This window comes from Streptomyces sp. Edi4 (assembly GCF_040253615.1).
Classification (GTDB): Bacteria; Actinomycetota; Actinomycetes; order Streptomycetales; family Streptomycetaceae; genus Streptomyces.
The window spans coordinates 57,672-173,014 of the sequence record NZ_JBEJGY010000004.1 but is presented as its reverse complement, the minus strand read 5'-3'; the positions used below and the strand labels follow the sequence as shown (position 1 = coordinate 173,014).

At 71.6% G+C, this 115,343-nt stretch carries 72 protein-coding genes and 4 pseudogenes (2 of these 76 cut by a window edge); 37 read left to right on the top strand and 39 right to left on the bottom strand.

Annotated features, from left to right (window positions below; genetic code table 11):
* From ABR738_RS02830 to ABR738_RS02820, 3 genes are all read left to right on the top strand, one after another.
* On the top strand, positions 1-328 hold the end of the coding sequence (locus ABR738_RS02830; protein ID WP_350228352.1) for an alpha/beta fold hydrolase. Its footprint begins 494 nt before the window's first position; only the last 328 of its 822 coding nucleotides appear in the window; its start codon lies beyond the left edge, outside the window; the stop codon is at positions 326-328.
* Between the two features lie 70 nt (positions 329-398).
* Complete coding sequence (locus ABR738_RS02825) at positions 399-833, top strand: VOC family protein (RefSeq protein ID WP_350228351.1); 435 nt, start codon at positions 399-401, stop codon at positions 831-833.
* Between the two features lie 298 nt (positions 834-1,131).
* Positions 1,132-1,413, top strand: a complete 282-nt coding sequence (locus tag ABR738_RS02820) for a hypothetical protein (protein WP_350228350.1) — start codon at positions 1,132-1,134, stop codon at positions 1,411-1,413.
* Between the two features lie 203 nt (positions 1,414-1,616).
* Here the strand turns inward: ABR738_RS02820 and ABR738_RS02815 are convergent, their stop codons facing one another.
* A complete protein-coding gene (locus tag ABR738_RS02815) occupies positions 1,617-2,498 on the bottom strand; it encodes an SDR family oxidoreductase (RefSeq protein WP_350228349.1) in 882 nt (293 codons plus the stop codon).
* 88 nt (positions 2,499-2,586) lie between these two features.
* Between ABR738_RS02815 and ABR738_RS02810 the strand changes: the two genes are divergently transcribed.
* Positions 2,587-3,165, top strand: coding sequence for a TetR/AcrR family transcriptional regulator (locus tag ABR738_RS02810; protein WP_350228348.1), 579 nt, complete (start codon positions 2,587-2,589; stop codon positions 3,163-3,165).
* 433 nt (positions 3,166-3,598) lie between these two features.
* Here ABR738_RS02810 and ABR738_RS02805 read toward each other — a convergent pair whose 3' ends face one another.
* The 3 genes from ABR738_RS02805 to ABR738_RS02795 all read right to left on the bottom strand — a co-directional run bounded on the left by ABR738_RS02805 (position 3,599) and on the right by ABR738_RS02795 (position 6,094).
* Complete coding sequence (locus ABR738_RS02805) at positions 3,599-4,018, bottom strand: hypothetical protein (protein WP_350228347.1); 420 nt, start codon at positions 4,016-4,018, stop codon at positions 3,599-3,601.
* A complete protein-coding gene (locus tag ABR738_RS02800; RefSeq protein WP_350228346.1) occupies positions 4,018-4,404 on the bottom strand; it encodes a hypothetical protein in 387 nt (128 codons plus the stop codon). Before ABR738_RS02800 ends, ABR738_RS02805 begins: the two co-directional genes overlap by 1 nt.
* A gap of 1,216 nt (positions 4,405-5,620) precedes the next feature.
* Positions 5,621-6,094 carry a DUF6194 family protein gene (locus tag ABR738_RS02795; protein ID WP_350228345.1) on the bottom strand — a complete coding sequence of 158 codons (474 nt, stop codon included), beginning with the start codon at positions 6,092-6,094 and terminating at the stop codon, positions 5,621-5,623.
* 98 nt (positions 6,095-6,192) lie between these two features.
* Between ABR738_RS02795 and ABR738_RS02790 the strand changes: the two genes are divergently transcribed.
* On the top strand, positions 6,193-6,897 hold the full coding sequence (locus ABR738_RS02790; RefSeq protein ID WP_350228344.1) for a MerR family transcriptional regulator: 705 nt from the start codon (positions 6,193-6,195) through the stop codon (positions 6,895-6,897).
* Positions 6,898-6,964: 67 nt separating this feature from the next.
* Here the strand turns inward: ABR738_RS02790 and ABR738_RS02785 are convergent, their stop codons facing one another.
* The 3 genes from ABR738_RS02785 to ABR738_RS02775 all read right to left on the bottom strand — a co-directional run bounded on the left by ABR738_RS02785 (position 6,965) and on the right by ABR738_RS02775 (position 10,331).
* Positions 6,965-8,131 (bottom strand): Cmx/CmrA family chloramphenicol efflux MFS transporter, encoded by a 1,167-nt coding sequence (locus ABR738_RS02785; RefSeq protein WP_350228343.1) that lies wholly within the window; start codon positions 8,129-8,131, stop codon positions 6,965-6,967.
* A gap of 370 nt (positions 8,132-8,501) precedes the next feature.
* On the bottom strand, positions 8,502-9,452 hold the full coding sequence (locus ABR738_RS02780) for a VOC family protein (RefSeq protein ID WP_350228342.1): 951 nt from the start codon (positions 9,450-9,452) through the stop codon (positions 8,502-8,504).
* Positions 9,453-10,331, bottom strand: a complete 879-nt coding sequence (locus tag ABR738_RS02775) for a ketopantoate reductase family protein (RefSeq protein ID WP_502964203.1) — start codon at positions 10,329-10,331, stop codon at positions 9,453-9,455.
* A gap of 263 nt (positions 10,332-10,594) precedes the next feature.
* On the opposite strand from ABR738_RS02775, the gene ABR738_RS02770 reads away from it, so the two are divergent.
* The 4 genes from ABR738_RS02770 (at position 10,595) to ABR738_RS02755 (ending at position 14,796) form a co-directional block, all read left to right on the top strand.
* Positions 10,595-11,560 carry a YihY/virulence factor BrkB family protein gene (locus ABR738_RS02770; protein WP_502964026.1) on the top strand — a complete coding sequence of 322 codons (966 nt, stop codon included), beginning with the start codon at positions 10,595-10,597 and terminating at the stop codon, positions 11,558-11,560.
* A 53-nt stretch (positions 11,561-11,613) separates the two neighbouring features.
* Positions 11,614-11,826 (top strand): hypothetical protein, encoded by a 213-nt coding sequence (locus ABR738_RS02765; RefSeq protein ID WP_350228340.1) that lies wholly within the window; start codon positions 11,614-11,616, stop codon positions 11,824-11,826.
* A 294-nt stretch (positions 11,827-12,120) separates the two neighbouring features.
* The gene (locus ABR738_RS02760; RefSeq protein WP_350228339.1) at positions 12,121-12,840 is read left to right on the top strand and encodes a PDZ domain-containing protein; all 720 of its coding nucleotides are present in this window, start codon (positions 12,121-12,123) and stop codon (positions 12,838-12,840) included.
* Between the two features lie 429 nt (positions 12,841-13,269).
* Positions 13,270-14,796: an NHL domain-containing protein gene (locus ABR738_RS02755; protein WP_350234402.1), complete on the top strand. Its 1,527-nt coding sequence runs from the start codon at positions 13,270-13,272 to the stop codon at positions 14,794-14,796.
* 50 nt (positions 14,797-14,846) lie between these two features.
* Here the strand turns inward: ABR738_RS02755 and ABR738_RS02750 are convergent, their stop codons facing one another.
* A complete protein-coding gene (locus tag ABR738_RS02750; RefSeq protein ID WP_350228338.1) occupies positions 14,847-15,353 on the bottom strand; it encodes a hypothetical protein in 507 nt (168 codons plus the stop codon).
* A 40-nt stretch (positions 15,354-15,393) separates the two neighbouring features.
* On the bottom strand, positions 15,394-16,488 hold the full coding sequence (locus ABR738_RS02745) for a hypothetical protein (protein WP_350228337.1): 1,095 nt from the start codon (positions 16,486-16,488) through the stop codon (positions 15,394-15,396).
* Between the two features lie 404 nt (positions 16,489-16,892).
* Here ABR738_RS02745 and ABR738_RS02740 point away from each other — a divergent pair, with 404 nt between their 5' ends.
* From ABR738_RS02740 to ABR738_RS02705, 8 genes are all read left to right on the top strand, one after another.
* A complete protein-coding gene (locus ABR738_RS02740) occupies positions 16,893-17,624 on the top strand; it encodes a hypothetical protein (protein WP_350228336.1) in 732 nt (243 codons plus the stop codon).
* A gap of 67 nt (positions 17,625-17,691) precedes the next feature.
* A complete protein-coding gene (locus ABR738_RS02735; protein WP_350228335.1) occupies positions 17,692-19,524 on the top strand; it encodes an FG-GAP-like repeat-containing protein in 1,833 nt (610 codons plus the stop codon).
* A gap of 1,632 nt (positions 19,525-21,156) precedes the next feature.
* The gene (locus ABR738_RS02730; protein ID WP_350228334.1) at positions 21,157-22,368 is read left to right on the top strand and encodes a cytochrome P450; all 1,212 of its coding nucleotides are present in this window, start codon (positions 21,157-21,159) and stop codon (positions 22,366-22,368) included.
* A 101-nt stretch (positions 22,369-22,469) separates the two neighbouring features.
* Positions 22,470-23,825, top strand: a complete 1,356-nt coding sequence (locus ABR738_RS02725; RefSeq protein ID WP_350228333.1) for a serine hydrolase domain-containing protein — start codon at positions 22,470-22,472, stop codon at positions 23,823-23,825.
* Between the two features lie 251 nt (positions 23,826-24,076).
* Complete coding sequence (locus tag ABR738_RS02720; protein ID WP_350228332.1) at positions 24,077-42,631, top strand: non-ribosomal peptide synthetase; 18,555 nt, start codon at positions 24,077-24,079, stop codon at positions 42,629-42,631.
* 13 nt (positions 42,632-42,644) lie between these two features.
* Positions 42,645-62,615 carry a non-ribosomal peptide synthase/polyketide synthase gene (locus ABR738_RS02715; RefSeq protein ID WP_350228331.1) on the top strand — a complete coding sequence of 6,657 codons (19,971 nt, stop codon included), beginning with the start codon at positions 42,645-42,647 and terminating at the stop codon, positions 62,613-62,615.
* Between the two features lie 134 nt (positions 62,616-62,749).
* Positions 62,750-62,953, top strand: coding sequence for an MbtH family protein (locus tag ABR738_RS02710; protein WP_350228330.1), 204 nt, complete (start codon positions 62,750-62,752; stop codon positions 62,951-62,953).
* A gap of 141 nt (positions 62,954-63,094) precedes the next feature.
* Positions 63,095-63,703, top strand: coding sequence for a GNAT family N-acetyltransferase (locus ABR738_RS02705; RefSeq protein ID WP_350228329.1), 609 nt, complete (start codon positions 63,095-63,097; stop codon positions 63,701-63,703).
* Between the two features lie 66 nt (positions 63,704-63,769).
* Here ABR738_RS02705 and ABR738_RS02700 read toward each other — a convergent pair whose 3' ends face one another.
* The 4 genes from ABR738_RS02700 to ABR738_RS02685 all read right to left on the bottom strand — a co-directional run bounded on the left by ABR738_RS02700 (position 63,770) and on the right by ABR738_RS02685 (position 67,402).
* Positions 63,770-64,177, bottom strand: a complete 408-nt coding sequence (locus ABR738_RS02700) for a hypothetical protein (protein ID WP_350228328.1) — start codon at positions 64,175-64,177, stop codon at positions 63,770-63,772.
* Positions 64,146-64,358, bottom strand: a complete 213-nt coding sequence (locus ABR738_RS02695; RefSeq protein ID WP_350228327.1) for a helix-turn-helix transcriptional regulator — start codon at positions 64,356-64,358, stop codon at positions 64,146-64,148. Before ABR738_RS02695 ends, ABR738_RS02700 begins: the two co-directional genes overlap by 32 nt.
* A 213-nt stretch (positions 64,359-64,571) precedes the next feature.
* Positions 64,572-65,828, bottom strand: a complete 1,257-nt coding sequence (locus ABR738_RS02690) for a hypothetical protein (RefSeq protein WP_350228326.1) — start codon at positions 65,826-65,828, stop codon at positions 64,572-64,574.
* A gap of 446 nt (positions 65,829-66,274) precedes the next feature.
* Positions 66,275-67,402, bottom strand: a complete 1,128-nt coding sequence (locus ABR738_RS02685) for a carboxylate-amine ligase (RefSeq protein WP_350228325.1) — start codon at positions 67,400-67,402, stop codon at positions 66,275-66,277.
* Between the two features lie 326 nt (positions 67,403-67,728).
* On the opposite strand from ABR738_RS02685, the gene ABR738_RS02680 reads away from it, so the two are divergent.
* From ABR738_RS02680 to ABR738_RS02670, 3 genes are all read left to right on the top strand, one after another.
* A complete protein-coding gene (locus tag ABR738_RS02680; protein ID WP_350228324.1) occupies positions 67,729-68,595 on the top strand; it encodes an SAM-dependent methyltransferase in 867 nt (288 codons plus the stop codon).
* Between the two features lie 278 nt (positions 68,596-68,873).
* A complete protein-coding gene (locus ABR738_RS02675; RefSeq protein WP_350228323.1) occupies positions 68,874-69,176 on the top strand; it encodes a hypothetical protein in 303 nt (100 codons plus the stop codon).
* Positions 69,177-69,481: 305 nt separating this feature from the next.
* Positions 69,482-70,006, top strand: coding sequence for a hypothetical protein (locus ABR738_RS02670; protein WP_350228322.1), 525 nt, complete (start codon positions 69,482-69,484; stop codon positions 70,004-70,006).
* A gap of 848 nt (positions 70,007-70,854) precedes the next feature.
* Here ABR738_RS02670 and ABR738_RS02665 read toward each other — a convergent pair.
* Positions 70,855-71,484 carry a TetR/AcrR family transcriptional regulator gene (locus ABR738_RS02665; RefSeq protein ID WP_350228321.1) on the bottom strand — a complete coding sequence of 210 codons (630 nt, stop codon included), beginning with the start codon at positions 71,482-71,484 and terminating at the stop codon, positions 70,855-70,857.
* A 105-nt stretch (positions 71,485-71,589) separates the two neighbouring features.
* On the opposite strand from ABR738_RS02665, the gene ABR738_RS02660 reads away from it, so the two are divergent.
* Complete coding sequence (locus ABR738_RS02660; protein WP_350228320.1) at positions 71,590-72,642, top strand: aldo/keto reductase; 1,053 nt, start codon at positions 71,590-71,592, stop codon at positions 72,640-72,642.
* A gap of 77 nt (positions 72,643-72,719) precedes the next feature.
* Here the strand turns inward: ABR738_RS02660 and ABR738_RS02655 are convergent, their stop codons facing one another.
* The 5 genes from ABR738_RS02655 to ABR738_RS02635 form a co-directional block, all read right to left on the bottom strand.
* Positions 72,720-73,679 carry a class I SAM-dependent methyltransferase gene (locus ABR738_RS02655; RefSeq protein ID WP_350228319.1) on the bottom strand — a complete coding sequence of 320 codons (960 nt, stop codon included), beginning with the start codon at positions 73,677-73,679 and terminating at the stop codon, positions 72,720-72,722.
* An 82-nt stretch (positions 73,680-73,761) separates the two neighbouring features.
* Entirely contained in the window at positions 73,762-74,868 is a 1,107-nt protein-coding gene (locus ABR738_RS02650; protein WP_350228318.1) for an NAD(P)-dependent alcohol dehydrogenase, read from the bottom strand.
* Complete coding sequence (locus tag ABR738_RS02645; protein ID WP_350228317.1) at positions 74,865-76,436, bottom strand: aldehyde dehydrogenase family protein; 1,572 nt, start codon at positions 76,434-76,436, stop codon at positions 74,865-74,867. The genes ABR738_RS02650 and ABR738_RS02645 overlap by 4 nt, the downstream gene beginning before the upstream one ends.
* Positions 76,437-76,443: 7 nt before the next feature.
* Complete coding sequence (locus ABR738_RS02640; protein ID WP_350228316.1) at positions 76,444-77,199, bottom strand: (5-formylfuran-3-yl)methyl phosphate synthase; 756 nt, start codon at positions 77,197-77,199, stop codon at positions 76,444-76,446.
* A 368-nt stretch (positions 77,200-77,567) separates the two neighbouring features.
* Positions 77,568-77,825 carry an SCO0607 family lipoprotein gene (locus tag ABR738_RS02635; protein WP_502964202.1) on the bottom strand — a complete coding sequence of 86 codons (258 nt, stop codon included), beginning with the start codon at positions 77,823-77,825 and terminating at the stop codon, positions 77,568-77,570.
* Between the two features lie 466 nt (positions 77,826-78,291).
* Between ABR738_RS02635 and ABR738_RS02630 the strand changes: the two genes are divergently transcribed.
* Together ABR738_RS02630 and ABR738_RS02625 are read left to right on the top strand one after the other, a co-directional pair.
* Positions 78,292-78,741, top strand: a complete 450-nt coding sequence (locus ABR738_RS02630; RefSeq protein WP_350228315.1) for a DUF7144 family membrane protein — start codon at positions 78,292-78,294, stop codon at positions 78,739-78,741.
* 268 nt (positions 78,742-79,009) lie between these two features.
* A pseudogene (locus ABR738_RS02625) lies at positions 79,010-79,391 on the top strand (FKBP-type peptidyl-prolyl cis-trans isomerase).
* Between the two features lie 173 nt (positions 79,392-79,564).
* Here ABR738_RS02625 and ABR738_RS02620 read toward each other — a convergent pair.
* The 14 genes from ABR738_RS02620 to leuA all read right to left on the bottom strand — a co-directional run bounded on the left by ABR738_RS02620 (position 79,565) and on the right by leuA (position 93,369).
* Positions 79,565-79,882: a Rossmann-fold NAD(P)-binding domain-containing protein gene (locus ABR738_RS02620; RefSeq protein WP_350228314.1), complete on the bottom strand. Its 318-nt coding sequence runs from the start codon at positions 79,880-79,882 to the stop codon at positions 79,565-79,567.
* A gap of 505 nt (positions 79,883-80,387) precedes the next feature.
* On the bottom strand, positions 80,388-81,764 hold the full coding sequence (locus ABR738_RS02615; protein WP_350228313.1) for a hypothetical protein: 1,377 nt from the start codon (positions 81,762-81,764) through the stop codon (positions 80,388-80,390).
* A gap of 215 nt (positions 81,765-81,979) precedes the next feature.
* Positions 81,980-82,675, bottom strand: a complete 696-nt coding sequence (locus ABR738_RS02610; RefSeq protein WP_350228312.1) for a VC0807 family protein — start codon at positions 82,673-82,675, stop codon at positions 81,980-81,982.
* Positions 82,672-83,301: a TetR/AcrR family transcriptional regulator gene (locus ABR738_RS02605; RefSeq protein ID WP_350228311.1), complete on the bottom strand. Its 630-nt coding sequence runs from the start codon at positions 83,299-83,301 to the stop codon at positions 82,672-82,674. The genes ABR738_RS02610 and ABR738_RS02605 overlap by 4 nt, the downstream gene beginning before the upstream one ends.
* 273 nt (positions 83,302-83,574) lie before the next feature.
* Positions 83,575-84,396, bottom strand: coding sequence for a PAS domain-containing protein (locus tag ABR738_RS02600; protein ID WP_350228310.1), 822 nt, complete (start codon positions 84,394-84,396; stop codon positions 83,575-83,577).
* Between the two features lie 66 nt (positions 84,397-84,462).
* The gene (locus ABR738_RS02595) at positions 84,463-85,203 is read right to left on the bottom strand and encodes an SDR family NAD(P)-dependent oxidoreductase (RefSeq protein ID WP_350228309.1); all 741 of its coding nucleotides are present in this window, start codon (positions 85,201-85,203) and stop codon (positions 84,463-84,465) included.
* Complete coding sequence (locus tag ABR738_RS02590; RefSeq protein WP_350228308.1) at positions 85,203-85,439, bottom strand: phosphopantetheine-binding protein; 237 nt, start codon at positions 85,437-85,439, stop codon at positions 85,203-85,205. The genes ABR738_RS02595 and ABR738_RS02590 overlap by 1 nt, the downstream gene beginning before the upstream one ends.
* Before the next feature lie 95 nt (positions 85,440-85,534).
* On the bottom strand, positions 85,535-86,713 hold the full coding sequence (locus tag ABR738_RS02585; protein ID WP_350228307.1) for a cytochrome P450: 1,179 nt from the start codon (positions 86,711-86,713) through the stop codon (positions 85,535-85,537).
* Complete coding sequence (locus tag ABR738_RS02580) at positions 86,701-87,132, bottom strand: hypothetical protein (protein WP_350228306.1); 432 nt, start codon at positions 87,130-87,132, stop codon at positions 86,701-86,703. The genes ABR738_RS02585 and ABR738_RS02580 overlap by 13 nt, the downstream gene beginning before the upstream one ends.
* A gap of 74 nt (positions 87,133-87,206) precedes the next feature.
* Positions 87,207-88,742 (bottom strand): amino acid adenylation domain-containing protein, encoded by a 1,536-nt coding sequence (locus ABR738_RS02575; protein ID WP_350228305.1) that lies wholly within the window; start codon positions 88,740-88,742, stop codon positions 87,207-87,209.
* Between the two features lie 43 nt (positions 88,743-88,785).
* Positions 88,786-89,154, bottom strand: a complete 369-nt coding sequence (locus ABR738_RS02570) for a cupin domain-containing protein (RefSeq protein ID WP_350228304.1) — start codon at positions 89,152-89,154, stop codon at positions 88,786-88,788.
* 202 nt (positions 89,155-89,356) lie between these two features.
* On the bottom strand, positions 89,357-90,586 hold the full coding sequence (locus ABR738_RS02565; protein WP_350228303.1) for an MFS transporter: 1,230 nt from the start codon (positions 90,584-90,586) through the stop codon (positions 89,357-89,359).
* Positions 90,587-90,757: 171 nt separating this feature from the next.
* Complete coding sequence (locus ABR738_RS02560; RefSeq protein ID WP_350228302.1) at positions 90,758-91,576, bottom strand: ABC transporter ATP-binding protein; 819 nt, start codon at positions 91,574-91,576, stop codon at positions 90,758-90,760.
* Entirely contained in the window at positions 91,573-93,369 is a 1,797-nt protein-coding gene (leuA, locus tag ABR738_RS02555) for a 2-isopropylmalate synthase (RefSeq protein WP_350228301.1), read from the bottom strand. The genes ABR738_RS02560 and leuA overlap by 4 nt, the downstream gene beginning before the upstream one ends.
* A gap of 189 nt (positions 93,370-93,558) precedes the next feature.
* Here leuA and ABR738_RS02550 point away from each other — a divergent pair, with 189 nt between their 5' ends.
* The 3 genes from ABR738_RS02550 (at position 93,559) to ABR738_RS02540 (ending at position 95,903) form a co-directional block, all read left to right on the top strand.
* Positions 93,559-94,248: a FadR/GntR family transcriptional regulator gene (locus ABR738_RS02550; protein ID WP_350228300.1), complete on the top strand. Its 690-nt coding sequence runs from the start codon at positions 93,559-93,561 to the stop codon at positions 94,246-94,248.
* A 234-nt stretch (positions 94,249-94,482) separates the two neighbouring features.
* Entirely contained in the window at positions 94,483-95,076 is a 594-nt protein-coding gene (locus tag ABR738_RS02545) for a DUF4291 domain-containing protein (protein WP_350228299.1), read from the top strand.
* Between the two features lie 263 nt (positions 95,077-95,339).
* On the top strand, positions 95,340-95,903 hold the full coding sequence (locus tag ABR738_RS02540) for a dihydrofolate reductase family protein (RefSeq protein ID WP_350228298.1): 564 nt from the start codon (positions 95,340-95,342) through the stop codon (positions 95,901-95,903).
* A 394-nt stretch (positions 95,904-96,297) separates the two neighbouring features.
* Here ABR738_RS02540 and ABR738_RS02535 read toward each other — a convergent pair whose 3' ends face one another.
* A complete protein-coding gene (locus ABR738_RS02535; protein WP_350228297.1) occupies positions 96,298-96,645 on the bottom strand; it encodes a hypothetical protein in 348 nt (115 codons plus the stop codon).
* A gap of 669 nt (positions 96,646-97,314) precedes the next feature.
* Here ABR738_RS02535 and ABR738_RS02530 point away from each other — a divergent pair.
* Positions 97,315-98,937 carry a hypothetical protein gene (locus ABR738_RS02530; protein ID WP_350228296.1) on the top strand — a complete coding sequence of 541 codons (1,623 nt, stop codon included), beginning with the start codon at positions 97,315-97,317 and terminating at the stop codon, positions 98,935-98,937.
* Between the two features lie 271 nt (positions 98,938-99,208).
* Here the strand turns inward: ABR738_RS02530 and ABR738_RS02525 are convergent.
* Positions 99,209-99,883: pseudogene (locus ABR738_RS02525) on the bottom strand (DJ-1/PfpI family protein); the annotation flags it as partial.
* A gap of 333 nt (positions 99,884-100,216) precedes the next feature.
* Positions 100,217-100,888, bottom strand: coding sequence for a TetR/AcrR family transcriptional regulator (locus tag ABR738_RS02515; protein ID WP_350228295.1), 672 nt, complete (start codon positions 100,886-100,888; stop codon positions 100,217-100,219).
* A gap of 101 nt (positions 100,889-100,989) precedes the next feature.
* On the opposite strand from ABR738_RS02515, the gene ABR738_RS02510 reads away from it, so the two are divergent.
* Both ABR738_RS02510 and ABR738_RS02505 read left to right on the top strand, forming a co-directional pair.
* Positions 100,990-101,805 (top strand): alpha/beta fold hydrolase, encoded by an 816-nt coding sequence (locus ABR738_RS02510; protein WP_350228294.1) that lies wholly within the window; start codon positions 100,990-100,992, stop codon positions 101,803-101,805.
* Positions 101,806-101,913: 108 nt separating this feature from the next.
* Complete coding sequence (locus ABR738_RS02505) at positions 101,914-102,846, top strand: NADP-dependent oxidoreductase (protein WP_350228293.1); 933 nt, start codon at positions 101,914-101,916, stop codon at positions 102,844-102,846.
* Between the two features lie 420 nt (positions 102,847-103,266).
* Here ABR738_RS02505 and ABR738_RS02500 read toward each other — a convergent pair.
* The 3 genes and pseudogenes from ABR738_RS02500 to ABR738_RS02490 all read right to left on the bottom strand — a co-directional run.
* Positions 103,267-103,431, bottom strand: a pseudogene (locus tag ABR738_RS02500) (IS3-like element ISAar45 family transposase); the annotation flags it as partial.
* 37 nt (positions 103,432-103,468) lie between these two features.
* Positions 103,469-104,782: pseudogene (locus ABR738_RS02495) on the bottom strand (MFS transporter); the annotation flags it as partial.
* Positions 104,783-104,975: 193 nt separating this feature from the next.
* Positions 104,976-106,895 carry an anthranilate synthase family protein gene (locus tag ABR738_RS02490; protein ID WP_350228292.1) on the bottom strand — a complete coding sequence of 640 codons (1,920 nt, stop codon included), beginning with the start codon at positions 106,893-106,895 and terminating at the stop codon, positions 104,976-104,978.
* Between the two features lie 404 nt (positions 106,896-107,299).
* Here ABR738_RS02490 and ABR738_RS02485 point away from each other — a divergent pair, with 404 nt between their 5' ends.
* The 8 genes in view from ABR738_RS02485 to ABR738_RS02450 are tightly spaced (at most 10 nt apart) and all read left to right on the top strand, a layout consistent with a single transcriptional unit that may run on beyond the window.
* Entirely contained in the window at positions 107,300-108,508 is a 1,209-nt protein-coding gene (locus tag ABR738_RS02485; protein WP_350228291.1) for a 3-deoxy-7-phosphoheptulonate synthase, read from the top strand.
* Between the two features lie 10 nt (positions 108,509-108,518).
* Positions 108,519-108,770 carry an acyl carrier protein gene (locus tag ABR738_RS02480; protein ID WP_350228290.1) on the top strand — a complete coding sequence of 84 codons (252 nt, stop codon included), beginning with the start codon at positions 108,519-108,521 and terminating at the stop codon, positions 108,768-108,770.
* Positions 108,770-110,005: a beta-ketoacyl synthase N-terminal-like domain-containing protein gene (locus tag ABR738_RS02475; protein ID WP_350228289.1), complete on the top strand. Its 1,236-nt coding sequence runs from the start codon at positions 108,770-108,772 to the stop codon at positions 110,003-110,005. The genes ABR738_RS02480 and ABR738_RS02475 overlap by 1 nt, the downstream gene beginning before the upstream one ends.
* Positions 109,995-110,957, top strand: a complete 963-nt coding sequence (locus tag ABR738_RS02470) for a beta-ketoacyl synthase N-terminal-like domain-containing protein (RefSeq protein ID WP_350228288.1) — start codon at positions 109,995-109,997, stop codon at positions 110,955-110,957. Before ABR738_RS02475 ends, ABR738_RS02470 begins: the two co-directional genes overlap by 11 nt.
* Positions 110,954-112,498: a class I adenylate-forming enzyme family protein gene (locus tag ABR738_RS02465; protein ID WP_350228287.1), complete on the top strand. Its 1,545-nt coding sequence runs from the start codon at positions 110,954-110,956 to the stop codon at positions 112,496-112,498. Before ABR738_RS02470 ends, ABR738_RS02465 begins: the two co-directional genes overlap by 4 nt.
* Positions 112,495-113,637, top strand: coding sequence for a beta-ketoacyl-[acyl-carrier-protein] synthase family protein (locus tag ABR738_RS02460; protein ID WP_350228286.1), 1,143 nt, complete (start codon positions 112,495-112,497; stop codon positions 113,635-113,637). The genes ABR738_RS02465 and ABR738_RS02460 overlap by 4 nt, the downstream gene beginning before the upstream one ends.
* On the top strand, positions 113,634-114,608 hold the full coding sequence (locus ABR738_RS02455) for a beta-ketoacyl synthase N-terminal-like domain-containing protein (protein ID WP_350228285.1): 975 nt from the start codon (positions 113,634-113,636) through the stop codon (positions 114,606-114,608). The genes ABR738_RS02460 and ABR738_RS02455 overlap by 4 nt, the downstream gene beginning before the upstream one ends.
* Positions 114,605-115,343, top strand: partial view of a beta-ketoacyl-[acyl-carrier-protein] synthase family protein gene (locus tag ABR738_RS02450; RefSeq protein WP_350228284.1) — the 5' portion only. 554 nt of this gene lie beyond the right edge of the window; only the first 739 of its 1,293 coding nucleotides appear in the window; it begins with the start codon at positions 114,605-114,607; its stop codon lies off the right edge, out of view. Before ABR738_RS02455 ends, ABR738_RS02450 begins: the two co-directional genes overlap by 4 nt.

The window sequence follows — 115,343 nt, the reverse complement described above, 5'->3', positions numbered from 1 at the left end:
GCGCGTGGGGCTCCGTCCGGAAGTCCTCGACGCGTATCTCGCACCGTGGCGGGGCGCCGACGGGCAAGCGGCGTTCTACCGCCAGTACAGCCAGATCAGGCAGGCCGACACCGCCGCGTACGAGAAGCTGCTGGGAACGATGACGCTGCCGGTACGCATCATCTGGGGCCGCGAGGACCGCATCCTGCCCCCCGAGTACGCCGAGTGGCTGCACGCGCGCGTCCCCCACGCCGAACTGCACTGGATCGACGGGGCGGGCCACCTCCTCCAGGAAGACGCACCGAGCCGGCTCACGGCCCATCTCGTCCAAGGGGGCGCCCTTGGATGAGACGCATGCCGGTTGGATCCGAGGGGAAATTGAGCGGCGGGAACCTCCGGGTACGCGGTACGGTGCGCCGATGTCGACGATCAAGAAGTTCCAAGTCACCTTCGACTGCGCCGACCCGGAGCGCGTCGCGCGTTTCTGGTGTGAGGTATTGGGCTACGTCGCCCCTGCTCCACCGGAGGGGTTCAGCACCTGGGACGACTACAACCAGACCCTGCCTCCCGCGGAGCGCGGATCCTGGTTCGCGTGCAGCGACCCCACGGGTGAGGGGCCGCGCCTGTACTTCCAGCGCGTCCCCGAAGGCAAGACCGCCAAGAACCGGGTGCATCTCGATGTCCGGGTCGGCACGGGGCTCGTGGGAGACGCGCGCCTCGCCGCGCTGGAAGCGGAGTGCGAGCGACTGGTCGCGCTGGGCGCGACCCATGTGCAAACGCTGTATGCCGACGGCGTGAATGAGTCGTGCATCCCGATGCTGGACATCGAGGGCAACGAGTTCTGTGTCGACTGAGCGCGCTGGGGCACGGGGAGGCGGCGAGGCCGCCTGCCCGTGGGCCGCGTCGGCCGAAGACGGCGGACGAGCGCCGCGCCGATCGCTTCGGGCCGCGACGCTGGGCCTGCCGGCAGCGCGATGCGCCGGTCCGCCGCGGCCAGGTGCTTCCTGAGCGCGCAGGACGCGAGCCAGGTCGATCAGGTGTGGGACAGCCGGGTGCTTCTCGTCGGCCCGATCGCGCTGGGCGCGTAACGACGAGGGTCGCCCGGCAGGGCCGGGAGGTGGTCCTGATCGACGGCACCCTCATCGCCACCCAGTGCCGCACCGGGACAGGCCGACCGGCGCAACTACTCCGGCTGACACCATCGGCACTGCCCGCACTTCCTCGCCCTGGCCGAATAGCGGGGCCCCTGATCTGGATATCCGCCGCCCAGCCCGGCCGCACCACGACAACACCGCCGCCCGCCATGACCACCTCCTGGCCCATCTGCGCGCCGTCGGCCTCGGGGCACTGGCGGACCTGGACTTCCGCGGGCTGGGCAACGACGTACTCGAGCCCGTGATCGTCACCGGTTTCCACGCCACCCGCACCCACTAGCCCACCCCTGGCCAGAGGACCGCCAACCGCGTCCTCGCCAACGGACGCGCCTCGTCCTGAGGAACCGCGAAGTCAACTGTTGAGGGATCCGCTCAGCAGGTAGTCGCTCGCGGCGAAGGGGAGTGTCCCGATACCGGGTGTACTGGCCCATTGCCAGTGAGCCATTGGGCCGGTCCCGTCCGGTGCCTCGGAACCCGTGTGCGTCAGGGCTGAATGGTTTCCAGGTCCTCGAGGAGGCTGGAGTGGGCCGGCTGCCAGCCGAGGGCGTCGCGGGTGTGGGCGCTGGATGCCGGCTGGTCCATGGCGAAGATCGGGCCGAACGGGCCGAAGTTCTCCTGCGCAACCTCCTGGACCGGCAGGCCCAGTCGCCGGCCGATGACTGTGGCGATGTCCCGCACCGCGTCGCCCTCGTCGCCGACGGCGTGCCAGGCTGTCCCGGCCGGTGCGGACTCAAGGGCCAGCCGGAACAGGACGGCTGCGTCGAGCGCGTGCACGGCCGGCCAGCGCTGGGTGCCGTCGCCCGGGTAGCCGGCCACCCCGGTACGGCGCGCTTGATCGGTCAACAGGCCGGCGAATCCGCCCTGGCCCTGGTTGTGGACCGTGCGCGGCATGCGAACGGCCGTGCTGCGCACACCGCGCGAGGCGAGGTCCAGCAGTGCGTTGACCGAACGGCCCCGACCACCCACCGGTCCATCGGTCGGCAGCGGGTCGGCCTCGGTGGAGGCGCGCCCCCGCACCCAGGGCGTCCCGGAGACCGTGACGATCGGACGGTCGCTTCCGATGAGTTCCTGCCCCAGCGTGGCGAGAGCGGCGCTCTCCTCGGTGATGGACCGCGCGAGAGCGTCCGGACTGCTGTAGTCGCGTCCGAACGCCAGACTGATCACGCCGTCGCACTGCGCTGCGCCGGACCGCAGGACGTCGAGGTCCGCCAGGTCTCCTCGCAGCACCTTGGCCCCAGCGCTTTCAAGGACCTGCGCGGAGCCGTCCGAGCGAGCCAGTGAGAGAACGGTGTGGCCGTTGCCGAGGAGTTCGGCGACGACGGCGGAGCCGATGGTGCCGGTACCGCCGGTGACGAAGACATGCATGAGCTCTCCCTCAAAGTGATGGGACCATTGTCCCATCACTGACCCTACACGGTGACGGGACAGGGGTCCCATCGCCTATCCTGGTCTCATGGCTAGATGGCAACCCGGGGCGACCCAACGACTCGTCGTTGCGGCCGTCGACCTGTTCACCGAGCAGGGGTACGACGCCACCACGGTGGCGCAGATCGCCGAGCGCGCCGGCGTCACCAAGAGCACCTTCTTCCGGCACTTCTCCGACAAACGCGAGCTACTGGTCGCCGGCCAGGAGACGCTCAGCAGGCTGCTCGCCGATGGCATTACCGAGGCCCCCGCCGGCGCCAGCCCGCTCCAGGCGGTAGCAGCCGGCCTCGAACGCGCATCGAGCGCCATGGGACCGACAAACCGCGAACTCGGCCCCCGCCTCAGAGCAGCCGTGGCAGCCAACACCGAACTGCAAGAGCGCGACGCCCTCAAGAGCATCGGTCTCGCGGCCGCCATGACAGCCGCGCTCATCGCCCGCGGCGTCCCCGACCCGACCGCGCACCTCGCGGGCGAGCTGGGAGTCCTCGCGTTCAAGCGGGGATACGCCCAGTGGTCTGAAAGCGATCGTGATGACACAGAAGGGCTCGCGCCACACGCACTGGCAGCCCTGGAAGACCTGCGTGCGGCAACGGCATCGCTGGGCTGACCCATGCCGACCGGCTGTCGGCGCCACATGCACTGCGACGCCCGTCGACTGCCTCCCAAGCGCCCAGCCCTTCGTCAGAGGGCTGGAGTGACCGGCGCTCTCGGGGTGCTCGCGCTGGTCCCGGGTGACTGTACCGGTTCGGAGGGGGGTATCTCGCCGCCGCCGATCGAGTCGAGATGCACCGGTTTCGAAAGCGCCGGGGCGGTCGGAAGGGACGCGGAATCGCCGCTGGCCTCACGGCTGACGTGACCGGGGACGAACCCGCGGCGCGCGTGGTCCCGGCCGGCGGCCTACTCGCGGATGCCCGCGGCTTCGATCGCTCGTCGGCGCGTTGCCCGCCCGGTCGCTGCCGCCGCAGTGATCGCGGTGACGAGGGCGCAGAGCGCGATGCTTCCGACGATGTGGGTCCAGGGGATCACCGTCGGTGCGCCGGTCACGAGTTTGCGCAGCGAGACGTGCTGGGCCAATGCGGCGAGGCCGGTCGCCAAGGCGGCGAGCACGGTGCCGTGGCGACTACCGACACAGCAGCCTCGGCGGCGGCGACCTTCACGATCTGGCCGCGCATCGCGCCAGCCAGCCCCAGCACGGCGAACTCCCGCCGTCGCCCGGCCACCGCCATGATCAGGGTATTTGCCCCGGCGATCAGTGCGTAGGCCACAGCGATCCCCAGAATGATCACCGCGGCGTTGTTCGCCTGCTTGGCGGCGTGTGCGCGTTGGGCCTCCAGGTAGGCGCCGTGCGTCAGGAGACGCGCGCCGGAGCCGTCCAGAGCCTGGTTCACCGCGGCCGTCTGCTGCTCATCGAGTGGTCGGGCCATACTGGCTGCCGAGTCGAGGTAGACCTGGCCCGGCATCACGCGCCGGTCAGCGACCCGGACACAAAGGTGTCGTCGCGGTTCAGGCCGCGTGCGACGACCGCCGCGACAACGGAGCGAATTCGCTCGCCTGTTGGCAGCGGCGTGACCACCTGGTCCCCGGGCGACAGGCTGTCGGACTGGGCCGCGTGCTCGTCGATGACCAGGAAGTTCTCCGGCGGGCAGGCGAGCGAGCTGGAGATCATGGGCGGTGTGATGGTGGTGTTCAGCGCCGCCGCGGGCACCGCCTGGGCGGTCAACGAGTCGATTCCGGCATCGCGGTCACGGTCGACATCGGCGGGCGAGAGTGCGCGGGCTGGGGAGGTCGCCTTACCGGACGGGGCGAGCCACGGCGGCAGCCGTTCGCCTTGGCGCTCGGTGAGCATCTGGCGCGAGGGCCGGACGTAACCCCGCCGGAAAGTGGTCCGACTACTCGCAGCTGAAAGTCCCTCACCTGGGGGCACTTCCTGCGCGGGCCAGTATGCCTCGATCGATCAGTTCGACTGCCCGCAGTTTCGGGGGCCAAATCGCCTTCACCGAGCGCCCGTTGGGCACTTCGGCGGAGGTGCCCGGTGACGTTGATAGCGGATTCAACCGGGAGTTGGGGGGGGCACCCTGAATTCCATGGCGACCGGGGGGCAAGGCCTACTACCCCCCGCCCGACCCGCGCGGTCCCGTGAACGGCCTCGCCGACGAGTCCGGCACCAAGGTCAACCCCTACAGTCCACGTCGCGGGGTGTCCCGCACCACCGCCGAAGGTGTCCGGCAGTTCTATCGCGTGCTGGCGGCCCATGAGAGCACGAGGGTCTGCGCGTCCGGCCGCCGGAATCGTGGTCGTTGGGATCGGTGGGATCGGTGGAGCGGCGAAGGGCCCGGAGTTCGGCTTCCTGTTGACGGCTGGGTGCTGTGCGGCGGGCCAACCGGCCGCACGGGGTGTGGCGGCCTGGCTCTCCTGATCCCTGGGCGGTCGTGGGGGCCTCCGCCCGCGGGTCGCCACCCGGTGTACAACGAGAGGAACGCGATGGGACGCTTGGAGGACTTCGAAGATCGCACCCGGGGCCACCCTGTGGCCAACCTGGTGGGCGCCTTTCTGGTGATCTACGTGCTGGACGGCGTCATGATGACTTTGGCAGGGACCTCTGCCACCAAAGCGTGGGTGGCCTCCCTGCCCGTACTCTTCGCCGTCGGCTCAGGAATAGCGGCCGTGCGCCTCCGTCGTAGGGACAGGACCGACCAATAGCGGCTAAACGGTGCGACATTTCGCGTACGAGGTAGACCGCAATGACAGGGTGTACCCGCCGGAACCGGGCAGCCGCATGACCTGGATCCTCGCCAGCCAAGCTTCTACGCTTCCACGCTTCCACCCGGGCCGGGACGGCTTTCGCGGCGGTCGCCACGGTGTCCATGGTGCTGACGTGGGGTCAGGTTCCGGCGGACGGCTACCGCCGCGCGCTCGCCGCGACGCACTGACAGGCCGAAACCGCCCTGCCGCATGCCCCGGCCCGCACGGTGGTGTGCCAGGGGCACGTGGTCCACCAGTCATCCCCGGACTCGCCTGCCGCGCCGGCCACTCCCCCGTCCCCGTGTCCCACGCCACCCTCATCAGCGCGCGGACCGAGCGCGTCGTTCGTGGCGTGTGCGTGCCAGGTGGTGGGCGGTGCGCAGTAGGTCGCGCGTTGACGCTTCCGTGTGCTTGCCGGGGTTGATGACGGCCAGCCAGCCGGCTGCGCCGTAGACGGGGTGTGCGAGGACGGTGTCGGTGGCGCTGGGGTCGGCCTCTGCGGGGGTCGGGCGGCGCGGTGTGTGGCCGGTCCACCGGGTGAACTCTTCCTTCCCGGCGGCGATGTTCACACGGAAGGTGTCCGGCCGGTCCAGACGCGATGTCTCGTCGCCGGGGTAGTTCTTGGTCGTGATCGTCGCGAACGGCTGGGCTGTCGCCTCGGCGGCGCCGTCGGGCGCGTAGAAGAAGAACGTGTCACCCCAACTGAGCTCCGGTGTGCCGTCGCCGGGGGCGGGCGTCCGAGTCAGGACGCCGTCGAAGCCGCTCACGAAACTGATGATCTCGTCGATGGTCATGTGCTCCAGCGTTGCATTCATGTGCTTGTGGAGACTTAGAGGTGGAAACGGACCGGAAACAAAGGGGTGTGGGGATGTCAGGTCTCAAATCAGGGGATATGCGTACCACGGATGTCGCCCGGCGGGTCGGGTACTCCGTTCAACAGGTGCGCAACCTTGAGCGCGACGGGGTGCTGCCGCCCGCGACGCGTACGGCATCGGGTCACCGGATCTACGGTGGGGCGCATCTGCGGTCCGCTGTGGCTTACCGGGCTCTCGCCGTGGGCGTGGGGCCGGTCGAGGCCAAGGAGATCGTCCGGGCCTTTCACCAGGGCCCCGCAGGACGGGCCCTGGCCCTCCTGGACGCGGCGCACGCCCGGCTCCACGAGGAGCGCACACGACTGAGGCAGGCCCAGGACGCCGCCCGCGCGATTTCCAGTGAGCCGATGGGCGACGTGCGCGCGTCGGACGCGATGAGCGTGTCCGAACTCGCGGCCGCGCTCGGTGTGCGCCCTTCGACGTTGCGGCACTGGCACGCGGAGGCCCTGGTCCTGCCGGACCGCGACCCCGTGCGCGGGACGCGGCGCTACACACCGGCGCAGGTGCGCGACGCCAGAATCGTTCACCAACTGCGCAAGGCCGGATACCGCATGACGCCCCTGCGAGCCCTCATGCCGCAACTGAGGCACCCCGGCCGAGCGGCTGAGGACGTCGTATCGGCGTTGGCGGGCAGGGAGGCCCAAGTCACCGCGCGATCCCAGGCCCTCCTCGAGGGCGCCGCCGCACTCAGCGCCCTGCTCCGCCCGCGCGACCAACGCCCTTGAGCGCACCGCCCGTTGGGCTGGCCACCAAGCGGTCACCGGCCGGGCGCCCACGCGGCGTATCAGTGCGTCAGCGCACGACCCCACGTTCCCGGCGGGCCGCGCTCAGGGGCGAGGCAACGGCGACCGCGACCGCGATGGCCGCGAGGGCAGCACTGGTCCACACCGCGTCCCGGAAGTCACCCGTCGTACCCGTGACGGCGCCGGCGAGCAGCGGTCCCAGGAACGCGCCGGCGTTCAGCGCGACAGTCGCGAACGACCCGTTCAGGGACGGGGCAGCGGACGCGAGGTGCAGGACGCGGTTGACGAGCGCCGATCCGATGCCGAAGGACAGCCCTCCCTGGATGACCGTCGCCAGGAACAGGGGAACAGGACGGGTGCTGGTCAGGGCCAGCAGCGTCCACCCGACAGGCAGCGACCACAGCGCGATGGCCACACCTTGCCCGAGTCGGCCGGCGGTCGCACGTCCCACCGCGTTCACCCCGGCGAAGGCGCCCGCTCCGAACGCGGCGAGCAGCCCGGGGACCGTACCCGTGGACAGGTGGGTGACATCCGTGGCGACAACGGCCAGGTAGGCGAACGTGGCGAAGGTCGCCGCGTTGACCACGGCCGCGAGCACCAACGCCGACTGCACCGAGCGCGACGTGAGCGTACGGGCTTCCTGCCTGACCGAGACGTCGGGCCGGTCGCCCGCGTCGACGGGCGCCGAGCGGAACACGAGCAGCAGCGCGGGCAGACACAGGGCGGCGACCGACCAGAATGCCGAGCGCCAGCCGGCCCACTCTCCGAGCAGTGCGCCCGCAGGCACGCCGACGACACACGACAGCGTGACACCGGACATCAGGATGGAGGTGGCCCTGGCTCGCCCCGCCGGGGCCGCGAGGGCGGTCGCGACACTCATCGCCACCGCCAGGAAACCGGCGTTGACAATCGCGGCGACGATACGGGTCGCGAACAACACGGCGAAGTCCGTCGTGACCGCGCCGATGACGTGCACGCCGACGAACGCGGCCAGGAAGCCTGCCAGCGCTCGACGGCGTGGCCAACGCGCGCTCAACGCGGCCATCACCGGCGCACCGACGATCATGCCGATGGCATACGCGGACGTCAGGCTCGCGGCGGCTCCCACCGACACGGACATATCACGGGCAATTCCCGGTACGAGACCGGACAGCATGAACTCGGAGGTTCCTTGTGCGAAGACAGCGAGGCCAAGGACATGGATGAACACAGGCATGGAGTCGACTCCAGCGGTGACGGGTGCGGGCAGGAACATCCGCGTGCTGGAGGTCGAACCGCGTCACCTGTTGCGGGGACGGGGCCACAAGGGGACCAGACACACGGAGCACGTGTCCGATCGCTCGCGGCGGAGCCGACCAAGGGACCCATCGGTCGTTGGTCAGATCGCATGCCGCCGAGCGACCGGCGGCTCCGCTCTGTCTGATTCAGGGCTCGTCACGTCAGGCAGAGTACGCATGGCTTGGGCAGCCATCAATCCGATTACGGCGTCGCCGGTTCGGGCACCGCGCCGCCGAGTTGTCGGGCGGCAAGCGGCGGCCGGCCGTGACCGCACCGATGGGGGGTGCGTCATGCCGTCCCTGGCGCGCTCAGGCGTAGGTGGAGATCTCGATCAAATTGCCGTCCGGATCGCGCAGATAGGTGCTCAGGAACGGCCCCAGGGCACCTGTGCGTGGCACCGGCCCCTGCTCCACGGGGACTCCGTGTGCGGCCAAATGAGCCAGCACCTGTTCCTGCGAGGTCTCGGTGACCAGGCAGAGATCGGCGCTGCCGGGGGTCGGCCGGGCGGCGTGGGGGAGGAGTTCGTGGCCGGCCTCATGCAGGTTGATCTTGCTGTTGCCGAAGACCAGCGCACGGCGTCCCTCCCCGAAGGTGACGGGCCGCATGCCGAGGACGTCCTGGTAGAAGGCGATCGTCCGCTCGATGTCGGCGACCGTCAGGACCAGGTGGTCAAGGCCGCTGATCACGATGCCGGGCCTGGGGGCGTACCGGCCCAGCCGCGTGGCGCAGGCCTGCCATGCGACGCCGGGCAGCAGGTCGCGTGAGCGGGCGAACAGGCCGTACAGGCCCGGACCGTGGCGCTCCGCGAGCTCGGCGTTGTGGGCCAGGACGTCGAGCTCGTTGGCGGCGGTGATGGTCACGGCCGCGCGTACATCCGCGTCGGGCGGCGTGTGTTCACGACCCGTGAAGCGGTCACGGAAGAGGAGCGGAAGCCCGGAGCCCAGGCGGGGGTAGACGGCGCCCCGATCGCAGCTCGCGTACAGGTACACCAGGGCCTCAGCGCGCTCGCCGATCAGTTCGGCAAGCACCTCGCGCTCGGTGAGGGCCAGGAGCGAGGCGTCGAATCCGTCCGTCCCGTACGCGGCGTGGCACAGTCCGGCGAGCTGGACTTCCGGCTCGACGTCCCAGTCGGCGAGCAGGCGGGCGACGCGGCGCAGGTGGTCCAGGAGGGTGCCGCCCGGGTGGGGCATCCGCGCGGCGCCGCGGCCGGCCAGGAACTCCTCGACCCGTGGCCGGTGCGCTGAGACGACCGGCTCCATTCAGGCCACCCGCCCCGTGGACTGTGCCACCTCGGCGACCAGACGGGCGGTGGCCGGGGTGGCGAAGCCGTGCGCCGCCCCGGCACGCAGGACGGCTCCGCCGATGGCGTCGAGTTCCAGCGGCAGGCCGGCTTCGGCGTCGCGCTGCATCGAGGACTTCATCGTTTCGGGAATGCGGTCGAAGAGCGAGAGCAGCCCTTCGGCGGTCACGGGCGCGCCCCCGGCGCGGGCCACCGCGGCCACCTCGTCGAGGACGGCGAGCAGTTCGGCGCGGTGCCCGGAGCGGACGGTTCCGACGTCCGCCCGGTGCCGGGTGGTCAGCAGGGCGAACGGGGCGAGGAAGGCGAGCTTGTCCCAGAGCACCGCGCTCTCGTTGTCCCGTACGCTCACGTCCAGGCCGGCCTGGCGCAGGACTTCCGCGAACTCGACGACGGGGGCGCCGAGTTCGAGCTGGGTGAACGGACTGGTATGGGCGATGCGGCCGGGCGCGGTCCGGGTGGCCTCGACCCGGATGGTGCCCGCGACGATCTGGGCCGAGGGCAGGCGCCGGCGCAGCACTGCGAGATGGTCGACGCCATTGAGCAGCGGGACCACCACCGCCGCGCCCAGTACGTCCGCGGGGACGCGGTCGAGTGCTTCGTCGAGCGCGGTCTGCTTGACCGTCACGAAGACCGCGTCCACGGGCTCGCGCAGCCGCGTGTCGGCCTCGACCGCCGCCGTGAACGCGCCGTACTGCTCACTGTCGACGCGCAGGCCGTCCCGGCGCAGCACGTCGGCCGTCCGGTCTCCGGCCAGGCAGATGACACGGTGTTCCGCGCGGGCCAGCAGCGCGGCGATCAGCCCGCCGACGCCGCCCGGGCCAAGAACCGCCAAGGTCAGCTTGCTCGTGTTCACGTATGCTCCTGTCCGGAGAACCGAGGAGTCGAGAGGCCGGGAGAGCCAGTCGGGCCTGGGCGGATCGGTACCCGGCCGTACCGGCATCGTGCCGGAGCGCGAGGCGGACGACGGGCGCGTCGCCGCCCTGAGCCACAAAAGATGATCAAACCAAAGGCGACACAAGTCAACGGGCCGCCGCTGTGGCGTGAGGTGCGCCCTGGCGGGGCACCCGCCCATCACCTGCCGCCGCACGAAGAGAGAGCTCCTTGTCCCCAGCATCCCCGCACGAGGGCAAAAGACGCCCACACGCCGCCGCGCTGCTCAAGGCATGGGGCCGTGATCTGCGTGCGACCGGGGTGGCGATGTGGAACGACAACGTCTCCGACTGCGCGGCCGCGCTCACCTATTACGCGGTCCTTGCTCTCGTCCCCGCGCTTCTGGTCGCCGTCTCCGTCATAGGGCTGGCCGCCCCGCAGGCGACGGGCCGTTTGATCGATGAGCTCACCTCCTACGCGCCGGCCCAGTCGGCCGGCGCCCTGCGCGAGGCCTTGCGGGAGATGACGGCGGCGCAGTCCACGGTGTGGCTGCTGGTGGTCACGGGGTCGGTGAGTGCCCTGTGGTCGGCGACGAGTTATCTGGCGGTCTTCCGCCGGGCGCTGCATTCCATGAACCGTCTCCCGGATTGCCGTCCCGCGCTGCGTACCGCGCACACCATCGTGGCCACCGCGCTCCTTCTGCTCGCGCTGCTTCTGACGGGGTCGGCCGCGATCGTGATCTCGGGGCCGATCGACCGTCGGGTCGCGGCGCTGCTCGGGGTGGGGGGCCTGGGAACGTGGCCGGTGCTGCGCTGGCCGGTCATGCTGTGCGTGGTCACGGTCCTGGTGCTCGTGCTGTTCCGTACGGGGCCCTCCGAGGTGCGCGGCGTGCGCCGGGGCCTGCCGGGTGGTGTGGTCGCGGTGGTGCTCTGGTTCGTGGCGTCCGCGGGCTTCGCGCTCTACGCCGGGCACTTCGCCTCGTACACGCGGCTCTACGGCTCGCTCGCAGGCGTGGTGGTCTTCCTCGTCTGGCTCTGGTTCAGCAACTTGGCCCTGCTCGCCGGGGCCCAGTTCAACGCCGTACGGCGCGGCGTCCCGGATGGTGTGCCGCGGACGGACCCGGAGATCCCGCGGGCGCGGCCGAACGCGCCAGGGGGCCGGGCCGCCCAGGGGAAGGCCATTGGGGCCGACGGATGACGCCGGTGGCCGGCTCCATGGCTACCACCGGGCATACGGGGTAGAACAGGCCCATGGCCGACACGGTGGACGCGGACGAACTCCTGCGGCGTATTCGAAGGGCCCGCGACTGGGCGCTCCAACAAGAAGACCGGCTCGCCCTCAAGACTGACGCGGACACGGAGGGATCAGCGTCCGCGAACGCGGAAAGGGCAAGGGCCTTCAACGCCGTGCGTACGGTGCTCGACGAAATCATCGAACCAGGCAAGCACGCCGGCCCCGAGTAGGCGGTCGGGCCTCGGCGCGGACGGTGGCGGCAGTGGTGATCCACGCCGGCCACCCGGTACCCGCCCGCACTGCTCCTGCCATCGCTGGGCAGCCGCCGTCCACGCACCCGTTGGTGACCGGCGCCGACTTCGACGCCCACGGGCGCTTTGGTGTGTTCTTCCACGGCTCCCCAAAAGTGGGTTATATGACTAACTCATACCCAATTGATCCTGCCGCTGGACACGATTATCGTCTGCTATCAGACGGATACTCTGTGTAGTCACGAGAGTTGGGGAGGGTCCATGCGTAGGTCCATGGCGGCATGTACGGTGCTCGCGCTCGGGGCGAGTTTGCTGGTCGGAGGGATGACGCACGCGGCAACCGCTGCGGTCACGCCTGGCGCGACCATGGCGCTCCGAGCGCCGACTCCTCCGTCGACTGTCCCCGACCTTGACGCCCCCGGGCCGGCCAAGCCCGTGGATTTCCCACCGGACCAGCAGGTGCATGACCCGGGGCAGGTCACAATCCAGGCCCCGCAGTACACCCGCATCACCCACGTGGACCCCCGCTGCAGCGGCTTCGTCTGTCCTGTGACCATCGCCGCCGACGGCTCGTCCGCCACCATCGACTTCTCGATCCGGGTCAACTGGATCTGGCCGTTCACGGTCTACCTTGCCGCCAGCACTGACGCACCTCTGGCCGGTGGCCGGTTCAGTGGATCTTTCACCTTCGAAGGCGTGACGGTACCCCTGGACGTCAACATCACCCCGGGCACCCCGGGTGCCTTTGGCGGGTACGTCAGCAACGTCCCTGGGGGAGGGGGAGCCCGAGTCCGGTTCGTGGACCCCGACTTGAATGCCGCCGCTGCGGGGTTCCTGGTCCAGGACGTCATCACCTCCGTCGATGGACAGCCCGTCACGTCGCCCGCCTCCCTCAACGCCGCCCTCGCGAGCAAGCGAGCCGGGGCCACCGTGTCCGTGGACATCAGGCGTAACAACACCTCCATGAGCCTGCAATACACGATCGATCAGTGATTACCTCCGAGCAGCCCGTCGGCGTCCGCGCGATCCATCGCCCGACGCCCCGTTGAGAGGGCTCTCGGTCTGTCGTGTCCCAGCGGCCCGCCAGAAAAGGGGCTGGCACGCGGCGCCGAGCTTCCGGCCACGTCGCCGTCTCAGTCGCACGTGAGGATTGGGCGGGGCATGGCCGGATGGGCCCTTGCCGCCGCCAACTTCCGCGGAGCCTCGGCCTGATCCGGGACGCCGCCGAACCCAGCAGTTTCACACCCGGGGTCGAAGGGGACGACCGTCATTCCGGTTTTATCCCTCGGCGCCTTGCCGCGGAGGGACCATCCGGAAGTGGACCCGTCATCCCTCACGATCCCTCACGCTCTTGTGACTGTCTGTCATTCAATGATGACCGTCCATACCGGGCGGGCCAACGACGAGACGAAGGGGATGACGATGAGCACTGCCGCCGCGGCAGCCGCAAATGGTGAGCACTCCGCTCCTCCGATCAGGACGGTCGCCGGGACTGGGAACCCTGGGTTCAAAGGGGAAAAGGAGCCTGCCGTTTCGGCTGAGCTGAACCGCCCGTACGGGGTCGTGGTGGACAGCATCGGCACTGTCTACTTCTCCGACTCCGACAACCACCGGGTCCGAAGGATCACCTCTGACGGGAAGATCAGTACGTTCGCGGGGTCTGGGGCTGCGGGATTTGACGGGGATGGTGGGTCGGCGGTTTCGGCCCGTTTGAATTCGCCGCACGGGGTGGCGGTGGATGGTGCGGGCAACGTCTATGTCGCTGATGCCGACAACAACCGGGTCCGGAGGGTGACGGTTGACGGGAAGATCAGTACGTTCGCGGGGTCTGGGGCTGCGGGATTTGATGGGGATGGTGGGCCGGCGGTTTCGGCCCGTTTGAATTCGCCGCACGGGGTGGCGGTGGATGGTGCGGGCAACGTCTATGTCGCTGATGCCGACAACAACCGGGTCCGGAGGGTGACGGTTGACGGGAAGATCAGTACGTTCGCGGGGTCTGGGGCTGCGGGATTCGATGGGGATGGTGGGCCGGCGGTTTCGGCTCGTCTGAATTCGCCGCACGGGGTGGCGGTGGATGGTGCGGGCAACGTCTATGTCGCTGATGCCGACAACAACCGGGTCCGGAAGGTGACGGTTGACGGGAAGATCAGTACGTTCGCGGGGTCCGGGGCTGCGGGATTCGACGGGGACGGTGGGCCGGCGGTCTCGGCTCAACTGGACTGCCCCCTGGGGGTGGTGGTGGACAGCGCCGGCATTCTCTACGTGTCCGACCACAACAACCACCGGGTCCGGAAGGTGACGGCCGACGGGACTATCAGTACGGTCGCCGGAACAGGCGCCGACGGCTGCGGTGGTGACGGCGGTCCGGCCGCTTCGGCCGAGCTGAACTACCCGCTTGGGCTCGCTGTCGACTGCGTCGACGCCCTCTACATCGCCGACTACGTCAACAATCGGGTCCGGAAGGTCGCGTCGGCGAAAATGGCCGGGCTGCCCGAGTCGGGCACGGTGGTGTCCTGGGCCAACGTCCGCAGCAGACTGCGCATGGGGATCGTGCGTGAGTCCACCAAGGATGGGGCCGAGGTGCAGCAGTTGCTCGCCGCGTCCAGGGACCACCAGCGGTGGCGGCTGGTCGCTGCGGGCCAGGACGACGGAGATGTCCTGTACAGGATCGAGAACGTACGCAGCGGCAAGGTCCTGGAGATCGTCGGGGCGCAGGAGAGGTCCGGGGCGGTGGTCGCGCAGCGCGCCAGTGAAGGTGCTGACGCGCGCCACCAGCAGTGGCGGCTGATCCCGGTGGGCTCGGCGAGGGACGTTCCGCGGGTGTATGAGATCGCGAACCACAACAGCGGTCTGCTCCTGCGAGTCGATACCAACGCACGTGCGGTGATCAAGCAGGACGAGGCGCAGGGTGATCACCGGGCACGGCAGTGGCAGCTGCTGCCTCTGTGATGCGAAGAAGGGGCAGGGGCGGTCTCGCCCCTGCCCCTGGTGACCCGGAATTACTGGGATTTGGGCGGGTTTTCGGCGGTCGCCTTCGGCGCCTTGGGGGGTTCTGATGCCTTGGGGCTTGCCGGGGTCTTGGGGGGTTTGGTGAAGTCGCTTTTCTTCGGCCTGTCCTCCAGGTCTTCGTCCTTTTTGAGGCCGTTGAGGTCCTGCACCGCCGCGCTGGCCTGGTTCATGCCGGCCGAGGCCGCGTCGGACACGGAGCCGGCATGGGTGTGCTGGGCCTGCGTGGTGGCTGATGTCTGGGTGGTCTCGATGAAGGAGCCGAGGAAGCCCAGGATGAGCCGTGCTTCGGGTGACTGTTCCTGTACGACTTTCGCCCGGGAGGAAGCCCCGTGGATCGCTTTGGGGAGCAGGTCCGTCCTCTTGTCGTCGTATGTGTCGTCCTTGGCGCCTTCGAAAACGTCGAGGTCCGCACTCAGCTGCGGCTCGACGTCCTCGGCCTTTACGGAGAAGAGCCCCGCGCTGTTCTTCGCGAAGCCGAAGATGTTGTCGAAAACCATGGTCATCACCCCTGGTCGTGGGGGCGGCGCGGCCGCCCGGTCAGATGTCCTTGTACAGCGCTCGTTGGCTGTAGGTCAGGCTCTCGTGGTCGAACATCGTGTGGTGGACGTCCAGGACGGAGACGACTTCGGCCAGTCCCTTCATGCGGAAGCCGTTGCCGCCGGCCAGGTCGATGTCGCCGATGTCGTGGGCGACCACGTAGTCAAGGCCGGGAGGGTTACTGGACTGCGGGGGAGACAGGACCGGCACCGGCACCGCGTACCTCACTGCGAGGAACCCGGAGAAAGTCACCGGGATTTCGTAGATGTAGTGCTTGTGGGTGCGCCGCTGGGTGGCGATGGTTTCCACGCGGGAGTCCGCCGGGACGTCGCCGGAGATCTGCGATTTCGAGGTCCAGCTCGTGGTCAGGGAGCCGCCGACGGAGGCCGCGATCCCCAGCGCGAGCTGTGCGTTGAGAGACGCGTTGCCGGTGGCGCTGCCCTGGGTGGTGAACGCCACCGAGCTCGTCACCGAGTTCCACGACGAGTTCCCTGCCGAGTTCGTCACGGCCGTCTCGGTGGCGTTGGCGTTGTCCACGCCGACGCTGTCCTTGCTGTTCTTGTTGGTCACCGTGTTGGCGTTCTTGTTCGCGGTGTCGTTGCGCAGTTGCGTCCCGAGCTGCGCCTGGAGGTCCAGCTTGAGCTGGTTCTGCAGCTGCAACTGCAACTGCGCGCCGACGCTGCCGCCGAACGTGAGTTTGGCGTCCCCGTGGAGTGACCACGTGATGCCGTTCGACACGGTGAAGTCGACCGAGTCGGTGAAGGTCATTTTCGTTGTCTGGCTGCGGTTGACGTAGACCCGCGAGGAGAACGTGTCGGGCGGGGGCTGGGCGATGTCACACCGCTCCTCGATCAGCGGCTCCCCGAGGTTCATGTAGGCCAGCCACCCCAGATCGAACGCGGACCCAGGGAAACGCTGGGAACTCGACTTGTTGACGGAGACGGCGACGGGGTGGTGCGGCACCCCGTAGTTGTCGGTGTAGACCAGGTTGGGGTGGTGCACGATCGACTGAAGGTCGACGTTGAGTTCCCGCAGGTTCTTCTTGGTCAGCGGATGACGCTTGAAACGTTCCAGGTTGTACGCGGTGGAAGGCATTCCCCGTCCTCGGCCGATTCTGGCAGAGCCGTGCCCGGTGCAATACAAACGGGCCCTGCGTGCGTTGTCGGAAAATCGACGCTATCACGATCCTAATTACCCGAAAAGCGATCCCGGTGCATCACGCTCAATCGAGTGAACAGATTCGTTTTGCCATTCTTGGCTGGGCGTAATTGCGGGTATGTTCAGATCTGCCGATCACTCCGCCGATAGCTCTCGGAGAGTCCTGTCCGCAGCATTGTGGCCATGAATTATTCGAGTGACGGTATTCGGTCAGTGTGCCTACTCTTTTTAGCCGTTTCGGTAGAGGGCGGTTTGGTCTGCGGTAATGCCCGTGTAACGGGCCAATGCGGCGAGCGCCCTGCGCATTCATCTCCCGATCAAAAACAGGTGAGGTTTCCGCGATGTACACCCAAGAACGCACGGCGATGTCGAATCTGGTGGTCGGCGGCCCGGTGGCGGTGAACAGCTACGACAACGCGATCGTGGCCGCGCTGGTCGAGAACCGGCCGGTCATGCTCGTTCACGCCTTCAACGGCGGCTACCTGCGGCCTGCCGAGCTGAAGGAGGACAGTCACGACAAGGGGGTCAAGCTGGCCACCGTGCTCGACCCGGACACCAAGGAGGCGCAGGGCCACCTCTGGCACATCACCCCCGCCGGATTCTTCGGGCAGCGACCGCTGTACTTCATCGAGAGCGCCGCGGGCCAGGTGTCCCCCAAACCCGCCGGCGCGGGCACCGGCCCGGGAGCGGCCGACGCCGGGCGCGGCGACGACGGCGCGCCCAAGCCGCAGCGCCGGCGCATCACCGTCCACCAGGAGGCCCCCGAGAGCACGGGCGACACCGTCCAGGTCGGCCTGCCCGACAAGGTGGGCGACAAGTGGCGCGGTCAGAACGGCGCGCCCGAGGACACCCAGCTCTGGGTGGTCACGGTGACGCCGTGGGGCGGGATCACGTTCGTGCCGATCACCCACCCCGACGCCATCCTCGGGTTCAAGGACCACGCGGTGGCGGCCGACAGCGAGGTGCGCCTCACCTACAACTGGGGCGGGGACTTCACCGGGACGGTCATCAACACCTTCTACCCGCGGCTGCCCAACGAGTGGAGCGTCCCCTACCACCACGTCTTCACGTGATCGGCCGCCACCGCCGCATCGCGTCCGAGCCGAGCCCCCGCCCGAACCGTCTGGAAGAGGCACAACGATGCCCGTGCCCACGGAAGAACTGAAGCAACAGATCGTCAACGCCGCCACGGGGCAGCCTCTCGGTGCCAAGGCCGTGCCGGGTGCGGACGGGACGCTTGTCGTCCGTGACTTTCCCGAAGGCGGGCCGAGCCCGGAGCAGTGGCAGCTCACCCCCGTACCGGCCGCGCGAGGACAGGACGACCAGCGGTATGTGATCCGCAACGCGGTCAGCGGCCAGGTGCTCGACAACTCCGCCGCGGACCACGGTGTCCGGCAGCGGGATGCCGCAGCCGGCAACAGGGGCCAGCAGTGGCACGTCGTCCCCGTGGAGGGCGAAGCGGGCCTCTACTTCATCGAAGTGGCGACCGACGGTGCCGTTCTAGACCTCGACGATCCCGGCACCGAGGACACCCGGGTCGTTCTGCGCGAGCACGACGAGAGCGCGGAAAGCCAGCGCTGGCGGTTTGTGACGGCCGAACCCGAGCGCACCAGCGACGCCGTGCTGCGCTGGGCGCCGCTGAGCCACTGGAACGGCCGCCGCTCATGGCGGCTGGCCCGCTCGGTCGCGTTGCGCCCGGCGCCCGGCGCGACGCCCTGCTTCAGCGACATGCTGCTGGTTCTCGAGCAGTTCGGAAGCGGCCAGGACGCCGGCGGGTGGAGGAGCACCGGAGCCGTACGTTCCCCCAGCGGGCAACCGGCCTGGTGGGGTGGGCTCGGTGACCGGTTCCTCGCCGACACCACGGGAACAGGCCGAGCGGACCTCGTCGCGCTCAAACCCGCGAAAGGGGTGGTGACAGCCTCCAGCCGGGGCGACGGCACGTTCGACGAGGAGCGCGTGCTGCTCTCGCCCGTGTCCTCCGCGAGCCCCAAGGATCGGTGGACCCTCGCGGACATGACCGGCAACGGCAGGCCCGACGCCGTCATGCTCTGCGCCGACGGTGTCCGGGTGTCCCCGCAGGACGAGGACGGGACGTTCGCACCCGCAGGCGGCGAGCCGGTCATCAGCGCGTTCGGACACGGCCAGCAGGCCGGTGGCTGGCTCGCCGACAAGCATCCTTGCTTCCTTGTCGACGTCACCGGCAGCGGCAGGCTCGACATCGTCGGCTTCCGGGACGACGGCGTGTGGGTATCCCTCCAGGACGAGGGCGGCACGTTCACGCCCCTCGCCGACGAACCAGGCCTCCGGGCGTTCGGCTGCGACGAGAAGGCGGGTGGCTGGCTTGCCGACAAGCACCCCCGCTTTCTCGCCGACCTCACCGGTGACGGCCGCGTCGACATCCTCGGCTGCCACGACGACGGCGTGTGGGTGTCACTCCAGGACGAGGAGGGTACGTTCGCCGAACCTCTGTACCTCCTCGACGACTTCGGCGTCGACCAGGGGTGGAGTACGGCTGCGGAACACCCGCGATTCCTGGCCGGCATCACCGATGGCGGAGCCGTGGACATCGTCGGATTCGGCCCGCAGGGCGTCGTCGTCGGACGGGGGCGCGGCGACGGTACGTTCGAGCCCCCCAAGCTCGTCCTGAACGACTTCGGGCTCGCCCAGGGGTGGACGAGCGAGAAGCACCTCCGATTCCTCACCGACGTCACCGGCGACGGCAACCCCGACATCATCGGCTTCGGCGACGAAGGGGTCTGGGTGTCGCACAACCTCGGCGCCGGCCGGTTCGAACAGGCCCAGCTGGTGTGCCGGGGCTTCGGTTACAACGACGACGCCGGCGCCTGGCGCATCGACCACCACCCCCGCTTCCTCGCCGACATCACCGGCGACGGACGCGTCGACATCATCGGTTTCGGCGGTCCCGGCGTGTATGTGGCCCGAAACCTCTTCCGCCGCTTCAGGACCCGGTAGCCCTCGAAGGGCGTCCGCAGCCGCATGGCGGGTCAAGGCCGGCCAGCTCCCGGGCCCTGGTCTTGCGGCACCGCATCAGCGTCGTGCGGGCCGGGTCGTACGCGGCTCGCGGCCCGCCCAGGCGGGCCGGGGCCGGGTGACCGCACGGAGCTCGCTCTGTGCCTCCTTCGCAGACGTGCTCGGCCGGCAGGCCGCCGGCTGGAGCGGGACCGGGAACTGGAGCTGGAGCGGTGCCGGGTCCGCCAGCGTCTGCGGCTGGGCCCGCCGTTCTTTCCCGCCGGACGCCCCCGCGTTCGCCAGAGGTTCAGAGGGGCGCTGCATGAGCCAGCTCCGTCCGGCCCCGCGTCCCGTCCTCCGTCCGACCCTCCGTGCTTATCAGGACGACGCGATAGTGCTGGGACTCCACCTCATCGACCCCCCAGGCGCCGCCGTCGACTCGGCATCCGGCCCCCGGCGCCAGTCCGGCCCAGAAGTCTCGGGCGTCCCACTCATCCGCCTGCTCGGCGCGGCGACATGCGATGTCCGGAGCACCCGTAACCCCCACACTTCCGCCGTTATGTCCAGGATGGGCGCGTTTTCAAGCGGTCGTTATGGGGCCGTTCCCTGCCCACCGGTCGCCTCCCGCCGACGTCTACTTCAGGCTCATGTGTCTGATGCAGGCGAATTGCGGCGGGCCATTCCTGGAGTGACGCAGGGTTAATGGCAAAAAACACGTCACGCAATGGCGTGTAATCGTCGCGACGGGGATTTGGTGCTTGAGGCGGCCGGGCTGAAAGCGCCTGCACGGTTCCAGCCACCACAGCCGGTACCGTTTGTTTTCGGCCGTTCGGTCAGATGGGACACTCCCTACCCCGCATCGAGTAATGGGGCAGCTCACACCCAGGATGCGCCCTCATATGACCCTGCTGCGCTACCGCAGGGAATCAGCCGAGTCGATGCCGCAGGGAAACGTGGCACGCGGTGAGCTTGTTTGTCGCCGCGACGGCGGGGAACTCGCGCACCGATGGGCCGGCTATGGGCCGTTCGTGGTCTCCTCGACGCGACGGCAGCGCACCACTGTTCTTTGTGTGACGTAAACAAACAGTCAAGGTTGCTGTGCGTTAAAAGTGTGGGGTTGCGTTCGAACGAGGCTTGTATGAAGACTGTGGCTGAGTTTGGATGGGGCGCAGGGCTTCCGGAGGTTTGAATTTCGCCAATCCCGACCCTTACCCAGCGGTAAATATGTACCGTCGTGATCGCGCTCCGGGAATGGATTCATCTGTTGGGCCGGGTGCTGGTGGGGTGTGCCCGCGTGACCGTCACGCGGAGGCATTGCCGAGGGGGATACGACATGGCAGGTGAAGATCTCGCATCCAGTGTGCTCACGGGCGGGAATCGGGAACACCTCCGCTGCTTCCGCAGGAAATGTTGACGCCCGTCCGGGAGATCCGCGCGCGATGCCGGCGCGTCTGACGCGCTTTCATCGGCGCACGCCATGCGGTACCTCCGCCGCCGCCCTCGGTGCTGCGGGTGCCCAGTGCGCCGACGGACGCCCGCGTCCAATCGTCAAGCGCACCCCGAACAGCTCTGTCGTCGTTCCCCGCCGCGCCCACGCGGACGGGCTGTGTCCGCGTGCCGTCAAGTCGAGGAGTCATGGTGTCCACCGACCGCAAGACGAGCGATACCTTTCTGCTGGACGAGTTACCCCGGCGCTGGAGCGCCCTGCGCGCAGCAGGCCCGGTGCGGCACGACGACCGGCAGGGTGTCTGGCAGGTCGTGGACCACGAGATGATCTCCGCCGTGCTTGCCGACCCGGCGACCTACTCCTCGGACCTATCCTCCCTCGCCCCTACGCAGGAGGACTTCGCGACCTTCACCCAGGGCAACTTCGTCGGCATGGACCCGCCGGAGCACCGCAAGTTGCGCGCACTGGTCAGTCAGGCCTTCACGCCTCGCGTCGTCCAAGGACTCGCGCCGCGCATCGAGGCGGTGTGCGAGCGGCTGCTGGGGTCCGTCGGTGACCAGGACCGCTTCGACCTCGTCGACACCCTGACCTATCCGCTGCCCATCATCGTCATCGCGGAACTCCTGGGGATCCCGGCCGAGGAGCACCGCACCTTCCAGGACTGGGCGAGCGTTCTGTTCGGCGGAGACCAGCTCGGCGAGGCACCCGACATGGCCGACCTGGAGCGGGCGCTGGCCGCCATCGCTCCGACGGTCCGGGAGATGAACAGCTACATGCTGGACCACATACGCGGCTGCCGCGCCGCCCCGGGTGACGATCTGACCAGCCGACTCATCGGCGCCGAAGTGGACGGTGTCCGGCTCACCGACCAGGAGATGGTGGGCTTCGTGGCGCTGCTGCTCGTGGCGGGACACGTCACGACCACCGCCCTGCTCGGCAACGCCGTCGTCACCTTCGACCGCCACCCCGACGCGGACGCCGCACTGCGCAAGGACCCCGACCTGATCCCCCCTGCCGTCGAGGAGGTGCTGCGCTGGCTGCCCCCCTTCCCCGAGCTGGGGCGCCGCGTCACCCGTCCCGTGGTCCTTGGCGGCCACGAACTGCCCGCCGACAGCATGGTGATGGCCCATCTCGGCGCCGCCAACCGCGACCCCGCGCGGTTCGAGCGGCCCGACACGTTCCTGGCGGACCGCCACCCCAACCCGCACCTGACGTTCGGGCACGGCATCCACTTCTGTTTCGGCGCCCCCCTGGCCCGGCTGGAGGCCAAGATCGCGCTGCGCATGCTGCATGAACGATTCCGCGTTCTGGCGATCCCGTCATACGACGACATCGTCGCGCAGAATCCGGCCGTCATCGTCGGCATCCGCCATCTGCCCGTCGAAGTGACCAGGACCTAGCCACCGACCGGCACGTCCTCGCACCGCCCGGCCCGGCACCGCTCGCCACGGCCGGAGAAGCCACCCGTACACGAGGAAACTCACTGGGGAGCGCCTTTCTCATGCCCTACACCGTCCCCGCGGTCCCTGCCGACCCCTGCGCGCCGGCTCCGCTGCGCCACGCCGTGCAGAACAGGCTCGACGCCCTCGCCGAGAGGCACAAGGTGCCCGGCGCCCAACTGGTCCTCGACGACGGCACGGAGACCGTCTCGCTGCACACCGGTATCGCAGACGCGGCCACCGGCGCACCGTTCACGGCGGACACCGCCGTCGCCCTCGGCTCGCTCACCAAGCCCTACACGGCCGCTCTGGTGCTCCTCCTCGTCGACGACGGTGACCTCGACCTCGACGAGCCCGTCGCCGACCACCTGCCAGAACTGCGCGGCTTACCCGAGGTGTCGATACGGCACCTCCTCAGCCACACCGGGGGACTGCCCACCGGCCCCGACTCCGACACCTCATCCGCGACCACCGGGGCCCGGTACCTCACCTCGCTGTGCACCCCGGCCCAGGCACTGTTCCCGCCCGGTAGCGATTTCTCCTACTCCAACGCCGGTTACGTCGCCGCCGGGCGGCTGGTCGAGGAGATCACCGGCATGCCGTGGCACGAAGCCGTACGGGTGCTGCTCCTCGACCCCCTGGGCACATCGGCCGCGTTCGTCGGCGACAGCACCGCCACCCGCCCCCTGGCCGCCGGACACGCCGTCAACACCGCCACCGGGCGGGTGCGTCCCGTCGGGCAGAACCTGGCTCCGCTCGAGGCCCCGGCCGGGGCCCTCATGGCGAGCGCCGCCGACCTGGCCGCCTTGGGCAACGCCCTGATCGGCCGGTCCCAGGCGCTGCCGCCTTCGGTCGCCAAGGAAATGCTCCGCCCGGAGGACCGCGCCCGGCCCGGAGCTCTGGCCGACGGCTGGGGTCTGGGGATCGCCCACTACCGGCAGGGCGACGACGTGTGGTGCGGTCACGACGGCAACGCGCAGGGCACCTCCTGCCACCTCAGGGTCGACCCCACCAGCGGCATGGTCGTGGCCTTCACCGGCAACGCGGGCGGCGCCACCGCCCTGTGGCGCGAACTCTCCGCCGATCTGGCGGAGTTGGCGGGCGTACGTGTGCCCGCCGGGGCCGTCCCCGCAGGCGAGCGAGGGCGTCCGGTCCGGCTGCCCGAGTGCTGGGGCACGTACCGCAACGGCGGCGCCGACTACCGCGTCACCGAAGGGCCCGACGGTTCACCGGTGCTCTCGATCGACGGAGACCTCGCGCTGCCGCTGGTCTGCTACGCGGACCTGTCGTACGACCTGGTCGATCCCGGCACCGGGCGCCGAGAGCCCGGCGGACGCTTCCACCGCGACCCCGCCACCGGCCGGATCGAACGCGTCCAGGTGTCCGGACGCACGGCGCGCCGCACCGACGACGGCTGAGCCACCCCGAGCCCGCCACGGGCCGCCGGGCGCTGCCGCGTCCGCGCCGCCCGCGCGTCGTGACACCGGCGCTCGCGCCGGGACCCCGTCGGCGGCCGCCCGGGCGCGCCCACCGCGCGTCGCCCGGCAGACCGGTGCTCCGCGGTGCCCCGCGCACCCGGCCGCCGTCGCGTCGCCGCCACGGGCCGCCGCCCGCCTCCACACTCCGCCGCCCATTCGGGCCGCCCCCGCGCTTTCGAAGGACTGGACCCATGACGGACCCGCACGTCACCCCCGTACCGGCGACCCCGCGTTCCCAGGACGGCGACACCGCACGACCGCAGGAGCCCATGGCGCTGGAGGAGCTTTTCGCCCGGCAGGTGGCCCGGGCCCCGGGCGCTGTGGCCCTGACCGACGGGCGCCGCACCTGGACCTACGCCGAACTGGCCGAGCGCGCCGACCGATTGGCCGCGCATCTGCTCCGTTCGGGTGCCGGGCCGGACCGGGTGGTCGCGCTGGTGCTGCCGCGTTCCATGGAACTGATCGCGGCCGAGCTGGGCGTCGCCCGGGCCGGGGCGGCCTTCCTTCCGGTGGATCCCGCCTACCCCGCCGAGCGGCGGGCGCTCATGCTCGCCGACAGCGCCCCCTCGGTGACGCTCGACGACCCGCGGGCGGTCGCCGCCCTGATGGAGCGTGAGCTCCCCGCGTCCGAGGAACACCGGGCGGCGCACGGGGCGGGCCCCGACCGGGCCGCCTACGTGATCTACACCTCCGGTTCGACGGGCACACCCAAGGGCGTGACCGTCACCCACCGGGGCATCGGCGGATTCACCGCGGCCGCCGCGGAACGGTACGCCGTGGGTCCCGGCGACCGGGTGCTGCAATTCTCCTCGCCCAGCTTCGACGCGTCCGTACTCGAACTGTTCATCTCCGTTCTGGCCGGTGCCACGCTCGTGGTCCCGCCGGACGGGCCGTGGCTGGGCGACGAACTCGCCGAGGTCCTGGAAACCCACCGCATCACCCACGCCCTCATCCCGCCGGCCGCGCTCGCGACCCTGCCGGACCCGGCCCGGGCCGCCGAAAGCCCGCTGCGCACCCTGATCGTGGGCGCGGAGGCGTGCCCGGCGGGCCTAGTGGACCGCTGGGCCCCGGGCCGGCGCATGATCAACTCGTACGGTCCCACCGAAGCCACCATCGTGGCCACCTGGACCGGACCGCTGTCCGCCGGGCAGGGCGCCCCCACCATCGGCGCGGCCCTGCCCCACACGCGCGTCCACGTCCTGGACGCGGCGATGCGGCCCGTCCCGCCAGGTTCTGAGGGCGAGTTGTACATCGGCGGCGACGGCGTGGCCCGAGGCTATCTGCGCCGGCCGGGCCTGACGGCGTCCCGGTTCGTCGCGGACCCCTTCGGCGGGCCCGGGGCCCGGCTCTACCGCACGGGTGACCGTGCCCGTCTGCGGCCCGACGGCGAACTCGACTACCTCGGACGGTTCGACCGCCAGGTGAAGATCCGCGGGTTCCGCATCGAGCCCGGCGAGATCGAGGCCGCCCTCGGCCGCGACTCCCGGGTGGGCGAGGCGGCCGTCGTGGTCCGCGAGGACGAACCGGGCCGGCCCCGCCTCATCGGGTACGCGACCCCCGCCGAGCGCGGCCACCGCCTCGACCCCGCCTCGCTGCGCGCGGCCCTCGCCGCCGTCCTGCCCGCCCACATGGTGCCGTCGGCCGTGGTCGTACTGGAGCGGATGCCGCTCACCGCGCAGAACAAGACCGACCTGACCGCCCTGCCCGCGCCGGACGCGACCCCACGCCCCGACGGCGTGCTGCCGCGCACGCCACAGGAAGAGGCCCTTGCCGCGATCTGGGCCGACGCCCTGGGCGCCGACGCGGTCGGTGTCCGTGACGACTTCTTCGACCTGGGCGGTGACTCCCTGCTCGCCGCTCGTGTGCTCTCCCGGATCCGCGACGACCTGGGCATACGGCTGACCGTCCGCGACATCTTCACCTCGCGCACGGTCGAAGCCCTCGCCCCGCTGCTCGGCGACTGCGCCGCGGCCGAACCCGCCCGGACGATCCCGCCCGCACCCCGAACCGGCGGCCTGCCCCTGTCCAGCGCGCAGCGCAGGCTGTGGTTCCTCGACGACCTCGCCGAGGGCGGCGCCGAATACAACACCGGCGCCGCCCTGCGCCTGCGCGGCCCCCTGGACACCGAGGCCCTGCGCCGGGCCCTGCGCGCGCTGGCCGCCCGGCACGACGCGCTGCGCACCACCTTCCGCACCGACGGCGGGCAGGGCACCCAGCACGTCGCCGCCGAACCGGAACTGCCGCTGCGGACCGTCGACCTCAGCGACGTGCCCCACGCCCACCGCGGCCAGAGCGCCGAGGCGCTGCTGACCGAGGAACTGCGCCGCCCGCACGACCTGGCGACCGGCCCCCTCACGCGCGCTCTGCTGATCAGGCTCGACGACAGCGACCACCTCCTGCTGCTCGCCCAGCACCACATCGTCACCGACGGCTGGTCCGTCGGCATCCTCACCCGGGAACTGGCCGCGCTCTACCGCGCCGAGACGACGGGCGAGCCGGCCGCCCTGGCCCAACCCGCCCTGCAATACCCGGACTTCGCGGTGTGGGAGCAGTCCCGGCGCGACTCGGAAGCGGAAGGCGAGCACCTGCGCTACTGGCGCAGACACCTGGAGGGGATCCAGCAGCTGGAGCTCCCCACCGACCACCCCCGGCCCGCCGAACGCACGACCGCGGGCGCCGGACACCGCCGCCACCTTTCGCCGTCCCTCATGACCCGGCTGCGTACGCTCGCCACCGGACGCGGCACCACCGTGTTCACCGTGCTGGCGGGCGCCTGCACCCTGCTGTTCGCCCGCTACTCGGGACAGCGGGACGTCGCCTTCGGCACCATCACCGCCGGCCGCGACCGCCAGGACCTGGAGGACGTGGTCGGCTTCTTCGCGAACACCGTGGTGATCCGCACCGACGTGGACGAACGCGTCGACGTCGACCGGTTCGTTGAGAACATGCGCACGACGCTCCTGGACGCCTTCGCCCATGACGCGGTGCCGTTCGACCGGGTGGTCGAGGAACTGGCCCTGCCCCGCGATCCGAGCCGTACCCCGCTGGTGCAGGCCCTCGTCGTCCAGCAGACGGCGACCCGCGCGCCGCGTGCGGGGGAGGTGCGGTTCGATGACCATCCGCTGCCGCGCCCCGCCGCCCGCTTCGACCTCGTCCTGGAGTTCACACCGGACGCCGGCGGCGGCTGCGTGCTGACCGCCGAGTTCAACACCGATCTGTTCGAGTCGCGGACCGTGGCCCGGATGTGCCGGCACGTGGAACACCTCCTCGAGGCGATGGCCGACGCCCCGGGGAGCAGTCTGGCCGAGTTGCCCCTGCTGTCCGACGACGAGCAGCGCACTCTCCTGGAATCCTGGAACCCCCCGGCCGACAGTGAGCGGGACGCCGCCGCCGACGTCACCCTGCCCGAACTCTTCCAGGCCCAGGCGGCCCGCACCCCCGACCGGATCGCCGTCACCCACGGCACCGACCGGCTCGACTACGCCGAGGTCGAGCGCCGCGCCAACCGCCTGGCCCGGGAGCTGATCGCCCGGGGCGCGGGTCCCGAGACGCTGGTGGCGCTGTGCCTGCCGCGCACCGTCGAGCTGCCGGTCCTGCTCCTGGCGGTGCTGAAGTCCGGCGCGGGCTATCTGCCAGTGGACCCGAACTACCCGGCCGAGCGCATCCGTTTCATGCTGTCCGACGCCCGGCCCGCGCTCGTCGTGGCCACGCCCGCATCCGCCGCCGCGCTACCCGAGGACTGCGCACCACTGATCATCGCGGACTCCGGCACCGGGGGCGTGGCGCGGACCCGGCCGGCCACGGAGGTGACCGACGAGGACCGCGTGGCCCCGCTGCTGCCGGAGCACCCGGCGTACGTCATCTACACCTCGGGCTCGACCGGCCGGCCCAAGGGCGTGGTGGTGACCCACCGTACGGTGGCCGCGCTCGCGGCCTGGGCGGGGGAGCGGTTCGGACACCGGACACAGGCCCCGGTGATCGCCGCCACGTCCCTCAACTTCGACGTCTCGGTCTTCGAGCTGCTGTGCCCCCTGCTGAGCGGCGGCAGTGTGGAGGTGGTCGCCGATCCCACCGTCCTCGCCGACGCCGGCGAGCGACGGAGCGGACTGATCAGCGGCGTGCCCTCCGTGATGTCCCGGATTTTCGCCGGGGAGGAGGCACCGGTGGCGGCGGACACGGCCGTCCTCGCCGGCGAGGCACTGTCCGCGCAGACCGTGCACGACCTGCGGGCGGCCCTGCCCTCCTGCGACGTCGTCAACGCCTACGGCCCCACCGAGGCCACCGTCTACGCCACGGCCTGGTTCGCCGGGGACCGGGTGCCCGACCAGGCACCGCCCATCGGCCGCCCGGTGGCGCGTACCCGCGTCTACGTCCTTGACAGCCGCCTTCGCCCCCAACCCCCCGGCGTGACAGGGGAGTTGTACCTCGGCGGTGGCGGGCTGGCACGTGGCTACCTCGGGCGTCACGGCCTCACCGCCCGGCGGTTCGTCGCCGACCCGTTCGGCGCGCCCGGGGCGCGCATGTACCGCACCGGGGACCTGGTGCGGTGGAGCGCCGACGGCGAACTGGAATACGTCGGGCGCATTGACCAGCAGGTCAAGGTGCACGGCTTCCGGATCGAACTGGGCGAGGTGGAGGAGGCGTTGCGCCGCTGCCCCGGCGTCGCGGAGGCCGCCGTCCTCGTCTTCGGGAAGGACGACAATCGGCGTCTGACCGGTTACGTGGTGACCGCGCCCGGGCAGAGCGTCACACCCGAGTCCGTACGCCGCACGCTCGGCAGGACGCTGCCCGACTACATGGTCCCCGCCACCGTTGTGCTCCTGGACGAGCTGCCGCTCAGTCCCAACGGCAAACTCGACCGCGACCGGCTGCCGCAGCCCGGCCCCGAGGTCACCCGGGCGACACGCCACGTCTCGCCCCGCACGGCCACGGAACGGACGCTGGCGGCCGTGTGGGCCGAAGCGCTCCACGTCGAACGCGTCGGCGTGGACGACAACTTCTTCGAGCTCGGCGGTGACTCGATCCTCAGTCTCCAGGTGGTGGCCCGGGCCCGGCAGGAGGGGCTGAGGGTCACCTCACGCGACATCTACCGCCACCAGACGCTCGCCGCTCTGGCCCGCCGCGTCGACGCCGCCGACCCGAAGCGCCCCGCCGCCGCCCCGGTGGATCCGACCGGGCCCGCGCCGCTGACTCCCATCCAGCACTGGCTGTTCGCCACGGACGAGGACCGGGCGGCGCACTTCGCGCAGGCCGTGTCGGTGCTGGTGCCCGACGACGTCGATCCGGAGGCCCTTGAACGCGCGCTGAACGATGTCGTGGCCCATCACGACGCCCTGCGCTCACGTTTCGACACCGGCTCCGGCGCCCCCGACTGGCACATAGCGGACCGGGACGACGGCGTCACCCTGGCGCGTCATCGCGGCCCGGACACCGACACCCCGCACTTCGGGGCCTTCGGCCTGTCGCGCGGTCCCCTGCTGCGAGCCGTCCTGCACGACCGGGGCGCCGGCCGCGCTCCCGTGCTGCACCTCGCCGTGCACCACCTCGTCGTGGACGGTGTCTCCTGGCGGCTCCTGCTGGAGGACCTGGACACCGCCTACTTCGCCCGCCGCGCGGGCCGCGACGGTACGGCGGCCCTGCCCGCCAAGTCCTCACCGCTGCGGCAGTGGGCCCGGCGGCTGGCCGACCACACCGCGCGGGGCGGCTTCGACGACGAACGGGACTACTGGGCGCGGGCGATCCCCTCGACGGGCCGCCCTCTGCCCGTGGACCTGCCGGGCCGCAACACCTACGCCTCGGCCCGCGCCGTCACCGCGCGGCTGAGTACCGAGGACACCGCGACCCTGCTGCGTCTGTTGCCCGAGACCTACCGCACGCAGGCCAACGACGTCCTGCTCGGCGCGCTCGGCCGCGCCCTGTGCGCCTGGAGCGACCAGGAACAGGTCGTGGTCGACATCGAGGGCCACGGGCGCGAAGAGCTCTTCCCCGAACTCGACCTCAGCCGGACCGTCGGCTGGTTCACCACCCGTCACCCCGTCGCCCTCGCCGTCCCCGAGCGGGCCTCGTGGGACACCGTGCTCAAGCAGGTCAAGGAGCAACTGCGGGCCGTGCCCCGGCACGGCGTCGGCCACGACGCGCTGCGCCACCTGACCCGCCAGGGCGCCCAACCGCCCGCGCAGGCCGCTCAGATCAGCTTCAACTACCTCGGGCGGATGTCCCCGGGGGAGACGGGGAGCGGGCTGTACCGGGGCACCTTCCGGCCGCTGGAGCTGGACGCCGACCCCGAGGCCGAACGGCCGCACGCCCTTGAGCTGGTGGGCCGGCTGGACGGTGACGCCCTGGAATTCACCTGGTTCTACTCCGACCAGGTGCATCACGAGGCCACCGTCGGCGCCCTCGCCGACCGCTTCACCCGCGCGCTGAGCGACCTCGCGCGGTACGCCACCGGGCCGGACGCGGCGGGCCGTACCCCCAGCGACTTCCCGCTGGCCCGCCTCGACCAGACGATGGTGGACCGCCTCGTGGGTGACGCGCCCGCCGTGGTCGAGGACATCGTGCCGCTGACACCGACCCAGGCCGGCATGGTCTTCCACGGTCTGTCCCAGGACGAGAGCGGGGTCTACTTCCAGCAGGTCACCTTCGTCCTGGACGGAGTGCCCCGCACCGACCTCCTCGCCACGGCCTGGCAGCAGGTCACCGAGGCCACGGCCGTGCTGCGCGGCCGGGTGGTCTGGCAGAACGTGCCCGAACCGCTGCTGGTGGTCGGCCACGCCGTGTCCGTGCCCGTGACCGTCCTGGACTGGCGCGGCCTGACCGGCGCGCAGTCCCGCGACCGGCTGGAGTCGCTGCTGCGCGAGGACCGCGCCGCCGGGATCGACCTGGTCGGCGGCCCGCTCCAGCGCCTGGTCCTGGCCAGGGTGTCCGACACCGCGGTGCGCGTGGTGTGGTCCTTCCACCATCTGCTCCTCGACGGCTGGAGCATGTTCCAGGTGCTGTCGGACGTGTTCACCCGCCACAGCGCCCTCACCGAAAGGCCCGGCGTGGCAGCCGTGCCCGACCGCAGGCCCTGGCGGGACTACGTCGCCTGGCTGAGCGAACGCGACCGTGAGGAGGCCGAGAAGTACTGGCGCCGGCGGCTTCACGGGCTCGACGAGAGCACTGCGCTGCCCTATGACCGCGAACCGCGCGAGGCCCACCGCGCGCAGTCCACCGACGCCGTGACCACCGCCGTGCCCGAGACGGCGACGCGGGCCCTGGAGGAACTGGCGCGTACCTCGGGCCTGACCTTCAACACCCTCGTGCAGGGCGCCTGGGCCATGCTGCTGAGCCGGCTGTCGCGGCGTGCCGAGGTGGTGTTCGGCACCACCGTGTCCGGCCGCCCGGCGGAACTGGACGGCGCCGAGACCATGACCGGCCTGTTCATCACCACCGTGCCCACCCGGGTCACCGTCCCCGCGCACGGCACCCTCCGGGACTGGCTGCGCGCGCTCCAGAGCGACCAGAGCGAGGACCGGGGCCATGACCACCTGCCGCTGAACCGGCTCAAGGCACTGACCGAACTCCCCGAGCGGGCGGCCCTGTTCGACAGCATCGTCGTCTTCGAGAACTATCCGAAAAACGACGACCTCTCCTCCCACGGCCTCGTCCTGAGCGATCTGGAGGGCATCGAGAGCACCAACTACCCGCTGGGCCTTGTCGCCTACCCGGGCACCGAACTGACCCTGCGCCTGGGCTACGACCCCGCGTTGTTCGACGAGGCGACCGTGCGCCGGCTCGCCGAATACCTCACCGTCCTGCTCACCGAGATGGCCGCCGCGCCCGAACGGCCGCCGGCCCGCGTGCCGCTGCTCGGCGACGACCGGCGCGAACAGGTCCTGCGCACCTGGAACGACACCGCAACCGACCTGCCCGAAGCCACCGTCGCCGAACTCTTCGCCGGCCACGTGCGACGCACTCCCGACGCGATCGCCCTCGAAACCGGGGATGAGAACCTGACGTATCGTCAACTCGATGCGCGCGCAGCCGAGTCGGCAGCGCGCCTGACCGCCCTCGGGATGGGGGCCGAGCGCGCCGTGGGCGTGTTGATGGGCCGCTCCGCCGAGCTCGTCGTGACCCAGCTCGCGCTCGTGCGCACCGGCGGGGTGTACGTCCCCCTGGACGGCCGGGCACCGCGCGAGCGGCTGCGCCGCATGCTCGCGGAAGCCGGCGTCACCCTGCTGCTCACCGACGCCGAGCACGAGGAAACCGCCCGCGACCTGCTCCCCGGTGACGCGGTGCGGCGGGGGGACGACCGCGCCGCAGTGGGGGAGACCGGCGCGGCCGGCGTCGGCGAACTCGACCCCGACCTCGTCCAGTACCTGATGTTCACCTCCGGCTCCACCGGCGTCCCCAAGGGTGTCGCGGTCCGCCAGCGCGACGTCGCCGCGCTCGCCCTGGACCGGTCCTTCGCCGGCCACGACCGGGTCCTCGTGCACTCCCCGCACGCCTTCGACGCCGCCACCTACGAGGTGTGGGTGCCCCTGCTGCGGGGCGGCACCGCCGTACTGGCCCCGCCCGGTGACCTGGACGCCGCGGCGGTCCGGCACGCCATCACCGAACGGCACGTCACCTGCCTGTGGCTGACGGCCGGACTGTTCCGGCTGCTCGCCCAGGAGGACCCCGCGTGCCTGCGGGGCGCGCGCGAGGTGTGGACGGGCGGCGAGGCCGTGCCCGGCGCCGTGGTGCGGCGCGTCCTCGAAGCCTGTCCCGAGCTGACCGTGGTCGACGGCTACGGACCCACCGAGACCACCACCTTCGCCACCCGGCGCCCCTTCCGCGCCGGTGACCCGCTGCCCGCAGTGCTGCCCATCGGGCGCCCGCTGGACAACACGCGCGTCTACGTCCTTGACGACGTGCTCCAGCCTCAACCTCCGGGTATACCGGGCGAGTTGTACATCGCGGGCGCGGGGCTCGCGCGCGGCTACGCGGGCCGCCCCGGAGCCACCGCGGGCCGCTATCTCGCCGACCCGTTCGGGCCGCCCGGAACCCGTATGTACCGCACCGGCGACATCGTGCGCTGGAGCGCGGACGGCGAACTGCACTTCGTGGGCCGCGCCGACGACCAGATCAAGATCCGCGGCTTCCGTGTCGAACCCGCCGAGATCGAGGCGCGGCTCACCGCGCACGCGGCCGTCGCCGAGGCCGTCGTATCGCCCTACACCCTCGACGGACGCAAGCGGCTCGCCGCCCACCTCGTCCCCGCCGACGGGACCGCCGTGCCCGCCCCGGCCGAGCTGCGCGCGCATCTGGCCGCCGAACTGCCGGACTACATGCTGCCCGCCGCGTTCGTCACCGTCCCCGCGCTGCCCCTCACGTCGAACGGCAAGGTGGACCGCCGAAGGCTGCCCGAACCCGACTGGACGGCGGGCGGCGACAGCGCCTACCGCGCCCCCGCCACCGGCCCCGAACAGACCCTCGCCGGTATCTGGGCCGACCTTCTGGGCGTCGAGCGCGTCGGCGCCGACGACAACTTCTTCATGCTGGGCGGCGATTCGATCCTCAGCATCCAGGTCGTCTCGCGCGCCCGTGCCGCCGGACTCACCCTGACCCCGCGCGACCTGTTCCGCCACCCCACCGTGGCCCGGCTCGCCGCCGCCACCGGCACGGGCGCCGCCGTGGCCGTCGCGGGCACCGAGCCGGTCGAGGGCGAGGTGCCCCTGACGCCGATCCAGCACTGGTTCCTCGACCCGGGACCGCAAAGCCCCGGCTTCTTCAACCAGTCGGTCCTCGTGGAGACCGCGCCGGACACCGACCCGGACGCCCTGCGCCGGGCCCTGGCCGCGCTGTGGGAGCGGCACGACGCCCTGCGCGCCCGGTTCACCGTCACCGACGACGGCACCTGGCGCCAGCACGTCATGGCCGCCGGCACCCCCGACCTCCTGACCGTCTGCCCACTGGACGGCCTCGACCCGGCGGCGGCACGCGAGCAGGAGGACCGCGCCACCGCCGAGGCACACGCCGCGTTCCGCCTCGACACCGGGCCGCTGCTCACCGCCCGCCTGTTCACCGGCCAGGGCACGACGGCCCGACTCCTGCTCGTCGTCCACCACTTGGTGATCGACGGCGTGTCCTGGCGCATCCTGCTCGAGGACCTGGAGAGCGGCTACCGGCAGGCCCTGGCCGGAGAGCCCGTACGCCTGCCCGCCCGTACCACGTCGGTACGCGAATGGGCCCGCCGTCTGCGTGCCCGCGCCGACGCCGGCGGCTTCACCGGCCAGATCGCCCACTGGACCCGCACCGCGGGACACTGTGCCGAGCCCCTGCCGGTGGACGGCGAGGGCGCCAACACCATGGCGGACGTCCGCGAGGTGAGCGTACGGCTCGACCCGCGGCGCACCGACGCCCTGCTGCGCCAGGTTCCCGCCGTCTACGGCACCCGCATCGACGACGTCCTGCTCACCGCGCTGGGCCGGGTCCTGGCCGGCTGGACCGGACGCGGCACGGTGGCCGTGGGCCTCGAAGGGCACGGCCGCGAGGACCAGGTGTTCGACGACATCGACCTGTCCCGCACGGTCGGCTGGTTCACCACGCTCTTCCCGGTCGCCCTGCGGGTACCGGCAGGCGACTGGGGCGGCGCCCTGAAGGCGGTCAAGGAGCAACTGCGGTCCGTGCCCGAGCGGGGCCTGGGCCACGGCGTCCTGCGCCACCTGGCCGGCGCGCCGGGCGCGGCCGGCACGCCGATGCCCGCCATCAGCTTCAACTACCTGGGCCGCTTCGACTGGTCCGCCGACGACGGCGCACTGATCCGCGCCGTGCCCGGCGGGCTCGGCGGCGCCGACGCGCCCGGCACCGAACGCGCCCATCTGCTGGACGTGGTGGCCCGCGTCGAGGACGACTGCCTGGAGATCAGCTGGCACTACAGCAAAGGCCGGCACCACGAGAGCACCGTCACCGAGCTCGCCGACGGCATGCTGCGCGCCCTGGAGGGGATCCTCGCCCACTGCGCCGAACCCGGCGCGGGCGGCCGCACCCCCAGCGACTTCCCGCTCGTCCGCCTGGACCAGCCGGCCGTTGACCGGCTGGCCGGCGACGGACGGGATGTCGAGGACCTGCTGCCGCTCAGCCCGATGCAGTCCGGCATGCTCTTCCACAGTCTCCTGGACCCGGACGGACGCACGTACGTCAACCAGGTGCAGCTGGTCCTGAGCGGCGTCAGCGACCCCCACGCCCTTGCCGAGGCGTGGCAGCGGACCGTGGACGCCAACCCGGTGCTGCGCTCCCATCCGGCCTGGCAGGAGAGCGCCGAGCCCGTCCAGGTGATCCGGCGCCGGGCCACCGTGCCCGTCGTCCACCACGACTGGACCGGCCGGCCCGCCGACCGGTGCGCGACCGACCTCGACCGGCTCGTCGAGCAGGACCGCGAGGCGGGAATCGACCTGGCCACCGCGCCTTTGATGCGGCTCGTCCTGATCCGGCTCGATGCCGAACGCGTACGGATGGTGTGGACGTTCCACCACATCCTGCTCGACGGCTGGAGCGCCGCCCAGGTCTTCGACGAGGTCTGCGAGCGCTACGCGGCCCTGACGGCGGGCCGCCCGCCCGAGGTCCCGGCGCGCCGGCCGTTCGCCGAGTACCTGGCGTGGCTGGCGGGGCAGGACACCGCGACGGCGGAGCAGTACTGGCGGGCCACCCTCGCCGGCTTTGGGGCCCCCACCGAACTGCCGCGCGATCGCCGGGCCGCCGGCGCCCACCACAGCTCCTCGTCCGGCACCGTACGGGTGACGCTCGACGGCGACGTGTCGGCGCGGCTGCGGGAGACGGCCCAGCGCGCCGGGCTCACCGTCAACACCGTCCTCCAGGGCGCCTGGGCGCTGCTGCTGTCCCGCTACGGCGGCGGTGACGACGTGGTGTTCGGTACCACCGTCTCCGGCCGGCCCGCCGAACTCCCGGGCGTCACCACCATGGTGGGCCTGTTCATCAACACGCTGCCCACCCGCGCCCGGATCGACGGGCGGCGCCCGCTGCTCGGCTGGCTGAGCGACCTCCAGAGCGCCCAGTCCGAGGCACGGCGCCACGACTTCGTCTCCCTCGCCCAGGTGGGGACCTGGAGCGAGGTGCCCGGCGGGACCAACCTGTTCGACTCGATCGTCGTGTTCGAGAACTACCCCTTCGACGAGGGCGCGCTCGCCCGGCACGGCCTGGCCATGGAGACCGAACGGGACCTGGAGCCCACCAACTACCCGCTCAGCGTGGTCGTCGCGCCGGGGGACACCCTCGACGTCAGCCTCGACTACGACCCGGCCGCCTTCGACGAGTCCACCGTCGAAGGCCTCGGCGAGAGCCTGCGCTCCCTGCTGACCGCGATGGCCACCGCGCCCGGCAGTACGCTGGCCGAACTGCCGCTCACCGAGCCCGCCGACGGCCGCGCGCTGCTCGACCGGTTCGGCGGCGCCCTCGCCACCGCGCCCAGGGACACCCTGCCGGAGGGCTTCGCCCGCCAGGCGGCGCTGACCCCCGACGCGCCTGCCGTCCGCCACGGCGAGGACCTGCTCACCTACCGCGAACTGGACGAACGCGCCAACCGGTTGGCCCGGTCGCTCATCCACGAGGGCGCGGGCCCCGAGCACTACGTCGCGCTCGCGCTGCCTCGCACCGCCGACCTGATCGTGGCCCTGCTCGCGGTCCTCAAGTCCGGCGCCGCCTACCTGCCGGTGGACCCCGGCTACCCCGCCGAACGCATCGCGTTCCTCTTCGAGGACGTCCGTCCCCTGGCGGTCGTCACGGCCACCGCGACGGCTGCGCGGCTCCCCGAGGGAACGTACGCGCGGCTCGTCGTGGACGACCCCGACTGGGTGCGGCGCCTCGATGCCGCCTCCGCCGCCCCGGTCGGGGACGGGGACCGGCGCGCCCCGCTCCTGCCCCAGCACCCCGCCTACGTCATCCACACCTCCGGCTCCACCGGGCGACCCAAGGGCGTCGTCGTGGCCCACGGTTCGGTGCTGGCCCTGACGGACTGGGCCGCGGCGGAGTTCACCGGCCGGGGCCTTGAGCACGTGGTGGCGTCCACCTCGCTCAACTTCGACGTGTCGGTCTTCGAGATCTTCTCGCCCCTGATGTCCGGCGGCTGCGTCGAGATCGTCCGCGACCTGCTGGCCCTGGCCGAACGGCCCGGACCTTGGCGCGCCGGACTGATCAGCGCCGTGCCCTCGGCCCTTGGCCGGCTGCTCGCCGAGGACGCCGCGCAGGTCAGCGCCGACACCGTGGTGCTCGCGGGCGAGGGGCTGCCGGCCAGGACCGTACGACAGGTCAGGGCGGCCGTGCCCGGCTGCGAGATCCGCAACATCTACGGGCCCACCGAGGCCACCGTCTACGCCACCGCCTTCACCTGCGACCCGGGCGATCCCGACCGCGACCCGCCGATCGGCCGTCCGCTCGGCGGCGCCCGCGCCTACGTCCTGGACAACCGGATGCGCCCGGTGCCCGTCGGCGCCCCCGGCGAACTGTTCCTCGCGGGTACCGGAGTGGCCCGCGGCTACCTGCGCCGGCCCGGACTGACCGCGTCCCGCTTCCTGCCCGACCCGTACGGTCCGCCCGGCAGCCGCATGTACCGCACCGGCGACCGGGCCCGCTGGACCGCCGAGGGGGACATTGTCTACCTGGGCCGGGCCGACGACCAGGTCAAGGTGCGCGGCTTCCGCATCGAACTCGGAGAGGTGGAGGCGGCCCTGGCCCGCCACCCCGGCGTGGCCGCCGCGGCCGCCCGCGTGGTCGAGCACGACGGCCATCGCCGCCTGATCGGCTATGTGGTGCCCGCCCCGGCCGGCCTGCCGCCAACGGCGGACCTGCGCGCCTTCCTCGCCGACACCCTGCCCGACCACCTGGTGCCCGCCCTCGTGACGCGCCTGGACCGCCTCCCGCTCGGCGCCACCGGCAAGCTCGACCGCAGGGCCCTGCCCGACCCCGAGTGGACCGCGAGCGCGCGGACGAGCCGTCCCTGTGCCACCGCGACCGAACAAATCCTCGCCACCATCTGGTGCGCGGTGCTGGGCCTGCCTGAAGTCGGCGCCGACGACAACTACTTCGAGCTCGGCGGCGACTCCATCCTGGGCATCCAGATCGTCTCCGCCGCCCGCAGGGCCGGGCTCGCCCTCAATCCGCGCCATCTGTTCGCCCACCAGACTCTGGCCGAACTGGCCCTTGCGGCCCAGGAGTTGCCCGCATCTTCGGTCGTGGCCGAACAGGGCCCTGTGGTCGGCGAGGCTCCGCTCGCCCCGGTGCAGCACTGGCTGCTCGACACCCTGCCCGGGGACCCGGCCGACTTCAGCCAGGCGGTCTCCCACGAACTGGCCGACGACACCGACGCGTCCCTGCTGCGAGCCGCGCTGGCCGTCGTCCTGGACCGGCACGACGCGCTGAGGCTGCGCTTCACACGGGACGCCGCCGGCCGGTGGCGCCAGCACGGCACCGCTCCCGGCGGGGCGCCGCACCTGGAGGTGCACGACGGCCCACCGCCCACCGGCGCCGCGGACCGCCTCGCCGCCGGCTTCGACCTCGCCCACGGCCCCCTGCTGCGGGCCGCGCTGTACCTGGGCGACGGCACGCGAGGGCCGGTCCTGACGCTCGCCGCCCACCACCTCGTCGTGGACGCCGTGTCCTGGCGGCTGATCCTGGACGACCTCGACACCGCCTACGTCGCCCTGCGCGCCGGGGAACGCCCCGAACTCGGCGTCAAGAGCACCTCCTTCGGCGCCTGGGCCCGGCGCCTCGCCACGCACACCTCGGCGGCCGGCTTCGACACCGAAGTCCCGTACTGGCGAGCCCAGCAGACCCCGGGCCCGCTGCCCGTGGACCTGCCCGGAGGCGCGAACACGGCCGCCGAGGAGGAGACGGTCACCGTCGCACTGGACGCCGATGAGACCCGGCGACTGCTCCAGGACGTCCCCGACACCTACCGCACACGGATCAACGACGTCCTGCTGTACGCCCTCGGCCGCGTGCTGACCCGATGGACCGGCCGGGACCGGGTGGCGATCACCCTGGAAGGACACGGCCGCGAAGACCTCTTCGACGACGTCGACCTCTCCCGTACCGTCGGCTGGTTCACCAGCGTCTACCCGCTCGCCCTGGACGTGCCGCGCGAGGCGCCCATCGGCGCGGCCCTCAAGGCCGTCAAGGAGAACCTGCGGGCGGTGCCCAGGGGCGGCGTCGGCTACGGCGCCCTGCGCCATCTGCACCCCACCGCCGCCCCCGAGCTGCCGGGCCTGGCGGAGATCAGCTTCAACTACCTGGGGCGCCAGGACCGGCAGAGCTCGGCCGGCGGGCTGCTGCGCACCGCGCGCGGTGGTCTCACCGGCGGCATGGACCGATCGGCCGAGCGGCCCCACCTGCTCGACGTCCTGGGGCACGTGAGCGAGGGGCGGCTCGAGTTCGGCTGGTCGTACTCGCGGGCGCTGCACCACCGCGAGAGCGTCGAACGTCTCGCCGCCGAGCTGGCCGACGAACTGCGCGCGGTCATCCGGCACTGCGCCGAGCCCGAAGCGGGCGGCCGTACCCCGAGCGACTTCCCGCTGGCCCCCCTCGACCAGGCGGCACTCGACCGGATCGTCGGCACCGGCCGCGACGTGCGGGACGTCTACCCCCTCACCCCCACCCAGACCGGCATGGTCATCCACGGCCTGGACGACGCGGCGCAGGGCCTGTACATCGAGCAGATCACCTTCGTGGTGGACGGCGCTCGCGACCTGGACGTGCTCGCCGCGGCCTGGCAGCACGTGGTCGACCGCACCCCGGTGCTGCGCACCGCCGTCGTGGTGCAGGGAGTGCCCGTACCGTTGCAGACCGTCCACCGGGACGTGACCCTGCCGGTCACCCGGCACGACTGGAGCACGCTGCCCGAGGACCGGCGTCCGGCGGCGCTCGAAGAACTCCTGGTCACGCAGAGGGAGTTGGGCATCGACCTGCGACGGCCGCCGCTGCTGCGCCTCGCACTGGTCCGCCTCGGCCCCGACGCGGTACGCGTGGTGTGGACCTTCCACCACGTCCTGCTGGACGGCTGGAGCGTCTTCCACGTCCTTGGCGACGTCGTCGAGGCGCACGCGGCCCTCGCCCGGGGTGAGACGCCCCGGCTCACGGAACGCAGGCCCTTCGCCGACTACGCCGCCCACCTCGCAGGCCGCGACACCGGCCGGGCCCGCGACCACTGGCGCGGCGTTCTGGCCGACCTGACAGCCCCGACTCCGCTGCCCTACGACCGCAGGCCCGCCCCGGACACCACCGCCCGCTCCGGCACCTGGCTGTCCGAGCGCCTTGACATCGAACGGACGGCGAAACTCCAGGAGTTCGCGCGCCGGCACCGGCTCACCGTCAACACCCTGGTGCAGGGCGCGTGGGCGCTGCTGCTGTCCCGCTGGAGCGGCACGCCCGACGTGTGCTTCGGCACCACCGTCTCCGGCCGCCCCGCCGACCTGCCCGGCGCCGACACCATCACCGGGCTGTTCATCACCACGCTGCCCGCCCGCACCCGCGTCGAGGGCGCGGCGCCCTGCGCCGACTGGCTGCGCACCTTCCAGGAAGCGCGCGCGGAGGACCGCCGCTTCGACCACCTGCCCCTCAACGACATGCACGCCCTCACCCAACTGCCGCCCGGCGCGCCTCTGTTCGACAGCCTCGTGGTGTTCGAGAACTATCCCGTCGGGGACGCCACGGCCGGCGCCCACGGTCTGACCCTGCGCGACCTCGACGCCCGCGAGGCGACCAACTACCCGCTGACCGTCGTCGTCTCGCCCGGTGACCGCCTCGCGGTGGAACTCGGCTACGACCCGCGCCACTTCGACGCGGACACGGCCCGCGCCCTCGCCGCGCAGCTGCTGCACACTCTGACGTCCCTGGCCGACACGGACGGCGCCGTCCGCCTCGACGACATCGAGGCTCTGTCGGCCGAGGAGCGCGCCAGGCTGCTGCGCGGACCGGCCCGCCCGGAGGCGGCACCGGTGACCCCGGCCACCCTTGCGGCCCTGATCGAGGCCGCCGTGGATCGCCACTGCGACGCGCCGGCCCTGGCCGACCCCGACCGGGTCCTGACGTTCGCAGAGGTCGAGGACCGGGCCAACCGCCTGGCTCGCCGGCTCATCGCCCGAGGCGCCGCCCCTGGCGCCCTTGTTGCGCTGCTGCTGCCGCGCTCCCTGAACATGGTGCTGGCCCAGCTCGCGGTGGCCAAGGCGGGCGCCGCCTTCCTGCCCGTCGACCCGGCCTACCCGGACGAGCGGATCGCGCTCATGCTCCGGGACGCGGCGCCCGCTCTCACGCTGGACGCCAAGGAGGTCGCCGCCTGGCTGGCCGAGGAGAGCGACGACGTTCCCGGTCACCGCCCCACCGACGCCGACCGGGGACGCCCGCTCGACCTGGACGATCCCGCGTACGTCATCTACACCTCCGGTTCCACCGGCACTCCCAAGGGCGTCGTCGTCACCCAGCGCGGTCTCGCCGGGTTCGCCGCCGCCGAGGCCGCCCACTACCAAGTGGCCGCAGGCGACCGGGTGTTGGCGTTCGCCACCCCCAGCTTCGACGCCAGCGTCCTTGAACTGTGCGCGTCGCTGCCGCACGGCGCCCGCCTCGTCGTCCCCGAACCCGGACCCCTGCTCGGCGAGCCCCTGGCCCGGGTGCTGCGCGCCGAACGCATCACCCACACCCTGCTGCCGCCGGCCGCGCTCGCCACCCTTTCGCCCGGTACGCCCGCCACCCTGCCCGACCTCAAGACCCTGATCGTGGGCGCCGACGCGTGCGGCGCGGACCTGGTCGAACGCTGGGCCCCGCACCACCGCATGGTCAACTCCTACGGGCCCACCGAGGCCACCGTCGTCGCCACCTGGTCGGCGCCGCTGACCCCCGACGGCGCCGCCCCGCCCATCGGCCGGCCGCTGCCCGCCACCGGTGCCTACGTCCTGGACGCCCGGCTGCGCCCCGTCCCCGACGGCGTCCCCGGTGAACTCTGGCTCAGCGGCCCGGCCCTGGCCCGCGGTTACCTCGGCCGCCCCGGACTGACCGCCGCCCGCTTCACCGCCGACCCCTTCGGGCCGCCCGGAACCCGCATGTACCGCACCGGAGACCTGGTGCGCCGCGACGGACACGGCGAACTCCATTACCTCGGCCGCACCGACCACCAGATCAAGCTGCGCGGTCACCGCATCGAGGCCGGCGAGGTGGAGGCGGCCCTGACCCGCCACCCCGGTGTCCTGGACGCGGTGGTGGGTGTCCGCGAGGACGAACCCGGCCTGCCCCGACTGGTCGCCCACCTGCACACCGCCCCCGGCGCTCAGGCGCCGACGGACGCGGAGCTGCGCGCCCTCGCCGCCCGTTCGCTGCCCGGATACATGGTGCCCTCGGCGTTCGTCGCCCTCGACCGCTTCCCGCTCACCGAGAACGGCAAGATCGACCGGGCCGCCCTGCCCGCTCCGGAACTCGCCGCCGCAGTGGTCCGGGCCGAGCACGTGGCGCCGCGCACGCCCACCGAGGAGGCGCTGGCCGCCCTGTGGGAGGACGCCCTCGGCACGAGCGTGGGCGCCGAGGACGATTACTTCCTGCTCGGCGGCGACTCGATGCGCGCCCTGCTCATCGCCTCCCGCGCCAATGACCTGTTCGGGGTGGCCCTCACCCCGCGCGACATCCTGGTCTCCCGCACCGTCGCCGCCCTCGCGGAACAGGTCGAGGAACAGGTGCTCAGCGAACTCGAAGACGCCGCGTACGGCGGCCCCGACCACGACGAACGGTGAGGATCCGACGATCATGACGTCTTCGAAGCCTTCCAGGCGAGACCGCGCCGAAGCCCTGCCCGACGACATGCGCGAAGCCCTGCGCCGCAGGCTCGCCGGGCGTGCCGCGACGGGCGCCGGCGGCGCGCAGGCGGGCATCCCGCGCGCCGACCGCCAACGTCCGCTGCCGCTGTCGTTCGCCCAGCAGCGCCTGTGGTTCCTCGACCGGCTGCGCCCCGGCGACGCCCGCTACAACAGCGCTGTCGCGGTACGCCTCACCGGCGCCCTGGACCACCGGTCCCTGGAGCGCGCCCTGGCCGGGGTGGTCGCCCGGCACGAGGCGCTGCGGACCACGTTCGAGGAGAGCGACGGCCGCGCCGCGCAGCGCGTCCAGCCGCCCGCCCCGGTGCCGCTGCCGGTCCGGGACGTCACGGCGGACGGGCTGGACGCGGCGCTGCTCGCCGAGTACTCGGCGCCCTTCGACCTGAACTCCGGGCCCTTGCTGCGGGCCCTGCTGCTACGCGAGGCAGCGGCCTCACACGTCCTGATCCTGACGGCCCATCACATCATCACCGACGGCTGGTCGATGGGCATCGTCCTGAACGAACTGTGCGCCCTGTACGAGCACGTGGCGCACGGTGGCGAGGCCGCTCTGCCCGCCGTGGTGACCCAGTACCCGGACTTCGCCGTCTGGCAGCGCGAGCAGCTGGCCGGGGCACGGCTCGAACGGCAGCTGGCCCACTGGAAGGAGCGGCTGGCAGGCGCGGTCGCACCCGAACTCCCGCTGGACCGGCCCCGGCGCGGCGCGGAGGCCGGCCCCGGAGCCGTCCACGCCTTCACCGTCCCGGCCGAAGTCACCCGTGCGCTGCGCGAACTCGCGGGCCGGCAGCACACCACGCTCTACACCGCGCTCGTCGCCGCCGCCCAAGCTCTGCTCGCCCGCTGGTCGGGGCAGGAGGAGAGCACCGTCGGATCGCTGACCCCGGGCCGTTCGCGCACCGACCTGGAACGGGCGGTCGGCTTCTTCGTGAACACCGTCGTGCTGCGCACCGAGGTGCCGTCGGGCGACTCGTTCAGGGACCTGCTGGCCCGAACCGCCGACACCGTCAACGACGCCTTCGCCTACGGCGACACGCCCTTCGAGCGGATCGTGGAGACGGTGGGCGCCGCCCGTGAGGCGGGCCGCAACCCGCTGTTCGACGTGATGGTCCTGCTGCACCCGGACCCGCCCGCGGCCGCCGCTCCCCGCGACCTCGACATCACCCCGGTCGCCGTGCCCCGCCAGGCCGCGACCTTCGACCTGAGCATCGAGTTCGTGCCGGACGGCGAGGAGCTGACGGGGCTGCTCGAATACCGCACCGACCTCATCGACCCGGACACCGCCCGCCGCATGGCCGGCCAGCTCCTGCGGCTCCTTGAGACGGCCACGGGCGCCCCGGACCGGCCGCTTCGGACCCTGCCGCTCCTTTCCGAGCAGGAGGTACGACAGGTCACCCGCGACTGGAACGCCGCCGCTCAGCCCGTCGGCGACCCCCCCTACCCTCGGCTCTTCGAGCAGCGCGCGGCCCGCACCCCCGACGCGCTCGCGCTGGTGGCGGGCGGCGAACGCCTCACCTACGCGCAGCTCAACGCCCGCGCCAACCGGCTCGCCCACCACCTCATCGGCCTCGGCGCCGGCCCCGAACGTCTTGTCGCGCTCCGGCTGCCGCGCACCGCCGCCATGATCACGGCGATCCTCGCCGTCTGGAAGAGCGGCGCCGGATACCTCCCGCTCGACCCGGCCCTGCCCGAGGAGCGCGTCCGCCACCTACTGGACGACGCCCGCCCGGCCCTGGTCCTTGACGAGGCCGCGCTCGCCTCCCTGCCCGGCGGCCTGCCCGACGCCGACCCCGCCGACGACGACCGCCACCGCCCCCTGGACCCCCTGCACACCGCCTACGTCATCCACACCTCCGGCTCCACCGGCCGGCCCAAGGGCGTCGCCGTACCGCACCGCGCCCTCACCCACCTGCTCGCCGCCCACCGCGCCGGATTCGTCGCCGAAGCGGGCGGCGGACCACTGCGGGTGGCGCTCACCGCGTCGTTCTCCTTCGACACCTCCCTCGAAGGGGTGCTGCTGCTGGCCGACGGCCATCCGCTGCACGTGGTGGACGAGGTGACCCGGATGGACCCGGCCGCCCTGACCGCCTATGTGGTCGAGCACCGCATCGACTTCCTCGACCTCACCCCGTCCTACCTGCGCCAGCTGCTGCCCGCCGGGCTCCTGAGCGACCCGGTCCACTGCCCCCGGGTGCTCATGCTCGGCGGCGAGGCGATCGGCCCCGCGCTCTGGCGCGAACTCGGCGCCCACCCCGAGGTGAGCGCGTACAACTTCTACGGCCCCACCGAGTGCACGGTCGACGCGCTGTCCTGCCGGATCGACGGGACCGGCCGCCCCCTGGTGGGCCGCCCCCTGCCCCACACCCGTGCCTACGTCCTTGACGACCGGCTCCAGCCGGTGCCGCCGGGCGTCGGAGGCGAGCTCTACCTCGCCGGCGAGCAGGTGGCCCGGGGGTATCTGGGGCGCCCGGGCCTGACCGCCGCACGGTTCCTGCCCGACCCGTACGGGCCGCCCGCGACCCGTATGTACCGCACCGGCGACCTGGCCCGCTGGACGGCCGACGGCTGTCTCGACTACCTCGGGCGCGCCGACGACCAGGTCAAGGTGCGCGGCCACCGCATTGAACCCGGCGAGGTCGAGGCCGCGGTCACCGACGTGCCGGGCATCGCCGCCGCCGCGGTCGTCGCGGTCCCCGATCCGCACGGCCACCTGCGGCTCGCCGCCTACGTCGTCCCCGCGCCCGGCGCCGCGCGGCCCGACTCCGAGGCGCTGCGCGCCGCGCTGCGCACGGTCCTGCCCGCCCACATGGTGCCTTCCTCGTTCACACCGCTGACCTCGCTGCCGCTGAACGCCAGCGGCAAACTGGACCGCCGCGCCCTGCCCGCCCCGGACTTCGAATCATCCGCCGCGGCAAGGGAGTTCGTGGCGCCGCGCACCCCGGACGAGGAGATCCTTGCGGGGATCTGGAGCGAGATCCTTGGTGTGCGCCGCGTCGGGGTCACGGACAACTTCTTCGAGCTGGGCGGCGACTCGATCCTGAGCATCCAGGCCGTCTCGCGGGCCAGAGCGGCCGGCCTCGCTCTGTCCTCGCAGGACGTCTTCCGTCACCAGAGCGTCGCCGAGCTCGCCGCCGCCTCCCGGCGTGCCGCTCCGGTGCCCGCGCGGCGCACTTCGCAGGAGAGCGGCCCCGGCCCGCTGACGCCGGTCCAGGAGTGGTTCCTCGCCACCCACGGCCCGCGCCATCGCTTCGCCATGTCCATGCTTCTCGACCTGCCGTACGACCTCGACGAGACGGCGCTGTCGCGCGCGCTGGACGCGGTCGTGACCCACCACCCCTGTCTGCGCGCCCGTTTCACGCGGGACGGTGACACCTGGCGCCAGCATCTGGGCGCCGGCCCGGACACCGGCCTTCTCACCCGCCACGACGACGGCGCGAGCCTCGCCGAGATCGCCGAGTCCGCCCGGGCGGACCTCGACCCCACGGCCGGCCGCATGCTGCGCGCCGTCTTGCTCCCGGCAGCCGAAGGCGCCCGCCCCCGACTGTTTCTGACGGTCCATCACCTGGCGGTGGACAGTGTCTCCTGGCGGGTGCTGCTCACCGACCTGGAGCAGGCCTACCGTCAGACCGTGAACGGGCAGAGCCCCCAACTGGAGCCCGAGCAGACCTCGTTGACCGAATGGGCCCGTGGGCTGGGCGAACTCGTGCGCGCAGGCGCCCTCGACGACGACCTGCCGTACTGGACCGCGCAGAGCGCCCGCCCGCGCGTCCCGCTCCCCGTCGACCTGCCCGGCGCCCCGCTGGCCGGCTCGGTGCGCACGGTCCGCACCCGGCTCGACGCGGCCACCACCGAGGCACTGCTGCGCCGGGTCCCCGGGGCGTACCGCACCCAGGTCAACGACGTGCTCCTGAGCGCGCTTGGCCGTGTCCTCGCGGACTGGGCCGGCGCACCGCACATCACCGTCGCCCTTGAAGGCCACGGCCGCGAGGAACACCTGGTCGAGGGGGCCGATCTGGCGCGTACCGTCGGCTGGTTCACCAGTCAGTTCCCGGTCACCCTCACCCCGATGGGGCCGGCGGGGGCGCCCGACTGGGCCGCGACGCTGAAGTCCGTCAAGGAGGGGCTGCGGGCGGTGCCTCGGCGCGGCCTCGGTCATGAGGCGCTGGGGCGCCTCGGCTCGCCCTCGCCCCAGGCGCGCGCCCTCGCCGAACTGCCGCTGCCCCAGGTGTGCTTCACCTACCACGGCCAGTGGGAGTCCGGCGTGGGCGGCGACTTCGCGCCCGCCGCCGATGTGCCGCCGGGCGACATCGACCCGGCCCAGCCGCTGGACCACCTTCTTGACGTGTCGGCCGTGGTGAGCGACGGCGCCTTGGAGATCACCTGGCACTACAGCGACCAAGTGCACCGGGAGTCCACCGTCCGGGCGCTGGCCGACGGCATGCTGGGCGCCCTCACCGAGGTGACCGAGCACTGCGCCCGCCCCGACGCGGGCGGCCGCACCCCCTGCGACTTCCCGCTGGCCCGCCTCGACCAGGAGGCGGTGGACCGCCTCGTGGGGAACGGCAGGTCCGTCGAGGACCTGCTGCCGCTCACCCCGCTCCAGGAAGGCATGCTCTTCCACCGCCTGGTCGGCGGCACGGACGACGTCTACCTCGACCAGGCCGCCCTGCTCCTGGACCACGTGGCCGACCCCGAGGCGTTCGCCACCGCCTGGCAACGCGTCACCGACCGCACCCCGGCCCTGCGGACCTCGGTCGTCTGGGACGGCGTGCCCGTCCCCCTCCAGCGCGTACACCGGCAGGTGAGGGTGCCGGTCGAGATCCTGGACTGGCGCGCCCTGGACGCGGGGGAGCGGGCCGCGCGCCTTGAGCGGCTGCGCGCCGACGACCTGGCGCGCGGTCTCGACCTGAACGCCGCCCCGTTGATGCGGCTCACCCTCATCCGGCTGCCCGACGCCCGTCTGCACCTGCTGTGGACCTCCCACCACCTGATCCTGGACGGCTGGAGCCTGGCCCAGGTCCTGACCGACGTGTTCGCCGAGTACGCGGCCCTCACCACCGGCATCGAACCCGCGCCGTCCGCGCGCCGGCCGTTCGGGGACTACGTGCGCTGGTTCAACGACCAGGACACCGAAGCCGTCCGTACGCACTGGCGGGGAGTCCTCGACGGATTCACCACCCCGACCCCGCTGCCCGTCGACCGCGCCCGCCCGGCAGGCCACGAGTCGCGCTCGGCAGCCGTGCACACCGCGTCCCTGAGCGAGGAGACCTCCGCCCGTCTCGCCCGCACCGTGCGCGGCGCCGGGCTGACCCTCGGCACCGTCGTGCAGGGCGCGTGGGCCCTGCTGCTGTCCCGTTACGCGGCCGAGCCCGACGTGCTGTTCGGCACGACCGTCTCCGGGCGGCCCGACGACCTGCCCGGCGCCGAGGACATGATCGGCATGTTCATCAACACCCTGCCCACCCGCGTCCGGGTGGCAGGGCGGGGCTCCGCCGCCTCCTGGCTGCGCGAACTCCAGGAGGCGCAGGCCGACGCGCGGCGCTTCGCGGCGGTGTCGCTGGCCGAACTGACCGGCCTGAGCGAGGTGCCGTCCGGCACCGCCCTGTTCGACAGCATGGTGGCCTTCGAGAACTATCCGTTCGACGAGGCGAGTCCGGGCGGCTCCGGCGTGCGCATCGTCGACGTCTCCTCGCGTGACGCCACCAACTACCCGCTGGTCCTGCGCGCCTACCACGGTGAACACTTCGGATTCGATCTCGCCTACGACCCCGAGCTGTTCGACCCGGCCACCGCCGCGAACCTCGCGGGGCGGCTGTGCCGGGTGCTCACCGAGCTGACCGAGGACCTGGAACGCCCCCTGGCCGCCCTCGCCCGTACCACCCCCGAGGAGCGACGCCTTCTCCTCACCGGCGCGAACGGCACCGACGAGGGCAGGCCCACCGAGACGCTGGCCGGCCTTTTCGAAGCACAGGCCGCCCGCACCCCGCACGCCGAGGCCGTCACCTGCGGCGCCGAACGGCTGGACTACGCCGAACTGGACGCACGCGCCGGCCGCCTCGCCCACCGCCTGGCCGAACTCGGCGCCCGCCCCGAGCGGTACGTCGCCCTCGCCCTGCCCCGCTGCGCCGACCTGGTCGTCGCCGTCCTCGCCGTCCTCAAGACGGGCGCCGCCTATCTGCCCATCGACCCGGCGCTGCCCGCCGACCGCGTCACCGGCATCCTGGACGACGCCGCACCGGTGGCCCTCGTGACCGGCACGGAGGTCGCCGGCCACCTCGCCGTACCCGTACTGCGCCTGGACGACCCCGAGGTCCGCGCCGACCTCGCCCGGCGCCCGGCCGCCCCGGCGCGCGGGCAGCACCGCCCGCTGCCCGACAGCCCGGCCTACGCCATCTACACCTCGGGCTCCACCGGCCGCCCCAAGGGCGTGGTGATCCCGCACGCCAACGTGGTGCGCCTCTTCAGCCGCACCCACGACTGGTTCCGCTTCGATTCCACCGACGTGTGGACGCTGTTCCACTCCTACGCCTTCGACTTCTCCGTCTGGGAGCTGTGGGGGCCACTGCTGCACGGCGGTCGGCTCGTCCTGGTCCCCGACGAGACCGCCCGCTCCCCGGAGGACTTCCTGCGTCTTCTCGCCGACGAGCAGGTCACCGTCCTCAACCAGACGCCGTCCGCCTTCTACCCGCTGATCCGCGCCGACGCCGAACACCCGAAGGACAGCGAGCGTCTGGCGCTGCGCACGGTCGTGTTCGGCGGCGAGGCACTGGAGGTGTCCCGGCTGGCCGACTGGTACGCCCGCCACGCCGACACCGCGCCACGCCTGGTGAACATGTACGGCATCACCGAGACCACCGTGCACGTCACCTACGCCCCCCTGGACCGGGCGGCAGCGCACGCCGGCCCCGCGAGCCCCATCGGCACCGCCATACCCGACCTGCGCACCTACGTCCTCGACGAGACGCTGAACCTCGCGCCGCCCGGCGCGGTGGGGGAGCTGTACGTGGCGGGACAGGGCCTGGCGCGCGGCTACCTCAACCGGCCCGGCCTGACCGCCACCCGTTTCCTCGCCGACCCGTTCGGCCGGCCCGGCGCCCGCATGTACCGCACCGGCGACCGGGCCCGGCGACGGGCCGACGGGGGCCTGGAATATCTGGGCCGCGCCGACCAGCAGGTGAAGATCCGCGGCTACCGCATCGAGCCCGGTGAGATCGAGGCGGCCCTGCACAGCCACCCGGGTGTCGCCGGCGCCGCCGTCGGCGTCCACGAGGACACGGAGGGCACTCGGCGCCTGGTCGCCCATGTGGTCGCCGCCGGCGCCGCCGCGCCGTCCGCCGCCGAACTGCGCGCCCACCTCCAGCAGTCGCTCCCCGCGCACATGGTGCCCGCCGCCTACGTGCCGATGCCGGCTCTGCCCCTCACCTCCAACGGCAAGCTCGACCGGCGCGCGCTGCCCGCGCCAGGTCCCGGCGGCTTCGCGACCGCCGGTGAGCACACACAGCCGCGCACCCGGGCCGAACGGCTCGTGGCCACCGCCTGGGCGGAAGTCCTGAACACCGAGGAAGTCGGCGCGGACGACGACTTCTTCGCCCTCGGCGGCGACTCGATCCTCGCCGTCCGGGTCGTCTCCCGCCTGCGTAGCGCCTTCGGCGGTGACCTCTCACCCCGCCTGCTGTTCACCCATCCGACCCTGTCGGCCCTCGCAGGGGCCCTCGGCGACCCGTCCGACGCCCCCGAAACCCCCGTCGGCGCCATCCCGGCCGCCCACCCGGACGACCCGGCTCCGCTGTCCCACGCACAGCAACGCCTGTGGTTCCTGGACCGCTTCGAGCCGGGCAGCACCGAGTACACCACCCTCTCCCTGCTGCGCCTCACCGGTCCGCTCGACCCAAGCGCCCTGCGCACGGCCCTCGACGGCCTGGTCGCACGGCACGAGTCCCTGCGCACCACCTTCGCCGAACACGACGGCCAGGCCCGGCAGATCATCCACCCGCCCGCTCCGGTGGACCTGCGCACCCAGGACTGCGCGGACGCCGCCGCGCTCGACGCCCTCGTCAAGAGCGAGGCGGCCCGCCCCTTCGACCTCGGCACCGGACCACTGATGCGCGCCCACCTGGCCCGGCTGACCGGTGCGGGCGCCGAGCAGCACGTCCTTGTCCTGGCCCTGCACCACATCGTCACCGACGGCTGGTCCATGGGCGTTCTCGGCCGGGACCTCGGCGAGCTGTACGCGGCCGCCCTCGAGCGGCGCCGACCCGACCTGCCCACCCCGTCGCTGCGCTACGCCGACCACGCCGCCTGGCAGCGTGCGCGCACCGGGCAGGGCGAGGCCGACCTGGCCTACTGGCGCCGGGCCCTGGACGGCGTGACACCTCTGGAGCTGCCCACCGACCGGCCGCGCCCAGCCGTGCGCACCCGGGAGGGCGACCTGGTCACCTTCACCCTGCCCGCCGCGCTCACCGACCGGCTGCGCGCGCGGGGACGGGAGGCGGACGCCACCCTCTTCATGACCTTGCTGACGGCCTGTCAGATCGTGTTGGCCCGCTGGTCCGGCCAGCAGGACATCACGGTGGGCACCGTCACCGCGGGCCGCGACCGCCCCGAACTGCACGACGTGGTCGGCATGTTCGTCAACACGCTGGTGCTGCGCGCCCGGGTCCGTCCCGAGCTGTCGTTCCGTGACCTGCTGAGGGAAGGACGCGCCACCGTGCTGGACGCGGTCTCCCACCAGGACGTGTCCTTCGAACGCGTCGTGGACGCGGTCCAGCCCGAACGCGACACCAGCCGCACCCCGCTGTTCCAGGTGATGGTGGCGCTGCACAACCTGGGCACCGAGGTCCCCGCACTGCCCGGCCTCGAAGTGGAGCCGATGCTCCCGCCGGTCCGGCACGCCACCTTCGACCTGGCCTTCGACTTCGTCGAACGCGACGGCGCCATCACCGGACACCTGGAGTACAGCACCGGCCTGTTCGACCGGACCACGGCACACCTCCTGACCGAGCGGCTGCGCGTCCTGCTCCAGGCCGCCGCCGACGACCCGGAGCGCGGCGTCGGCGCCCTGCCCCTGATGACCGGAGCCGAACGGCAGCGCCTGCTTGACCTCGGACGGGGCACGCCGCTGCCGGGGCCCGGCACCACCTTCCCCGCCCTCTTCGAGACGCGGGCCGCCCGCACCCCGCACCTCACCGCGCTGGTCGCCCCCGACGCCACCCTCGACTTCGCCACCCTCAACGAGCGGGCCAACCGGCTGGCCCATCACCTCATCGGCGAGGGCGCGGGCCCCGAGAGCGTGGTCGCGGTCCGCCTTCCGCGCTCCTGCGGCCTGCTGGTGGCGCTCCTGGCCGTCGCCAAGGCGGGCGCCGCGCTGCTCTTCGTGGACCCGCGCCTGCCCGCCGAACGCGTCCGGGTCCTGCTGGAGGACGCCCGCCCGCGAGCCGTCCTCACCGAGGACACCCTGCGCGCCGCCGACGCCCGCGGCCTGCCCGCCCACAACCCCACCGACGCCGACCGCGTCACCCCGCTGCACCCCGAGAACACGGCCTACATCGTCTACACCTCGGGCTCGACGGGCCGACCCAAGGGCGTCGCCGTCGAGCACCGGCACCTGGTCAACCTCTGCCGTGACCACGAGGCGAACCTCATCGGACCGCACACCGCCGAAGGCACCCGGCTGCGGGCCGCCCTCAGCGCCTCCTTCGCGTTCGACACCTCCTGGGAAGGGCCGCTGCTGCTCGCCCTCGGCCACCAGGTCCACCTGATCGACGACGACACGCGCCTGGACCCCGAGGCGTTCTGCGCCCAGGTCGCCGCCGACCGCATCGACCTGGTCAACGTCACCCCCACCTTCCTGCGCGAACTCCTGGCGGCCGGACTGCTCGCCCCCGGCCGCCACCACCCCGAGCTGCTGCTCGTCGGCGGCGAAGCCGTCCCCGCGGCCACCTGGCGGGACCTGGTCGCGGCCCACGACGAGTCCGGCGTCACCGCCGTCAACATGTACGGCCCCACCGAGTGCACGGTCGACTCCGTCTACGGCCCCTGCGCGGACCGCCCCGACCGGGCCGTCATCGGCCGCCCCGGCGGCGGACTGCGCGCCTACGTCCTGGACGAGGCCCTGCGCCCGGTACCCGTCGGCACGCCCGGCGAGCTCTACCTCGCCGGCGCGCAGGTGGCCCGTGGCTATCTGAACCGGCCTGGCCTGACGGCGGGCCGCTTCATCGCCGACCCCTTCGGGACGGCGGGGGAGCGCATGTACCGCACCGGCGACCTCGCCCGCTGGGACACGGCCGGGCTGCTCGAATTCCTGGGCCGCGCCGACGAACAGCTCAAGATCCGGGGCTTTCGCATCGAGCCCGGCGAGATCGAGGCGGCGCTGCTCGCCCTGCCGGGGATCACCGACGCCGCCGTCACCGCACGCGAGCACGCGGGCCATCTGATGCTGGTCGCCTATGTGGTGGCCGCCGACGGCCGGCAGCCGGTCGCCGACGACCTGCGGATGCGACTGCGCAGCACGCTGCCCGATCACCTGGTGCCCGCCGCGTTCGTCCCGCTGGAGCGGATACCGCGCACCGCCGGAGGCAAGACCGACCGCCGCGCCCTGCCGGACCCGCCCCTACAGCCCGCCACCGACAGCGCCCACGTCGCACCGAGGACCGGCGCCGAGCAGACGCTGGCCGCCATCTGGGCCGACGTACTCGGCATCCCCAAGGTGGGGGCACGGGACAACTTCTTCGCGCTCGGCGGCGACTCCATCCTCAGCATCCAGATCGTCTCCCGCGCCCGCCGCGCCGGACTCGCCCTCACCACCAAGGACGTCTTCCGCCACCAGAACATCGCCGAACTCGCTCTGTGCGCAGAGCAGTTGGCCGCGCCCACGACGGAAGCCGCCGAGGACGCCACAGCTCCCGCGCCGCTCACTCCGATCCAGCACTGGTACCTGGAGGGCCGACGCCCCGGCGACCCGATGCGCTTCACCATGACCCAGCGCTTCGAGCTGGCACCGGACACGGACACCGAGGCGCTTCACCGGGCCGCCGACGCCGTGGTCGCACGGCACGGCGCACTGCGCACGCGGTTCACGCACACCGCGTCCGGCTGGCAGCAGGAGGCGCTCCCCGCGCCGCCCGAGCCCGTCTTCGGCCGGTACGACCTCTCCGGCCTCGATGACGCCGAGGCCGAGGCCGAGGCGCACCGCCTCACCGACCGGGCACAGGCCGCCCTCGACCCCGTCCAAGGGCAGGTCGTACGTTTCCTGCTTCTGGACCGTGGCCCGGGCCGGGCAGCCCAACTCGTCATCACCGCCCACCACTTGGCCATCGACGGCGTGTCCTGGCGCATCCTGCCGGCCGACCTGTCCGCCGCCTACCAGCAGGCCGCCGCGGGGCGCGCCGTGGACTCGGCGCCCGTGGGCACCCCCTACGGACGCTGGGCGGCCCGCCTGGCCCAGCACACCCGGGACGGCGCCTTCACCGCCGACCTGGCGTACTGGCAGCGGTCCCTCCAGGCCCCCGCCGGCCTGCCCGCCGGGCGGCCCGGCCCCAACACGTACGCCACATCGGCCACGGTCACCGTCACTTTGGACGCCGAGACCACCGACGCCCTGCTGCGCCGGGTGCCCGATGCCTACCGCACCCAGGTCAACGACGTCCTGCTCAGCGCCCTCGGTCACACACTCGCCCAGTGGTGCGGACGGGACACCGTCCTGATCGGCGTCGAGGGCCACGGCCGCGAAGACCTCTTCGCCGACGTCGATCTGTCGCACACGGTCGGCTGGTTCACCGCCGAGTTCCCGCTCGCGCTGCGCGTCGACCCCGGCGCCGGCTGGCACGACACACTCCGCTCGGTGAAGGAACAGCTGCGCGCCGTCCCCGCGCACGGCCTGAGCCACGGCGCACTGCGCCACCTCCTGCCGAACAGCCCCCTGACCGGCGCGCCCGCGCCGCAGGTCGGGTTCAACTACCACGGCCAGTGGGACGGGGGCAGCGGCAGCGGCGACGGCCTGCTGCGCACGGCGCTCGCGCCCACCGGCAGCGACACCGACCCGGACGCCCCGCGCCCCTACGTCCTGGACATCACCGGCGTCGTCCAGGAAGGCCGGCTGGAACTGGGCTGGAACTACCCCGAGGCCGTCCACGACGAAAGCACCGTCCGTGCCCTGGCCGAGCAAATGATCACCGCGCTGCGGGACATCGTGGCGCACTGCGCGAGCCCCGGCGCCGGCGGGCGCACCCCCGGCGACTTCCCGCTCGCCGGGCTGACACAGGACAGCCTCGACCGGCTCATCGGTGACGGCCGGCACATCGAGGACGTGCTCCCGCTCAGCCCCCTCCAGGCGGGGATGCTCTTCCACGGCCTGGTGGACACCGACGGCGCATACTTCGACCGGATCGCGGTCCGGCTGTCAGGAGTGGCCGACCCGCAGGCCTTCGGCGCCGCCTGGCAGCTGGTCGCCGACCGTACTCCGGCGCTGCGCACCAGCGTGCACTGGCAGGGGCTGCCGCAGCCGGTCCAGGTCGTGCACCGCCGGGCCGACTTGCCCGTACGTCACTTCGACTGGCGCGCTCTGTCCCCGGCGGAACGCGCCGAGCGCACCGAGCGCCTGTTGGACGAGGACCGCGTCACGGGAATGGACCTGAACACCGCACCGCTCACCCGCCTCGCGCTGGCCGCGCTGCCCGGCGAGGAGGTGCTGCTGCTGTGGTCCACCCACCACATCGCCCTGGACGGCTGGAGCACCGGTCAGCTCCTGACCGAGGTGTGCGAGCGCTACGCCGCGCTGACCGGAGGTCTTGACCCGCAGCCCCCGGTGCGGCGGCCCTTCGCCGACTTCCTGCACTGGCTCGACCAACAGGACCGGGCCGCCGCCGAACGCCACTGGAGCGACGTCCTCACCGGCTTCACCGCCCGCACTCCGCTCCCCTACGACCGTGCCCCGGGCGAGGCCCACCGCGCCCGTGCCACCGCCCAGGTGCGGCACGCACTCGACGACGAGGTCTCCGCGCGGCTGCGTGCGGGCGCGGCCCGGGCCGGACTGACCGTCAACACCCTGGTGCAGGGCGCCTGGGCACTGCTGCTTGCCCGCTCCGCAGGCCGCCAGGACGTGGTGTTCGGCACCACGGTCTCGGGCCGCCCGGCCGAACTGCCCGGCGTCGAAGGCATGATCGGCATGTTCATCAACACCGTGCCCACCCGGGTCCGCCTCCGCGGCGGCGGTGTGCTGCCGTGGCTGCGCGACCTCCAGGAGAGCGAGACGGAGGGCCGCCGCTTCGACCACCTCGCCCTGTCCCGCATCCAGGCCGGCAGCGAAGTACCTTCCGGTGAGGCCCTGTTCGACAGCATGGTCGTGTTCGAGAACTACCCCGTCGACGCGTCGGCCACGGCACGCACCGGCGTCCAGGTTTGCGAAGTACGGGCCGAGGACGCGCCCACCTTCCCGTGGTGCCTGCGCGCCCACCTCGCCGAACGGCTCGGATTCGACCTGGCCTACGATCCCGCCCTGTTCGACGCGGCCACCGTCGAGCGGGCCGTGGAGCGCCTTACGGTCCTGCTCACCGTCTTCGCCGACAATCTGGAAACCGACCTCGCCGACGTGGACGCGCTCACCGCGGCCGACCGGCGGCTGCTGGCGTCCTGGAACGCCTCGGCCCGCGTGACGCCACCACGCAGCCCCGTCGACGTATTCACCGAACAGGCCCGCAGCACCCCGGACGCCGTCGCCATACGCGACGGGGACCAGGAAGTGACCTACCGCCAACTGGCCGTAGCGGCAGGAAGGTTGGCCCGAACTCTGAGGGAGGGGGGTCTCGCCGCCGAAGGCCGGGTCGCGCTGTTCATGGACCGCTCCGCCGACCTCGTCATCGCCCAGCTCGCCGTCCTCGGCGCGGGCGGAGCCTACGTACCGGTCGACACCCGCGCGCCGGAGGAACGCCGCCGGAGCCTGCTCGACTCGGCGGGCGTCACGGCCCGGCTCACCGCGGCCGACGTCGCCGCCGCCCGCGCCGGCACCGGGGACGGAGTACTGGCGCCCGGCGACCCCGACCGCCTCGCGTACGTCATGTTCACCTCCGGCTCGACCGGCAGGCCCAAGCCGGTGGCGGTGCGGCACCGGGATGTCGTGGCCCTGGCCACCGACAGCCGCTTCACCGGCGGCGTCAGCGACCGGGTGCTGCTGCACTCCCCGGTGGCGTTCGACGCGGCCACCTTCGAAGTGTGGGCACCGCTGCTGAACGGCGGCAGCGTGGTCATCGCCCCCGACGGCGCTGTCGACGGCGCCCTCATCCGCCGGCTCGCCGGCACCGAGGGGCTGACGGCGCTGTGGCTGACGGCCGGCGTCTTCCGTCTCCTCGCCCAGGACGCGCCGGACTGCTTCGCCGGACTGCGACAGGTGTGGACCGGGGGCGACGTGGTCCCCGCGGCCGCCGTGCGCCAGGTCCTCGCCGCCTGCCCGGGACTGAGCGTGGTGGACGGCTACGGACCCACCGAGACCACCACCTTCGCGACGTCCCACGAGCTCACCGACGCCGCCCAGGTGCCCGACACCGTGCCCATCGGCCGCCCGTTGGACGACATGCGCGTCCATGTCCTGGACGCACGGCTGCGACCCGTCCCGCCGGGCAGCGCCGGTGAGCTCTACCTCGCCGGCGAAGGCGTCGCCCGTGGCTACCTGGGCCGGCCCGGTGACACCGCGGCCCGCTTCCTCGCGGACCCCACGGGCCCGGCCGGCACCCGCATGTACCGCACGGGCGACCTGGCACGCCGGCGCCCGGACGGCACCGTGGAGTTCCTGGGACGCGCCGACGACCAGGTCAAGATCCGCGGCTTCCGTGTGGAGCCCGGCGAGGTCGAGGCCGTTCTCGCCGGCCATCCCGACGTCGCGGACGTGGCGGTGCTGGCCAACGCGGGCCGCTCCGGCGCCAAGCGGCTCATCGCCTACGTCGTCGGCCCCGCCGGCCGAAACCCGGCGGCCCTGCGGGACTTCGCGGGCCGCACCCTGCCCGACTACCTCGTCCCCACCGACATCTTCGCGCTCGACTCGCTGCCGCTGAGCGCCAACGGCAAGGTCGACCGCGCCGCCCTGCCCGCGCCAGAGGCCGCCCCGAGGGCGGAGCGCACCGAGCCCCGCACCGAGGCCGAGCGCCGCACCGCCGAGATCTTCGGACAGGTCATCGGCATCGAACCGCCCGGCGTGGACGACGACTTCTTCGCCCTGGGCGGCGACTCCATCCTCAGCATCCGGCTCGCCGCCCGCCTGTCCGAGGCCTTCGCGAGCGGCCTCACCCCCCGCGACGTCTTCACCCGCCCCACCCCGGCCGCGCTCGCCGCCCTCCTCACCGAGGCATCCCGGCACGCCCGTCCGGCCATCACCCCGGCCGCCCGTGACGCGGCCCTGCCGATGTCGCACGCCCAGCAACGCCTGTGGTTCCTGGAGGAGTTCGCGCCCGACGGCAGCGAGTACGTCACCGCGCTCGCTCTGCGCCTGCGCGGGGGCCTGGACAGCGGCGCGCTGGCCGCCGCCGTCACCGCCCTGGTCGCCCGGCACGAATCGCTGCGCACCACCTTCGACAGCGTGGACGGCCACGGCGTGCAGATCATCCACCCGCCGCGCCCGGTGCCGCTGCCACCGCACGACCTGTCCGCGCTCGCGGCGCGGGACCGGGAGCCGGCCCTGCGCGCGCTGCTCGCCGAGGAGCGGGAGCGCCCCTTCGACCTGCGCGAAGGCCCACTACTGCGTACGCTGCTCGTCCGGCTCGCCGACGACGACCACGTCCTCGCCCTGTGCCTGCACCACATCGTCACCGACGGCTGGTCCACCTCGGTCCTGCTCGGTGACCTGGCCCACCTCTACCGGGCCCAACTGGGCCGCCAGGACGACGCGTTGCCGCCGCTGCCGATCCAGTACGCCGACTACGCGGCCTGGCAGCGCGGCGCCCAAGCAGCCGAGGTTGAGCAGCAACTGGCCTACTGGACGGAGCAGTTGGCGGACATATCGGCACTCGATCTGCCCACCGACCGGCCCCGCCCCGCCGTCCGCACCAGTAACGGCGCCACCACCCGCCTCATCGTGCCGGCCGACATCACCGCGCGACTGAACCGGCTCGGCCGTGAGCACGGTGCCACCTTGTTCACCACCCTGGTGGCGGCCACACAGGCCTACTTGGCGCGACTGTCGGGACAGAGCGACATCGCGGTGGGCACCGTGACCTCGGGACGCGATCGCGCCGAGACCGAACACCTCGTCGGATTCTTCGTCAACACCCTCGTCCTGCGCTCCCAGGCCGACACCGGCCGGCCGTTCACCGACTTCCTCGGCGCGGTCCGCCGAAGCGTCCTCGACGCCTTCGCGCACCAGGACGTGCCCTTCGAGCGCGTCGTGGATGAGGTCCAACCGGCCCGGGACACCAGTCGCACCCCGCTCTTCCAGGTCATGGTCGTGCTACAGAACACCCCGGGCGCCGACCTCGACCTCCCGGGCCTGCACGTCAGCGACGTCGAGGCCGACACCCATCAGGCGGCCTTCGACCTCACCATCGAATTCGCCGAGGCACCGGACGGAACGCTGCACGGCCTGCTCTCCTACAACACCGACCTGTTCGACGCGGCCACCGCGGACGGCCTCGCCGCACGCCTCGGGATCCTCCTGGAAGCGGTGGCCACCGACCCCGACCGCCCGCTCGGCGCCCTGCCGCTGACCTCCGCCGAGGAGGAAGGCACCCTCCTGGCCCAGGGCAGGGGCACCTGCGAGGCCGTGACCGGGACGCCGCTGCCCGGCCTGTTCGAGCGGCAGGCGGCCCGCACCCCCGACGCGGTCGCCCTGTCCGAAAGCGGCCGGGACCTGACGTACGCCGAACTCGACCGGGCCGCCAACCGCTTCGCGCACCGCCTGATCCGTGACGGCGTCGGACCGGAACGCGTGGTCGCCCTCTGCCTGCCCCGCTCGGCCGCCATGGCGGTGGCCCAGCTCGCGGTCACGAAGGCCGGCGGAGCCTTCCTGCCCGTCGACCCCGACTACCCGCAGGCCCGCCGGGAGTTCATGATCCGCGACGCCGGCGTCCACCGCGTCGTGAGCGATCCGGCCGAGGTCCTGACCACCGACGGACCGGACACACCACCCGACGACGCGGCCCGCACCACCCCCCTGCTGTCCGGGCACCCCGCCTACGTCATCTACACCTCGGGTTCCACCGGGACACCCAAGGGCGTGGTGGTCACCCACCGGGGCCTCGCCTCCTTCGCCGCCGCCGCCTCGAAGCGTTACGCGGCCGGCCCGGGCGACCGGATGCTCCAGTTCGCCTCGCCGAGCTTCGACGCGTCCGTGCTGGAGCTGTGCACCTCGCTGCTCAACGGCGCCACCCTGGTCACCGGCGAAGAAGGACCGCTGGTCGGGGAGCGCCTGGCCGAGGTGCTTGCCGAGCGGCGCATCAGCCACGCCCTCATCCCCCCGGCCGCCCTCGCCACCGTCCCCGCGCGGGAAGCGGCCCGGCTCCCCGCCCTGCGCACCCTGATCGTCGGCGCGGAGGCCTGCCCCGCACACCTGGTCACCACCTGGGCCCCCGGCCGCCGCATGATCAACTCCTATGGGCCGACGGAGGCCACCGTCGTCGCCAGCTGGACCGGCCCGCTCGCCCCCGGCGCCGGCGCACCCTCCATCGGGCGTCCATCGGGCAGCACCGGCCTGTACGTACTCGACAGCGCGAGGCGGCCCGTCCCGCCCGGCGTGACGGGCGAGCTGTACCTGGCCGGCCCCGGACTGGCCCGTGGCTACCTCGGCCGTCCCGGCCTGACCGCCCAGCGCTTCGTCCCTGACCCGTTCGGGGCGCCGGGGGAGCGGATGTACCGCACCGGCGACCTGGCCCGCTGGGGCACGGACGGTGAACTCCACTACGCCGGACGCGTGGACGACCAGGTCAAACTGCGCGGCTTCCGCATCGAACCGGGCGAGATAGAAAGCGCGCTGCGCCGCAGCCCCCTGGTCCTGGACGCGGCGGTCGTCGTACGCACCGACACGGCCCGGCCCGCGAACGGCGACGACGGCCAGTCGGAGTCGGCGGCCACCGGACCCGCCCGGCTCGTCGCCTACGTCGTACCGGACCCGGCGGCGGCCGACGAGGCGAACGGCCACGACCCGCTCCCCGTCGAGGACCTGCGCGAGCACCTTGGCACAACGCTGCCGCCGCACATGGTGCCCTCGCTCTTCGTGCCGTTGGAGCGGCTGCCCCTCACCGTCAACGGCAAGCTGGACCGGCGCGCGCTGCCCGCCCCCGGACCCGGCCGGGCCGGCGGCAGGCCGTACCGCGAGCCGCGCACCGACACCGAGCGGCGGGTCGCCCGCATCTGGGCCGACGTCCTGGGCGTCACGGACGTCGGCGTCGACGACAACTTCTTCGCCCTGGGCGGTGACTCCATCCTGAGCATGCAGGTCGTCTCCCGACTGCGCCGCGACGGCCTCCACCTGGTGACCAGGGACCTGTTCACCCACCAGACCCTCGGCGCGCTCGCCTCCGTCGTGCGCACCGCGTCCCGGGGGACCGCCCAAGGCCCGGTCACCGGCGAGGTGCCGCTCACCCCCATCCAGGACTGGTTCCTCACCACACCCCGCGCCGCCCACCACCACTTCAACCAGTCGACGCTGCTCGAACTCGACGGCGCCCCCGACCCCAACGCCCTGGACACCGCCCTGCGCGCCCTGCTGGAACACCACGACGCGCTGCGCATGCGCTTCACCAAGGACGCCGACGGCTGGCACCAGTTCAACCCGCCGCCCACCACCGCCCGGCCGGACGACGCCTTCCTCATATGCCACGACCTGTCCGGACTCGCACCGGAGGACGCGGACGCGGCCATGCAGAAACGCGCCGACGAACTGCACGCCGGCTTCGACCTGGCCGATGGCCCGCACCTGCGGGCGGCCCTGTTCACCGGCGGCCCCGAACGCCCCGCCTACCTGCTGCTCATCGCCCACCACTTGGTGGTGGACGCCGTCTCCTGGCGCGTCATCGGCGACGACCTGGAAACCGCCTACCGCCAAGCCGTGCAGGGCGCGCCCGTCGACCTGGGGGAGCGCGGCACCAGCTTCCGTGACTGGGCCCGGGGACTCGCCGCACACGTCCGCGCGGGCGAACTGGACTCCGAGCTGCCCCACTGGCGTGATGTCGTACGTGCGGCACCAGGACCCGGCACCGGACCCGACACCGCGCCCGAGCCCGAGGACACCGTGCCCGCGACCGTGATCGGCGTCGAACTCGACGAGGAGGACACCGAGACCCTGCTCCGCGCCGCGCCGACGGCGTACCGCACGCGCATCAACGACGTGCTGCTCGCCGCCCTGGCTCTGGCTCTGGCCCGCTGGACCGGCGAGGAACGGGTCCGTCTCGACCTGGAGGGCCACGGCCGCGAGAGTCTTGTCGACGGGGTCGATCTGACCCGCACCGTCGGATGGTTCACCAGCGTGCACCCCATCGCGCTCCAGGTCGACGACCCGGGCCGGCTCGCCGCGGACCGCGACTGGCGGGCCCTGGTGAAGTCGGTGCGCCGGCAACTGCGGGCCGTCCCCGGCAAGGGCGTCGGCTTCGGAGCGCTGCGGACGTTCGCAACCCCCGAGATCCGCGAGCAACTGGGCGCGGGCGCGCACAGCCAGCTGGTCTTCAACTACCTGGGCCAGTGGGACGCCCGCCCCCAGACGTCGGGCGGCGGCCTCATCCGCACGCAGCACGGCCCCCTGGGCCAGGACCACGACCCGCGCGACGGCGGATCCCACGCCCTGGAGGTCGTCGGTTCCGTGGAGCACGGCCGTCTCGCCTTCACCTGGCATCACCGCCCGGCCCTGCACGACACGCGGACCGTGCGCCGCGTGGCCGAGGAATTCGCCGATGCCCTGCGCCACATCGCCCATCACGCCCGGGGAGGCCGGTGACCGACCAGAACCCGCGCCGAGCAGGTACGCACGGGACAGCTCGGCACCGCCCCCACACCCCCCGCGCCCCGACCCCTGTCACCACCGACAGCCACCCGCCCACCACACGCCCCACCACCACGGAGGAACGACCCATGGACGAGAACACCCGCTACCAGGTGCTGCGCAACGACGAGGAGCAGTACTCCCTCTGGCCCGTCGACATCGAGGTCCCCGCCGGCTGGCAGCCCGTCGGCAAGGAGGGGACCGAGTCCGAGTGCACCACGTACGTCGACGAGGTCTGGACCGACATGCGTCCCCGCAGCCTGCGCGAGCGCATGGAGAACACCGGAGCCTGACGCCCCGGCAGGCGGGGCGGCGCCGGACCGGTATGCCCGGTCCGGCCCCCACCCCGCCCTCCCCCCACGTGAGCTCTCACCCACGGCCTCGGCGCCCCACCGCCCCCGGCCTGCCCGCGCGCCGACACCGAGGAGCCCGCCATGACCCCCGAACTGCACACCGCCCGCCTGCACTTCCGCCCCTACCGGCGCCAGGACGAAGACCACTTCGTCGCGCTGCTGCGTGACGAGGAGGTGTGCAGGTGGATGGGGCAGGACCTCGTGCCCGAACCCGACCTGCGCGCGCTGTTCACCGGAATTCTGACCGAGGTGTACCCGAAGCGGAGGTTCGACGTCTGGGGTGTGTGGCAGGACGACGTGTACGTAGGTCACGCGGAAGTGAAGAAGACGGGCAACGTCCCAGGTCACGAACTGGTGGCCGCGCTCCTGCCCGCGTACTGGGGCCGGGGCCTGGGCGGAGAAGTGGTCACGGGACTACTGAGACACGCGGGCGAAAACCTCGGTCTGAACGAAGTCTGGGGCATGGTCGGCTCGGCGAACACCGCGAGCCTGGCGATGTGCGAGCGGCTGGGCTTCCGATACGTCCGCGACGTGGTCGGTGACGACGGATCGACGACCAAGATGGTGTCGATCCCCACGATACGTACGTCGTCGCCCGCAGCGGTACCGGCCCCCGTACCAGTACCGGCACCCGTACCGGCGCAGGTACCGGCATCGCAGGACGCCGGGAGCGGGACCTCACCGCACTGACCCGGCGCCCGCACCGACCGGGTCGGCTGACCGCCGTGGTCCTGTGCCGCCAGAGGCGAGGGTTTCTCAGGTGCGCCGGGACAACAGGGCCACGAACGCGAGGTAGGAGAGGGCGGCAGTGGCCACGAACCAGAAGTACGGATCGCCGCTCCGCCCGGATGCCAACTCGCCGAGGAAGGCACTGAGATTGCCCACGGTCAGCACGATGCCCGTGCCGGCCCAGGCCAGCCCTCCGATCCGGGCGAAGCGCTCGTCGGGAGACTTTGCCGTGAGGCCCTGATAGGTCTCGCTCCGGCGTCCCAGCAGCGCTAGGACAAGACTGCACGCCGCCAGAATCCCCAACGTCACCAGACCGAGGGCGAGGTGGCCGCCGACAGCCGCAGCCACGAGACAGGCCACCCCCACGGCGAGGAATAATCCGGGGACGGCCCGCCCGGCTGTGTCAGGCGCCATCCGCTGTGCTGTCTTCGACATGAAACATCTCCTCGACGCTGACCTTGAAGAACTTGGCCATGGATATGGCTAGCGGCAGGGACGGGGTGTATCGCTCGGTCTCGATGGCGTTGATCGTTTGCCGTGAGACCCCGAGGGCCGCGCCCAATTGACCTTGGGAGAGCCCTCGTGATGACCGCAGTTCTCTGACGCTGTTCCGCATATGTAAAGCCTACTTGTCACCCCACAGGGGGTGTCAAGCTTGCTTTACAGGGCGATGGGCCTCGCACGGCCGCGCCCGGGCATCACACCCATGCCGCGGCCACGGGCGCCGGACGCCGCAAGACCGGTCTCGGGACAGAGACGCGGAAGGCCCCGCACGGGGCCGGGAAGCCGGGGATCCACGTGCGGGGCCACACTCACGGGCAAGGGGCCGTCAGACTCCGGTCAGGGTGTACGTACCCGTACCGTCCTGGCGGCCGCTTGAGTACTGGCGGATCAACTCCCCGTCCGCGTAACGGTCGTGGCCCATCATGGAGCCGGTGTACTTGTTCTGCACGCCGATCTTCGAGCTGCCGGGCACGTCACGGTAGATGTAGAACCGCTGGAGGTCGTCCTGAGCGCAGGTGGCCGTGGTCAGATACGCCTGCTCCTGGTTGGCGATGTCCGACGGGATGGTCGCGCATCCGCCGTTGCCCCAGTTCCACAGGGACGCCTCGACGACCCCGTTGCGCTCCGTCACATTGCACAGCCGCCAGTTGTCCAGGTGGGCGCTGAAGAAGTTGGATTCACGCAGGCGGACTCCGTCGTTGGCCAGGAGTGGTGCGCTCCAGTTCAGAGGCTTGCCGGGGACGTCGATCCGGTAGACGGCGGGCTGGCAGTCCAGTGCGGCGGCCCGCGCGGCCGGGGCCGGGTTCCCGACGCCCTTCACGCTCTTGTCGGCCGTGACGGCCTTGCTGGCTTTCGTGGCTTCCTGCCTGGCCTTGTCGGCCTTCGCCGAGGGGACCGGCCCGGCCGCGTGCTTCGCGGTCGCGGTGGCGGAGCCGCAGTCGAGGAGGTCCTGCGCCTTGCGCATGATGCTGTTGGCGGGGACGTTGTCCTCGCAGCGCACCGCGCCTTCTTCGAGGGTGGTGAAGGTGGTGTAACTGCCCGAGTCGGCCCCCTCGATCCACTTCAGCGCCCAACTGCCGTCGCCCTGTTGGACCCGGTTGCAGTTGAGGCTGCCGTACGTACCGGTGACCTTCTTGGTGCCCTTGTAGAGGCCGTAATAGCCGGGGTTGGTGAAGTTCCACGTGACGGACGTCGAAGCGCTGCTGGTGGAGGTGTAGTTCACCTGCACGTTCAGGCCGAGGCTCGCGCCGACTTTGCCGAGGGTTTCGACGCCGAAGCCGCCTTCGACGTTGCCGGTGACGCCGACGGTGACCGAGATGGTCGTCTGCACGGAGGTGTTGACGGTCTGGGTGCCGGTCGAGCCGCTGGTGACGTACCAGCCCTTGAAGTGGGTGATCGTCGGGGTCACTTCGGAGGACTTGATGTATGGGTGCCGTGTGCCGAGGTCGGCCGCCGTGCAGGCGCCCCCGGGCTCGGCCTGCGCGGAGGCGGCGGGTGTGGTGGGTGGTGCGGTGGGTGCGGCGGCGGCCGGTGAGACGGCGAGTCCCACGGTGACCACGGCGGCGGACGCCGCGCAGGCCATGAGCGTTTTACCTAAGTGACTGACGTGTCTTGTGGGGCGCATCGGTGCCCTTTCCCCCTGGCGGTGTGTGATCGGTCAAAACCTGAACGTAGCGGCCGCAGGGGTGGTGGTGTGAGCCCGCAACGGGCCAAGACGGATCATGGAGGGGCTTATTCCGCCCCTGCGTGCGCAGCCGTCGACCCGACCATCGTCGGAGGCGGGCAGTCCGGCGTTGGCCTTCGTCAGGCGCGGCGGGCGCACGGTCCTGCGCCGCAGTTCGCCCGAAAACCCGTTTCGTTTTCATCCCGTGGCGGGTGGTCAGTGCGCTGGGCTGGTTCCCTTACGGTGGCACCGTCGTCGCCCATGCCTTCGCCGCCACCCTCCCGTACGTGACCGGCGGACTGCTGACCATGTGGGCTCCGATGTTCTCGCTGCCCCCGCCACCAGGGGAAGGAGTGAGCTCTCCGTCAGGGCCCCGTCGAACCAGCCTGCGTTCCTGAACCGGGCGGGGCAACGGTCTGCGTGATGAGGGTGTCGACGACATCCTCGTAGGTGTGTCGACGGGCGTGGGCGGCGCGCTGTCGTTGGGCGCCCGTCCCGGTCCTTTCGATCCGGCGGAGTTGGGCGTCGACGGTCCGGGCGTCCGAGGGGTGGGCCGCCAGCGCGGGGGCGACCCAGTCCCGCAGAGCGCGGAGTTGGGCACGCGCCGGTTCGAGACGGTGGTGGGTGAGATTCAGGGCGGTCCCGGTGAGGCCGTCGCGCGCGGCACGCCAGCAGGCCGCGCGCAGCAGCTGCGGGTCGGGCTGGGGCGCGGGACGGCCACTCCTGGCTTCCCGCAGGGCGGTGACGGCGGCAGCCCGGATGAGCGCGGTGAGCAGCACCGTGTCGTCCACGGTCGGTTGCGTGTCGGCGATCCTGATCTCCAGGGTGGGGTGCGTGTGGGAAGGGCGGATGTCCCAGTAGATGCCGCCCGTGTCGGGACAGGTCCGGGTGGCGACGAGAGCGGCGACCAGGTCCTCGTAATGCGAGAGGGAGGCGAACAGCGGTGGCGGTCCGCTCACCGGCCAGCGGTGGCGGGTGACGCTGCGCCAGCTGGCGTGTCCGGTGTCGCGGCCGGCCCAGAAGGGGGAGTTCGCTGTGAGCGCGGTCAAGGCGGGCAGCCATGTGCGCAGGTGATTGCTCACCGCGAGTGCCTGGCCGCGGTCGCTCAGGCCGATGTGGACGTGGCAGGCGCAGGCGACTTCCTCGTCGTCGAGGGCGCCGTGCACGGCCGAACTGCGGGCATAGCGCTCGCCTGACATGAGGGGCGGCGCGCCGGGGGGCGCGAGGACCGGGGCTCCACTGGCCACCAGTCGCACCCCGTGCCCGGCGGCGGCCCGTGCCGCGATGAGTCGCGTCGTGCGGAGCTGTTCGGCAAGCGCCGTGAGGTCGGTGTGCGGGTCGGTACGGGTCTCGACCTGATAGGCCGTCAGTTCTGGGCCGATGCGGGGACCCAGTTCCGCTCGGGCGGTCGCGATGACCGCTTCGGCGTCGGGGGCCAAGGTCCTGGTGCGGGGATCGACCAGCAGAAACTCCTCCTCCACCCCGACAGTCAAGAGCCCGTCGGTGGCAGGGACCGGAGACGTGGGAGACGCGGGATCACTGTCCGTTGCGGCGGCATGGTGCACAGCAACACCCTGGCACAGACCGACGGCCGTGGCTGTCCCAAATCCCGCCGTGCGGACGCGACGTCTGCGAGGGCTCCATCCACCGCCGTCGGCGCAGTGCCGCCAGGACTCCGTGGCCAGTCGGCGATCGCGTCGCTCAGTTGTGATCCGTCGTGCGCGCCGACGCTTCCGTACGGAAGTGGGAACGGGCCGGCGGCGTGTTGTTGGCTCGTATGGGGCGCGTCGGCCCGGCCGTCGTGGGGAAACCACCCGCCATGACCGATGACCCCGCGACCGCCGGCAGCAGCAACGCTCCGGGCCATGACGAGTCCACGCGCCGTTACTACGAGACCAGCGACGTGGATGCCTTCTACGACGCGGTGTGGGGCGGGGAGGACATCCACATCGGGATGTACACGCATGCGCGGGAGCCGATCGCGGACGCCTCGCACCGCACGGTGCGGCACGCCGCGAACCGGATCGCGGACCTGCTCGGCCCCGACGCGGCGGTGCTGGATCTCGGATCGGGGTACGGAGGCTCGGCCCGTGCGCTCGCCGAGCGCTTCGGTTGCCATGTGGTGGCCATCGACCTCAGTGCGGAACACAACCGGCGACACCGCGCCGCCAACGCCCGGCGCGGCCTGGACCACCTCATCGAGGTGCGCACACGCTCGCTCAACGACTTGCCCGGTCAGTCCGCGCGCTTCGACGTCGTCTGGTCCCTGGAAGTCCTGTGCCACGTGACCGACCGGGCAGGCGCTCTGCGCGAGGCGGTACGTGTGCTCAAACCGGGTGGAGCGTTGGTCTTCTCGGACATCATGGCTGCCCCCACGACACCTGTTGAGGCCGTGCGACCCGCTCTGTCCCGGCTGGGCGTGGAGAGCCTGGCGACACCGTCCTTCTACCTGGAGCGACTGGCCCTACTCGGCATGAAGGCCGACTTCGAGGACCTGACCGAGCACCTGATCACCCACTACGCACGCCTCGACGAAGAGGTACGCCACCGCGCCCCTGAGCTGCGCGGAGTCATCAGCCAGAGCTACCTCGACGCCCTGCTGGACAACTTGCCCCGGTGGGAGGACATCACCCGGCGCCGGCTGCTCAGGTGGGGTCTCTTCACCGCGAGCCGCCCCGCGAACTGACACAACACGTGTCCCGAAGCCCCGTCGTGGGCGCGGTCCGGGCCGTGCGAGGTGGCGTCGGCGAGGTCATGGCGCGCGGCAGCCGGCGCACCATTGCCCGCACTTGCCCGGATGCCTGCCGCCGAGCCGCCCCCGCGCCGGGGCTCGAAGAGAGACCCCGCATCGGCATCTGGTTGCACAGGGCGCAACGACTGTTGCGGTGCATGCGGTGGGCCTTTAGGTTCCATGCCGACGGCGTAACTACCGTGCGCCGTACGGTTATTGATCGGGAGGATTCCTTGAACGGAAAGCTCACGACGACCGGACTCGCCGCAGTCGCGGTGGCCCTGTTGGCCGGGGCGGCACTGGCCGTCCCGGCGTCGGCCGCCACTGCCGCGCCGGTGCGGGCAGGGGTGTCGGCGAACTCGTTCACCTATTACGTCTACGTCACCGGGACCAGCGGTTCGCTGGACGGTGCCCGGGCAAAAGCGGACTACAAACTTCCGCACGGCTGTTACTCCGGCGGGGTGGTGGCCAGTGGCACCACCCCCGACAACAACATTTGGGTGACCGTCCAGGGCGTCTGCTCCGAGGCGCGGTGACCCGGGGGCCGGCGCCCGCGCGACGCTGACCCCGTGTGTGCCGCAGTGACCGAGAGGTGCCTTTTGAAATCGGCGCCCCTCGGGGCACTGGAACTCGGCGGTAAGACCCCGTACCGCCCTCCGCGACCGGTCCTGGTCGGTGGCTGAAGACCTGTTCCCTCGCGCGGGGGAGGGGGCGGGCGCGAGAGGTCGCTCTCGAGCAGGAGCAGGCAGCGACCTGGTGTTGATGTGGTCGTCGGTGAACCTTTGGAACAGTGCGTCGTGAGCAACCGTTGCTCCAACGCATGTGCCAGGAGGCCCAGTTCATGTCCGAGGTCACCGCTCCCGCAGGAACCGACATTTCACCGCCCCCGCAACGGGCCGTCCGGGCCGCCTACGCGTCCGCCCTCTCCGCGACTGTCGGATTCATCCCACTGCACGCGGTATGGGCACTGGGCATTCCGCTGTGGGCCGACAAGGACAAGTTCCGGGACTGGTACGCCGAGGGAGGCGGGCCCTACCTCCTCGTCCTCAGCGGACTGGCCCTGTTGGGCGGCGTCCTGGCGTTGAGCCTGGTCCGGTCGTGGGGGCTGGTGTTCCCGAGATGGGTGCCGCTCATGGCGGGACGAAGGGTCCCGCCGCGAATGCTGGCCGGTACAGCCTTCGCGGTCTCGGTATTCCTGCTCCTGTACACCGTCTGGGCCGCCATCCAGACCGTGGTTCAGTGGAATGACGACAGCGTCTTCAGCTCGTGGATCACCATTTACGGGATCCCGCAGTTTCTGGTGTGGGCGATCGGCCTGCTCATAGCGGCACGCTCGTACCGCCGCCGGACGACACGAGGGCTCTGACCCGAACTGCCGGGCCCGGGCCGGTGGTGACGGCTACCTGGGGCAGGCCGGCGTCACCAGCGTCTCGCCACGCCCGTGGATCCGACAGGGCCCGGCCCGATCTCCGCCCGCCCGGCCACTCCGGTGCCGTGGCCGCCGGCGTCCCACGCTGATGGTCTTCCGGGCGCAGCGCACCGCGCCGGGGGCCGGGTCTCAGGTCATCGGTCCCGGGCCGCGAGCCCGCGCCGTGGGGGCATCGTGGCGAAAGCGAGGATGGCGCGGTGGAAGATGGGACTGGTCGGCGTGGCCCCCCGCGACCCGGGATCCGAATTCGCCTGCGCTCCATTCGACATCGACCGTTACATCCCGCGTCCCTACCCGGGTTCGGATCGCTACGATCCGGCGCCCGGCTCACGCCACTTCGGGATCCAGGGGCGGGCTCGTCTCACAAGGAGGGACGAACACGGCGGGAGCCAACCGAAACCCCTCCACGACGTACGCCCTCGCCCGGTCGCATCCTGCACCCGGGCCGCTCCCGACCTCATACGTATCGCTCCGGACGCCAGCTCAGCCGAGAAGTTCCCCTGGTGTAGCTTGTCGGCGGAGCGGTCCTCGATCCCGTCAGGGCCGCGACGGCCGCGCACGTCCCGCTCCGTATCGCCCCGCTGGCGTACATCCTCCCTGGCGGACAGCCCAGTTCCCACTCCGAGGGCACCCGGCGTGCTGTTCCAGCGGTGGCTTTCGTCGGGCGGCACCAAGGCCGATGTCGGCATCTGGCGCACAGGCAGTTGAAGGGGCCCGGGCCCACTCGCTCTTACCGCCGCTGGGCCGTGGAGTCCCAGAACATGCCGAGATGCGGGCAGCCGGTGTCACGCGCGACCTTCGTCGCCCAACACGTACGCGCCCGCGCGCGCTGCGGCCGCCGCGGCCTCGGCGGCCCGGTCTGCGGCGGCTTGGTCTAGAGGGTCGCTACTGGTCAGCAGGCGGTAGTAGAGGGGGGCGGAGACGGCACGGATCACCTCGTGGGCATTCGTGCCCTCGGGCACCTCGCCCCGGGTGATGGCCTGTTGTACGCAGGGTGCCCACTCCTTGACGCGGATCTCGTAGAACCGATGCAGGGCATCGGCTGTCTTTGCCTCGCAGGTGGCTGCGGCGATCACTGCCTTGAACAGCGGCCCTTGCCGCGGATCGGCCAACGTGCTTTGCACAAGCCGGGCATTGGCCTGGAGATCACCGAGCAGCGAGCCGGTCTCGGTACGCGGCAGTGACTGTTCGGCCATGTCGAGCAGCAAGTCGGCCACCAGGGCGGTCACCGTTCCCCAACGGCGGTACACGGTGGTCTTGCCCACCTCGGCACGGCGCGCGATGTCGGCGAGATCCAGGTGGGCAAAGCCATGCTCCGTCAAGGCGTCCCCAGTTGCCTGCAGCACCGACGCCCGCACCCGTGCCGTGCGTCCGCCAGGCCGGATGGTCCCCGGATCCGGACCCTCAAAACCCATAACGGCACTCCAGTTTCGTTAATGACTCGCACCTGCTACGTTGGGTCCCACACTAACGGAACTCCAGGACCGTTAGATGCGTTGGACGTTGAGAGAGGGTCAGTCATGGAATACAGGCGGCTGGGCGCATCCGGCCTCAAGGTCCCCGCACTGAGCTTCGGGACCGGCACCTTTGGCGGTCAGGGGCCGCTGTTCGGTGCCTGGGGCACCAGTGATGGGCTAGAAGCCCGCCGTCTCGTGGACATCTGCCTCGACGCCGGCATCACGATGTTCGACACCGCGGATGTCTATTCCAACGGTGCCTCCGAGGAGGTGCTGGGCCAAGCCATCAAGGGCCGCAGGGACCAGGTGATCGTGTCCACCAAAACCGGTCTGCCGATGGGCGACGGCCCAGGCGATGCCGGCTCCTCTCGCACTCGCCTGATCACCGCATGTGAGGACGCCCTGCGCCGGCTCGGCACGGACTACATCGACCTGTTTCAACTGCACGCCTTTGACGCCGGTACGCCGATCGAGGAAGTCCTGTCCACACTCGACGATCTCGTACGAGCAGGCAAGGTCCGCTACATCGGGATCTCCAACTTCTCCGGCTGGCAGGCGATGAAGTCCCTTGCGGTCGCGGACAGATTCGGCCACTCACGCTATGTCGCTCATCAGGTCTACTACTCCCTCATCGGACGCGACTATGAATGGGAGCTGATGCCCCTCGGGCTCGACCAGGGCCTCGGAGCCCTCGTCTGGAGCCCGCTCGGCTGGGGACGGCTCACCGGCAAGATCCGCCGTGGCCAGCAGCTACCGGCCAACAGCCGACTGCACCACACCGCGGACTACGGGCCGCCGGTCGAGGACGAACACCTGTACCGAGTCGTCGACGCCCTTGACGAGATCGCGCAGGAGACCGGCAAAAGCGTTCCACAGATCGCCATCAACTGGCTGTTGCAGCGACCGACCGTGTCCTCCGTCATCATCGGCGCCCGCGACGAGAACCAGCTTCGCCAGAACCTCGGTGCCGTCGGATGGAGGCTCACGCCCGACCAGGAGGCGAAGCTCGATGCCGCAAGCGGCAAGACGGCGCCGTACCCGTACTTCCCCTACCAGCGCCAGGAAGGCTTCGCCCGCCTCAACCCGCCAGTTGTCACGCCTGCCCCCGCTGTGTGACGTCAGCGTCACGTAACTGACGCGCGAAATCGCGCACATCGCGAACTCGGACCGGAGGGTGTTGCCTCGCCCAACTCTCACGCCCGCCCTTTGCGCGCGAAGACCCAACGATTGCCCTCCAGCGCGTCGTTGGGCTGGGGGAGGGGGCCCCGGCCGTGTCGGTGGGTGAAGTCGAAGGGGGTGTGCGTCGAGGTCGACCAGCCTTTTTCGGACAGGTGGCCCGCTGAGTCCGGTCGGGGTCCCCTGGCGAAGAGGTCGAGCAGGTCGATGCCGATCTTCTCGCGTGTCGCCACGTACAGCGGGCTGTCGCGGTACCGCAACAGGTCCTTCTCCAGCTTGGCCTCGAATGCGAAAGCGCTGCCGTCAGCGGACAACTGGTCCACCGTGTCGATGAGTTGGGTCTCCGCGGGGCCGGGCAGATAGAAGAGCAGTCCCTCCGCCAGCCAGACGGTCGGCGCCGAGGCGTCGAACCCGCCGGCGGTCAGCGCGCCCGCCCAGTCCGCGCGCAGGTCGACGGGCACTGGCACGCGTTTCACCTTCGTAGGGGCCCCGAGGTCCGTGAGCACTCGGTGCTTGAAGTCGAGCACACCCGCCCGGTCGACCTCGAAGACCACACAGTCCGGCGACGCCCAGTCGAGCCGCAGCGCGCGGGTGTCCAACCCGGCGCCCAGCAGCACCAGTTGCCGTGCGCCCGCTGCCGTGGACGCGAGGACGAAGTCGTCCAGGACCCTGGTCCGCAGACCGAAGTAGCGGGCGAACCGCCCCCACAGCGGATCCTCGTCGCCTTCGGGCACCTGCTGGATCCGTATCGGCCAGCCGGCGCACGACGGGGCGGCGCGCACGAAGTGTTCCGCGTAGGGGTCCTGGGCCAGGCTGTCGTCGCGATGGCTCTCGATCGCCCGTGCCGCCGCGACCAGCAGTGCGGTCAACCCCACGCCGCCGTCAACGCCCTCGGTGTCCGTACGCGCTGAAGCTGCTGACCGGGTCGTCGGGACCGCCGTGTCGTCGTCGCTCCGGTGCGTCGTCGGGCCGGCCATGTGTCCTCCAAAAGACGATGGGTGCACGGCCCGAAGGGCCGGACGCGGCTCAGGGGTTGTCGGCGGGGCGCACGGTTCCGGTTCAGTGGTGTGTTCGCTCCGGGATCAGGACGGGTTTGACCACGCGTCCCTCCGTGCAGTCACGTTCGGCCTCATTGATGTCGGCCAGCGGGTAGGTGCGAATGAGCTCGTCGAACGGGAATCTTCCGCTCTGCCACAGCCCCGTGAGGCGGGGTATCAGCAGCGATGGCACGGCGTCGCCCGCACAGATGTGGCGGATGCACCGGCCTCGGTCCAGCGTGCCCGGTTCGAGGGACAGCGCGGTCGGGAGCCGGGCCACGAGGCCAAGGCTCCCGGTGGGGCGCAGGGCGAGGAGCGCGTCGTTGATGAGCGCGGGCGCGGCCGTGGTGTCCAGCGCGTACCGCGCGCCGCCGTCGGTCAGCTTCCGGATACGCTCCGGCAGCCCGGTCGACCCGACGGGCAGCGCGAGCGCGCCGTACCGTTCGGCCAGAGCCAAGCGTCCGGGATGGCGGTCCACGGCGACGGTGAGGGCACCCGCGGCGGTGGCCGCCATCACCGCGGCAAGGCCCACCCCGCCCGCGCCGAGCACCAGCAAGGTGTCGCCGGGGCCGACGGCGAAGGTGTTGAGGACGGCTCCGGCGCCGGTCAGGAAGCCGCAGCCGAGGGGACCGAGCAGTTCGACGGGCAGGGCCGGGTCGACGCGGACGGCATTGCGGGCGGGCAGCAGCGCGTACTGGGCGAACGAGGACTGCCCGAACCACCTTGGGGCCAGGGCCCGTCCGGCCGTGTCGGTAAGCGCTGCCGGATCCTCAGTACGGCCGCCGAAGAGGTTGAGGGAGGCGAAGGAGTCACAGTAGGCGGGTGCGCCACCGAGGCAGTTGTGGCAGTGGCCGCAGGAGTCGAAGCTGAGCACGACGTGGTCACCGACACCGATCGTGGTGTCCGGCCCGCCGCCCGTGGCCACGACCACCCCGGCGCCCTCGTGGCCGAGGACGGCGGGCAGCGGGCTGCGGCCGGCGGAGCGTCGTACCGCGAGGTCGGTGCGGCACATTCCGCAACCCGCGATCTCGACCAGGATCTCCCCGGCGGCGGGTGCCGTGCGCAGGGTCACCTCCTCCACCGTGAACGGGTCCTGGTAGGAGCGCAGTACGGCCGCCCGGAACCTCACCGCGAAGCCTCCTCGTCGGGCTGGCGGTCGTCGTGCCGGTGGTCGTGGGAACGGTGTTTGTGGGGGCGGTGGACGACGAACGGCCGAAGGTTGCCGTAGAGACCCCAGGGGCCGCCGGCGACTCCGAGTCCGCTGTCCTTGACGCCGGCGAAGGGCTGGGCGAGGGACAGTTCCGCGTGGTGGTTGATCCATGCGGTGCCGCATTCGAGTCGTTGGGCCACCGCTTCCGCGCGGTCGAGGTCGGTGCCCCAGACCGAGCCGCCCAGTCCGAAGCCGGTGCCGTTGGCCGCGTCCAGGGCTTCGTCGAGGCTGCGGTAGGGCAGCACGGGCAGGACGGGCCCGAACTGCTCGTCGGTCACCACCGGGCTGTCCGGCGGGACGTCGGTGAGGACGGTGGGGGCGAAGAAGTAGCCCGGCCGCTCCAGGCGTCGGCCGCCCGACGCGGCCCGGGCGCCGGCGGCCAGGGCCCGCTGGACGAGAGCGTCGACTCGGGCGAGCTGGGGGGCGTTGTTCAGGGGGCCGAGTCGGGTGTCGGGGTCGAGCCCGGGCCCGACCCGCACGTCCCTCGCGCGCTGGGCCAGCGCTTCGACGACCTGGGCGTGGAGCCGGACCGGGACGTAGACGCGTTTGACGGCCATGCAGACTTGCCCGCAGTTGCGGAACGCGGCCCAGAAGAGGCGGTCCGCGATCCGGTCCACCTCGACGTCGTCCAGCAGGACGGCCGCGTCGTTGCCGCCCAGTTCAAGGGTGACCCTGGTGAGGGAGGCCGCCGCCGACGCGGCGACGCTCCGCCCGGTGGCCACCGAACCGGTGAAGGTGACGTGGCGGATGCCGGGGTGGGAGGCCAGCTGGGCCCCCAGGGGTTCGCGGCCGGTGACGACGGTCAGGACGTCTCGCGGCAGGGCGGCGGCGAGGACCGCGCCGAGCAGGCGGGTCGCGAGGGGGGTGAAGGGGGACGGCTTGAGGAGCACGGTGTTGCCGGCCGCCAGTGCGGGCGCGAACTTCGCGGCGGCGAGTTGTAGGGGAAAGTTCCAGGGGACGATCGCCGCGACCGGGCCGATCGAGCGCCAACGAACCTCGCTGGACACCGGCCGCCCGTCGCGGATCGGTCTGCTGCCGGGGTCGGTCAGGCCGGCGAAGTACCGCAGCCGGGCGGCCGTACGGGCGATCTCCGCGTTCGACTCGGCGAGCGGCTTGCCCTGCTCCCGGCTGAGCAGACGGGCGAGAGTGTCACCGGCGCCTTCGACGGCATCGGCGGCGGTCAGCAGCGCGGCGGCACGGGCGTCCGGAGCGGCCCGCCAGTCCCTCCAAGCCGAGGAGGCCCGTTCGACGGCGGCGTCCAGTTCCTCCGGACCCTGGTCGGGCGCCTCTTCGAAGGCCTCACCGGTGGCCGGATCGACGACGGCGAATCGCGGCGCTGCGGGCCCTGGCGAGCTGGATGGAGTGGCTACGCGTGGGTGTGTGGATACGGGTGGGGGCGCCGGTGCGGGTGGGTGCGTGGACGCGGGTGGGTGCGTTGATAACGATGTCTGCGGGGGCGGGTGCATGCCGGTGTCGGACGTCGCCATGCGCGGGTCAGCCCGCCGTGGGGACGCCGGCGGCGTGCTCCCGGGCCTGTCGGTCCATCTCCGCGCGGAAGGCGGCCACCAGGTCGGGCCTGATGCGTCCGGCGACCCGGTCACCGCCTTCGCAGACGGCGCCGCGCACCCCCACGATGTCGGTGCCCATCCGGGTCAGCGCGGCCAGGTCGCCGCGCTGGACACTGCCGGCGAGCGCGGCGAGCAGCCCGACGGCGTGGGCCCGGATGACGAACTCGGCGCAGACGTCCGGTGCGAGGTGGTCGAACAGCCGGGTCCCGTCCTTGACGGCGGTATCGAGCATGGCGGCATCGGCACCGGAACGAGCGGCGATGTCGGGCAGGGCGAGTGGGTTGACACACCCGATCCGGTGGGCGTCGGCGTAACCGGAGGCGACGACGAGGGCGTCGGCACGGTGGTCCTTGACCGCCCGGACGACCGCGCGCATCACGTCGATGCCCTGCTCGGGCGTGGTGCAGCCGTAGAGCCCCACCTTGATGTAAGTGGCGCCGGAGACCACCGCGCCGAGGGCGGCCTGGGCCACCGTGCCGGGCTTGTAAGGGACGTCCCCCACCGTCGCGGACACGGGTTTGTCGGCCGGGACCGCGTCCCTGATCTCCCTGATCACCCAGGGGAAGTTGGCGCCGAGCGAGCCCTCGTCGGGCTTCTTCACGTCGACGATGTCCAGGTACTCTGCCGCCTTCGCGCAGTCGAGGGCTTCCTCGACGCTGTCCGGGGAAATGAGAAGTAACACCAACGGTCTCCTTCCGCCGCGCCATCCATGGCCGAAGGCCAGGGGCGCGGATCACCTGGTTCACGCGGTGTGTTCATCATTTCTGGCATCGTGCGGGCCCGGTAGGGCGCGCACGGGGTTCTTGAGGGCGCGTTCCCGGTGCGGTGTGCGCTGTCTCCGTGCGGAGTGCGCCGCCTGGTCGCTCCCCGTGTCAATCCGCCGCGTCGGGCACCGCGGCCGGACCATTGAGCCGGACCTCGCGCGTCGCCCTGTTCATGTCTCCGATGGCCGGGCCGATGAGCGCGTACGGGCTCGTGTCTGGTCGGAGAGTGTCGGCCGAGGGTGACAGGGGGACAACCCGCGAGCGTCCCCGGTTGTCGATGTGCGTGTCATGACCGGGGCGGCACTCCAGTGATCTTTCCGCTCCGGTCGATCGTGTGGGTCTCCCAGTACTTGTCCCACTTGTCGCCCACGTGTTCCGGCACCTTGCCCTGGGGATAGCGGACATACCCCTGGGGCGGTTCCCGCTGTTTGTCCACGCAGGCCCTGCCCGCCGAGCCCACGTTCAGGACGGGGTACTCGCCGCCGCCGCAGATCGCGTCCTGCGTCGAGCAGCCGGTGACAGCCACGAACACGGCTGCCACCACCACCCGGGCCGGCAACCGCTTGAGGCGCCTTCGGCCGGACGAAGCCTCGGCTGCGCGTGTCGCGTGCGGGGGCTGGCGCACGGTGACCTCCCGATGAGTAGTCGCTTGTACCGACCCTGCCCAGAATGCGGCGGCCCGATCACAGGGGGACGCCGCCCTGGCTGAGGACGGGCCGCGGTGGGAGAGGGTGCACCGCGTTCTGCTCGAACTCGTCGCGCTGTGGGGGGTGTTGAGGCCATCGCGGTTCATGCAGACCTCCGCTGCCGGTCAGTGCGTACGAGCACGCACAACGCGAAGGCGTCGACCTCGACCGGGGCGCCCCTGGGGACGGACCAGCATGGGGCCGCCCACCCGATGGCCGGATCGGGATTCACTCGAATGGCCCCACCCGGGTGGCGTACGTCCCCGGTGAAGCGGAACGTCGGGCACGTCAAGACCGCCGACACGCAGGCAGAAGGAGGCCGTCATGGCACAGACCGCGCCCCCGCCGGGGGGACCGTCACCCACTCATCCCCGTACCGACAACAGGCCGGGCGGATCACCCTGGGCGAGCGGCGGCGCCGTGTTCGCCGGGGTCCTGCTGTTCGTCGACGGTGTGCTGGCCGTGCTCAACGGCATCGCCGGTATCGCCAAGGACAACGTGTATGCGCGCGTCGGCGACTACACGTACGAGTTCAGCCTGACCGCCTGGGGCTGGATCCACCTGATCATCGGCGTACTCCTGGTGATCACCGGCGCGGGGATCCTGAAAGGCGCCGAGTGGGCCCGAGCGCTCGGCGTAGGCCTGGCGGCGCTGAGTATCGTCGCCAACTTCATCTGGCTGCCCTACCAGCCGATCTGGGCCGTCATCGCCGTCGCCATCGGTGTCTTCGTGATCTGGTCGCTGCTCACGGACCGACCGAGGACGGCACACTGAGGCCGACACCATCAGACCCCTCAGAGTCGCAGCGGCGGACCGCTCTTGGCCGGCGCGCGCGGCCCGATGCTCCCCCGGAAGACACCGCACCAGCCGAGCGGGCCCGCTGCGGTGTCCCCGCGGGTCCGCCCGACGGGGCTCCACCGGGCGGGGGTGCGAAGGCTGTGGCTGGAGGTCGGTAGCGTGGTGCGGGTCGTCGTGGACGACTCGTACGACGTGAGATGCGGCTCCGGCTGTCCGGGGCCCGGTTTGATGGGGAGTGTGGCCGATGAGCAGGGATCCGGAACGGCCCGTGATCGAAGTTCCGCGTGGCAGGGCGCCGCAGTTCCTGGAGATCAAGGACCTGTGGCTGGGGGACGGGGACGAGGCGGTCAAGGGGAGCCGGGTCTCCGTCCACTACGTCGGCGTCGCGCACTCGACAGGGCAGGAATTCGACGCCAGTTGGAACCGGGGGGAGCCCTTCGAGTTCGACCTGCTGGCCGGTCAGGTCATCAAGGGCTGGGACATGGGAGTGAAGGGAATGAAGGTCGGGGGCCGCCGTCGACTGGTCATTCCCGCGCACCTGGGCTACGGGGACCGGGGAGCGGGTCCGGCGATCAGGCCGGGCGGAAACCCTCATCTTCGTCGTGGACCTGCTCGCGGTGAAGTAACCGCGACCGCGCCCGACCTCACCGGATGCGGCAGGCCAGCCCTGGCGGGCCTGCCCGCGGCGGGACCGGGCGCGCGTCGTGCGCCCGGAGAGAGCCACAGTGCCGAGTGCCCGAACGCCAAGGGAGCTCGGCCCCGGCCCGCGATCGGTGGGGCGGTCAGGAGGCCGGCGAGGTCAGATAGTCGCCGTACTCCGCGTTTTCGAGCAGCGTCGGGTGTGTGGGGGACCAGCCCAGCAGTGATGTACCGCAGGCCAGCGGTTTCCGCCGTCGCTGACGTAGGCCGAGACGCCGGTCTTGCGCGCGGTGGCGATGAGCATGCCGATGAAACCGTGGTCACCGGGGCCCTGGACAGTGGGAGCGAGCCGAAGCACGCTCGCGCGTACGCCCCGGGCGGTGAATGCGAGGCAGGCCCGCTCGCCCGCGATGCGGAAGGCGGCGAACCCGGCCGTGTCGGGCTCGTCCTTCTCGGTGGTCTCCCGGCCTCCGGGCATGACCAGCGTTCCCGAGGTGACGACCAGACGACCAACGGCTTGCCCGAGTGTTCCAGCGACCGGCCAAGCGCCTCGATGGCGCTACGGTCGCGCCACATCATGTCGTCGGGGTCGGAGAAGTCACCGCCGTAGGCCATGCGCAGGACGCCTTCGGCTGCCTCGGCGCCCCGACGCGGGCTGTCCAGGTGGTCCAGGGAGCCCGAGGTGCGGTGTGGCGCCCAGCGATGCAAGGCGGGCGGCTGCGGCGTCCGGGCGCGCCAGAGCGGTGACGGTGTGGGCCGGCCGCGATGAGCTCCGCGACGACGGCGGGACCGGGACGGAACCCAGTCCCGGCGGCCATCTCCGCGAGTGTCCAGGACGGACCCCGCTTCCGGCGCGGCGGGACGGCGCACTCCCCGGAGCGTGCATCGCCACCGCGGCACACGGCCAGGCTTTCGGGGCCGCGCGGCGGACTCGCGCAGGTGCCGCCCCGGCCGGGCGCCCGGGGTCGGCCCCCCGGGGCAGGTCAGGTCGCCAGGCCGGGGACCCCGGCGGTGTCCTTGCTGGGTGCCAGGTACTCCTGCGTGGCCCGGCGACGCCACCGCCTCGCGTTCTCCGTGTAGTGCGCGTCGCGCGGGTTCGTGGCCAGGTGCGTCATGGTCAGCTCGATCACCCAGTCATCGACCCGGTGGTGGTTCTCCAGGGCGTCCAGCGCCCCACGCATCCGTATCCGCTCCTCGCTGCCCACTTCGGCGGCCAGCCGCTTCTCTCTGAGAACGTCCAAGACGCAGACCTGCCCGACGCGCAGGAAGTCGCGGTATTCCCGCCCGCCGGCCGCGAGCCGCGCGGTGACCTGCTCGGCGGTCAGCGTGCCACCGCTGCGTTCGACGAGCGCGGCCACGAGGTCGGCGGCCTCTCGGCGGCGCACCTCGTCGTAGTGGGCGGCGCCGTCGACGTATGGCTCCTCAGGGTGCCAGTCCAGCAACTCCCGTCCCTGCTCCGTCCAGTTGTAGTTGGAGTCGTCGGGCTCGTGCGGTCCCCACGTATCGGCGAACGTAAAGGGGCCGCCGGTGCCGACGCACAGCAGGCGGGCGGTGATGCCGGCCTGCGCGCGGCCGCCGACGATCCAGCCGAGTGTCATCCAGTCACCCCCCGGCGTCCAGACCCGGAGGTCGCACGTCGGCGGGTGCTCCGCGTTCGTGAACCATCGTGGTTCCGGTGTCGGGTCGACGGAAGCCGGGCGGCCCTCGGGCCAGTGGCCGGGGGGCAGGCGGGGAACGGTCGGCCGGTCGGGGTGGGCGTCCGCGCCGTGCACCCGTACGGGCCGGGACCACGGCTCGGCGGTGGCGTGCTGCCAGATCTCGGCGCGCAGATCGCCGCAGTCACCGCCGGCCGGACGCTCCGGCACGCTCAGCCGATGGGCGACCGCCGTGTCCGCCAGGAGGACGGCGTTGTCGAGGCGGTCACACCACGCCCGGGTCCACCAGCTCGGGGCGCCACCACCATGGTCCTCGCCGAGAACACCGTCCGGCACGCTGTAGATCCGCACCTCGTACGGCAGTTCCGGGCTGGGGCACGCCGGATCGAGGGCAGGGGGGAAGGTGCCGGGCCGCTCCGTCGACCAGCCGTTGTGGACATAACGCCAATACGGCTGGTCGTCCGAGCGCCAGACGACCGGCCACAGCGCGGCGACCCCCACCCGGCCGTCGTCCAGCCGGTACGGCACGGGCACCCGCGTGGCCTGCGGCGCTGCCCCGACGCAGTCGCGGACCTCGCGAATGACGACGCCGTCGGCGTCCGCCTCCGCCACGCCCCACCGCACGCCGCCGTCGTGATCGGAGTCACCGCCGTAGGCCATGTGCAGGACGCCTTCGGCTGCCTCGGCGCCCCGACGCGGGCTCAAACCCCGCGGTGGGCATCGCCGTTACGCTTCGGCCGTCGCTCGCTACCTCTGCCGCATCGCCGCCTTCGACCCAGAGCGCGTACCGGCCCCAGCTGGTTGGCGCCCCACCCGGTTCGGTGGAATCCGCGACAGCTTCAGCCGACCGCGCCGGTACGCGCCGGTACGTTGATCTCGTCCACCCGCTCCAGCGCGCGGGCGGACACCGTGATGGACGTTCAGTCATCCGTCCGGCGCACACCCGCCCCCGAGATCAATCGCCAGAGCCCGGACACCTCGTAGTAGACGCCGTTCACCACCTGCAACAGCAGCAGCGTGACGGGCCACAGGAGCGCGCCGAGGCCGGGCACCGCGTCCACCGGCAGGGTGTAGGCCATCACGACCCGCGCGGCGGCGTCGAGCAGCATCGCCGCGCCCCAGATCGCGGTCGAGACCCGCCAGATCCTGCGGAAGGCCGGCTCGCGTTCCCACAGCACGTCCCAGGAGGTGCCGTCGGAGCGGAACCGACCCTCGAGCAGGGGGCGGCCGCCGTGGAAGAGCAGAGGGCGCCTGGCCCGGATGGAGATCAGGAACCACAGCCCGGCCGCGCCGGTCAGCCAGCCGTCCTTGGCCAGCAGGAAACGGGGGCTGCCGCCGATCAGTGCGGCCGCGACGCCGAGCATCATGGTCCCGGCGACGAAGCCCGCCATGCCCTCCACACTGCGGGTGCGCAGCCACTGCGCCGCCGTGGTGAGCGCGGGCAGGAGAGCGCCGACCAGCAGCGCGGCGAAGACGCTGACGCCGGCGGCGCGCAGGCCGTAGTACAGCGCGATCGGGACCACGATGTCCCCAAGGACGCCGAGCAGCACTCGCCGGCCGCTGGGCCGGGGCGGTGCCTCGGGGGCCGTCCCCACCGGGACGCCGCGTGGAGTCATGACGTCCTCCGGGTCGCGAGGAGGGCCAGGGTGGTGATCTCGCGGAGGCAGTCGTCCACGCACAGACGCGGTGGCTGTGTCATACGTACGATGGCGGCATCGATCGCGGACTTCAGGGTCAGTGCCATCAACGTGGTGTCGAACTCCCGGAATTCGCCGCTCTCCTGGCCGGCGCGCAGGATCGGTTCGAGTTCCGCGAGGTTGGACTGGGCCGACGCCTCGGGGCCGTAACGCAGCGCCCCGTCCGCGTCCCTGGCGTTCACGCAGATCTCGTACATCGCCCGGACAGCGGCCAGGTTGCGCGCGATCCAGGTCAGCTCCGCCTCGATCCGGGCGGTGAGGCGCGCGGTGGCGGTCGGCGCGCCTTCGGTGCGGCGGGCGATGGCGTCCTGGGCCCTCAGGGCGATGTCGGTCAGCACCGCCTCCATCAGCTCGTCCCGGGTGCCGAAGTGGTAGGAGATGAGCCGGGTGCTGGATATTCCGGCCCGCTGCCGCACCCGCTCGAAGGTGGTCCGTCCGTATCCGCTCTCGGCCAGAATCCGCACGGTGGCCGCGATGATCTGCTCGCGCCGCGCCGTCGCACTTGGCGACCGTCGCCGGCCCCGACTGCCCGGTGTTACCTGCACAGGTAAATTCTTCCGTGCCGGACGACCGTTGAAACCGAAGGCGACCGACCTGGCTCAGGACGGGCCCCAGCCAGTCACCCTCGTCTCGTCTCGACTCGCCCACCACAGTGCCTGGTTGCGCCCCCGCCCCGACCTGGACGGGAGCGCTCTGGGCACTGCGGACGCCAGAAGCCACGCGCCCTCTTCCGGCCCTGGATGGCGGCCCGGCACTCCCGGGCCGCCAGGGCCGGTCCTATCGGGGCACCCGCCTTCGGAAAAGTGGTGCGCTTCGGCTCAGAAGTTGAGGTCCAGCGCCTTGACCTTGTCCCGCTTGCGGTCCGGGTGGCTGTCCGGGAAGACGAAGCAGCGGGTGTTCTTGAGCTTGTTGTCCTCGACCTTCGCGGTGGAGAAGATCACGACAGGCACGCGCTCACCCTTGTTGAGGAAGTCCGCACGGAAGTCGATGATCGGCGCGTCCTCGCCCCAGCGGCCGAGGAAGTCCTCCACGACCTCCTGGTCGGCGTAGATGTGGCGGATGTGGTGACCGACGTAAGTGTCCGGCTGCTCGTCGGCGCCGACGATCGCGATGTCCTTCCAGTTGGCGTGGGCGACGGTGCCGTCCTCCTCGATGAGGTGGATGGCGACGGGGCAGGTGTCGTAGTACGCCTGGATGAACTTGACGGCGTCCTCACCCGCCGGGGTGTACGCCGCGTCGGCCCGGTCGACCTGTCTGATCCAGGCCTGCGCGGTGGAGTTGCCCCGACCGGCCCCCGGCGAGGGCGTCGGGTGCGTCGTCACCGGGCGCAGCGCCCAGAAACCGTACGTACTGCCCTCGACCTCGCCGAAGCCGACGTTGGCATAGCCGGACGGGAAGTCGGCGTTGGCGAAGCCGGCGTCCAGGTTCTCCACCGGCTCACCGGCCGCGAGGAGAGCGGCGTAGTCGTCGATGCCGAGGGCGTCGGCGAGCTTGGCACCGGCGGACGCATGGTGGGAAAGGAGCTCCGAGGCGGCCTTGTTCGCCAGTACGACGCGGCCGTCGGCGTCGGTCACCAGCATGGCGGGGGAGGCCCAGTTGAACAGGTCGAGAAGCTGCTCGGACGAAGGGTGACTGGACATGATGGCATGCCTTTCTCGAGTGACGCGGAATGTGGTTTCGCGGCTGGGAAGAACGGGGGAACCCGGTCACAGCACCTTGCGGCTGTAGTTGAAGACCTGGCCCGTGGGTCCGTTCGAGGGGAACTCGGCGATGGAGACGATCCATTCGGCCACCGTGCGCGGCGCTTTGAGCCAGTCCGTGCCGAAGCCCTCGTTGATGGCGCGGATGATCTGATCGCCGGCCTCACCGTCAAGTCCGGCCAACGTCATGGCCGTTGCGACCGGGCCGGGGCGCACCTCGTTCGCCACGACTCCGTCGTCGGAGAACTCGACCGAGCAGGCCCGCATCAGGGCCGTCATCGCGGCCTTGCTGGCCGCGTAGGCCCACCGGTCCGGCTGGTACCCGTTGGCCAGGCTCGCCCCGACGAAGGTGAGCGAGCCGTCCCCGCCCCGAGCGAGCAGGGGGGCCGTCGCCTGGATGAGACTCAGGGCAGTGTGCACATTGTTCTCGTACGCGTCGGCCGCCACCCGCCAGTCGAGCTTGCGGAGGTCGACCGGGTCCGGCGAGACACCGGAGTTGAGCACCACGGCCCGCACACCGGCGGCGGTCGTGGACGACACCGAATCGAGCGCCGACCGCACGGCGTCATCGTCTCTGAGATCGGCCAGGCAGTCGACATAACCCGTCTCCTGCGCGAGCCGGGGGTTCCCCCGCCGGGACAGGCCGACAACGGTGTACTCCCGGTTCAGGAACTCCGTCGCGACGGCCGCACCGATCCCGGACGAGGTCCCGGACACGACGGCGACACGCGCGTTCGGTGAACCCATCAGGCAGCCTGGAACACGGCTGTGTCGATGGCGTCGAGCGTGCGCATGGACTCGATGGTGATGACGCCCGGGTCCAGCTTCCGGCCGTGCAGACGCTCGATCTCGATCACCATTTGGACGAACTGGAGGCTGGTCACCACGCCCGACTCGACGAGGTCCGTGTCGTTCTGGATACTGACCGGCTCCTCGTGCAGGCCGCCGAGCCAGTCACGGAGCAGCGCTATCTTGCTTTCCACGGCTTCCTCTTTCTCTTGCTGGGAACGCGCCAACTTGGTGCCTACTTGCTTGCTGCCTACCTGCTTGGAATAGGCCTATTTCGCCTGGAATACGCCTACTTGGTCCTGAAGTGCACGGAGAAGCCGGCCGGGTGGGCGAACGACTGGCTCGTCATGGTCGGTTGATCACGGGTGACGACCACCTCCGAGCAACGCTCGGCGAGCGCCGCGATGAGCAGCGAGAACTCCGCCTTGGCGAGCATCGCCCCCGGGCAGGCGTGGGCGCCGACCGCGAAGGGGATCGAGCCCTTCAGGCTCCTGCCGACCCGGAACCGGTCGGGGTCGTCGAACATCCGCGGATCCCGGTTGGCCCCGGCGATCGAGGCGAGTACCGCCGAGTGCCGCGGGATGTCGACGCCTTGGACCGTCACATCCTCAGCCGCGAACCGGACGATCGTCTGCACCGGCGGATAGAGCCGCAGGGCCTCCTCGATGAACGCCTCCCGGGCCGTTTCGTCACGGAGTTCGTCCAGGCCGAGGACGGACCGGCCCACGCAGTACACCAGCGAGGTGATGAACGCGCTGCTGGTCTCCGTGCCGGCCAGGAAGAACAGCAGGGCCGTCGAGCGCACCTCGCTGTCCGTGAGGCTGATGCCCTTGCGGTCGCGGGTCCGTTCAATGGTCTCCAGGAGGGAGCGTGAGTCGGCCGCCCCCAGGGCGCGCTGCTCCTCGATGAGCCTGAGCAGTTCGGCGACGTTGGCATGGGTCTGGGAGCTCTCCTCGGTGGGGTAGTCCAGGAGGCGGGCCAGGGGGCGGGTCAGCTCGTGGAAGCGTTCCTCAAGGGCCGGGTCGATGCCGAGGATGGCGCACACGATGCCGTAAGGGACCGTGTGGGCGCAGGAGTTGTAGAAGTCGTCCGTCTCGGTCCCGGCGACGGTGTCCACGAGCGCGTCGATGAGGCGGGGCATCAGGGTCCCCCGGTACTCCGCTATCCGTCCCGCCGACAGGACCGGAGCGAGCAGGGCGCGGAAGGCCTTGTGGGCGGGGCCGTCGGCGTCGAGCACATTGGGCCCGAAAGCCCGTGCGCTGGCCTTGAGCGGGTGCTCGGCCACGATGCCGGGGTGGGTCAGCACATCGTGCACCGCGGCGTTCCCGGTGACGGTGAACAGTCCCTCGTCGAGCCGGTGCACATCGGTCCCCGGCGGCAATTCCCGGTACCAATAGGGCTTCGCGAGCAGGCTCGCGGCGCTTTCCGGCGGCCTGGTGAGGATTTCTTCCGTACTTACCCCGAGCACGTGGCATGTCCTCCGACACCCAAGCCGCTGATACCGGCCAGCAGGCGCATCGCATCGAGCCATTCGGAATCGGTGAGCCCCAGGGAACCGGGGGCTGTGTAAAATGCGGTGAGTGTTCCCGAACGCCCCTCGGCGCCGACGATGTCGCAGCTGAATTCGATCTTTCCGCCGCTGCTTCCCCCGGGTGACTTCGCGTCGGTCGCGAGGGAGAGGCCGTCGAAGGAAAGGGAGACTTCTTCGGCGAAATTGCGGCGAAGAAGTTCGAAGGTGAGACGCAGACGCTCCTCGGGATCGGACTGCTTCGCGTACCTCTCAAGGAGAGCGTTCGCCGCTTCCATGACCCGCTCGATCCGGCGCTTGCTCTGGATGGATTCCAGCGCTAAGGAAAACTTTTCTTCCGTGCGGCTTTGCGTACTCAAAACGAGGGTCCTTCCCTGGACGCGGGATCGCCAAAAGATGGGGAAAGGGCGGCGTGAGGCGGATGAGGGCGGCTTCAGGAGACGTAGCCGAAGCGTGCCGAAAGTTCGCGTTTGTTGATTTTGGTGTTCTCCATGAGCGGCATGGCGGAGACGAAGTGGACCTTGGTGGGCACCATGTAGGCGGGCAGCAGCTTCGCGAGCCGGCCCCGCATGTCCTGCTCCGTCATGGCGATGTCGGGCGTCTGGGCAAACAGGATGATGCGCGGGGTCCCGTTGCGGTCGGGGATCGGCAGCAGGACCGACCGCCTGCTCCCGAGCGAGCGGGCCGCCGCTTCGATCTCCGCAGGCTCGATCCGGTGCCCGGCGACTTTGAGCTGGGCATCCTTGCGGCCCACGATGCGCAGGCGGCCGACGTCGTCGATCCAGCCCTGATCACCGGTCAGATACACCCGGCGCTCGTGCCCGTCGATCAGTACGTTCGTGAACGCGGCCGCGGTCTGCTCGGGCGCGTCCAGGTAGCCGAGAGCGAGCCCGGCGCCGCCGATGGCGATCTCGCCGGTCTCGCCGTGGGATGCCAGGGAGCCGTCCCGTACGACATGAAGATCCGTGCCCGGCACGGGCCGGCCGGCGGGAATGCCGCCCGCTGCCGCGCTGTCGGCCTTGGTGATGCGGTGGGTGGTGGCGAACACGCACGATTCGACGGGACCGTACCCGTTGTACAACTCGATGTCGGGATGGGCCTCGTGGAGCCTGCGGCAGCCGGCGGGCGACGGCTTGTCTCCCCCGAGGAGCACCGCGCGCAGACCGGCGAGGCAGTCGATGTCGCCGTCCGCGATCACATCGAAGAGCGACGGAGTGAGAAAGAGATGGGTCGCGCCGAAGTCGCTGATGTACGCCCGGATCGCCGGCGGCAGCAACAGGTCGCCTTCGTGGACGACCGCCGTGCCGCCGGTGAGCAGCATGCCCCACAACTCCAGGGTGAAGGCGTCCCAGGCAACCGCCGCCGCGTTGATCATCACCGGTTCCTCGCCGAAGTCCATGAACGGCTCGGGTGTGAACAGCCGGGTGGTCGCCCGGTGCGGGGAGAGCACCGCCTTCGGGGTGCCGGTGCTTCCGGAGGTCCAGAAGACCGTGGCACACGCGTCGGGTCCGACCGCGGGCAGTGGCCGGGATGCGGCGCCGAGGCGCGCCGTAGGGTTGCGCAGCTCGCCGAAGGTGAGGTGGTCGATCGACGCCTGGCGGAGGCCCGCCGATCCCGCGGTGTCCGCCAGGACGACCTCGGCGCCCATGGCATGCGAGAACTGGGCGATCCGCGCGGCCGGCCACCGCACATCGAGGATTCCGTAGGCGCCGCCGGCCATCAGGATGCCGAGGATGACCGCGGCCAGCTCCGGAGATCTGCGGGCCACCACGGGAACGACGCTGCCGGGCCGGACCCCGAGGCCGCTCAGGTGGTGGGCGACGCGACGGGCCTCGGCGGCCAGCTCCGCGTAGCTCGTCGCGCCGGCCGCCGACGCCACGGCCGTGCGCTCGGGGAACCGCTGGGCGACACGCGTGAACGCGTCATGGATGGTCGCTTCCCGGTTGGCCGGGCCGTACATGCTGCTCATGATCGATACCCCCGTTTCGACGCAGTTGCCGGCCGTCGCCGGGTCAGTCGAACTTCATCGACGACGGAACGATCGATCCGGGGGCGAGGTCGAGTCGCGGCGGGGCGGAGAATTCCAGGAGAACGGCTCCCTCTTCGCCGACGAAGGTGGCCGTGTGCCGCGAACGCGCGGGGAGGTAGGCCACGTCGCCGGAATTGAGTTCATACTCGGTGCCCTCGCAGACGAACCGAATCGTCCCCTCGGTGACCACGACCCACTGCTCGTTCTCGTGCCAGTGCGGCGGGAGGTTCAGGTCACCGGACTGGTCGGCGACCACCTTGAGGCAGGACATCTCCTGGCCGAATGCGAAACGCCGGGCCAATGCGATTCCCTCGGCCTTCAGTTCCTCGTGATCGTCCCAGTTGATCTTCATCGGTCCCCCTGCGATCGCATGCCGACTTGACGGTACGGAAAATCCTCGCGCCGGCCGTTCAGTTTCCTGCGGCGGCGAATCCCGTATCCGATTCGACCGTACGTGGTACTTCCGGCCGTCCTCAACGCCATTTCAAATGCTGGACAGTTGAGGGGTCGCGGGAGGCATAGCGAAGTGGAGGTTCTGGAAGGGAAAGGCCGTCTTATGCGTTTCGGGAAAACTCCGCGCTGTCGGTCGGCTCGGGGGCCGGGTGCTCGGGCGCGGCGGTCTTGTGGTCGGGGAGGCGGAGTGCCAGGACGACCGGAGCGACGAACACGGCGAGCAGCGCGTAGAACGTGGCACCCAGGCCGGCCCGGTCGGCCAGCCAGCCGAAGGCGGGGGAGCACAGGCCGCCCGCCGCCATGGCGAGCCCCAGGGTCAATCCGCTGGCCGTCCCCGGCCGGTTGGGCAAGTAGTCCTGGGCGAGCGTGACTTGCGCGGCGAACGGCAGGAACATCGCGGTACCGAACACCACCGTGCTCACCACCAGGATGGGGAACGCGGGAGCCCACGCGATGCCCAGCAGGGCGGGCAGCGCCACGAAGTAGCCGATCCGGACCGAGGCCATCCGGCCATACCGGTCGCCGATCCACCCGCCGAGCAGGGTGCCGACAGCGCCCGCCGCGGTGTAGCAGGTGAGCACGGTGGCACCGGCTCCCGCGGACTGCCCCAGGTCGCGCTGGGCGTGCAGGGACACCAGCGAGGTGACCGTGACGAAGGGGATCGACCAGCCGATGATGACCACCACCAGGCGCGTGAAGGAACGCCAGTCGTCCGTGCGGCCACCGCCCCGTGCGCCCGCGCCGGCCGGGACACCGGTGACCAGCGGCGCCGCCGGTGTGTACCCGCGCCACCGCATCCACGGCCCTCGCAGCACCCAGAGCGCCACCATGGCCAGGGCGGGGATCGCCAGGAGGTAACTGCGCGAGAACCCCAGGGAGCCGATCACCAGGGTGACAAGCGCGGGAGCGAGCGAGCCGCCGACCGTGCCGCCGACGGAGAAGACGCTCATCGCCTTCTGCGACGAACCGCCGGCCGCGCGGGCCTGGCTGGTGGCCGGCGGATGGTAGGCCGCTATGCCGATGCCCGCCAATGCGACACACAGCCAGGTGAGGAGATAATTTCCGGCGAGCCCGGCCGCCACCACGCCGAACGCCGCCGTCACGAACCCGACAGGCACCAGCCAGGACCGCGGCCTGCGGTCGGACAGCAGCCCGAACAGCGGCTGGAACAGACTGGACACGCCGCTGGCCGCGAACGCGAGACCGGAGACAGCGGCGTAGCTGTAGTGCCGCTGCGACATCAAAAGCGGCAGCATCGCGGGGATCGCGCCCTGGTAGAGGTCGTTGACCACATGCGTACCGGCCAAAAAGCCGAGTTGCCCTTTTTTCATCGTGAAACCGTTCATTCCGTCCGTAGGGATGCCGGTGGTTGACCCAGGTCATCAGAATCGGGCCCTCAGGTCCTCTGAGGTGTCAGCTCAGCGACGGTGCGGGCCCAGGACGTTGCCGGTGGGGGAGCGGGGTCGGCGCCCCTACCGGCAACTCGCCGTCGTCAGCCGGGGTTACGGCAGGGACGGGCGGCGGGCGCGCACACTCCACCGGCCGTCGGCGCGGTCGAGGTGGATCGGGTGGTCGAAGCACTTGCTGACCTGATCACTGGTCAAGACCTCGGCCACGGGTCCGGAGGCCAGGGGGCGACCCTCGCGCAGCAGCATGGCGTGCGTCGTACCGGGAGGAAGCTCCTCCAGGTGGTGGGTGACCAGTACCGACGACAGCTCGGGACGGGTCCGCTGAAGGGTGTCGATCCGTTCGACGAGCTGTTCCCGGCCGGCGACGTCCAGACCCGTCGCGGGCTCATCGAGCAACAGCAACCGCGGACTTGGCATGAGCGCGCGGGCGATCAGGGCCCTGCCCCGCTCGCCCTGGGACAGCGTGGGCCAGCGCGCGGCGCGCCGTTCCCCCAGCCCGAGCAGGTCGATGAGGCGCGTCGCCATGTCGGCCTGCTCGGGCGTCGGATTCCAGCGGGGCACGCGTTCGACGGTGTTGGTCAGCCCGGTCAGGACGACGTCCTTGACCCGCAGGGGTGTGCGCAAGGCGTGGCGTGGGTCCACATGGCCGACGTACGAACGGAGTTGGCGCATGTCGACCCGGCCGAGGCGGTGCCCGAGGACGTCGACCGTGCCCCGCGTCGGGTGGGTGAGTGCGCCCAGGAGTCCGAGCAGGGTGCTCTTCCCGGCGCCGTTGGGCCCGAGCAGCGCCCAGTGCTCGCCGGGCCGTACGGTCAAGGACACGTCGTGCAGGATGATATTGCCGTCGCGCACGAGGTCGACACCGTCCACGCGCAGGACGGGGGGAGCGTGGGAGGCGTGGGCGCCGGTCACCGTCCGGCCTGTCCGGCCCGGTTGACGGCCGCGAGCACGGCCTGCACCGACGCGGCGAGAATGGAGGTGTCCCAGCCGGCGCCCCAGAAGGTGGCCCCGTCCACCCGGCACTCGGCGTACGCGACGGCGGGACTGCCGGGTCCCGCGCTGGTGGCGTGCTCGGCGTAGTTGAGGATGTCGACGGCGATGCCGGCGCCGGCGAGGACCTGGGTGAGGGCGGACAGCGGCCCGTTGCCGGTGCCCTCGTAGGAGCGTTCCTGGCCGTTCGCGCTCAGGACACAGCTGAACCGGTGCTCACCGGGCCCGGTTTCGGTCGTACTCCACGAGTTCAGGACGACAGGACCGTCCTGCGCGGGGGAGATGTAGTGCGTGCGGAACAGGTCCCACAGATCCTTGTGCGAGAGCTCCTGCCCGCTCGCGTCGGTGGCCCGCTGCACCGCGCCGGAGAAGTCCGGGCGCATTGCCTTGGGCAGGTCAAGGCCGTGGTGGGTGTACAGCAGGTGGGCGATTCCGCCCTTGCCGGACTGGGAGTTGATGCGGATGACTTCCTCGTAGGTACGTCCGATGTCACCCGGGTCGATCGGCAGGTATGGCACCTCCCAGGGCGCCTCCTCGGCCGGCACGCCCAGCTCGGCCGCCCGCTTCGTGTGGTGGGCCATGCCCTTGGCGATGGCGTCCTGGTGGGTTCCGGAGAATGCCGTGTGGACGAGTTCGCCGACGTAGGGGTGGCGCGGGTGGATGGGCAGCCGGTTGCAGTGTTCCACCACGTCGCGCACCGCGTCGATGTCGGAGAAGTCGACCATGGGGTTCACGCCCTGCGCGTACAGGTTCAGCGCCAGCGTGACGAGGTCGACGTTGCCGGTCCGCTCGCCGTTGCCGAAGAGGCAGCCCTCCACCCGCTGCGCCCCCGCCAGCACGGCGAGTTCGGCGCAGGCGACGCCGGTGCCGCGGTCGTTGTGGGGATGCACGGAGAGGATCACCGCGTCGCGTCGCGCCAGGTGACGGTCCATGTATTCGATCTGGTCCGCGTACACGTTGGGCGTGGCGATCTCCACCGTGGCCGGGAGATTGTGGATCACCGGCCGGTCCGGGGAGGCGTCCCACAGCTCGGTGACGCTGTTGCAGACGTCCAGAACGAAGTCCGGCTCGGTGAGGTTGAAGACCTCGGGGGAGAACTCGAACCGGATGTCACCCCCCGACCGCTCGTCGGCGCGCCGCATCAGATAGCCGGCGGCATCCAGGATCATCCCGTGGAGCTCGGTGCGGGAGCGGCCAAGGACCACGTCGCGCCACGTCGGCGCGGTGGCGGTGTAGAGGTGCACGACGGTGCGGGGAAGGCCCTCGATGGAGGCGATCGTGCGGTCGATCAGGTCGTTGCGGGCGGCGGTGAAGACGGAGATGGTGACGTCGTCGGGGACTGCGCCGCTGGTGGCGAGGTGGCGTACGAAGTCGAAGTCGGTCTGGCTGGCGGAGGGGTAGCCGACCTCGATCTCCTTGTAGCCCATGGTGACCATCAGGTCGAACATCCGGCGCTTTCGCTCGGTGTCCATGGGCTCGGCCAGCGCCTGGTTGCCGTCGCGCAGATCGACCGGCACCCACAGCGGGGCCCGCTCCAGCCGGCGCGAGGGCCAGGTCCGGTCGGTGAGCGGCAGCGCGACCCGGTCGTGCGCGGGCCGGTACCGTTCGTGCGGCATCGCGCTCGGCCGTTGGGGGTTCCACGCCGGAGCGTCCACGGGAACCGGTCCGGACGGGGTGCGCAGGGTGGTGAAAGTCTGGGTCTGGGAGGAAGTCATGAGGCGGAACTTCTTTCAGTCAGCCATCTGGTGACCGGCACGTCCCGATACCCGCTGCGAGGTGCCGGTCGGATCAGGCCCCGCAGCGGCGACCGAGAAGAAGAAGCTCGCACAGCGACATGCCGGGTACAGTAACCACAACTGAACACCTCAGACAACCCGAGAAGTGAAAGTGACGGTGAGCGACGAATGCCTCTGGGCGCACTGCGGCCAACTCCCTTGGTCGAGCAGGCCACTGAGCGGCTGCGCGAGCAGATCATCCAGGGGGAGTGGACCGTCGGAACGAAACTCCCCGGTGAGAACTCGCTCGCCCAGATCCTCGGCGTGGGGCGCTCGACCGTACGCGAGGCCCTGCGCGCGCTCGCCGGCGCGGGCCTCGTGCAGCCGCGCCAGGGCGCCGGGGTCTTCGTCATCGCCACCAAACCCCAGGAGGACTGGCCAACCAGCCTGCGGCGCGCGGCCGTTACCGACGTCTACGAAGTGCGCATGCTCATCGAGGTCGAAGCCGCGCAGATGGCCGCGCAGCGCCGCACCGACGACGACCTCGCCGCCCTCCACCAGGCGCTGGCCGCGCGCCGCGACGCCGCGGGCGCGGGCAACGCCGAGTTCGTCGACGCGGACATCGCCCTGCACTCGGCCGTGGTCGCCGCAGCGCACAACCCCGTACTCACCGCCTTGTTCGCCGAGTTCGTACCCGTCCTGCGCCAAGGGCTGATCGACCTGGTGGAGCTGCTGAACCTGCGCTCCGGTGACCCGAACCACGGCGACGACGGACACGCCCTGCTCGTGGAGGCCATCGCGCGGGAGGACGCCGAATCCGCCGGGCACACGTTGCGCGACGAGCTGAAGCAGACCCTCGAACGCCTCCAGGCGATCTGACCCCGCGTCCGGCTGCGCGATGCCGGTGCGCCTGTTCCGCGGGCGCGGTGTCCGCCGACGGAGTCCGGGAGGCGGCGGCCGTCCCGCCTCCTGGACCACCCTGTTCTCCCGCGTCGGCGCCTCCCCCCAATGCCAAGCCCAAGTTGGCGGCGCCGCACGGGGTCGGGGCCTCCGCCAGTCCAACCTCTGGTAATTCGTTGGCGCGGAGCGCGCCCAACATCGACTCTGGTCACCGTGCCAGAGCCCAAGCATCAGATCCGCGCCCTCCATACGGCCACCACGGTGACGGTCTACCAGGCGTACGCGCCGCAGATCGGCCTGCCCGCAGCGCTCGACGGGCGCTTTCCCCCGACGTGGCGGCGGGACCGAATGACGTGGATCAAGCCGTCGTTCCTCTGGATGATGTATCGCTGCGGCTGGGCGGCCAAGGAGGGCCAGGAGACCGTCCTCGCTGTCGAAATCACCCGTGACGGGTTCGAATGGGCCTTGGCCAACGCCTGCCTGGCGCGCTACGAGCACGGGCTGCATCCCGACCGCGCCACCTGGAAGCGCCGGCTCAAACGAGCCCCGGCCCGGGTGCAGTGGGACCCCGAACGCGACCTGCGCCTACAGCCGCTTGCGCACCGCTCCCTGCAACTCGGCCTCGCCGGTGAAGCCGGCGGGCGCTATGCGGAGGACTGGATCGTCTCGATCCGAGACGTCACCATGCTCGCGCGCACGATCCATGCCCACGTCAGGGAGGGCGCTTTGGACGCCGCTCAGCGACTCCTCCCCGCGGAAAGCCCTTACCCGGCGAGCGACCGGCTCACGGCCCATCTGCGCGGCTGAGCCCGCCTTCGCCGATCTGGGACCGGGTCCGACAACCTCTGCGTCTCGGAGGGTTGCCTCTCCTGTGGGCCGACGGGGTTCAGCCCGTGATCGGGGCACGGGGTGGCGCTTCCCACTTGAGCGCCGTTCGCAGGGGAAGGCGCTGCTGGACGTGCTGTTTCGACCAGTGTCGCGACCGCAGGCAAGTTCAGATGGCGCACCGGTGAACTTCCCCCGGCGCGCCGGTCTGTAGGCATGAGACCAACACCCGGAAGGCTGGCCCCATGCGGAAACTGATCTACGGCATGAACGTGACCCTGGACGGATACATCGCCGCGCCGGGCGACGACATCGGCTGGAGCGCGCCGAGCGATGAGCTGTTCCAGTTCTGGTCCGACCAGTTGCTGGAGACCGATTTGTCGCTGTACGGCGGCAAGCTGTGGCGGACGATGAGCTCCTACTGGCCGACCGGCGACCAGCAGCCCAATGCCACTCCGGCGGAGATCGAGTTCGCTCGCCGCTGGCGGGACATGGCGAAGGTGGTGTTCTCCTCGACCATCGACACGGTCGACTGGAACACCCGCCTGGTCCCTGGCGACGCGGTCGCCGAGATCACCCGGCTCAAGGCCGAGGACGGCGGGCCGATGGACATTGGCGGCGCGTCGCTCGCGGGGGCGGCCATGCGGGCCGGACTGATCGACGAGTACGTGCTGGCCACCGCGCCCGTCCTGGTAGGCGGCGGCACCCCGTTCTTCACGGTGCTGGACAACTGGGTCAACCTCAACCTCGTGGAGACGCGAACGCTGCCCTGCGGCGTGATCCTGACCAGGTACGAGAGGAGGCGCTGAGCGCCCGTCGTGTACGCACCGATGGGCGGAGCGGGCCGGTATCCGCCGCGACGCAGGGTAGACCTCGGACCCGCGTGTCTCATTGAAGCGTGCCGAGCGCGGTCCGCCGACGCGTGGAGGAGCCCGGTCGCCCCGTCGCGGAGGCGGAGAGCCTGTCGGTGACGGCCCCGATGTCGGCCTCATCCGCGAGCGTCCGGCGCCCCCGCATTCCGGGGCTCCGCGCGTCGGCCCCCCGGCACTCCGACACCCAGCTCGCCCCCGCGTCGATGAACCGGTGTGAACATGACTGGGTCCGGGGCCAGTTGTCCCCGGACCCGGCCCCGATCACCGATCACCGACCCCCCGTCACCGGTCGGCGTTCGGCTGTCAGGAACGGGCTGCTGTACCGCTCGGCTCAGGCCTGCTCGTACACCCAGCTGGAGGTCGCCCCGCCGCCGACCCTCGCCCGCCAGGCGAGGGAGTTTCCGTCGCGGATGCCGGTCTCGTTGGAGCGGACGTCGCGCCAGGTCCCGTTGCCGTTGTGGTTCCCGAACGTCTGCATGGGTCCACCGTTGACGCTGACGTCCAGGTACGGGGTACGGCCGTCGGGCTCGGTGTCGCCGATTCCGAACATGTTCTGGGCGGGGTCGAAATACACGTACGCCCCCTTGATGACGCGGGTGTCGGCGCTGGCGGGGCTCCCGACGGTCACCACGGTGACCGCCGCTGTGGCGATGGCGAGCAGAGCGAGCTTCTTTCGCATGTGTTCGTCCCTCTCAGCAAAGTTCTCCGGTAGTCCCGGCCGCTGGTTCGAACCGGTGACCCCAGCTTTGGGACGACCCGGTTGTCCGTCCACGAAAAGCAGCGAACTCCCAGGTCAGCCGCGGACAATCGGCATTGTCCGGCGGACAGGGAGGGGTTCACATCGGTCCCGCCCCCTTCGCCGCCGGATGAGTCGCGTGGAATTCCGCCACGGACCACCAGGTTGTCCGACAACTGCTGGAACGCCCGACGCATGACTGATCTGCTGGGACGTCAGTCGAAGCGGGGCAGCCGGAGTCCCCGGAGCCCCGCGGGCAGGGAGGAGCTCGGGATGGGCAGAGCGGGACGTCCGCAGAGTGAACCGAAAGGGGAGACCACCCAGGCGAATGCGCTGGCGGTGTTCCTCCGGAGCCTGACGGAGGGGCGTACGGTCCGGGAGCTGGCCAAGACGTATGGGGTGGGCAAGACCAGTTGGAGTGACTATCGCTCGGGATTGAAGATCATTCCTCTGGGCCTTTTGAAGAGGGTCATCTCCGGCCAGGTCCGCGATGAGCGAGGCCGTGCCGCACTGTGGACCCGAGCCAGGGGACTGCATGCCGCCGCCTGTGCTGCCGAGGAGGGCAGGGCGCGATCGGACGGTAGGGAGGACAGCACTCCTGAGACGTGGGCGATGCTCCAGCGCGCTCAGCGCCGAGCCGACGCCGAACTCGCCCAGTCGCAGGACGCGTTACGCACCCTGATGCGGCTGACCGCCAGGTTGCAGAAGGAACTCGACGACGCCATCGGCCGGGCCTGCACCGGACCGGAGACCGGCCCGGGACCCGAACCCGATGCGTCCTCGGGCAAGGCGCGGCGGGGGGACGCAACCCTCGGGGACTCCGGGGACTCCGGGGGCCTAGGGGACTCCGAGCGGCGTGTGCCGGGCAAGGAACTCGTTCTGTGGATACCGCGCTCTCCCGCCCTGTACGACCTGGCGGACACGGTGGTGGCCATGGGCGCCGAGTTCGAGGTCGGTATGCGGAACATCGGCCGCCTGCGTGACGAGGTCCGCCACCTCCGGGAGCCTTGCCCCGCTCGGGTCGGTGGGGCTTTGGTACGGAGGGAAGCCGGCACACCGGCGGTGCGGGAGCACCGGAAGCTGCCGAGCCTGCCGGGCCGCTCCCGCTTCCTCGCGGGCACCCGCGACCCACGACGGCTGTGGCGGGTGCTGCTGCTCACCGCGATCGCCCTGGCTCTCTCCATACCGGCCACCTCCCTGGAACACTTCCGGCAATGGGCCGCGCCCTCGGTGTCCGAGCCGGTGACCACCGTCTCCCCGAAGGCCGGCCCGCCGGAATCCGCGGCGGCTTCGCCACTCGAAGCCGGCCCCACGGCGCCGGGAAGCGCCGGCGCTGCGCTGCGGGGATCGACGAGCACCCCCGCCCCCACCCCCGCGCCGGCTTCCGCCTCCCCGGTCCTGCCGAAGTCCGAAGTCTCGAACAGGGCGCCCACACCCCGGGGCGGACCCGTGGACGTGCCGGCTCCAACTGGCAGCGGTGTCTACGCGATATCGCATGACGGCGCCGAGGTCGTCCAGTGGGGCGGCACCGGCTGGGAACGCATCGGTGGCCCCGCGGCCGAGCTTTACGCCGGCCCCGCCGGAGTCTTCGCCACCGACCCCATAACGGGTGACCTGCGCGGCTACAGCGGCATTCCCGGACGGTGGAGCACGATCAGTGAGCGCGCCACCGGCTTCGCGATCAGCGGCCGGGATCTGTACCGGCTGGCCCAGGATCGCAGCGCCGTCCACCGCTGGGACCGGACCCGGGGCGCCTGGACTCGGGTCGGTGGCCCAGCGGGACGTCTCTATGGCGGGGGAGCGGGGCTGTTCGCCACCGACCCGGTGGACGGCCGGATCTTCGCGTACGGGGGGAAGGGCGAAGCCTGGTCGTACGCGGGGGCCGCGGGGGCCGACTTCGTCGTGACCGACCAGCATCTGTACGGACTCAACCCCGAGCGGAGCGCTGTGTTCCGCTGGAGTGGTGAAGCGGGCGTGTGGAGCGCGGTCGGTGGCCCGGCGCTCGCCCTGTACGCGAGTGCTTCCGAGCTGTACGCCAGCAACGAGGCGGACAGCGGCCTGTGGCGTTACCGCGCGGGCGCGTGGACTCGCGTCGGAGACGCGGGAACGTCGTTCGGTGCGCGAGGCGAGCGCCTGTACCGCCTCGACAAGGACCACTCGGCGGTCTGGGAAGGAAACGGCGCGGCCTGGGTGCGGATCGGCGGTCCTGTCCGCGCGCTGGTGGTCGCGGGCTGATGCGAGCGGATGGCGATTCCGGAAGGGAGCTTCCGGCAGGGGCCTTCCGGCCTGGTTCGCCGTCGGCCAACTCCCTGAACGACTGGGCCAGTTGCGCGGCGTCGAGCCGGTGTGCCGTATCGAGGCGAATGGGGCCGGCCCTCCTGCGGCGGGAAAGGGAGCTGAGTGCCGTACTTGCGAGACTGCGGTCGCGGGTGTGGTGCCTGTTGTGCCCCCCCCGCCCAAGTCGACTGGTCCCACCCGCTGTTGTCCTGTTCGAGCCCGGGCCGGTGTGGGCGCGGAAGTTGGTGTCCGAGGGATGCCGACGGCCCGGTGGAAGGCCGGTGGCGATGGCGATGGCGTCGATGGTGTGGTCGGTGGTTTCCAGGAGTTGCTGGGCGTGGCGGATGCGTGATTGGGCGTGGCCGCCCTCCCGATGGCGTGGGACGACCAGCCGGCGCGCGGCCGTGTTGGCTTTGGCGGAGCCGTGGTCGAGGCGGATGAGGTGCAGGCACAGGTCCATGGCGGCGGCATCGCAAGCGGAGGTTGAGCACGTCACCGTCGTGGAGACAGAGGACGTCCAGGTCGACCGTGACGCCGGGATGGCGTCACGCGAGCGCTTCGGTGTGGGCCCAGTGCGTGGTGGCGCGTTTGCCGTTCAGCAGGCCGGCGGCGGCCAGGACGAAGGCCCCCATGCGCAGCGAGACCACGCGTGCGCCCGCCGCGTGGGCCGCGCGCGCCGGGTCGAGCAGATCCACGGGCGGTCCGCGTCCGGGCCGGCCGGACCGGGGACGATCACAGCGTCGGCGTACGGAAGACCTGAAGACGGCTCGCGACGTCGTGGCGACCGGCACGCCCGCGCCGCGCGCCCGCCGCTGTCGACGGGAGCCGGTCCGACCAGACCTTCTTCGTCGACGCCGTCGTAAGTTCGGGCACCACCGAACGGCGCGCCCCCACACGTGGTCAGGACATATACGCCGTCACGGCTCGGCCCCTCTCGTCGTCGAGGCCCTTGACCGCGTCCTCGGCGGTCGCACTCACGCGGTCGGCGTCGCTGCCACGCGCGCGGTGTTCGATGCCCCGGACTTTCCTCCGCGGGCTGCCCCCGCACGTCACCCTCACCCTGGAGCGGCACCCCTGACGACGGCCGGAGCGGACGGCCCGCAGGAGCCGGCCCACTTCCTGAAGAGTCCTCGCCTCTGTTTACCGCCAACACCCGCTCCGCGAAGGAGAGTTGGCGCGCCGGTCGCGGTGGCCTTCCGGGGTGCTCCTCGATGGCCGGCCTGCGACCTCTTCGCGGTCAGGGGGCATCGGTCGCCGCGTCGATCGCATCGGTCGCGTGTGGGGTGTCGCGATGGGATCCTGCGTCGTCCGGTGTGTTCGTGGGCCAGGCTTTGAGAGCGGTTTCGACCACGCGCTCGAGCTTTTCGCGACCGACCCCGTCGCATGCCTGGGTGGACATGCCCTGGATGACGGCGGCGTAGAACGTCGCCAGCGCGCCGGCGTCGGTCCCTTCGGGCAGGCGGCCCGCGGCGATGTCCGCGTCGATCTTCTCCTCGAGCGCCTGTTTGGTCCCCTCGCGGAAAGCGCGCAGTTCGGCCTTGACGTCCTCGGCTGCCGGCGTGCAGTTGGTCGCGCCGCTGATGACCAGGCAGCCGGGCGGGTGGCTGGGGTCGGTGTACTCGGCTGCGGCCAGGCGGAGCATGGTTTCGATGGCGCCGCGCGCGGTGGGTTGGGCCAGGGCGCGGGCCCCATAACTGCCGTGGGTGGCCGCGTAGTGCTGGACGACCTCGGTGAACAACTGCCGCTTGTCCCCGAAGGCCGCGTACAGGCTCGGCGGATTGATGCCCATCGCCCGGGTGAGTGAGGCGACAGAGGTCGTCTCGTAACCGTGCAGCCAGAACTCCCTCAGTGCGACCTCCAGTGCCTTGTCCCGGTCGAAAGCTCGTCGTTGCGTCCGTGCGGTGCTCATGGAATGAGTCTATAGCGATCGCTAAAGCTGTGCTACGTTTCCTGCTGTTCCTGCTGTAGCGATCACTAAAGCAGCTGCGCCGAACCAAGGAGTGTCCTGTCATGCCCGTGCTCACCCCGGTCTCACCCGCTCTGCCCGAACCCGTCCTGGCCCGCACCGTGCGCGGGTCCGGCCCTGGACTCCTCCTGGCGCACGGCGCCGGCGGCAGCGTCGAGGGCAACTACGGACCGATCCTCGACGGGCTCGCCGCACGCCACACGGTCGTCGGAGCCGACTACCCGGGCACCGGGCGGACTCCGAGATCCAAGACCCCGCTGGACGCGGACGAGCTGGCCGACCAGTTGGTGGCCGCGGCGGACGCGGAGGGCCTCGACACCTTCGCGATCGCCGGGTTCTCACTCGGCGGCCCCCTCGCGATCCGCGCCGCCGTACGTCACCCCGAGCGCGTCACCGCTCTGGTGCTGACCGCGACCTTCGCCCACCGTGACAACAAGCTGGATCTGGCTGCCGCGCTCTGGCAGCGGCTGTACGAGACCGGTGACCGCTCGCAGCTGGCCGAGTATCTGACGCTGGTGGCGCTCAGCACCCCCGCTCTGAACGCACTCGCGCCCGACCAACTGCGGGCCGGCGCCGACCTCCTCGCCGAGGCCATTCCGCCCGGTACCCCGGACCACACCGACCTGGTGCGACGCATCGACGTCCGTGACGACCTCGCTCGTATCACCGTTCCCACGCTGGTGATCTCCACGACCGGCGACCCGCTGGTCCCGCCCGCTCTGCACCGCCAGCTCGCCGACGAGATACCCGGAGCGCGCCTGGCCGAAATCGCCACCGGCCACCTGCCGTTCGCCGAGCGTCCTGAGGAATGGCTGGAACTCATCACTGCCTTCCTCGACGAGCAGACCCCCCAAGCCTGACCTTCGCGCCTGCCCTCCCGCCTGGGTCACCCATGCCGGACCCGGGCCCCCTCACCTGCCCACCTCCCCATGTGCGCCCGCCCACATCCGACTGCCAGGAGTACCGACATGCACGCGATCACCCAGCATTCTTTCGGTGGCCCCGAAGTCCTCGAACTCACCGACGTGGACCGGCCGCAACCGTTGCCCTCCGAAGTCCTTGTGAGGGTCCGCGCGGCCGGCGTCAATCCGGTTGACGCGATGGTCCGTTCCGGGGCCTTCCCCCTGCTCGGCGAGCCCCCGTTCGTCCTGGGCTGGGACATCTCCGGCGTCGTCGAAGAGGTCGTCCCCGGCGTCACGCGCTTCGACGTGGGTGACGAGGTCTACGGCATGCCCTTCTTCCCGCGCCCCGGCAACGCCTATGCCCAGTACGTCGCCGTGCCGTCGCGTCAACTCGCCCGCAAACCCAGGGCCCTTGACCACGCCCACGCGGCAGCCCTGCCCCTAGCGGGACTCACCGCCTGGCAGAGCGTCGTCGACGCCGGAGAAGTCCAAGCCGGCCAGCGCGTCCTGATCCACGGCGGCGGCGGTGGCGTCGGCCACCTGGCCGTCCAGATCGCCAAGGCGCGCGGGGCCCACGTCATCGCCACCGCCAGCGGGGCCAAACGCGACTTCGTCCGCGGTCTGGGCGCGGACGAAGTCATCGACTACCGCACCGTCGACTTCACCGACGCGGTCACCGACGCCGACCTCGTCCTGGACACCGTGGGTGGCGACTACGGCAGACGATCACTGCGCGCCCTGCGCCCCGGCGGCCTCCTCGTCACAGTGGTGGACCGCGCCGACACCGAACTGCGCCAGGCCGCCATCGAGGCCGGGAGACGGTTCGCGGGCGTCACCGTGGAACCGGATCACGTAGGGCTCCAGAAGCTGGCCGAGCTGGTCGACACCGGGCAGTTGCGCCCCTACGTCGAGCACACTCTTCCGCTCACCGACGCCGCCAAGGCCCACCAGCTCATCGAATCAGGCCGAACCCGGGGAAAGATCGTGCTGACAGTGTGAGGCGACTGGACAGGCGATCACTCGTCCTCGCCGTGGTGTGGGGAGGAGGTGATGAGGACGTGGACGTGGGCGGTACACCAACGACCACGCCACCGAGCCGCGAGGCCTGCCGATGTCAGCCACCGGCTCTGACGCAGGCACCTTCCAGCGGCTGCACCTACGATGCGTTCGGCCGCACCCCGGCCCTTCCAGGCGCCAGTCTCGGCTGCTACGCCAACGACCTCGTCCAGCACCACACCGCGAACGGCAGCCGTCAGGCGTGGGCGCTCGACCCCGCCACGCGATACCGCTCCTGGACAGTGGAGACCGGCAGCGGTTCGACACGGACGTCGCCCGTATCCAAGGTCAACCACTACTCCGGTGGCGGCGACAACCCACGCTGGATCGTGGAGAACACCACCACCGGCGACCCGACCCGCGAATCCGCGGTTCCTCGCGGGTGGCCCACACCCGGCGGTCAAGGGCGTTCTTCTGCGGCAGGCTGAAGAAGGACTCCATGGCCGCGTCGACGCCTGCCGCCCCGGCCCGCCCCATCGAGCCGGTCATCCGGCGACGGTCGAGGGCCTGGAGAAACCACGTGGTGCGGGGCGGCTTTGATCCGCAGGCCGGTCAGGGCGATGAGGGCGACCAGTGCGAAGGCGCAGGCGCCGAGAGTGAAGGAAAGCGTGTACTGGCCTTCGCCGGGCAGCGGATGCGTCCCGGGCGGAAGTCCTGTCAGCAGGTGGGCGCTCAGTACCGCGGTGATCACGGCGCTGCCCAGGGAACTGCCCAGGGACCGGGCGATCGAGTTGATGCCGTTCGCGATGCCGCTCTGATGGGCGGGGACGCCCGCCACGATGAACGCGGGCAGAGTCGCGAAGCCGAAGCTGACCGCGACGCCGGTGAGCAGGCCCGCTGCCACGACGCCCCCGGGACTGGCGTGGCTGAGGGCCAGCCAGCCGAAGCCCAGGACACCCGATCCGGCTCCGGCGGCCAGGGTGATGCGGGCCCCGATCCGGCGGACCAGTACGCCGCCGAACTGCGCGGCGATCAGGGACGCGATGGTGCCGGGCAGCAGGTAGACCACGGCGGCGTCCAGCACCGAGGCCGAGAAGCCGTACCCCGCCACGCCGCGGGGCGTCTGCACCAGATACGAGATGCCTATGAACTGGGTGAACATGCCGAATCCCAGGAGGACGCCGGCGAGGTTGGTGAAGACCACCGGCCGCAGCACGAACATCCGCATGTCCACCAGCGGTTGACGCACCCGGCGTTCGACGAGTACCCACACGACCGCGAGCAGCGCCGCGCCTGCGAGCAGGCCCAGGCACCGTGCCGATGTCCAACCCCACGCGGCGCCCTGCGAGATGGGCAGGAGGAGCAGGATCATCGCGCCGGCGAGCGTCGTCACTCCCAGCCAGTCCGTACGGCCGCCGACGGAGGAGGGGGACGGCGGGACGGCGATCGCGGCGGTGGCCAGGGCGATCAGGGACAGGACGGTCGCCAGCCAGAAGACCCGGTGGTAGTCCGGGTGCGGGCCCTGGCTGAGCAGTCCCGCGCCGACAAGGGCGAGGCCGCTGCCGAACGCGAGGGTTCCGCTGACCAGCCCCATCGCCCCCGGCAGGCGCCGCGCGGGCAGTTCGTCGCGCAGCACCGACAGCGCCAGCGGGAAGATCGCCGTGGAGGCCCCCTGCATCACGCGGGCGAGGAGGAGCAGCGGTAGCGAGCTGGTGCAGGCGGCCAGTACGGATCCGGCGACGGTCACCCCGAGCACACCCAGGAGTACGGGCCGCTTTCCGTGCATGTCGCCGAGGCGGCCGAGCACGGGCGTGAACACGGCGGCCGACAGCAGCGTCGAGGTGGCCAGCCAGCTCGTCGTGGAGGAAGACAGCGACAGATCCTGCTGAACCACTGTCAGGATCGGGACGATCAGGGTCTGCATCATTGAAACGATCATGGCCGAGAGGCCCAGTGCGAGAACGAGACCGCGTCCCGCGGACCCCGTCGTGGCCGGACGCCGGTGACTGCCTGGCATCAAGTGCGCTTTCCGTTGAAAGGTCGGAGGCGGGAGTGGAGGGGTGGGATGCCCCCGCGTCGGTGTGCGCCGCTGAACGGGCGGGCGGCCCGTCCCGCGCTGAGACGTTCCGCGTTCAGCCCGTCACGCCGACGGGCGCGGGCAGCAGCGTCGACAAGTCGTCGGCGAGGATGCGCAGGCCGTCCTCGGACAACAGGGATTCCGGATGGAACTGTGTCGAGCGCAGCCGTTCGCCGCGCAGTGCGTGGACCTCGCCGCTGTCCGGGTCCCGGCTCACGTCGATGCCCTCGGGGACGTGCGGGCCGCTGAAGCGGTCGGTGGGGCACAGGGCCGCGTAGGTGTTGTAGAAGCCGAGCCTGGCCGTGCGGCCGAACAGGTCGATCTCTCGCTGCACCCCCTGGTTGGGCGGGTTCTTGCGGACCAGATCGAGCCCGAGCTCCGCGCAGAGCACCTGGTGTCCGAGGCAGACCGCCAGGAAGGGCCGCCGCGCGGCCAGGAGCCCGCGGACGGTGCGGCGCAGGGCGGCGATCTTCGGATGGTTCCCGTCGCGCGGATCGCCGGGTCCTGGGCCCACGATCACGAGGTCGTGGTCGGCCGGTTCGTACGGTTCGTCGAAGCGCCGGACGGTGACGTGCAGGCCCAGGGAGATGAGTTGGTGGTTGAGCATCGCGGTGAAGGTGTCCTCGCCGTCGATGAGCAGGATCCGCCTGCCGTTCAGCACCTCGCGGTTCTCCCGGTACGCCTGCTCGTCGAACGGGTCCAGCCAGAACCGGGCCAGGGTCCGGTTGCGGTCCGCCAGCGAGTCGAGGATCGCGCTGTCCTCGGTGAGTACGGGGCGCTTGGCTGCCTGGAGCACGTCGCCGTGCAGGGCCTGTAGCACCGCCGCCGCCTTGGCGCGGGTTTCGGCCACCTCGGAGGCGGGGTCGGAGTGGCGTACCAGGGTGGCGCCGACTCCGATCCGCAGCCGGGAATCCGCGTCGATGTCGGCGCAGCGGATGAGCACCGCGGAGTCCATGCGTCGCGCGCCGGCGCCGTCCCGGCCGATCAGGGCGAGGACCCCGCTGTAGTAGGCGCGTCCGTCGCTCTCGTACCGGTTGATGACCCGGCAGGCGTTCTCCAGCGGGCTGCCCGTGACGGTGGGCACGAACATCGTCTCGCGCAGGATGTCGCCCGGCTCGCGCGTGGTGCGCCCGCTGAGGTGGTACTCGGTGTGGGCCAGCCGTGTCATCTCCCGCAGGTACGGGCCCTCGGCCCGGATTCCGGGTTCGCAGATGCGCGCCATCATCTTCAGCTCTTCGTCGACGACCATGTACAGCTCGTCCGTCTCCTTGGGATCGGCGAGGAAGCGGAGCGTCTCGGGGACGGTGGGCCCGCCGGCGGGGTAGCGGTAGGTGCCGCTGATCGGCGTCATGGTGACGGTGCCGTCGTTGAGCGCGACGTGGCGCTCGGGGGTGGCGCCCACCAGTGTGCGTGTGCCCGTGTGCATGAGGAAGGTCCAGTACGCGCCGGCCTCACCGGCGAGCAGACGGCGGAACACCGTCAGCGCGGCCTCGGTGGGCGGCCCTTGGACGGTGGCGACGAAGGAGCGCTTGATGACGAAGTTCGCCCCCTCGCCGCGCCCGATCTCCTCGCTCATGATCTTGCGGACGACCCGCTCGTACTCGGCGTCGTCGGTGTCGAAGCCGGCGTCCGCCAACTCGAAGGGCCGAGCGGGGAACGCCGCCAGGGTCTCCTTGACGCTCAGCCTGGTCTGCTCGTCCACCGTCATGGCGAGCAGCGGTGTGCCGTCGTCCTGGTGCGCATAACCGCGCTCCGCTATCTGCCGGTACGGAACCAGGACCACCAGATCGTGACTGTTCCCGGCCCCGTCCCGCGGCGGGTCGCAGGGCAGCGGAAGGTCGCTCAGTCGCGCCACCTCCGTGACGTTCCCGAGCAGAAGTTCGACATCCTGGTGACCGGCGGAGTGCGGTCGGTGCAGCAGGACGAACGGCGGTGCGTCGGGTCCCCAGAGGGTGTGCAGACGTGCTGTGTTCATCTCATTCACGAGAACTCCCCGAAAACTCGCACGGCAACAGGTGGCCGCCGCCTCTGGCTCTTGATTCTGCTCTCTCGTCTTCTCCCGCGTTGCGAACCAGAGTCTCGCAGTCGGGCCGGGTGGGGGCCACTACTCACATACGCTGCGCGCTGCGGTGGGCGAGTAGGTTGTCAACTGCTTCCGACTACTCGTACGGGTAGCCCGCAGAGGCTTCCGTACGGCTAGATTCGAAATCGGCTGACCGCGACGGATCCGGCTTGCACGTCGGCTGTTCAGCCCGAATAGCTCGTTCAATCTCAGCGTCATTCGGCTGTAACCCGCCGAACATCGACGATTCGATTGTGTGCCTCATTTATCTGCTCTGTGCCGAGGCAGCCGACAGGGGATACGGGGATCGAACCTTCATGAATGTCGCCATCAACTGGGCCGGACTCGCCGAATCCCACTACGCGCTGACCGAGGACGAGATGCGGTCCTGGCGGCTGCTGCCCTCCCATCAGCAGCCCGTCTGGAACGACGACTGGCTCGTCACGGGGATCAGGCGAGACCTCGCTCTTCTGCCGGAACTGGTGGACGCCGACGAGGTCAACGCTCTGCGCTCGGCCCTGGCCGACGTCGCGGCAGGCCGCAGGCAGGTCGTCCAGGCGGGCGACTGCGCCGAAGACCCGGCCGAATGCACGCCCGCCCATCTGGGCCGGAAGACCGGTCTGCTGGACGCTCTCGCAGGTGTGATGCAGATCGGTTCCGGACTGCCGGTGCTTCGAGTGGGCCGCTTCGCCGGTCAGTTCGCCAAGCCCCGGTCGGCCCCGACGGAGTTCGTCGACGGAATCGAACTGCCCGTATACCGCGGTCACTTGGTCAACGGACCGATGGGGACGGAGAGGGACCGCAGGTCCGATCCGCTGCGCATGCTCGCCTGCCACGAGGCCGCGACCACCGCCATGACGTACCTGCGCAGGCAACAGGAGATCACCAGGGTGCCGGTGTGGGCCAGCCACGAGGCGCTGGTGCTGGACTACGAACTGCCGCAACTGCGCCATGGCAGCGAGGGCGACACGCTGCTGACGTCCACGCACTGGCCGTGGATCGGCGACCGCACCCGGCAGATCGACGGCGCGCACGTACGCATGCTGGCTCTGGTCTCGAACCCGGTCGCCTGCAAAGTCGGTCCCAGCATGACGGAGCACGAACTCCTTCGCCTGTGCGCGCTCCTGGATCCGCAGCGCAGCCCCGGGCGGCTGACGCTCATTTCACGCATGGGAGCCGGAGAGGCGGCCCGTCGGCTGCCGGCGCTGGCCGCCCAAGTCCGCGAGGCCGGGCACCCGGTGGTCTGGCTGTGCGACCCGATGCACGGCAACACCGTCAGGGCCGCCAGCGGCCGCAAGACGCGGCTGTTGACCTCCGTCGTACAGGAGATCGTCGAGTTCCAGGGCGCTCTGCGTGAAATCGGGCTGTTTCCGGGCGGACTGCATCTGGAGACCACCCCCGACGAGGTCTCCGAATGTGTCGCCGACGCGTCGGAACTCGCCGGCCGCGACGGGCGCTCCACCACGCTGTGCGACCCCCGACTGAATGCGGAACAGGCGATTTCTGTCGCTGCGAACTGGAATTGAGGAACGGTCGATGCCCGAAGTTGAGAATATTTCCGCTCTCGATCGTGTGCGCAATATCGTCGCCGAAGTCCTCGAAGTCGAAAGCGTGGAGGCTGACGCCGGTTTCTACGACGACCTGGCGGCGGACTCCCTGGAGAAGGTCGAGATCATCGTGCGGGTGGGGCGCGAGTTCGACCTCGAGATCAGCCCCGACGAAGCCGCCGAAGTGACGTCGTCCTCCAGCATGGTGGCGCTGCTGCGCGCCAAGGGGAAGGCGGCCTGATGGCGACGCCCATGAAACGCGCCCCCGCGCGTTCCGGCGTGGTGGTGACGGGAATTGGCGCCGTGTCACCGGCCGGACTGGGGCGCCGGGCGCTGTGGGACGCAGTCCGCACGGGCCGGGTGACGACAGGTCCCGTCACCCGCTTCGACACCTCCCGCCACCCCTCGGACCGCGCCGGGGAGATCCCGTCGGCCGCGCTGTCACAGCTCGACTCCCTCGTGCCGCCGCACCGTTCGCTCGCGGCACGCTTCCTGGCCGTCGCCGCGGCCGAGGCGGCGCACGTCGCGGGACTCCCCGACGACGGTCACCGCACCGGGGTCTTCGCCGGGACGGTCATGGCCACCAGGCCGGTCCTCGACCACGGCATCACCTGCGCGGGGCTGACACCCGAAGGCACCGACTGGGCCGAACCGGAACGGCTGCTCGATCTGCTGCCCCAGGCGGTGGCCTTCGACGGGCCCGCGGTGCAGCTGGCCTCGGGCTGCTCCGTCGGCGGCGACGCCGTGGCCTGCGGGGCCGAAGCGATCGCCGACGGAGAGGTGGACGTCGCGATCTGCGGCGGAGCCGAGGAGCTCTCCCAGGAGGTGTTCGCCATGTTCACCACGCTGCGGGCGCTCGCCCCCGACGTGGCCCGCCCCTTCGACGCGGACCGGCTCGGCATGCAGCCCTCCGAGGGCGCGGCCGCCGTGATCCTGGAAAGCGCAGCGCACTGCGCCGCACGAGGCGCTGTGCCGCTGGCCGTGCTTTTGGCGCACGGCGCCGCGGCCGACGCCTACCACCTCACCCGGCCGCGGCCGACCGGTGACGCTCTCGTCCGGGCGATCGGCACCTGCCTGGCGGACGCGGGCCGCTCGCCGCAGAGCGTGGACTGGGTGTGCGCGCACGGCACCGGCACTCCCGCGAGCGACGGCGTCGAGGCACGGGCGATCGCCTCCGCCCTCGGTGGGCCCGGGCGGCGCAGGCCCGCTGTGTCCTCCCTCAAGGGTGTGCTCGGCCACACCCAGGGCGCGGCAGGAGTACTCGAAGCGGTGGTGGCGGTGATGGCGCTGGCCGCGGGCCACCTCCCGGGCAACGCCACCCTCCGCGACGCCGATCCGGCCTGCGAGGGCCTCGACCTGGTGCCGCCCTCGGGCCGCCCGGCCTCCCTCGCCACCGTGCTCAGTCTCGCCTTCGGACTGGGCGGCGGAGTGTCGGCACTTCTGCTCGGCGCGGTCGGGAGTGACGATGCGGCCTGACACCGTCGTACGGACCGTCCCGGGCGCCGCCGCACGCCGGACGACGGCAGCCGTGGCAGGGATCGGTGTTCGGCTGCCGGGTGCGACAAGTCTCACCGGTCTGCTCGTACCCTCCTCTCTCCGCGCCTTCGCGCGGGAGGCACCCGAGCACGAGCAGGCGCTCGCCGCGGCCACCGCCGCCGTATCAGCCGCGTCGCCCCGCACCCCGGGGACGGCCGGTGCGACCGCCACTGTCTGGGCCTCGTCCACCGCGGGACTGGCCGCCTACGCGGAGACCTGCGCGGACATCCCAAAGGCGGGGCCCGGCCGGGTCTCCCCGCGGCGCACCGCGCATTCCGCGTTCACCGCACCCGCGACGGCGATCTCCGTGGGGCTCGGCCTCGACGGGCCGTACCTGAACCTGACCGGCCGCCAGGACGCGGGCGCCCACGCCGTCACCGAAGCGGTCCGGATGCTGACGCGCGACCGGTGCGAGCGCGTCGTGGTCGGAGGGTCCGCCGCCACGTCCGTCTGGCGGACCGGCTCCGACGGTGACCCGGCGGAGGGGGCCCTGTGCGTGGTGCTCCGGCGGAACGCCCCGGGCGGGCGGGAAACAGCCGTCAGGCCGGTCCTCAGGGCCCGTTGGGCCCGGCACGGCATCGATGCGTTCGTCCATTCCTGCCTGGCCCGCATGGACGGGCCGGCGGACCGGCTGGTCCTGTCCGCGTCGGCCGTCGACGCCCCTGCCCCGGACGTCCTGGCCCCGCTGTGCGCCGCGCCGCCGCTGCGCGTCGAGGAACGTCTCGGCGACTTGGGGGCCGCCGGCGGCGTCGCCGCCGTCATCGCCGCTGTCGCCCTGACGGCGGACCACAGCTGCGCGGAACAACCGGGCTCGCGCGTCCTCGCGCTGGCCCTCGGCAACGGCAACGCCGTTGCCGTGGAAGTGACGTCCCCAAGGAAGGGTCCGCGATGAAACTGGTGGAACTACTGGTGGGCAAGCACGTGCGGGCGGGTGCGGGGGACCGCGTCAGTCATGTGGACCCCGACGTCGGCGAGGTGACCTACGCGCGGCTCCACGACGCCGTGACCGGCTACGCGGGCGCGCTGCGTGAGCGGGGCGTGCCCGTGGGCAGCCGGGCGCTTGTGGTGGCCGACGACTCGGTGGCGACCACTGCGGCGATCCTGGGCCTGTGGTGGCACGGGTGTGTGCCCGTGCCGGTCAGCCCCGCGCTGTCCGACCCCGAGCTGCGCTTCATGGCCGCCGACTGCGAGGCCGGGTTCGCGCACTTCGACCTCCCGAACGCCGCCCGGCGCGAGCTGGGTGACCACATCGACGGCCTGCCCCGCAGCACAGGTGACGAAGTCCGTACGGTCTTTGGAGGCGCCCCCGACGCCCAGGTGCACGCCCCCGAGGCGGCGGCCGACGAAGCCGACTGGGCCGCCCGGCAGCCCGCGCTGATCCAGTACACCTCGGGCAGTACCGGCTCGCCCAAGGGTGTGCTGCACGCCGCCACCGGCATCGAGGCCGTCGCCGCTTCGGTCGGCTCGCTGGCCGGGCTCGGCCCCGAGGACGTGGTGCTCTCCACCGCCAAGGTGTCCTTCGGCTACGGCTTCGGGAACTCCGTCATCCTGCCGCTCGCCGCGGGCGCCCGCACCGTGGTGCTGCGCGGCGGCGTCGACGCGCACGCGGTCCACAGCGCGCTGCGCCGCCACCGGCCGACCGTACTGTTCTCCGTACCCAGGATGTACGTCGCGCTGCTCGCGCTCACCGCCGCCCACGGCACCGATGCGATCGCCTCGCTGCGGCTTGCGGTCACCGCGGGCGAGCACTGCCCGGCCGCGCTCGCCGAACAGGTGCGCGAGAAGCTGGCGGTGCCGCTGATCAACGGTCTGGGCGCCACCGAGGCCCTGCACATCGTCGTCGCCACCCCGCCCGCAGCCGCCACCGCAGGAGCGACGGGCCGTCCGGTCACGGGCGTCAGCGCGACCGTCAGGGACAAGGACGGCGTACCGCTCCCGGACGGCGCCGAAGGCGTGCTGCACGTGGCCGGGCCCTGCGTGGCGCTCGGTTACCTCAACCGGACCGAGGCCACCCGCCGCACCTTCGCCGACGGCGGCGCGTACACCGGCGACATCGTGCGACGCGACGAGGCGGGCGACTTCTGGTACCTGTGCCGCGCGGACGACCTGCTGAACATGGGCGGCTACAAGGTGGCCCCCAGCGAGATAGAGGCGGTCGTGCGCGAGGCCGTCGAGGTGGCGGAGTGCGCGGTCGTGGCCGTGAGCGACGAGAACGGACTCGACCAGGCGGTGGCCTACGCCGTTCCCGCGCCGGGCGTCGACCCGAGCGTCGTCCGCAAGGCGATCCTCACCCTCCTGCGCTCCCGCCTCGCGCCCTTCAAGCGCCCGGCCAGGGTCGAGGTGATCGACGTCCTGCCCACCACGTCCACCGGAAAGCTCGCCCGCAACCGTTTGCGGGAGTCCGCGGGCCGGGTGGCGGGGGAGGGACGATGAGCTGGGACATCACGGGCCTGGGCGCCGTGGCGAGCATCGGCGACCACCCGCGCGCGGTCTACGAGGCGCTGTGCGCGGGCCGCAGCGGCCTCGCCGGCCTGCGCGCCTTCGACCGGGAGAAGTACCGGGCGAAGCAGGCGTACGAGATCGACGACCGCGGCCCGGACGGCGCCGACCGTCCGTTGCGTGCCACCCGATGGCTGGAGACCGCGGTCGAACAGGCCCTCACCGACGCCGGCCTGGACTCCGTGGACGGCGACATTCCCGTCCTCGTGGGGACGACCCTGAGGGAACAGCGCTCGGCGGAACTGTGGTGGCGCGACGGCGCACCGCTGACCATGCGGGACCTGCACTTCGGCAGCGCGCTGCGGGACCGGTTCGGCACCGTACGCAGCTACACGTTCGCCAACGCGTGCGCGGCCACGCTGTACACGCTCGGCATGGCCACCGACATGATCGAGCTGGGGCAGGCGGACACCGTCGTGGTGGCGGGCAGCGACTCGATCGCGGAGAGCGCCTTCGGGACGCTCGACCGGGTGCAGAACGAGACGCCGCGTGCCTTGCTGCCGTTCGACCGGGCTCGGGCGGGCATGCTGATGGGTGAGGGCTCGGCCGCCGTGGTCGTGCAGCGAACGGGCTTGTCCCGCAAGGGAGTTCACGCCGTCGTGCGCGGAGTCAGCATGAACTGCGACGCCTCGCACCCCACCGCGCCCGACGCGACGGCCATCTCCTGGGCCATCAAGGACGCGCACCGCAGGGCCGGACTCAAGGCGGACGAGATCGACCTGGTCATGCTGCACGGCAGCGGCACCCAGCTCAACGACTCGGCCGAGGCGACCGCGCTGTCGCGGGTTTTCGAAGGCGCCGGCGCAGGTCCCCTGCTGACCGCCGTCAAATCCATGACCGGGCACACCCTGGGCGGCTCCGGGCTCCTCAGCCTGATCACCGCGGCCTTCGCCCTGCGCGAGGGCGTGGTCCCGGCCGTGCTGGGACTGACCGACCCGATCGAGGAGGCGGCCGGCCTGCGGCTGGTCCGAGACACGGCCGCCACCGCCCGGATGTCCACCGCACAGATCAACGCGTTCGGCTTCGGCGGCATCAACGCCGTGGCCGTCCTGGAGAAGGGGGACCGTCCGTGACGGCGCGTCATGAAGTGGGCCGGGTGAAGCCCGTCGTGATCACCGGCGTGGGCACCGCCATCCCCGGCGTGCGGGAGGCGGCCGACCTCCTCGCTCCCGGCGCCGCCGACGGCGGATTCGACCCCGACACCGGCCTCAAAGGCCGGGAGATGCGGCACAAGGACCGTGCCTCGCGCCTCGCCCTGCGGGCCGTCGCCCCCGCGCTGCGCCAGGCCGGCCTGCTGTCCGACGACGGGGAGAAGTACACCGGGCCCGGTGACACCACAGCCGTGGTGATCTCCACCAACCTCGGCAACCTCGACAGCGTCTGCGACTTCGTCGACACCATTGCCGCCCACACGGTCACCGGACTGAGCCCACTCGGTCTGCCGCACACGTCGTCCAACGTGATCGCGGGATGGATCGCCATCCGGTACGGGATGCGCGGGCCCAACCTCACCGTCTGCAACGGGGCCACCAGCGGGGCCGACGCCCTGCACTGGGCGCACAACCTGCTCGCCGCGCGCAGGGCCGACACGGTCGTCGTCATCGGCGTCGAGCCGCACACCGAACCCGCCGCCAGGCTGCTGGACGACGGCTCCGGGCGCGTCCCGTTCGACGGGGCGGCGGCCCTCGTCCTGGAGTCCTCCGAACGCGTCGCGGCACGCGGCGCCCGCCCCCTGGCCACACTGGAGCGCAGCGTACGAGCCGCGGACTCCGCCACCGCCCGCGCCCACGCGCTGCACGGCGAGAGCGCCCTCGCGGCAGGTCTGTGGCTGGGGTTGGCCGAGGACGCCGCGACGGCCTCCGCAGTCGACCTCACGGCACGGCTCGGCCACTGCTCGGGGGCGCTCGGCGTCCTCCAGGCCGCTGTCGGCGTCGCCCATCTCGCCGCGGGAGGCCCCGGACCCGTACTGGCCACCAGCGGCGGAGGAGCCACGGACGACGCGGCCGCCGCACTGGTGCTGACCGGAGCCGGTGAGGTGCCGTGAGCCCCCGTGCGGGGTCCGGCCGCCGAGTGGTCGTCACCGGTCTCGGGGCGATCTCCCCTCTGGGCTCGGGCGTGTCCGCCTTCTGGAAGGGGCTCGCCTCCAAAGGCGCCGAGCCGAGGCCCGTGGCGGACCCGGACGCCCGCATGGCCAACCGGCTGATGTACCTGGTGCCCGCGGCCGACGTGCCCGAAGGTCCCGAGCGGCACGCTCACGTCGAGCTCGCCGCGGGCCCCCGCATGGCGATCGCCGCCGCGCGTGAAGCGGTGGCGGACGCCGGCCTCGACGAGGCGCAGCGCGAACGTCTCAGCGTGGTGCTCGGTGTGGAGATGGGCAACGCCGGACAGCACGAGGCCCGGCGGTCCGCCGAGCGGGGCGCACCGTCGCGCCGGGCCGCCGGCAGGTGGTCGCCGATGACGGTGACCTGCGCCGCCGTATCGGCCGCGGTCGGCGCCACCGGCGGCAGCACCAGCTTCGGCAATGCCTGCGCGGCAAGCGGCTACGCGGCGGCCGTCGCCGCGGACATGATCCGCGCGGGCGAGGCGGACGTGGTCCTCACCGGCGGCGCCGAAGGCCCGACCCGTGTGGGCATGGGCGTCTTCAACCGCATCGGCGCGGCCGACCCGGTCGCCTGCCGGCCCTTCGCGACGGACCGGCAGGGAACCCTCTTCGGTGACGGCGCGGCGATGCTGGTGCTCGAAGCGGCCGAGCACGCCGAGGCCCGGGGGGCGAAGGTGT

Coding starts and splice junctions, on each gene's coding strand:
- ABR738_RS02470 (WP_350228288.1), top strand. CDS start 109,995: ATGCGGCCTGACACCGTCGTACGGACCGTCCCGGGCGCCGCCGCACGC.
- ABR738_RS02575 (WP_350228305.1), bottom strand. CDS start 88,742: ATGAGCAGCATGTACGGCCCGGCCAACCGGGAAGCGACCATCCATGAC.
- ABR738_RS02680 (WP_350228324.1), top strand. CDS start 67,729: ATGACCGATGACCCCGCGACCGCCGGCAGCAGCAACGCTCCGGGCCAT.
- ABR738_RS02535 (WP_350228297.1), bottom strand. CDS start 96,645: ATGCGAAAGAAGCTCGCTCTGCTCGCCATCGCCACAGCGGCGGTCACC.
- ABR738_RS02815 (WP_350228349.1), bottom strand. CDS start 2,498: ATGCATGTCTTCGTCACCGGCGGTACCGGCACCATCGGCTCCGCCGTC.
- ABR738_RS02595 (WP_350228309.1), bottom strand. CDS start 85,203: ATGGGTTCACCGAACGCGCGTGTCGCCGTCGTGTCCGGGACCTCGTCC.
- ABR738_RS02475 (WP_350228289.1), top strand. CDS start 108,770: ATGGCGACGCCCATGAAACGCGCCCCCGCGCGTTCCGGCGTGGTGGTG.
- ABR738_RS02530 (WP_350228296.1), top strand. CDS start 97,315: ATGCTCCAGCGCGCTCAGCGCCGAGCCGACGCCGAACTCGCCCAGTCG.
- ABR738_RS02610 (WP_350228312.1), bottom strand. CDS start 82,675: ATGACTCCACGCGGCGTCCCGGTGGGGACGGCCCCCGAGGCACCGCCC.
- ABR738_RS02570 (WP_350228304.1), bottom strand. CDS start 89,154: ATGAAGATCAACTGGGACGATCACGAGGAACTGAAGGCCGAGGGAATC.
- ABR738_RS02730 (WP_350228334.1), top strand. CDS start 21,157: ATGGTGTCCACCGACCGCAAGACGAGCGATACCTTTCTGCTGGACGAG.
- ABR738_RS02480 (WP_350228290.1), top strand. CDS start 108,519: ATGCCCGAAGTTGAGAATATTTCCGCTCTCGATCGTGTGCGCAATATC.
- ABR738_RS02515 (WP_350228295.1), bottom strand. CDS start 100,888: ATGAGCACCGCACGGACGCAACGACGAGCTTTCGACCGGGACAAGGCA.
- ABR738_RS02620 (WP_350228314.1), bottom strand. CDS start 79,882: ATGCCCGGAGGCCGGGAGACCACCGAGAAGGACGAGCCCGACACGGCC.
- ABR738_RS02825 (WP_350228351.1), top strand. CDS start 399: ATGTCGACGATCAAGAAGTTCCAAGTCACCTTCGACTGCGCCGACCCG.
- ABR738_RS02715 (WP_350228331.1), top strand. CDS start 42,645: ATGACGTCTTCGAAGCCTTCCAGGCGAGACCGCGCCGAAGCCCTGCCC.
- ABR738_RS02790 (WP_350228344.1), top strand. CDS start 6,193: ATGCGTACCACGGATGTCGCCCGGCGGGTCGGGTACTCCGTTCAACAG.
- ABR738_RS02755 (WP_350234402.1), top strand. CDS start 13,270: ATGAGCACTGCCGCCGCGGCAGCCGCAAATGGTGAGCACTCCGCTCCT.
- ABR738_RS02460 (WP_350228286.1), top strand. CDS start 112,495: ATGAGCTGGGACATCACGGGCCTGGGCGCCGTGGCGAGCATCGGCGAC.
- ABR738_RS02710 (WP_350228330.1), top strand. CDS start 62,750: ATGGACGAGAACACCCGCTACCAGGTGCTGCGCAACGACGAGGAGCAG.
- ABR738_RS02780 (WP_350228342.1), bottom strand. CDS start 9,452: ATGGAGCCGGTCGTCTCAGCGCACCGGCCACGGGTCGAGGAGTTCCTG.
- ABR738_RS02645 (WP_350228317.1), bottom strand. CDS start 76,436: ATGGCGACGTCCGACACCGGCATGCACCCGCCCCCGCAGACATCGTTA.
- ABR738_RS02565 (WP_350228303.1), bottom strand. CDS start 90,586: ATGAAAAAAGGGCAACTCGGCTTTTTGGCCGGTACGCATGTGGTCAAC.
- ABR738_RS02765 (WP_350228340.1), top strand. CDS start 11,614: ATGGCCGACACGGTGGACGCGGACGAACTCCTGCGGCGTATTCGAAGG.
- ABR738_RS02550 (WP_350228300.1), top strand. CDS start 93,559: ATGCCTCTGGGCGCACTGCGGCCAACTCCCTTGGTCGAGCAGGCCACT.
- ABR738_RS02505 (WP_350228293.1), top strand. CDS start 101,914: ATGCACGCGATCACCCAGCATTCTTTCGGTGGCCCCGAAGTCCTCGAA.
- ABR738_RS02510 (WP_350228294.1), top strand. CDS start 100,990: ATGCCCGTGCTCACCCCGGTCTCACCCGCTCTGCCCGAACCCGTCCTG.
- ABR738_RS02760 (WP_350228339.1), top strand. CDS start 12,121: ATGGCGGCATGTACGGTGCTCGCGCTCGGGGCGAGTTTGCTGGTCGGA.
- leuA (WP_350228301.1), bottom strand. CDS start 93,369: ATGACTTCCTCCCAGACCCAGACTTTCACCACCCTGCGCACCCCGTCC.
- ABR738_RS02700 (WP_350228328.1), bottom strand. CDS start 64,177: ATGTCGAAGACAGCACAGCGGATGGCGCCTGACACAGCCGGGCGGGCC.
- ABR738_RS02705 (WP_350228329.1), top strand. CDS start 63,095: ATGACCCCCGAACTGCACACCGCCCGCCTGCACTTCCGCCCCTACCGG.
- ABR738_RS02540 (WP_350228298.1), top strand. CDS start 95,340: ATGCGGAAACTGATCTACGGCATGAACGTGACCCTGGACGGATACATC.
- ABR738_RS02655 (WP_350228319.1), bottom strand. CDS start 73,679: ATGGCCGGCCCGACGACGCACCGGAGCGACGACGACACGGCGGTCCCG.
- ABR738_RS02665 (WP_350228321.1), bottom strand. CDS start 71,484: ATGGGTTTTGAGGGTCCGGATCCGGGGACCATCCGGCCTGGCGGACGC.
- ABR738_RS02810 (WP_350228348.1), top strand. CDS start 2,587: ATGGCTAGATGGCAACCCGGGGCGACCCAACGACTCGTCGTTGCGGCC.
- ABR738_RS02630 (WP_350228315.1), top strand. CDS start 78,292: ATGGCACAGACCGCGCCCCCGCCGGGGGGACCGTCACCCACTCATCCC.
- ABR738_RS02690 (WP_350228326.1), bottom strand. CDS start 65,828: ATGGCCTGCGCGGCGTCCGCCGCCGTGGTCACCGTGGGACTCGCCGTC.
- ABR738_RS02670 (WP_350228322.1), top strand. CDS start 69,482: ATGTCCGAGGTCACCGCTCCCGCAGGAACCGACATTTCACCGCCCCCG.
- ABR738_RS02800 (WP_350228346.1), bottom strand. CDS start 4,404: ATGCTCACCGAGCGCCAAGGCGAACGGCTGCCGCCGTGGCTCGCCCCG.
- ABR738_RS02490 (WP_350228292.1), bottom strand. CDS start 106,895: ATGAACACAGCACGTCTGCACACCCTCTGGGGACCCGACGCACCGCCG.
- ABR738_RS02725 (WP_350228333.1), top strand. CDS start 22,470: ATGCCCTACACCGTCCCCGCGGTCCCTGCCGACCCCTGCGCGCCGGCT.
- ABR738_RS02485 (WP_350228291.1), top strand. CDS start 107,300: ATGAATGTCGCCATCAACTGGGCCGGACTCGCCGAATCCCACTACGCG.
- ABR738_RS02465 (WP_350228287.1), top strand. CDS start 110,954: ATGAAACTGGTGGAACTACTGGTGGGCAAGCACGTGCGGGCGGGTGCG.
- ABR738_RS02745 (WP_350228337.1), bottom strand. CDS start 16,488: ATGCCTTCCACCGCGTACAACCTGGAACGTTTCAAGCGTCATCCGCTG.
- ABR738_RS02795 (WP_350228345.1), bottom strand. CDS start 6,094: ATGACCATCGACGAGATCATCAGTTTCGTGAGCGGCTTCGACGGCGTC.
- ABR738_RS02600 (WP_350228310.1), bottom strand. CDS start 84,396: ATGTCCAGTCACCCTTCGTCCGAGCAGCTTCTCGACCTGTTCAACTGG.
- ABR738_RS02720 (WP_350228332.1), top strand. CDS start 24,077: ATGACGGACCCGCACGTCACCCCCGTACCGGCGACCCCGCGTTCCCAG.
- ABR738_RS02805 (WP_350228347.1), bottom strand. CDS start 4,018: ATGCCGGGCCAGGTCTACCTCGACTCGGCAGCCAGTATGGCCCGACCA.
- ABR738_RS02740 (WP_350228336.1), top strand. CDS start 16,893: ATGTACACCCAAGAACGCACGGCGATGTCGAATCTGGTGGTCGGCGGC.
- ABR738_RS02735 (WP_350228335.1), top strand. CDS start 17,692: ATGCCCGTGCCCACGGAAGAACTGAAGCAACAGATCGTCAACGCCGCC.
- ABR738_RS02750 (WP_350228338.1), bottom strand. CDS start 15,353: ATGGTTTTCGACAACATCTTCGGCTTCGCGAAGAACAGCGCGGGGCTC.
- ABR738_RS02695 (WP_350228327.1), bottom strand. CDS start 64,358: ATGCGGAACAGCGTCAGAGAACTGCGGTCATCACGAGGGCTCTCCCAA.
- ABR738_RS02785 (WP_350228343.1), bottom strand. CDS start 8,131: ATGCCTGTGTTCATCCATGTCCTTGGCCTCGCTGTCTTCGCACAAGGA.
- ABR738_RS02660 (WP_350228320.1), top strand. CDS start 71,590: ATGGAATACAGGCGGCTGGGCGCATCCGGCCTCAAGGTCCCCGCACTG.